General features: G+C 49.0%; 97 protein-coding genes, 1 pseudogene and 1 other annotated feature (2 of these 99 only partly in view). Of the genes and pseudogenes, 33 read left to right on the top strand and 65 right to left on the bottom strand.

Going from position 1 to position 115,343, the window contains the following annotated elements; genetic code table 11:
- The 6 genes from OGY01_RS04395 to phsA all read right to left on the bottom strand — a co-directional run.
- Positions 1 to 1,025, bottom strand: partial view of an FUSC family protein gene (locus OGY01_RS04395; protein WP_045444553.1) — the 5' portion only. Its footprint begins 34 nt before the window's first position; 1,025 of the gene's 1,059 nt are visible here — the first part of the coding sequence; the start codon lies at positions 1,023 to 1,025; the stop codon falls past the left edge of the window.
- 107 nt (positions 1,026 to 1,132) lie between these two features.
- Positions 1,133 to 1,600, bottom strand: a complete 468-nt coding sequence (sbmC, locus tag OGY01_RS04390) for a DNA gyrase inhibitor SbmC (protein WP_048221134.1) — start codon at positions 1,598 to 1,600, stop codon at positions 1,133 to 1,135.
- Positions 1,601 to 1,724: 124 nt separating this feature from the next.
- Complete coding sequence (gene dacD / locus OGY01_RS04385) at positions 1,725 to 2,897, bottom strand: serine-type D-Ala-D-Ala carboxypeptidase DacD (RefSeq protein WP_045444560.1); 1,173 nt, start codon at positions 2,895 to 2,897, stop codon at positions 1,725 to 1,727.
- A 154-nt stretch (positions 2,898 to 3,051) separates the two neighbouring features.
- On the bottom strand, positions 3,052 to 3,819 hold the full coding sequence (gene phsC, locus OGY01_RS04380; RefSeq protein ID WP_286492501.1) for a thiosulfate reductase cytochrome B subunit: 768 nt from the start codon (positions 3,817 to 3,819) through the stop codon (positions 3,052 to 3,054).
- Complete coding sequence (phsB, locus tag OGY01_RS04375; protein WP_045444566.1) at positions 3,816 to 4,394, bottom strand: thiosulfate reductase electron transport protein PhsB; 579 nt, start codon at positions 4,392 to 4,394, stop codon at positions 3,816 to 3,818. The genes phsC and phsB overlap by 4 nt, the downstream gene beginning before the upstream one ends.
- Before the next feature lie 14 nt (positions 4,395 to 4,408).
- Positions 4,409 to 6,682 carry a thiosulfate reductase PhsA gene (gene phsA, locus OGY01_RS04370; RefSeq protein WP_286492500.1) on the bottom strand — a complete coding sequence of 758 codons (2,274 nt, stop codon included), beginning with the start codon at positions 6,680 to 6,682 and terminating at the stop codon, positions 4,409 to 4,411.
- A gap of 398 nt (positions 6,683 to 7,080) precedes the next feature.
- Here phsA and sbcB point away from each other — a divergent pair, with 398 nt between their 5' ends.
- Positions 7,081 to 8,505 (top strand): exodeoxyribonuclease I, encoded by a 1,425-nt coding sequence (sbcB, locus tag OGY01_RS04365; RefSeq protein WP_200013259.1) that lies wholly within the window; start codon positions 7,081 to 7,083, stop codon positions 8,503 to 8,505.
- A 79-nt stretch (positions 8,506 to 8,584) separates the two neighbouring features.
- Here the strand turns inward: sbcB and plaP are convergent, their stop codons facing one another.
- The 4 genes and pseudogenes from plaP to OGY01_RS04345 all read right to left on the bottom strand — a co-directional run bounded on the left by plaP (position 8,585) and on the right by OGY01_RS04345 (position 12,013).
- The gene (plaP, locus tag OGY01_RS04360) at positions 8,585 to 9,943 is read right to left on the bottom strand and encodes a putrescine/proton symporter PlaP (RefSeq protein ID WP_045444576.1); all 1,359 of its coding nucleotides are present in this window, start codon (positions 9,941 to 9,943) and stop codon (positions 8,585 to 8,587) included.
- Positions 9,933 to 9,995: a membrane protein YoeI gene (gene yoeI, locus OGY01_RS04355; RefSeq protein WP_101706264.1), complete on the bottom strand. Its 63-nt coding sequence runs from the start codon at positions 9,993 to 9,995 to the stop codon at positions 9,933 to 9,935. Before yoeI ends, plaP begins: the two co-directional genes overlap by 11 nt.
- A 161-nt stretch (positions 9,996 to 10,156) precedes the next feature.
- Positions 10,157 to 11,147: pseudogene (locus tag OGY01_RS04350) on the bottom strand (LysR substrate-binding domain-containing protein).
- A gap of 41 nt (positions 11,148 to 11,188) precedes the next feature.
- Entirely contained in the window at positions 11,189 to 12,013 is an 825-nt protein-coding gene (locus tag OGY01_RS04345; protein ID WP_286492499.1) for an SDR family oxidoreductase, read from the bottom strand.
- Positions 12,014 to 12,187: 174 nt separating this feature from the next.
- Between OGY01_RS04345 and hisL the strand changes: the two genes are divergently transcribed.
- From hisL to hisIE, 9 genes are all read left to right on the top strand, one after another.
- Entirely contained in the window at positions 12,188 to 12,235 is a 48-nt protein-coding gene (gene hisL / locus OGY01_RS04340) for a his operon leader peptide (protein WP_100250077.1), read from the top strand.
- Positions 12,211 to 12,333: a sequence feature (His leader region), on the top strand. Its footprint overlaps the gene before it by 25 nt.
- Positions 12,334 to 12,380: 47 nt before the next feature.
- Positions 12,381 to 13,280 (top strand): ATP phosphoribosyltransferase, encoded by a 900-nt coding sequence (hisG, locus tag OGY01_RS04335; RefSeq protein WP_045444584.1) that lies wholly within the window; start codon positions 12,381 to 12,383, stop codon positions 13,278 to 13,280.
- A 5-nt stretch (positions 13,281 to 13,285) separates the two neighbouring features.
- Positions 13,286 to 14,590 (top strand): histidinol dehydrogenase, encoded by a 1,305-nt coding sequence (gene hisD, locus OGY01_RS04330; protein ID WP_286492498.1) that lies wholly within the window; start codon positions 13,286 to 13,288, stop codon positions 14,588 to 14,590.
- A complete protein-coding gene (gene hisC, locus OGY01_RS04325) occupies positions 14,587 to 15,666 on the top strand; it encodes a histidinol-phosphate transaminase (RefSeq protein WP_286492496.1) in 1,080 nt (359 codons plus the stop codon). The genes hisD and hisC overlap by 4 nt, the downstream gene beginning before the upstream one ends.
- Positions 15,663 to 16,730, top strand: a complete 1,068-nt coding sequence (gene hisB, locus OGY01_RS04320; protein ID WP_048221127.1) for a bifunctional histidinol-phosphatase/imidazoleglycerol-phosphate dehydratase HisB — start codon at positions 15,663 to 15,665, stop codon at positions 16,728 to 16,730. The genes hisC and hisB overlap by 4 nt, the downstream gene beginning before the upstream one ends.
- On the top strand, positions 16,730 to 17,320 hold the full coding sequence (hisH, locus tag OGY01_RS04315; protein WP_048221125.1) for an imidazole glycerol phosphate synthase subunit HisH: 591 nt from the start codon (positions 16,730 to 16,732) through the stop codon (positions 17,318 to 17,320). The genes hisB and hisH overlap by 1 nt, the downstream gene beginning before the upstream one ends.
- Entirely contained in the window at positions 17,320 to 18,057 is a 738-nt protein-coding gene (gene hisA, locus OGY01_RS04310; protein ID WP_045444597.1) for a 1-(5-phosphoribosyl)-5-[(5-phosphoribosylamino)methylideneamino]imidazole-4-carboxamide isomerase, read from the top strand. The genes hisH and hisA overlap by 1 nt, the downstream gene beginning before the upstream one ends.
- Positions 18,039 to 18,815 (top strand): imidazole glycerol phosphate synthase subunit HisF, encoded by a 777-nt coding sequence (gene hisF / locus OGY01_RS04305; protein WP_286492494.1) that lies wholly within the window; start codon positions 18,039 to 18,041, stop codon positions 18,813 to 18,815. The genes hisA and hisF overlap by 19 nt, the downstream gene beginning before the upstream one ends.
- Positions 18,809 to 19,420: a bifunctional phosphoribosyl-AMP cyclohydrolase/phosphoribosyl-ATP diphosphatase HisIE gene (gene hisIE / locus OGY01_RS04300; RefSeq protein ID WP_200013263.1), complete on the top strand. Its 612-nt coding sequence runs from the start codon at positions 18,809 to 18,811 to the stop codon at positions 19,418 to 19,420. The genes hisF and hisIE overlap by 7 nt, the downstream gene beginning before the upstream one ends.
- Before the next feature lie 62 nt (positions 19,421 to 19,482).
- Here hisIE and wzzB read toward each other — a convergent pair whose 3' ends face one another.
- Positions 19,483 to 20,466 (bottom strand): LPS O-antigen chain length determinant protein WzzB, encoded by a 984-nt coding sequence (gene wzzB / locus OGY01_RS04295; RefSeq protein ID WP_045444604.1) that lies wholly within the window; start codon positions 20,464 to 20,466, stop codon positions 19,483 to 19,485.
- Between the two features lie 354 nt (positions 20,467 to 20,820).
- Between wzzB and OGY01_RS04290 the strand changes: the two genes are divergently transcribed.
- A complete protein-coding gene (locus OGY01_RS04290) occupies positions 20,821 to 21,825 on the top strand; it encodes an NAD-dependent epimerase (RefSeq protein WP_045444607.1) in 1,005 nt (334 codons plus the stop codon).
- A gap of 61 nt (positions 21,826 to 21,886) precedes the next feature.
- Here OGY01_RS04290 and ugd read toward each other — a convergent pair whose 3' ends face one another.
- The 41 genes from ugd to OGY01_RS04085 form a co-directional block, all read right to left on the bottom strand.
- Positions 21,887 to 23,053 carry a UDP-glucose 6-dehydrogenase gene (ugd, locus tag OGY01_RS04285; protein ID WP_045444610.1) on the bottom strand — a complete coding sequence of 389 codons (1,167 nt, stop codon included), beginning with the start codon at positions 23,051 to 23,053 and terminating at the stop codon, positions 21,887 to 21,889.
- Between the two features lie 208 nt (positions 23,054 to 23,261).
- Complete coding sequence (gene gnd / locus OGY01_RS04280; RefSeq protein ID WP_286492493.1) at positions 23,262 to 24,668, bottom strand: NADP-dependent phosphogluconate dehydrogenase; 1,407 nt, start codon at positions 24,666 to 24,668, stop codon at positions 23,262 to 23,264.
- Positions 24,669 to 24,816: 148 nt separating this feature from the next.
- Positions 24,817 to 26,247, bottom strand: coding sequence for an undecaprenyl-phosphate galactose phosphotransferase (locus OGY01_RS04275; RefSeq protein ID WP_286492492.1), 1,431 nt, complete (start codon positions 26,245 to 26,247; stop codon positions 24,817 to 24,819).
- Between the two features lie 85 nt (positions 26,248 to 26,332).
- Positions 26,333 to 27,760, bottom strand: coding sequence for a phosphomannomutase (locus tag OGY01_RS04270; protein ID WP_048221121.1), 1,428 nt, complete (start codon positions 27,758 to 27,760; stop codon positions 26,333 to 26,335).
- On the bottom strand, positions 27,744 to 29,186 hold the full coding sequence (locus OGY01_RS04265; RefSeq protein ID WP_045444622.1) for a mannose-1-phosphate guanylyltransferase/mannose-6-phosphate isomerase: 1,443 nt from the start codon (positions 29,184 to 29,186) through the stop codon (positions 27,744 to 27,746). The genes OGY01_RS04270 and OGY01_RS04265 overlap by 17 nt, the downstream gene beginning before the upstream one ends.
- Positions 29,187 to 30,131, bottom strand: coding sequence for a glycosyltransferase family 2 protein (locus OGY01_RS04260; protein WP_286492491.1), 945 nt, complete (start codon positions 30,129 to 30,131; stop codon positions 29,187 to 29,189).
- Between the two features lie 7 nt (positions 30,132 to 30,138).
- Positions 30,139 to 31,209, bottom strand: a complete 1,071-nt coding sequence (locus OGY01_RS04255; RefSeq protein WP_045444628.1) for a glycosyltransferase — start codon at positions 31,207 to 31,209, stop codon at positions 30,139 to 30,141.
- A gap of 1 nt (position 31,210) precedes the next feature.
- Entirely contained in the window at positions 31,211 to 32,395 is a 1,185-nt protein-coding gene (locus OGY01_RS04250; RefSeq protein ID WP_045444631.1) for an O-antigen polymerase, read from the bottom strand.
- A gap of 49 nt (positions 32,396 to 32,444) precedes the next feature.
- The gene (locus OGY01_RS04245; protein WP_045444634.1) at positions 32,445 to 33,446 is read right to left on the bottom strand and encodes a glycosyltransferase family 2 protein; all 1,002 of its coding nucleotides are present in this window, start codon (positions 33,444 to 33,446) and stop codon (positions 32,445 to 32,447) included.
- Between the two features lies 1 nt (position 33,447).
- Positions 33,448 to 34,746 (bottom strand): MATE family efflux transporter, encoded by a 1,299-nt coding sequence (locus OGY01_RS04240; protein ID WP_045444637.1) that lies wholly within the window; start codon positions 34,744 to 34,746, stop codon positions 33,448 to 33,450.
- Positions 34,747 to 34,817: 71 nt separating this feature from the next.
- Positions 34,818 to 35,834, bottom strand: coding sequence for a CDP-paratose 2-epimerase (rfbE, locus tag OGY01_RS04235; RefSeq protein WP_286492489.1), 1,017 nt, complete (start codon positions 35,832 to 35,834; stop codon positions 34,818 to 34,820).
- Positions 35,834 to 36,655, bottom strand: coding sequence for an NAD-dependent epimerase/dehydratase (locus tag OGY01_RS04230; protein WP_339374225.1), 822 nt, complete (start codon positions 36,653 to 36,655; stop codon positions 35,834 to 35,836). Before OGY01_RS04230 ends, rfbE begins: the two co-directional genes overlap by 1 nt.
- Positions 36,656 to 36,706: 51 nt before the next feature.
- The gene (gene rfbH, locus OGY01_RS04225; RefSeq protein WP_048221114.1) at positions 36,707 to 38,020 is read right to left on the bottom strand and encodes a lipopolysaccharide biosynthesis protein RfbH; all 1,314 of its coding nucleotides are present in this window, start codon (positions 38,018 to 38,020) and stop codon (positions 36,707 to 36,709) included.
- Between the two features lie 26 nt (positions 38,021 to 38,046).
- The gene (rfbG, locus tag OGY01_RS04220; RefSeq protein ID WP_045444650.1) at positions 38,047 to 39,129 is read right to left on the bottom strand and encodes a CDP-glucose 4,6-dehydratase; all 1,083 of its coding nucleotides are present in this window, start codon (positions 39,127 to 39,129) and stop codon (positions 38,047 to 38,049) included.
- A 4-nt stretch (positions 39,130 to 39,133) separates the two neighbouring features.
- A complete protein-coding gene (gene rfbF / locus OGY01_RS04215; RefSeq protein ID WP_286492486.1) occupies positions 39,134 to 39,907 on the bottom strand; it encodes a glucose-1-phosphate cytidylyltransferase in 774 nt (257 codons plus the stop codon).
- A 19-nt stretch (positions 39,908 to 39,926) separates the two neighbouring features.
- Positions 39,927 to 40,901, bottom strand: a complete 975-nt coding sequence (locus OGY01_RS04210; RefSeq protein WP_200012661.1) for a CDP-6-deoxy-delta-3,4-glucoseen reductase — start codon at positions 40,899 to 40,901, stop codon at positions 39,927 to 39,929.
- Positions 40,902 to 40,909: 8 nt separating this feature from the next.
- A complete protein-coding gene (gene rfbC, locus OGY01_RS04205; protein ID WP_045444659.1) occupies positions 40,910 to 41,458 on the bottom strand; it encodes a dTDP-4-dehydrorhamnose 3,5-epimerase in 549 nt (182 codons plus the stop codon).
- Between the two features lie 3 nt (positions 41,459 to 41,461).
- Entirely contained in the window at positions 41,462 to 42,340 is an 879-nt protein-coding gene (gene rfbA, locus OGY01_RS04200; RefSeq protein ID WP_045444662.1) for a glucose-1-phosphate thymidylyltransferase RfbA, read from the bottom strand.
- 53 nt (positions 42,341 to 42,393) lie between these two features.
- A complete protein-coding gene (gene rfbD / locus OGY01_RS04195; protein ID WP_045444665.1) occupies positions 42,394 to 43,293 on the bottom strand; it encodes a dTDP-4-dehydrorhamnose reductase in 900 nt (299 codons plus the stop codon).
- The gene (gene rfbB / locus OGY01_RS04190; protein ID WP_286492484.1) at positions 43,293 to 44,378 is read right to left on the bottom strand and encodes a dTDP-glucose 4,6-dehydratase; all 1,086 of its coding nucleotides are present in this window, start codon (positions 44,376 to 44,378) and stop codon (positions 43,293 to 43,295) included. Before rfbB ends, rfbD begins: the two co-directional genes overlap by 1 nt.
- Before the next feature lie 371 nt (positions 44,379 to 44,749).
- On the bottom strand, positions 44,750 to 45,643 hold the full coding sequence (gene galF / locus OGY01_RS04185; protein WP_045444671.1) for a GalU regulator GalF: 894 nt from the start codon (positions 45,641 to 45,643) through the stop codon (positions 44,750 to 44,752).
- 165 nt (positions 45,644 to 45,808) lie between these two features.
- Positions 45,809 to 47,197 (bottom strand): colanic acid biosynthesis protein WcaM, encoded by a 1,389-nt coding sequence (gene wcaM / locus OGY01_RS04180; RefSeq protein ID WP_286492483.1) that lies wholly within the window; start codon positions 47,195 to 47,197, stop codon positions 45,809 to 45,811.
- An 11-nt stretch (positions 47,198 to 47,208) separates the two neighbouring features.
- Positions 47,209 to 48,429, bottom strand: a complete 1,221-nt coding sequence (gene wcaL, locus OGY01_RS04175; RefSeq protein ID WP_048221107.1) for a colanic acid biosynthesis glycosyltransferase WcaL — start codon at positions 48,427 to 48,429, stop codon at positions 47,209 to 47,211.
- Positions 48,426 to 49,706: a colanic acid biosynthesis pyruvyl transferase WcaK gene (gene wcaK / locus OGY01_RS04170; protein WP_286492482.1), complete on the bottom strand. Its 1,281-nt coding sequence runs from the start codon at positions 49,704 to 49,706 to the stop codon at positions 48,426 to 48,428. Before wcaK ends, wcaL begins: the two co-directional genes overlap by 4 nt.
- Before the next feature lie 21 nt (positions 49,707 to 49,727).
- Positions 49,728 to 51,206 carry a colanic acid undecaprenyl disphosphate flippase WzxC gene (wzxC, locus tag OGY01_RS04165; RefSeq protein ID WP_286492480.1) on the bottom strand — a complete coding sequence of 493 codons (1,479 nt, stop codon included), beginning with the start codon at positions 51,204 to 51,206 and terminating at the stop codon, positions 49,728 to 49,730.
- Position 51,207: 1 nt separating this feature from the next.
- On the bottom strand, positions 51,208 to 52,602 hold the full coding sequence (gene wcaJ / locus OGY01_RS04160) for an undecaprenyl-phosphate glucose phosphotransferase (protein ID WP_045444686.1): 1,395 nt from the start codon (positions 52,600 to 52,602) through the stop codon (positions 51,208 to 51,210).
- Between the two features lie 39 nt (positions 52,603 to 52,641).
- Positions 52,642 to 54,012, bottom strand: coding sequence for a colanic acid biosynthesis phosphomannomutase CpsG (cpsG, locus tag OGY01_RS04155; RefSeq protein ID WP_045444688.1), 1,371 nt, complete (start codon positions 54,010 to 54,012; stop codon positions 52,642 to 52,644).
- Between the two features lie 112 nt (positions 54,013 to 54,124).
- On the bottom strand, positions 54,125 to 55,561 hold the full coding sequence (gene cpsB / locus OGY01_RS04150) for a mannose-1-phosphate guanyltransferase (protein WP_286492479.1): 1,437 nt from the start codon (positions 55,559 to 55,561) through the stop codon (positions 54,125 to 54,127).
- 3 nt (positions 55,562 to 55,564) lie between these two features.
- On the bottom strand, positions 55,565 to 56,788 hold the full coding sequence (wcaI, locus tag OGY01_RS04145) for a colanic acid biosynthesis fucosyltransferase WcaI (RefSeq protein ID WP_200012714.1): 1,224 nt from the start codon (positions 56,786 to 56,788) through the stop codon (positions 55,565 to 55,567).
- On the bottom strand, positions 56,785 to 57,264 hold the full coding sequence (locus OGY01_RS04140) for a GDP-mannose mannosyl hydrolase (RefSeq protein WP_284097173.1): 480 nt from the start codon (positions 57,262 to 57,264) through the stop codon (positions 56,785 to 56,787). Before OGY01_RS04140 ends, wcaI begins: the two co-directional genes overlap by 4 nt.
- 2 nt (positions 57,265 to 57,266) lie before the next feature.
- A complete protein-coding gene (gene fcl / locus OGY01_RS04135) occupies positions 57,267 to 58,232 on the bottom strand; it encodes a GDP-L-fucose synthase (RefSeq protein WP_048221100.1) in 966 nt (321 codons plus the stop codon).
- Positions 58,233 to 58,234: 2 nt separating this feature from the next.
- On the bottom strand, positions 58,235 to 59,356 hold the full coding sequence (gmd, locus tag OGY01_RS04130; RefSeq protein WP_045444698.1) for a GDP-mannose 4,6-dehydratase: 1,122 nt from the start codon (positions 59,354 to 59,356) through the stop codon (positions 58,235 to 58,237).
- A gap of 24 nt (positions 59,357 to 59,380) precedes the next feature.
- Positions 59,381 to 59,935, bottom strand: coding sequence for a colanic acid biosynthesis acetyltransferase WcaF (wcaF, locus tag OGY01_RS04125; protein WP_045444700.1), 555 nt, complete (start codon positions 59,933 to 59,935; stop codon positions 59,381 to 59,383).
- A 9-nt stretch (positions 59,936 to 59,944) separates the two neighbouring features.
- Positions 59,945 to 60,691, bottom strand: a complete 747-nt coding sequence (gene wcaE / locus OGY01_RS04120) for a colanic acid biosynthesis glycosyltransferase WcaE (protein WP_045444703.1) — start codon at positions 60,689 to 60,691, stop codon at positions 59,945 to 59,947.
- A gap of 5 nt (positions 60,692 to 60,696) precedes the next feature.
- Positions 60,697 to 61,914, bottom strand: a complete 1,218-nt coding sequence (gene wcaD / locus OGY01_RS04115) for a colanic acid polymerase WcaD (RefSeq protein ID WP_286492477.1) — start codon at positions 61,912 to 61,914, stop codon at positions 60,697 to 60,699.
- The gene (gene wcaC / locus OGY01_RS04110; RefSeq protein ID WP_286492475.1) at positions 61,889 to 63,106 is read right to left on the bottom strand and encodes a colanic acid biosynthesis glycosyltransferase WcaC; all 1,218 of its coding nucleotides are present in this window, start codon (positions 63,104 to 63,106) and stop codon (positions 61,889 to 61,891) included. The genes wcaD and wcaC overlap by 26 nt, the downstream gene beginning before the upstream one ends.
- Positions 63,103 to 63,591 carry a colanic acid biosynthesis acetyltransferase WcaB gene (wcaB, locus tag OGY01_RS04105; protein ID WP_045444710.1) on the bottom strand — a complete coding sequence of 163 codons (489 nt, stop codon included), beginning with the start codon at positions 63,589 to 63,591 and terminating at the stop codon, positions 63,103 to 63,105. Before wcaB ends, wcaC begins: the two co-directional genes overlap by 4 nt.
- Before the next feature lie 2 nt (positions 63,592 to 63,593).
- The gene (wcaA, locus tag OGY01_RS04100; RefSeq protein ID WP_045444713.1) at positions 63,594 to 64,436 is read right to left on the bottom strand and encodes a colanic acid biosynthesis glycosyltransferase WcaA; all 843 of its coding nucleotides are present in this window, start codon (positions 64,434 to 64,436) and stop codon (positions 63,594 to 63,596) included.
- A 76-nt stretch (positions 64,437 to 64,512) separates the two neighbouring features.
- Positions 64,513 to 66,675, bottom strand: a complete 2,163-nt coding sequence (gene wzc / locus OGY01_RS04095) for a tyrosine-protein kinase Wzc (RefSeq protein WP_286492472.1) — start codon at positions 66,673 to 66,675, stop codon at positions 64,513 to 64,515.
- Positions 66,672 to 67,121 carry a low molecular weight protein-tyrosine-phosphatase Wzb gene (wzb, locus tag OGY01_RS04090; protein WP_045444719.1) on the bottom strand — a complete coding sequence of 150 codons (450 nt, stop codon included), beginning with the start codon at positions 67,119 to 67,121 and terminating at the stop codon, positions 66,672 to 66,674. Before wzb ends, wzc begins: the two co-directional genes overlap by 4 nt.
- Before the next feature lie 5 nt (positions 67,122 to 67,126).
- Positions 67,127 to 68,266, bottom strand: coding sequence for a polysaccharide export protein (locus tag OGY01_RS04085; protein WP_045444723.1), 1,140 nt, complete (start codon positions 68,264 to 68,266; stop codon positions 67,127 to 67,129).
- 653 nt (positions 68,267 to 68,919) lie between these two features.
- Between OGY01_RS04085 and OGY01_RS04080 the strand changes: the two genes are divergently transcribed.
- The gene (locus tag OGY01_RS04080) at positions 68,920 to 70,506 is read left to right on the top strand and encodes a TerC family protein (RefSeq protein ID WP_045444726.1); all 1,587 of its coding nucleotides are present in this window, start codon (positions 68,920 to 68,922) and stop codon (positions 70,504 to 70,506) included.
- A gap of 53 nt (positions 70,507 to 70,559) precedes the next feature.
- Here the strand turns inward: OGY01_RS04080 and asmA are convergent, their stop codons facing one another.
- The 3 genes from asmA to udk all read right to left on the bottom strand — a co-directional run bounded on the left by asmA (position 70,560) and on the right by udk (position 73,754).
- Positions 70,560 to 72,413, bottom strand: coding sequence for an outer membrane assembly protein AsmA (gene asmA / locus OGY01_RS04075; RefSeq protein WP_286492470.1), 1,854 nt, complete (start codon positions 72,411 to 72,413; stop codon positions 70,560 to 70,562).
- Between the two features lie 26 nt (positions 72,414 to 72,439).
- Complete coding sequence (gene dcd / locus OGY01_RS04070; protein WP_045444731.1) at positions 72,440 to 73,021, bottom strand: dCTP deaminase; 582 nt, start codon at positions 73,019 to 73,021, stop codon at positions 72,440 to 72,442.
- Positions 73,022 to 73,112: 91 nt separating this feature from the next.
- Positions 73,113 to 73,754, bottom strand: coding sequence for a uridine kinase (gene udk, locus OGY01_RS04065; RefSeq protein WP_003036776.1), 642 nt, complete (start codon positions 73,752 to 73,754; stop codon positions 73,113 to 73,115).
- Positions 73,755 to 74,070: 316 nt separating this feature from the next.
- On the opposite strand from udk, the gene OGY01_RS04060 reads away from it, so the two are divergent.
- The gene (locus tag OGY01_RS04060; protein ID WP_286492468.1) at positions 74,071 to 77,400 is read left to right on the top strand and encodes a diguanylate cyclase; all 3,330 of its coding nucleotides are present in this window, start codon (positions 74,071 to 74,073) and stop codon (positions 77,398 to 77,400) included.
- On the opposite strand, the gene alkA is transcribed toward OGY01_RS04060, so the two are convergent.
- A complete protein-coding gene (gene alkA, locus OGY01_RS04055; protein WP_048222613.1) occupies positions 77,368 to 78,237 on the bottom strand; it encodes a DNA-3-methyladenine glycosylase 2 in 870 nt (289 codons plus the stop codon). The genes OGY01_RS04060 and alkA overlap by 33 nt on opposite strands.
- 136 nt (positions 78,238 to 78,373) lie before the next feature.
- On the opposite strand from alkA, the gene yegD reads away from it, so the two are divergent.
- Positions 78,374 to 79,726 (top strand): molecular chaperone, encoded by a 1,353-nt coding sequence (yegD, locus tag OGY01_RS04050; RefSeq protein WP_286492816.1) that lies wholly within the window; start codon positions 78,374 to 78,376, stop codon positions 79,724 to 79,726.
- Positions 79,727 to 79,825: 99 nt separating this feature from the next.
- On the opposite strand, the gene OGY01_RS04045 is transcribed toward yegD, so the two are convergent.
- Positions 79,826 to 79,885: a type I toxin-antitoxin system Ibs family toxin gene (locus OGY01_RS04045; RefSeq protein WP_136345439.1), complete on the bottom strand. Its 60-nt coding sequence runs from the start codon at positions 79,883 to 79,885 to the stop codon at positions 79,826 to 79,828.
- Positions 79,886 to 80,163: 278 nt separating this feature from the next.
- Between OGY01_RS04045 and OGY01_RS04040 the strand changes: the two genes are divergently transcribed.
- The 8 genes from OGY01_RS04040 to trhP all read left to right on the top strand — a co-directional run bounded on the left by OGY01_RS04040 (position 80,164) and on the right by trhP (position 93,137).
- A complete protein-coding gene (locus tag OGY01_RS04040; protein WP_286492467.1) occupies positions 80,164 to 81,411 on the top strand; it encodes an MdtA/MuxA family multidrug efflux RND transporter periplasmic adaptor subunit in 1,248 nt (415 codons plus the stop codon).
- Positions 81,411 to 84,533: an MdtB/MuxB family multidrug efflux RND transporter permease subunit gene (locus tag OGY01_RS04035; RefSeq protein ID WP_045444744.1), complete on the top strand. Its 3,123-nt coding sequence runs from the start codon at positions 81,411 to 81,413 to the stop codon at positions 84,531 to 84,533. Before OGY01_RS04040 ends, OGY01_RS04035 begins: the two co-directional genes overlap by 1 nt.
- The gene (gene mdtC, locus OGY01_RS04030; RefSeq protein WP_048221090.1) at positions 84,534 to 87,614 is read left to right on the top strand and encodes a multidrug efflux RND transporter permease subunit MdtC; all 3,081 of its coding nucleotides are present in this window, start codon (positions 84,534 to 84,536) and stop codon (positions 87,612 to 87,614) included. It abuts the gene before it with no gap.
- Positions 87,611 to 89,023, top strand: a complete 1,413-nt coding sequence (locus OGY01_RS04025) for an MFS transporter (protein ID WP_048221089.1) — start codon at positions 87,611 to 87,613, stop codon at positions 89,021 to 89,023. The genes mdtC and OGY01_RS04025 overlap by 4 nt, the downstream gene beginning before the upstream one ends.
- Complete coding sequence (gene baeS / locus OGY01_RS04020) at positions 89,023 to 90,426, top strand: envelope stress sensor histidine kinase BaeS (protein WP_286492465.1); 1,404 nt, start codon at positions 89,023 to 89,025, stop codon at positions 90,424 to 90,426. The genes OGY01_RS04025 and baeS overlap by 1 nt, the downstream gene beginning before the upstream one ends.
- Positions 90,423 to 91,145, top strand: a complete 723-nt coding sequence (gene baeR, locus OGY01_RS04015; RefSeq protein ID WP_045444756.1) for an envelope stress response regulator BaeR — start codon at positions 90,423 to 90,425, stop codon at positions 91,143 to 91,145. The genes baeS and baeR overlap by 4 nt, the downstream gene beginning before the upstream one ends.
- A 138-nt stretch (positions 91,146 to 91,283) precedes the next feature.
- Positions 91,284 to 91,616: a YegP family protein gene (locus tag OGY01_RS04010; protein WP_045444759.1), complete on the top strand. Its 333-nt coding sequence runs from the start codon at positions 91,284 to 91,286 to the stop codon at positions 91,614 to 91,616.
- Between the two features lie 159 nt (positions 91,617 to 91,775).
- Entirely contained in the window at positions 91,776 to 93,137 is a 1,362-nt protein-coding gene (gene trhP, locus OGY01_RS04005; RefSeq protein WP_045444762.1) for a prephenate-dependent tRNA uridine(34) hydroxylase TrhP, read from the top strand.
- A 249-nt stretch (positions 93,138 to 93,386) separates the two neighbouring features.
- Here the strand turns inward: trhP and clpA are convergent, their stop codons facing one another.
- Together clpA and clpS are read right to left on the bottom strand one after the other, a co-directional pair.
- Entirely contained in the window at positions 93,387 to 95,663 is a 2,277-nt protein-coding gene (clpA, locus tag OGY01_RS04000; protein ID WP_045444765.1) for an ATP-dependent Clp protease ATP-binding subunit ClpA, read from the bottom strand.
- A 30-nt stretch (positions 95,664 to 95,693) separates the two neighbouring features.
- Positions 95,694 to 96,014, bottom strand: a complete 321-nt coding sequence (gene clpS / locus OGY01_RS03995) for an ATP-dependent Clp protease adapter ClpS (RefSeq protein ID WP_003036810.1) — start codon at positions 96,012 to 96,014, stop codon at positions 95,694 to 95,696.
- A 322-nt stretch (positions 96,015 to 96,336) separates the two neighbouring features.
- Here clpS and cspD point away from each other — a divergent pair, with 322 nt between their 5' ends.
- Positions 96,337 to 96,561 carry a cold shock-like protein CspD gene (gene cspD, locus OGY01_RS03990; protein ID WP_003036813.1) on the top strand — a complete coding sequence of 75 codons (225 nt, stop codon included), beginning with the start codon at positions 96,337 to 96,339 and terminating at the stop codon, positions 96,559 to 96,561.
- Between the two features lie 84 nt (positions 96,562 to 96,645).
- On the opposite strand, the gene macB is transcribed toward cspD, so the two are convergent.
- Positions 96,646 to 98,592: a macrolide ABC transporter ATP-binding protein/permease MacB gene (gene macB, locus OGY01_RS03985; RefSeq protein WP_286492463.1), complete on the bottom strand. Its 1,947-nt coding sequence runs from the start codon at positions 98,590 to 98,592 to the stop codon at positions 96,646 to 96,648.
- Positions 98,589 to 99,704: a macrolide transporter subunit MacA gene (macA, locus tag OGY01_RS03980; protein ID WP_045444771.1), complete on the bottom strand. Its 1,116-nt coding sequence runs from the start codon at positions 99,702 to 99,704 to the stop codon at positions 98,589 to 98,591. The genes macB and macA overlap by 4 nt, the downstream gene beginning before the upstream one ends.
- Before the next feature lie 161 nt (positions 99,705 to 99,865).
- On the opposite strand from macA, the gene OGY01_RS03975 reads away from it, so the two are divergent.
- Positions 99,866 to 100,813: a VirK/YbjX family protein gene (locus tag OGY01_RS03975; protein WP_286492461.1), complete on the top strand. Its 948-nt coding sequence runs from the start codon at positions 99,866 to 99,868 to the stop codon at positions 100,811 to 100,813.
- On the opposite strand, the gene OGY01_RS03970 is transcribed toward OGY01_RS03975, so the two are convergent.
- The gene (locus OGY01_RS03970) at positions 100,810 to 102,468 is read right to left on the bottom strand and encodes an ATP-dependent endonuclease (protein WP_048221084.1); all 1,659 of its coding nucleotides are present in this window, start codon (positions 102,466 to 102,468) and stop codon (positions 100,810 to 100,812) included. The genes OGY01_RS03975 and OGY01_RS03970 overlap by 4 nt on opposite strands.
- Positions 102,469 to 102,838: 370 nt before the next feature.
- On the opposite strand from OGY01_RS03970, the gene aqpZ reads away from it, so the two are divergent.
- The 4 genes from aqpZ to hcr all read left to right on the top strand — a co-directional run bounded on the left by aqpZ (position 102,839) and on the right by hcr (position 107,392).
- Entirely contained in the window at positions 102,839 to 103,534 is a 696-nt protein-coding gene (gene aqpZ / locus OGY01_RS03965) for an aquaporin Z (RefSeq protein WP_045444783.1), read from the top strand.
- Between the two features lie 171 nt (positions 103,535 to 103,705).
- A complete protein-coding gene (locus OGY01_RS03960) occupies positions 103,706 to 104,605 on the top strand; it encodes a LysO family transporter (RefSeq protein WP_045444786.1) in 900 nt (299 codons plus the stop codon).
- Positions 104,606 to 104,760: 155 nt separating this feature from the next.
- Positions 104,761 to 106,413, top strand: coding sequence for a hydroxylamine reductase (gene hcp / locus OGY01_RS03955; RefSeq protein ID WP_048221081.1), 1,653 nt, complete (start codon positions 104,761 to 104,763; stop codon positions 106,411 to 106,413).
- Between the two features lie 10 nt (positions 106,414 to 106,423).
- Complete coding sequence (gene hcr / locus OGY01_RS03950; RefSeq protein ID WP_286492460.1) at positions 106,424 to 107,392, top strand: NADH oxidoreductase; 969 nt, start codon at positions 106,424 to 106,426, stop codon at positions 107,390 to 107,392.
- A gap of 90 nt (positions 107,393 to 107,482) precedes the next feature.
- Here the strand turns inward: hcr and OGY01_RS03945 are convergent, their stop codons facing one another.
- Positions 107,483 to 107,917 carry a DoxX family protein gene (locus tag OGY01_RS03945; RefSeq protein WP_286492459.1) on the bottom strand — a complete coding sequence of 145 codons (435 nt, stop codon included), beginning with the start codon at positions 107,915 to 107,917 and terminating at the stop codon, positions 107,483 to 107,485.
- A gap of 152 nt (positions 107,918 to 108,069) precedes the next feature.
- Between OGY01_RS03945 and poxB the strand changes: the two genes are divergently transcribed.
- The 4 genes from poxB (at position 108,070) to OGY01_RS03925 (ending at position 113,379) form a co-directional block, all read left to right on the top strand.
- The gene (poxB, locus tag OGY01_RS03940; RefSeq protein WP_286492458.1) at positions 108,070 to 109,788 is read left to right on the top strand and encodes a ubiquinone-dependent pyruvate dehydrogenase; all 1,719 of its coding nucleotides are present in this window, start codon (positions 108,070 to 108,072) and stop codon (positions 109,786 to 109,788) included.
- A 36-nt stretch (positions 109,789 to 109,824) separates the two neighbouring features.
- Positions 109,825 to 110,826, top strand: coding sequence for a low-specificity L-threonine aldolase (gene ltaE / locus OGY01_RS03935; protein ID WP_045444803.1), 1,002 nt, complete (start codon positions 109,825 to 109,827; stop codon positions 110,824 to 110,826).
- A gap of 10 nt (positions 110,827 to 110,836) precedes the next feature.
- Complete coding sequence (locus OGY01_RS03930; RefSeq protein WP_048221078.1) at positions 110,837 to 112,267, top strand: SDR family oxidoreductase; 1,431 nt, start codon at positions 110,837 to 110,839, stop codon at positions 112,265 to 112,267.
- A gap of 98 nt (positions 112,268 to 112,365) precedes the next feature.
- Positions 112,366 to 113,379, top strand: coding sequence for a 3-beta-hydroxysteroid dehydrogenase (locus OGY01_RS03925; protein ID WP_045444810.1), 1,014 nt, complete (start codon positions 112,366 to 112,368; stop codon positions 113,377 to 113,379).
- On the opposite strand, the gene OGY01_RS03920 is transcribed toward OGY01_RS03925, so the two are convergent.
- Together OGY01_RS03920 and OGY01_RS03915 are read right to left on the bottom strand one after the other, a co-directional pair.
- Positions 113,376 to 114,206, bottom strand: a complete 831-nt coding sequence (locus OGY01_RS03920) for an N-acetylmuramoyl-L-alanine amidase (RefSeq protein ID WP_045444813.1) — start codon at positions 114,204 to 114,206, stop codon at positions 113,376 to 113,378. The genes OGY01_RS03925 and OGY01_RS03920 overlap by 4 nt on opposite strands.
- Positions 114,203 to 114,526, bottom strand: coding sequence for a heavy metal-binding domain-containing protein (locus tag OGY01_RS03915; RefSeq protein WP_174771345.1), 324 nt, complete (start codon positions 114,524 to 114,526; stop codon positions 114,203 to 114,205). Before OGY01_RS03915 ends, OGY01_RS03920 begins: the two co-directional genes overlap by 4 nt.
- A 375-nt stretch (positions 114,527 to 114,901) precedes the next feature.
- On the opposite strand from OGY01_RS03915, the gene OGY01_RS03910 reads away from it, so the two are divergent.
- A protein-coding gene (locus tag OGY01_RS03910; protein WP_045444819.1) for a ClbS/DfsB family four-helix bundle protein crosses the window boundary here: on the top strand, positions 114,902 to 115,343 show its 5' portion. Its footprint extends 77 nt past the window's final position; the window shows 442 of its 519 coding nt (coding positions 1-442); its start codon is at positions 114,902 to 114,904; its stop codon lies off the right edge, out of view.

Genomic DNA, 115,343 nt, shown 5'->3' with positions numbered 1-115,343 from the left:
AGCAACTCCAGTTGTCGTGCCATTTCCATGTTCAGCCAGACATAGCCGTGAATGGGAGTCTCAGCGACATTATCGCCTTTATGCTCATCAATGAGCTTACGCAGCTCCGCTACGGTATCGTTGAGTTTTTCCGTATTGGCAAGCACTGGCTGCGGATTACCTTCATACAGAGCATGAGTTATCGTCAGCAATGCCTGTTGAGTTCTGAGCTGTGTTTCACGCAGCGTATGCGCATTCAGCATCACAAAGTGGCTGGTACGCGTTGCCCAAAGCGCATTAATTTGCAACTCGAGCATGCAAACCAGATTACGGTTAACAGTTTGAATAGCCTCAAATATAGACTTTTGGATATGCGTTTCTTTGCTGGCCGGGACGATGAGCCCGCGCATTTTGACAACGTCACTCAACAACTGCTGTAAATGTTTCTCCAGACGGGGTTGTTCGAGCAGGTTAGGCGACAGAGCAGCCTGGTACACGCGATTATACCCTGTAACACAATGCGCAAGTTGAATACGCCAGTGTATAAAAGCGCGTTGTGGCCAGATGCCGGTAAACAGCATCGCCAGTAGCGAACCCAGGATAACGTCACCACCACGCCAGAGTGCCGTATTCATATCGCCAGCAGGAGCTCCCACGACAACGGCAAGCGTAATGCCAATCAGCAGAGCCTGATAGGGCTTTTTGCCTAGAGCCAACCAGCCGCAGAGAAACATCGCCACCGCACACCATATCAACATTAACGGTAGTGAAAAGAGTTCCAGCCGCAGAGCCACCAGCCCCAGCACAGAGCCCAGAATCGTCCCACCAATGCGCTCAAAAGCCCTGGGAACCACATTACCCCAAAATGAAATAGGCCCCATGATCACGACCAGCGTGATTAGAGGCCATGTACCTTCAGGGATGTTCAGCAGCCGGACCAGCAGAAAAGTGAGAAGAAACGCCAGCGCAATGCGAATACCATGCACAACACGATAATGACGATACAAACGAATTTCAAAAGGACTCAGCGACTTATCTGCACGCACTCATGCACTCCGTCAGGGAATAGCAAAGAACGGAATTGTACCTGCTTTTTCAGTGAAAATATCACTGTAATGGTCAGGACTTTCATCCTGATTTACACAAAAAACAGTTACTTCGACTGCACTGGCACATACATTTCAATGTCCCAGTAACCATCTTCCGTACCATTGTTCATATAAATTTCAAAACAAGGTCTGGCCGATATCTGATACGTTGAGTCCTGCAACAGGAGATTAAAAAACTGATACCACGGTGTCGCAAAATCATGATTCTCAACGCGTGCAACGGCAACTGCATATTCACCACCCGCCAGTTCAGTCAGAGTCACTCCTTCACTGTTTTGTGGGATCACGAAACTATCAGGGACGGAAACTACAGTATCACAGCGGAGTTTATCTGCCGGAACAACGTCCGGGTTGTCGTAATAGACGGCAATCCATTCCAGCGGTGCGATATTCTTACTATCGACCCACATCATTAACTGCTCAAAGCCCTGCTTTACCGTTTGTTCCCACGGTCCCACCATGTGAAAGCCGGCAATCCTGCGTTTTTCTACCTGCCTGATCTCATACTTCATATAGCCTCCATAATTACACTGTGTTTATATACAGTATAATTATTGCTTATTACGACAACAAGGAAACAGTGTTCATTATGTGAGCAGATTCGCACTCTTGCCAGTCAGAACCACAAGCAATTAATTACACTTTATGGTGAAAATAATCGCTCAGACGAGAAAACATGCCGCCTTCGCCAACTGACTCCAGCGTCATCAGCGGCCAGTGTGCCACGAGCTGATCTCGGTCATAGAGTTCAATTTCACCCACGCGTTGATGCGCAGCAATAGGGGCAACCAGTTCTTTCTTATCAAGCACATACTTTGCTTTAATGTTTTGAACTTCCGTTTTCGGCAGTGCCATCCAGAAATCCTGCTCAGTACCCAGGCTAATTTTTTCTTTATCGCCATACCAAATCCGCTCAACACCTACCTGCTTACCGCTACGCAAAATCTGCACTGTGTCGAAGTTTTGCTGTCCCCATAGCAACAGTTTGCGCGCCTGATCTTCGCGCCCTTTCGCACTCTCAGCGCCCATGACAACGGCAATCAAACGGCGCTGTCCATCAACAGCAGATGCGATTAGATTAAATCCGGCACCAGACGTGTGCCCCGTTTTCAACCCATCGACATTCATCGTCTTATCCCACAACAATCCGTTACGGTTCTGCTGCGTGATGCCATTCCATGTAAGGCTTTTCTCACTATACATATGGTAAAAATCAGGCTCTCCATGAATGATTGCCCGGGATAGCACGGCCAGATCGTAAGCAGAACTGTGCTGACCTGGCGCATCCAGTCCGTGTACCGTTTCGAAATGCGTGTCCTGAAGCTTTAGCTTTTTCACATAGCTGTTCATCATGTCGACAAACTGTGGCTGTCCACCGGCAATGTAATCAGCCAACGCGACACAGGCATCATTACCAGAATCGACAATTAAGCCGCGGCTTAAATCACGCACTGAAACACGATCGCCTTCTTTCAGGAACATTAATGATGAGCCCACGAATACCGGATTATCTTTTGCCCAGGCATCACGTCCAACGGTAACAATATCGGTCGGGCTGATGCGGTGGCTGTCGATTGCGCGATCAACAACATAACCTGTCATCAGTTTGGTGAGGCTGGCGGGGTTGCGCTGCTGGTGTTCATTACCTGCGGTAAGAATTTGGCCCGTGGTGTAATCCATAAGCACCCACGCCCCGGCATTTATGGCTGGAGGCTGGGGAGCAAAACTGGTGACATCCGCCGCAAAGGCGGACGAAAAACTCATCGCGAACAGAGAAGCGGCAACAAACAAACGGCATTTCAACAGCATGTCCTCAGGAATAGGAGAAATAGCCGTTCTTTTTACGGAAGTTTAGTCGAATAGACAGGGATAAATTGCAAGAAAATGTGACATAAAGCACATTTTCTTGCGGGGTGATATGGGTGTTAAATGTACGCATCGTGCGCGATGCGTACTAGATTAATTACCCTTTACGTGGCTGCGCTGCTGTGTGATGACTACGATGACGATGATAGCCATCAATCATGCTACGAAATATTTGTGTCGGCGTGTCGCCTAATGTGCACAGGTAAATATGTGCACAAATAAACAGAATGCCAACAATCGCTAACGCCATGTGCAGCACTAACATTACCGGACCTGCTCCGATAACCTGCGGGTAAAGACACAGCAAACCGGTGATGATTAATAACGGAACCAGCGCATACATAATGGCCAGATATGCCAGTTGTTGCAGAGGGTTAAATTTATTATCCGCCGTAGCCGCAAAGGGATGCGCTTCGCCTTTCATGATCCCATACAGATAAAAGCGCGTTTGCAGCAAGCAGCGCGAAATCAGCCCGTTAAATTTCACACGGTAGTGACAGCCATTACCGCTGGTTGCGTTTATCAGCACAAAGCCAACCCAGAAGGCGAGCAATGCAAAGCCACACCAGGTATGCACCTGCACCATTAAGGCCACAGGGCCGACAGAAAAGTGACCAAATAAGCCGCTCAGCAGAAGCAGGATGAATAACAGTGCATTCCCCCAGTGCCAACGACGGACTGCTAACGAATAGAGGTAGTCACGATGCTCTTCTCCGCCTGCCGTTTTGGGTGCCAGCATCCGACGCAACAGTGCATGTGCGATCAGGCCAATAATCATCATCAGAATGATAACACCTGCATAAATGAGCCACAGCGGCCAGTAATCCGGCGCATAATTAAGCTCTGCTCCCCAGATAGCATTCATACTTTCCCCTCCTGATGGATCTCTTTACGTCGATAAAGACTCACCTCGCCACTTCGTTTTTCCTGCTGGCGATAAACCGCTTTTTGATTAATCCAGTGCTGAATTTCCGGGTCATCGCGGCGGCCAAATTTCAGCGCATCCGTCGGACAAACAGAAACACATGCTGGTGATTGTCCGGCATCCAGGCGGGTATCCGAGCAGAAGTTACATTTGTCAGCGATTCCTGTTTGCGGGTTAAGGTAGCGCACATGGAACGGACAAGCGGCGACACAATAGTCGCAGCCAATACAACGCGATTTGTCGACTTGTACAATGCCATTCTCATCACGGTAAGACGCGCCGGTCGGGCAGACGCTGACACAAGGCGCATCTTCACAATGCTGGCAGGAGACTCGCACAAACTGAAAATGAGACAGAACCTGAGGCTCATTTTCCGGTGAACGGATCTGCACCTGCAGCCGGCTGTAACCCTCGGGTACATCATTAAGTACTTTGCAGGCAACCGTACACGCCTGACAGCCAATACAGCGTTTCTCGTCATGCAGCATGACATAGGGGTTTGTTGAATGATTCATGATGTTCTCCTTTCTCATGCCCGACTCAGCGTAACGCCAGCAGTGTGAACCACCGTCCCGGAAACCGGACTGGTCACATGCGGAAGTAAATTACCGCAGTGAATACCATGCGTTGTCGCAGCCGTCCTGGCCCCGGCCTTGGCGCCAAATCCCATATAGACGAACAGCGTATCGGGTCGAATACCAGCTGTTACCAGCGCCTTACCTTTCTCTTTACCCGTCGCGTTTTCCAGCCAGATGTCGTCCCCGCTTTTGATCCCTTTTTCTTGTGCTGTTTTCGGGTGTATCCATACTGCGTTATCCCACATCAGCTCACTAAGCAGAGGAACATATTGCGTCGCACCGTTTGTGTGAACCGCCACTTTGCCCTGGATAAAATAGAGTTCGTTATCCCCCTTAAGCGCAAAATTACGGGCTCGCGGGCTACCGTAGCCGGGTAGTAATGTCTCCAGCTCTTCGGAAAAAAGTTCGATTTTTCCTGACGGGGATTTGAATCGGAGTTGCTCGCCGTAAGTGCCGTCGCTGTCAACTGCTACCGCAGCGGGATACTGTGCCGTAAACTGGCGTACCATTTCAGGTTCGCGCAATAACAATGGGATGCCCCATTCGCGGTATCCCTTCTGGCGCAGTTCAGCAGATAAAGCATGGTCGCCATTCAGTTGATATAACTGCCGTGTTTGCATATCTTGCCACGGATAAAATTGTCCCAGCCCTAACTGTTCTCCCAGCTCTTTCCAGATCTGCCAGCTCGGACGCGCATCGCCAACAGGCTCAACAACCTGCTGACGCAGCGCATAGGCCGGATTTAGCCCGGACATATCAGAAACCTCTTCATCGCGCTCGAGGTAGGTACACTCCGGAAGCAGATAATCGGCATACGCCGCACTTTCGCTTAAATAAACATCACAGCTGACCACAAGATCCAGTTGTTCAACGGTTTTGACCAAATCGGGTCGGCAGGTTACGGTTTGAAAAGGATTATGTCGGGACATAATCCATCCCTTCACCGGATACGGTGTCTGATTTAACACGGCATCGATAATACTCTGCACAACCCCACCGCCCGCCGCGATGTACTTAAACTGCGGCGCGACCATATCAATACGTTGTGCTGCAGGTTTCGCCAACTTGGCATCAGGTTTCGCCAGCACCGGGGCGACTTTTTCACCAGCCAGTTTGTTGTAGGTGGCGGCATTTTTTTTCTGGTACATACCACCTTCACGTTCAATATTCCCCATCAACACATTGAGGGTGAAAATCATCCGCCGCATGTCGATCTCTTCCTGAGAAAACGTCGCACGGTGGCCCGGACTAACGATGGCGTGAGGCGCACAAGCTGCCATTTCCCGGGTAACGCGGGTAATGACATCCGCAGGCACATCGGCCAGTTTTTGCGCCCATTCAGGGGTAGTCTCTTGTACTGCCTCGACCAGTTGCGCAAATCCCGTGGTGTAGCGTTCAACAAACTGTGCGTCATAGAGCTTTTCTTTAATCATGACGTGGCACATGGCCATAAGCACCGGTAAATCACCACCAGGTTTGATCGCATGCCATTCATCCGCTTTACTGGAAAACACGGACAAACGAGGATCGAAGCTGACCATCTTCGCTCCCTTCTCCTGCGCGGTCATCAGTTCATGCGTGTCGGCAACCTCAATGCCTTCATACAAGTTATGACCAAAGGAAACCATATAGCGGGTATTGGCAATATCCATTGCTAAATCGCCCCCCATCATCACCTTAGCGGCAATAGATTTTCCTGCGGGACATGTTGAGGCGTGAGTGAAGGTATTAGGCGAACCAAAGGCCGTCGCCAGGTGAAATAAATGGCCGGAAAGCGAACCTGATTTAGAAGAGAACACAATGCCCTGGGGACCATACTGCTCTTTTATGGCACCCATTTTTTCAGCAATTTCTTTATAAGCCTGTTGCCAGCTAATGACCTGCCATTCACCGCTACCGCGGGGGCCGGTACGCTTCATCGGTTTAACGATACGATGTGGGTCGTTGACCAGGCTGACACCACTTCCCCCTCGCGCGCAAACTCGCGTACCTTGTTGAGGCGCATTGGGATTACCCTGGATAAAAACGGTTTTATTATTAATAACTTGTGCTTGAATTGGGCAACGAAATGAACACATTTCGCACAGACTTGGCGTGAGCGCTGTTTTTCCTTTAATGCTCTCAGGCGAATTTCGCGCCAGTGCACCAGGTGGGAAACTTCCTATTGCGCAAGCAGAGCAACCAATCCCCACTCCTCGCAAAAAATTACGCCGACTAATGCTCATATAACCTCCTGTTATTAGATATATCCAATGATTATATGGCGTTTAAATTATTAGTTTTTAACATCACTCACATTTCATTACACTAAACCACCATTAATCATTAGAAATAAAAGCCTTTGTTTATAAAAGACTTTTAAAATTTCCAAAACACAACAATTAACCGTAAAAATAACAATAATTGTTCGCAATCAGATTTTTCTAAACACCAGCCTTCAGGAAAATTTATTCCGGTAATTTCCTTTAAAACTAAAAAAATAATTTATCTCATTTAATCAGCTCTTGTTTATCTCAATTTTAATGCGGCCAGTACCCAGGAATGATAATCACTTTGCTGATTACCGCGCTCATTTTTGGTATTCTTAGAAAAGCGCTAAATTGATCCCGGACATAACTGAACAATGAATGACGGCAAGCAGCACCCAACTTTTCTCTTCCACGATTACGAAACCTTTGGCACCCATCCGGCGCTGGACAGACCCGCACAGTTCGCAGCTATCCGCACAGATAGCGAGTTCAACATTATTGGTGAACCTGAAGTCTTTTATTGCAAGCCTGCAGACGATTATCTGCCACAACCAGAGGCGGTACTGATCACCGGTATTACGCCGCAGGAAGCGCGTGAAAAGGGAGAGAATGAGGCTGCTTTTGCTGCACGTATTCACTCGCTGTTTACCGTGCCGAAAACCTGTATCCTGGGCTATAACAATGTCCGCTTCGATGATGAAGTGACACGCAATATTCTGTATCGCAATTTTTACGATCCTTATGCCTGGAGCTGGCAACACGATAATTCACGCTGGGATTTACTGGATGTGATGCGCGCATGTTATGCACTGCGTCCAGAAGGGATTAACTGGCCAGAAAACGACGACGGTTTGCCCAGCTTCCGGCTTGAACATTTGACCAAAGCCAACGGCATTGAACATGCCAATGCCCACGATGCGATGGCAGACGTCTACGCGACTATTGCAATGGCACAACTGGTTAAGTCACGTCAGCCGCGCCTGTTTGACTATCTTTATAGCCATCGTAATAAGCACAAACTGACCGCCCTGATTGACGTTCCACAAATGAAACCCCTGGTGCATGTCTCCGGCATGTTCGGCGCATGGCGAGGTAACACCAGTTGGGTCGCTCCGCTCGCCTGGCATCCGGACAATCGCAACGCGGTTATCATGGTCGATTTAGCCGGTGATATTTCTCCTCTGCTTGAGCTGGACAGCGACACTCTGCGCGAGCGCCTGTACACGGCTAAAGCCGACTTGGGCGATAACGTGGCGGTACCGGTAAAACTGGTGCACATCAACAAATGTCCGGTGCTGGCGCAAGCCAATACACTCCGCCCGGAAGATGCCGATCGCCTCGGGATTAACCGTCAGCATTGTCTGGATAATCTTAAAGTCCTGCGCGAAAACCCGCAGGTCCGCGATAAAGTAGTGGCCATTTTTGCCGAAGCCGAGCCTTTCGCCCCATCAGATAACGTGGATGCCCAACTGTATAACGGTTTTTTCAGTGATGCCGACCGCGCCGCGATGAAAATCGTTCTGGAGACCGACCCGCGTAATTTACCGGCGCTGGACATCACCTTCGTCGATAAACGCATTGAAAAACTGCTGTTTAATTACCGCGCCCGCAACTTCCCCGGCACGCTGGATGAAACCGAACAACAGCGCTGGCTGGAACATCGCCGCCAGGTGTTCACTCCAGAGTTTTTGCAAAATTACGCCAATGAACTGCAGACACTGAGTCAGCAGTACGCTGATAACAAAGAGAAACTGATGCTGCTGAAATCGCTCTGGCAATACGCTGAAGAGATTGTGTAAAACGCAGACATAAAAAAACCGGAGAAAATCTCCGGTTTTTAATTATGCGCCGGGCAAACCGGCGCAGAAAAGTCAGTTGTTATGCAACATCTTCGTACTGCGGTACCGGGTTGCGGAAACTTTTGGTCACGCAAGCCAGGTAAATCAGACCAATACCAGCCCAGATCAGACCCAGAACCATAGAGCTCTCTTCCAGGTTCACCCACAGCGCACCAACGGTCAGCGCACCGCACATCGGCAGGAACAGGTACTGGAAGTGGTCTTTCAGCGTCTTGTTGCGCTTCTCACGGATCCAGAACTGGGAGATCACCGACAGATTAACGAAGGTAAACGCCACCAGCGCACCAAAGTTAATCAGCGCCGTTGCCATCACCAGGTCAAAGTTGATTGCCAGCAGGGCAATCGCCCCAACCAGAATGATGTTCATGGACGGAGTACGCCATTTCGGGTGCACATAACCGAAGAAACTTTTCGGGAAGACACCGTCACGCCCCATCACATACATCAGACGCGCTACGCCTGCATGCGCCGCCATACCGGATGCCAGTACGGTAATGGTGGAGAAAATCAGTGCGCCAACCTGGAAGAACTTACCAGCTACATACAGCATAATTTCTGGCTGCGAAGCATCCGGGTCCTTGAAGCGCGAGATATCCGGGAAGTACAGCTGCAACAGATAGGTGGAGACAATAAAGATCAGGCCACCAATCAGCGCGGTCAGGAAGATAGCACGTGGAATTACGCGCTCGGCATCTTTGGTTTCTTCCGACAGGTTGCTGATGCCGTCAAATCCTGTAAAGGAGAAGCACAGAATCGTCGCACCGGTGATCATCGGAATAACGTGCGCATCGCCTGACCAGAATGGACGGGAACTCACCAGCGTACCAGCACCTTCGCCCTCAAATACACCGTAAACCACCATGCCCAAAATGACCGCAATCAGCACAACCTGCAACACCACAATCACGGTATTGAAGTTAGCGACGGATTTGAGACTACGCAGGTTGAATGCCGTCATAAACGCCACCAGGGCGATAACAAATACCCACGACGGAATCGAAGGCACGAGGGCTTCAAAGTAAATTTTTGCCAGCAGAATGTTGATCATCGGCGCGAACAGGTAATCGAGCAGAGAAGACCAACCCACCATAAAACCTACAGTAGGACTAATAGATTTCTGGGCATAGGTGTACGCAGAGCCAGCAGAAGGGTAACGACGTACCAGCTTCCCGTAGCTCAGCGCTGTAAACAGAATGGCGACCAGGGCGAAGGCATATGCCGTCGGCACGTGACCGTCTGTGAGGCCCGAAACGATACCAAATGTATCGAACAGCGTCATCGGCTGCATATAGGCAAGGCCCATCATAACAACCGGAACCAACGTAAGCGTTTTACGTAATTCCACGCGAGAGGTGTTTGGAGTAACGTTATGCGACATGGTCATTCCCCTTTACGGTGAACACCGTCGCGTAAGCAAAAAATTGCCCCATTTTTATGGATTCCTCAGCGACAACAACTGTCGGTTTTTAGTAAGTATCTATCCGGTACGAAGCCCGGCCTCTTTTATGAATGATTGGTTTGATGCAAAAAAATAACCGACGCGTATTAAAACGTCGGTTAATGTCATTTTTTGCAAGCGGCGTATTTTGCACTAAAGTGGGGAGAAATAACAAGAGAATGAGGCTACTGTATAATAATATTTTTTCTTAACTGTTTGATTTATCGGCAACCGTTTTTACATAGACACCCGCAATAGCACTATTTGCTAAAATCTCATCCCGCCACCAGACGCTTGCTAATCCAGAGGTCTGTTCATTCCAGCCAATCCACACCGGCTCAAACATAATTTGCGCGACCACTTTCTTCTCAATAAGCGCGCCACTGTCCAAAAATCGCTGTGCCAGATAACGCGGCATATAGCCACACCCCAGGCCACTAATTTGCAATTCCAGCTTGGTCTTAAAATCGAAAACAGTAATAGCTTCCTGATCATCAAATAACTGAGTTCCGGACGAATTCGCAGAATGCGCATTATCATTATCTCCCACAACGATAGCGCGATACCGTTTGATGGTTCGGCGATTCAATGGTTCTTCTTCCTGCGCCAACGGATGATGGGGAGCGACCACAAAAACCTGCTCAAGATCGCCTAAACGCGCAAAACCGAATTCGCTTGCCGAGGGCGGTTCGTGCATCGCACCGACTATAATATCTGCCCGCCCCTGGGTAAGAGCATCCCAGGAGCCTCCCAGCACGCCGTTAATAAATTTAAGGCGAGTCACACTGTGATGTTGGTAAAAAGATTCGATGAGCGGGGCAAGAAGCGAAAAGGGAAACGTATCATCCACACCGATAACCAGTTGGTTTTCCCAACCCTCATGCAGTTTGATCGCCTGTTTTTCAAGTTCGCGGACGGTGTGCAGTACCTCCCTCCCCTTTTCCAGCAGCATCTGACCGGTACGGGTAAATTTCGCCCGATGTCCGCTACGATCCAGCAACTGAATATTGAGGTCGCTCTCCAGCTTATGGACGGTATAGCTCAGCGCCGACGGCGTCTTAAACAATTTTGCCGACGCCGCCGCGAAGCTTCCCTCTTTCTCTAACGCATCAAGGATGATCAGAACGTCCAGCAGTGGTTTCATACTCGCCCCCTGGCGGTATACAGCGGCACTCTGCTGGTCTGTCATTCCATCGGCATCACCAGCGGATCAGGATACTGGTACTCGAACCCAAGCTCATTACAAATGCGGTTGCCATCAATGACTTTACCTTTACCGTTATCCACACTGTCCCGGAAAGTTGGCGGCTCCATACCCAACAAACGAGCCATCTGGGTATAGAACACATTACGTGCAGGATGCATAGGCGCACATATATTATAGATGTGTCCCCCCTTAGGTGCCTGTAACAACAAGGTGATTGCCGAAACAACATCATCCAGATGCACCAGATTAACCCCGTGTTGTCCGTCAGGAGCCGTTTTACCCGCAAAAAAACGGCCAGGGTGTCTTCCCGGTCCAACTAACCCGGCCAGACGCAGAATATCGACCGAGGTCCCCGGCAGGTTGTGCAGCCAGTCTTCCAGTTCTTTCAGAACGCGACCGCTTGCCGTAACCGGATTACGCGGCGAGCCCTCTTTTACCATCCCCTGTACATCGCCATAGACCGACGTAGAGCTGGTAAAAATAATCCGCGGAATACGATACGCCAGCGCACTGTCGACCAGTTCCTGCATCGCCTGCAGATAAAAATCCTCACCAGGACCGCTCCGGCGCGCGGGCAGCGTAATCACCAGCGCATCGGCGTCCATTAACGCATCAAGATCATCTGGCTCACAGACCAGTTCAGGCTCCAGGCGTAACGAGTAGCTCTCAATACCGCTCATTCGGGCCGCTTCTACACCATCCAAAGTGGTTTTGCTGCCGGTGACCTGCCAGCCTCTCGCCGCCAGCGACATGGCTAACGGCATGCCTAACCAACCTAACCCGACAATTGCGACCTTTTTCATGCCTTCTCTCCTGACTTTTGGCCTATAACTCAAGGCTACGCCAGCCCACGGTGGCTGACAATTCATAGTATCAATATGAAATGAATTAATGATCAAAAAAAGCCCTTGCTTTCCGTGGCTGAAGTGGTTTAGGTTAAAAGACATCAAATGAATAAGCATTCATCGAGAAATTTTATGACACGCGCTCAATTTAAACACCATCACCACCATCATCCTGACTAGTCTTTCAGGCGATGTGTGCTGGGAGACATTTAAATCTTCCAGTGGTGCATGAGCGTATGAGAGAGCCCCCGGAAGAATTCTTCCGGGGGCTTTTTTTTTGGCGCGCAACCCAGACCGATTCAGACAGGATAACGAGGAACAGAGAATGTTAGACAACACCCGTTTACGCATAGCTATGCAGAAATCAGGCCGTTTAAGCGATGATTCACGCGAATTACTGGCCCGCTGTGGCATTAAAATTAATCTTCACACCCAGCGCCTGATTGCGATGGCAGAGAATATGCCGATTGATATTCTCCGCGTGCGTGATGACGATATCCCGGGTCTGGTAATGGATGGCGTCGTGGATCTTGGCATCATTGGTGAAAACGTTCTGGAAGAGGAACTGCTCAACCGACGGGCACAGGGCGAAGATCCACGCTACTTTACACTGCGTCGACTGGACTTCGGCGGCTGCCGTCTCTCGCTGGCTACCCCCGTTGACGAAGCATGGGACGGCCCGTCAGCGCTGGATGGCAAACGTATCGCGACCTCTTATCCGCACCTGCTCAAACGCTACCTCGATCAAAAAGGCGTCTCGTTTAAATCCTGTCTGTTAAACGGTTCTGTTGAAGTCGCGCCGCGTGCCGGACTGGCCGATGCTATCTGTGATCTGGTTTCAACTGGCGCCACACTGGAAGCCAACGGCCTGCGTGAAGTGGAGGTCATTTACCGTTCCAAAGCCTGCCTGATTCAACGCGATGGCGAGATGGCTGAAGCCAAGCAACAGCTGATTGATAAATTACTGACCCGCATTCAGGGTGTTATCCAGGCCCGCGAATCCAAGTACATCATGATGCACGCTCCAAGCGAACGTCTGGAAGATGTCATCGCTCTGCTTCCGGGTGCTGAACGCCCAACCATTCTGCCGCTGGCGGGCGATCAGCAGCGCGTGGCAATGCACATGGTCAGCAGCGAAACCCTGTTCTGGGAAACCATGGAAAAACTGAAAGCGCTCGGTGCCAGCTCGATTCTGGTACTGCCGATTGAGAAGATGATGGAGTAATCGCCATGAGCTTTAGCACAATCATTGACTGGAATAGCTGTAGCCCCGAGCAGCAACGCGAATTACTGATGCGCCCGGCAATTTCCGCCTCAGACAGCATCACCCGTACCGTCAGCGACATTCTGGATAACGTCAAATCACGTGGTGATACGGCACTGCGCGTATACAGCGCAAAGTTTGATAAAACCACGGTCAGTGCGCTGAAAGTCAGCGCCGAAGACATTGCCGCCGCCAGCGCACGCCTGAGTGATGACCTCAAGCAGGCCATGGCTGTGGCGGTAAACAACATCGAAACTTTCCATAATGCGCAAAAACTGCCACCAGTAGATATCGAAACGCAGCCCGGCGTGCGCTGCCAGCAGGTGACCCGTCCGGTGAACTCTGTTGGCCTGTATATTCCCGGAGGGTCTGCACCGCTCTTCTCTACGGTATTAATGCTTGCCACTCCGGCTCGTATTGCAGGGTGCAAAAAAGTAGTGCTGTGTTCCCCGCCGCCTATTGCCGATGAAATTTTGTATGCGGCGCAGTTATGCGGGGTACAGGACGTGTTTAACGTCGGAGGCGCGCAGGCCATCGCCGCGCTGGCGTTTGGTAGCGAATCTGTACCGAAAGTGGACAAAATTTTCGGCCCCGGTAATGCCTTTGTGACCGAGGCCAAACGTCAGATCAGCCAGCGTCTGGACGGTGCGGCAATCGATATGCCTGCGGGCCCGTCAGAAGTGCTGGTGATTGCCGACAGCGGCGCAACACCGGATTTCGTAGCCTCTGACTTACTTTCTCAGGCCGAACACGGACCGGACTCTCAGGTGATCCTGCTGACGCCGGATGCTGATATCGCACGCCGTGTCGCTGAAGCGGTAGAACGCCAGCTTGCTGAACTGCCTCGCGCGGAAACCGCTCGTCAGGCGTTAAGCGCCAGTCGCCTGATTGTGACTAAAGATTTGCAGCAATGCATCGCCATCTCTAATCAGTACGGTCCGGAACATTTGATTATTCAGACCCGTAACGCGCGGGAACTGGTTGATGACATCACCAGTGCCGGTTCGGTATTTCTCGGTGACTGGTCGCCGGAATCGGCGGGTGATTACGCTTCAGGTACCAACCACGTCCTGCCAACCTATGGCTATACGGCAACCTGCTCAAGTCTTGGGCTGGCTGATTTCCAGAAACGGATGACCGTACAGGAATTATCACCGCAAGGTTTCTCAGCCCTGGCCTCTACGATTGAAACGCTGGCCGCCGCTGAGCGACTGACCGCCCACAAAAATGCCGTCACCCTGCGTGTTAACGCCCTGAAGGAGCAAGCATGAGTACTGATAACATTCTCAGCGTTACCGATTTAGCCCGTAAAAATGTTCGTGAGCTGACGCCCTATCAGTCCGCCCGCCGTCTGGGCGGTAATGGCGATGTCTGGCTGAATGCTAATGAGTTTCCGACCGCTGTTGATTTCCAGTTAAGCCAGCAGACGCTAAACCGCTATCCGGAATGTCAGCCGAAAGCGGTGATCGAGAACTACGCACAGTACGCAGACGTGAAACCACAGCAGGTACTGGTCAGTCGTGGGGCAGACGAAGGTATTGAGCTGTTGATCCGCGCATTTTGTGAACCCGGCAAAGATGCGATTCTCTACTGCCCGCCAACCTATGGCATGTACAGCGTCAGCGCCGAAACCATCGGCGTTGAATGCCGCACCGTCCCTACTCTTGACGACTGGCAACTGGATTTACAGGGCATAGCTGAGAAGCTTGATGGTGTAAAGGTTGTCTACGTTTGCAGCCCGAATAATCCAACAGGTCAGTTGATCAACCCACAGGACCTGCGCTCACTGCTCGACATGACGCAGGGGAAAGCCATCGTGGTCGCCGATGAAGCCTATATTGAGTTTTGTCCGCAGGCAACGCTGGCAGGCTGGCTTTCTGAATATCCGAACCTGGTGGTCCTGCGCACGCTTTCCAAAGCGTTTGCCCTTGCAGGCTTGCGCTGCGGATTTACGCTGGCTAATGAAGAAATTATCAACCTGCTGCTGAAAGTGATTGCACCCTACCCGCTTTCTACCCCAGTGGCAGACATCGCCGCCCAGGCACTGACGCCACAAGGGATTTCAGCCATGCGTAAACGGGTGACGCAGATCCTGCAAGAGCGCCAGTATCTGGTCGATAACCTGAAAACAATCCCCTGCGTGGAGCAGGTTTTCACCTCTGAAACCAACTATATTCTGGCCCGCTTTACCGCCTCCAGTTCTGTGTTTAAATCTCTGTGGGATCAGGGCATTATCTTACGAGACCAGAACAAACAACCTTCGTTAAGCGGCTGCCTGCGTATTACTGTCGGAACCCGTGAAGAGAGCCAGCGCGTCATTGACGCCTTACGTGCGGAGCAAGTATGAGCCAGAAGTATCTTTTTATTGACCGTGATGGAACCCTGATTTCTGAACCGCCAAGTGACTTTCAGGTTGATCGCTTTGACAAGCTCGCTTTTGAGCCGGAGGTTGTCCCTGCGCTACTGAAACTGCAAAAGGCAGGTTATAAGCTGGTGATGATAACCAACCAGGATGGCCTGGGAACGCAAAGTTTCCCGCAGGTAGATTTTGACGGCCCGCACAACCTGATGATGCAGATATTCACCTCTCAGGGGGTGGTATTTGATGAAGTATTGATCTGTCCGCATCTGCCAGCGGATGAATGCGATTGCCGTAAGCCAAAAGTGAAGCTGGTCGAACAGTACCTGGTTGAGCAAGCGCTGGACGCCGCGAACAGCTACGTCATTGGCGATCGGGCGACCGATATTCAGCTTGCTGAAAACATGGGAATTACCGGATTACGCTATAACCGTGAAACCCTGAACTGGTCGATAATTGCCGAACAGCTAACCCGACGCGATCGTTACGCTCACGTTGAGCGTAATACCAAAGAAACACAGATTGACGTCAAAGTCTGGCTGGACCGCGAGGGTCGCAGCAAAATCAATACCGGCGTTGGTTTCTTTGACCACATGCTGGATCAAATTTCGACCCACGGCGGTTTTTGCATGGAAATTACCGTCAAAGGCGATCTGTATATCGACGATCACCACACGGTGGAAGATACCGGTCTGGCGCTGGGCGAAGCCTTAAAGCTGGCTCTGGGCGATAAACGCGGAATCAACCGTTTTGGTTTTGTACTGCCGATGGACGAGTGTCTGGCACGCTGTGCGCTGGATATTTCCGGGCGCCCTCACCTGGAATACCGGGCTGAATTTACCTATCAGCGCGTCGGCGATCTGAGCACGGAGATGATTGAACACTTTTTCCGTTCACTCTCTTACACCATGGGTGTCACGCTACATCTGAAAACCAAAGGCAAAAATGACCACCACCGCGTGGAAAGCTTGTTCAAAGCATTTGGTCGCACGCTGCGTCAGGCGATTCGCGTGGAAGGCGACACGCTTCCCTCCTCAAAAGGAGTGCTGTGATGAATGTGGTGATCCTCGATACCGGTTGCGCCAACCTGAACTCGGTGAAATCCGCCGTGGCGCGTCATGGATACGATCCTATTGTCAGTCGTGACGCCGATGTTGTACTGCGCGCCGATAAACTCTTTCTGCCCGGTGTTGGCACCGCGCAGTCGGCAATGGATCAGTTACAAGAACGAGAACTGATAGAGCTGATCAAAGCCTGTACACAACCTGTGTTAGGGATTTGCCTGGGCATGCAACTTCTCGGTCGCCGCAGCGAAGAAAGTAACGGTGTCGACCTGTTGGGCATTATTGAGCAGGACGTGCCCAAAATGACCGATTTTGGCCTGCCACTACCGCATATGGGCTGGAACCGCGTGTATCCGCAGGCCGGGAACCGTCTGTTTCAGGGCATTGAGGACGGCGCATATTTTTATTTTGTGCACAGCTACGCCATGCCGGTGAATCCGTGGACCATCGCTCAGTGCAACTATGGCGAACCGTTTACCGCTGCAGTACAAAAAGACAATTTCTTCGGCGTGCAGTTTCACCCTGAACGTTCGGGTTCCGCAGGGGCGCAGTTGCTGAAAAACTTTCTGGAGATGTGATGATTATTCCGGCATTAGATTTAATCGACGGCACGGTTGTACGCCTCCATCAGGGCGATTACGCGCAACAGCGCGATTACGGCAACGATCCCTTACCGCGTCTACAAGACTACGCCGCGCAAGGTGCGCAGGTTTTGCACCTGGTGGATTTGACCGGTGCAAAGGATCCGTTGAAACGACAAATACCGCTGATTAAAACGCTGGTCGCTGGCGTAAACGTTCCGGTACAGGTTGGCGGCGGCGTGCGCACTGAAGAGGACGTTGCAGCCCTGCTGGACGCGGGTGTTGCGCGTGTGGTTATCGGATCCACAGCGGTAAAATCACCAGAGATGGTTAAAGGCTGGTTCACCCGCTTTGGCGCCGATGCGCTGGTACTGGCACTCGATGTGCGTATTGATGCCCAGGGCAACAAACAGGTAGCGGTCAGCGGCTGGCAGGAAGACTCCGGCGTTTCGCTGGAAGAACTGGTTGAGACCTATTTACCCGTTGGCCTGAAGCATGTGCTGTGTACAGATATCTCCCGCGATGGCACGCTGGCAGGCTCAAACGTCTCGCTTTATGAAGAGGTCTGCACCAGATACCCGCAGGTGGCATTTCAGTCCTCTGGCGGTATTGGTGATATTGAAGATGTGGCCGCTCTGCGCGGGACAGGCGTTCGCGGCGTGATCGTCGGCCGTGCTCTGCTGGAAGGTAAATTCACCGTTGAGGAGGCCATCCAATGCTGGCAAAACGCATAATTCCTTGTCTGGACGTTCGCGATGGACAGGTTGTAAAAGGCGTCCAGTTTCGCAATCACGAAATCATTGGCGACATCGTGCCGCTGGCAAAACGTTATGCCGATGAAGGTGCGGATGAACTGGTGTTCTACGATATCACTGCTTCCAGCGATGGCCGTGTGGTTGATAAGAGCTGGGTTTCACGTGTGGCAGAAGTGATAGACATTCCGTTCTGTGTTGCTGGCGGCATTAAGTCGGCGGAAGACGCAGCCAAAATACTCACCTTTGGTGCAGACAAAATCTCAATCAATTCCCCTGCGCTGGCCGACCCGACGCTGATTACCCGCCTGGCTGACCGTTTTGGTGTGCAGTGCATTGTGGTAGGTGTTGATACCTGGCATGACACAGAAACCGGAAAATATCACGTCAATCAATATACCGGTGATGAAAACCGTACCCGCGTCACCCAGTGGGAAACTCTCGACTGGGTAAAAGAAGTGCAAAAACTCGGGGCAGGCGAAATCGTCCTCAATATGATGAACCAGGACGGTGTTCGTAACGGCTACGATCTGGAGCAGCTAAAAAAGGTGCGCGAGGTTTGCCATGTTCCACTGATCGCCTCTGGTGGTGCAGGAACGATGGAACACTTCCTCGAGGCATTCAGAGATGCAGATGTCGACGGCGCACTCGCGGCTTCCGTCTTCCACAAACAGATAATTAATATTGGTGAATTAAAAACGTACCTGGCGACACAGGGCGTGGAGATCAGGATATGCTAACGAAGCAACAAAGCCGGGAACTTGACTGGGAAAAAACCGACGGACTGATGCCGGTCATTGTGCAACATGCGGTATCCGGGGAAGTATTGATGCTCGGCTATATGAACCTGGAGGCGCTGGAGAAAACCCTCGAAAGCGGGAAAGTGACTTTTTTCTCGCGCACCAAACAGCGTTTGTGGACCAAAGGTGAAACCTCTGGCAACTTTCTCAATGTTGTCAGCATTACACCCGATTGCGATAACGACACCCTGTTGGTGCTGGTCAATCCAGTTGGACCAACCTGCCATAAAGGCACCAGCAGTTGTTTTGGTGAAGCAAGCCATCAGTGGCTTTTCCTGTATCAACTTGAACAACTGCTTGCTGAACGTAAAACGGCGGATCCTGCCAGCTCTTACACCGCGAAGCTTTATGCAAGTGGCACTAAACGAATTGCCCAGAAGGTCGGTGAAGAAGGTGTCGAGACCGCATTGGCCGCGACGGTGCATGATCGTTTCGAACTGACCAATGAAGCATCAGACCTGATGTATCACCTGTTGGTTCTGTTGCAGGACCAGGATCTCGATCTGACCACGGTGATTGAGAATTTACGTAAACGTCATCAGTAATCTGCAGACACAAAAAAACCGGGCAACGCCCGGTTTTTCTTTTGCAGTAAATAAATGATGACTTACTGCGCTTTTGCGTTGTAACTACGCAGAGCGTTGCGACCAAGAACCACACCCGCACCAATCATCCCACCCAGCAGTACTGCCAGAACCAGAGTAATTGCTTTTTTCGGACTATCACGACGCACAGGTAAGCTTGGTTTCATCACATAACGGTAGGAGTGCATCTCTGCCCCCTCAAGCTTCAGATTCTCGATATCCAAGAGCTTTTGTTTGGTCTGAAAGTAGCTGTCAGAGAACACCAGGGGACGTGTAGACTCATGCTCAATCATCGATTTCAGGGCTTCACTACCCAGAAGGAACATACTGTCCTGAGTAACATCCTGAGTTTGCTGGAGCTGCGGCTTGGTTACATTCGCCTGTTCGGCATAGCGCAATGCTTCCTGGATTTGCTTAATTCGCAATTCTTTTTGCTCCTGAGCAACCACTTCCTGAGTTTTCAAAGAGTCTTCAAGCGTAGTCGTTTGCAACTTGATGTTATCAGCCAAGTCGAGTTCAAGCTCTTTAGCAACTTTTTCATCAGTTTGTTGAATGTATTCAGACAGCTGACGCTGCGCATTTTCTGCTGAATTACCTACATAAGAAACCGCCAGCGGCAGCTGCTGACCTTTAACCGACGGCTCAATGGTCAATTTTTCTGGTTTTTCCTGGTTATCGAGTGTTTCGGCTAACGCAGAGAAAGACGTACTAAAACGACCAACCACATCCATCTGAAGATCTGTTACTTTTGGCGCACTGTTACCATATATAACGTTGAATGCGTTATTGTAGGTCGCAATCTGACCAACATCCGGCTGAGTAATAATTGCTGTCGAAGTCCATTTTTCTTTAGCAATCATCAGATAGCCAGCCGCCAGCGCAACCGCAACAATCACACAAACAATAATCGTCACTTTGCCACGCCACAACTGCACTACTAAATCAATCAAATCAATCTGTTCCGGATCGTTACTGCGCCCGGATGTGTTGTTATCGCCCACAGACATAAATACCCTAAATGAGGAAAAACCGAAACTGGAAATAGTGTAGTCATATATACGGGTAATGCCATAGGATTATTGATAAAAATCGCAGATTGTTTACAGGATTTTGATTGGTATTTTAATCATCACAGAAAAAGTTACTCAGGAAATCATTAACATCAACGTTCAGATGCCCGTTATTGAGGAATAATCTGATTAATCAACAAATTCACGTCATGAATATGTTTTTCATCACCAAAACAGAGGTTGGCGTAATGACACTTAACGATTATCTTTCTTGCCATCTAACGGTATCATTCTTGTTTTGTGGTGCCTGCTGGCACCTGGCTATAATTTAGCCTGAAAGAGGAACAAAAAATGAAATTTCTGGTTACGGGAGCCGCTGGTTTTATCGGCTTCCACGTTAGCAAGCGCCTCCTGAAGGCAGGCCACCAAGTCGTCGGTACTGATAATCTTAACGACTATTACGACGTGAACCTTAAACAAGCTCGTCTGGATTTACTGGCGCAACCCGGTTTCAATTTTCATAAAATTGATTTAGCCGATCGGGACACGATGGCTGAGCTTTTTTCAAGCGAGCATTTTGACCGTGTAATACATCTTGCCGCACAGGCTGGCGTACGTTATTCGCTCGAAAACCCGCACGCCTATGCTGACTCTAACCTTACTGGCTTTCTGAACGTGCTTGAAGGTTGTCGGCATAATAAAGTACAACATTTGCTCTATGCCTCCTCCAGTTCAGTATACGGCCTGAACCGCAAAATGCCTTTTTCTACGGATGATTCGGTCGACCATCCCGTTTCTCTGTATGCCGCGACCAAAAAAGCTAATGAACTAATGGCACACACGTATTCGCACCTGTACGGACTACCTACAACAGGCCTGCGCTTCTTTACTGTATACGGTCCATGGGGTCGCCCTGATATGGCGCTCTTTAAGTTCACCAAAGCAATGCTCGAAGGTAAAAGTATTGACGTGTATAACTTCGGAAAAATGAAGCGTGATTTTACCTATATTGATGATATCGCAGAGGCAATTATTCGCTTGCAGGACATCATTCCGCAGGTTGACGCACAATGGACCGTTGAGACCGGAACCCCGGCAACAAGCATTGCGCCCTATCGCGTATACAATATTGGAAATAGTTCACCAGTTGAACTGATGGATTACATCAAGGCACTGGAAGATGCCCTTGGTATTGAAGCCGCTAAAAATATGCTGCCACTACAGCCTGGCGACGTACTGGAAACCAGCGCAGATACTAAAGCACTGTATGAGATTATTGGTTTTAAACCCGAAACAACAGTTAAAAATGGCGTGAAAAACTTTGTTGACTGGTATCGTGATTTCTACAAAGTATAATTGCAGTCTGGTTTAATGTAATAAAAGGCCTTTCAAAAGGCCTTTTTTACAGAAACGATATTTAATCATTGCCAAACAGATCTCGCGTGTACACCTTTTCGGCGACATCATCCAGTTCCGGCGTCATACGGTTAGAAATAATAATATCTGCTTCATTCTTAAAGGCATCTAAGTCACGTATCACTCGAGAACGGAAGAACTCATCCTCTTTCATGACGGGTTCATAAATAATAACGGGCACACCCTTAGCTTTAATCCGTTTCATTATTCCCTGAATGGAAGATGCACGGAAGTTATCAGAACCACTCTTCATAATCAGGCGATACACCCCTACCACCTTCGGCTTACGGGCGAGGATAGAGTCAGCAATAAAATCTTTACGCGTACGGTTAGCATCAACAATCGCGCCAATAATATTATTCGGTACTGAAGCATAGTTAGCCAACAACTGCTTAGTATCTTTCGGCAGGCAGTAGCCACCGTAACCGAATGATGGGTTGTTGTAATGGTTGCCGATACGCGGATCCAAGCATACTCCTTCAATAATCTGACGCGAATTCAGCCCCAGACTCTCTGCATAGCTGTCCAGCTCGTTAAAATAGGCTACGCGCAGCGCAAGATAAGTGTTGGCGAAAAGCTTAATAGCTTCGGCTTCGGTAGAGTCGGTAAACAGGGTCGGAATATCTTTCTTCACGGCCCCTTCCTGTAGCAGTGCAGCAAAACGCTCGGCGCGCTCGGAACGCTCACCAATTACGATACGAGACGGATGCAGGTTGTCGTATAGCGCACGGCCTTCACGCAAAAACTCCGGCGAAAAAAAGATATTGTCGATACCCAACTGCTCCTTAATGGAATTCGTAAAGCCCACCGGAATGGTAGATTTTATGACCATCACTGCATTTGGATTAATTTCAACAACATCGCGGATTACTGATTCCACACTGGAGGTGTTGAAGTAGTTGGTTTTCGGGTCGTAATCAGTCGGGGTGGCGATAATAACGTAGTCAGCATCGCGGTAAGCATCATTCTTATCGGTTGTCGCACGGAAATTCAGCGGTTTCGTGGCCAGATACTCTTCGATCTCTTTATCAACAATCGGCGATTTTTTCTGATTCAGCATGTCGACTTTAGACTGAACGATATCCAGGGCAACCACTTCATGGTGCTGGGCGATCAGAATGCCGTTCGACAGGCCTACGTAACCTGTTCCTGAGATAGTTATCTTCATTCGCTCTGCAACTTCTTCCGGTTAAACATTTAAGGGTGAACGTGTCACCATCGTTAGACCCAACGTTGTCGTATCGGATCAGCATGCAATCATTATATCGTGATTTATAACTGTAAGGCCTATCAGACCAAGCCGAATGCCGTTTTTTGCCCATAAAAAAGCCCGGAGGAGCGCTCCGGGCCTGCATTTACGGTTGGGTTAAATCAGATTAATCCAGCCATTCGGTGTGGAACACACCTTCTTTATCAGTGCGTTTATAGGTGTGTGCACCGAAGTAGTCACGCTGAGCCTGAATCAGGTTCGCCGGCAATACCGCAGAACGGTAGCTGTCATAGTATGCTACGGCGGCAGAGAACGTCGGTACCGGGATACCATTCTGCACAGCATAAGCCACTACATCACGCAGCGCCTGCTGATATTCGTCAGCGATGTTTTTGAAGTAAGGAGTCAACAGCAGATTTGCGATGCCTTTGTTTTCAGCATAAGCATCGGTGATCTTCTGCAGGAACTGAGCGCGAATGATACAGCCTGCGCGGAAGATCTTCGCGATTTCACCGTAATTCAGATCCCAGTTGTACTCGTCAGACGCAGCGCGCAGTTGAGAGAAACCCTGCGCATAGGAGACGATTTTGCCCAGGTACAGAGCGCGACGTACTTTCTCAACGAACTCTGCTTTATCACCAGCCAGTTTAGCCTGCGGACCAGACAGCACTTTAGATGCAGCAACACGCTGGTCTTTAAGGGAGGAGATGTAACGAGCGAATACAGACTCAGTGATCAGAGACAGGGGTTCCCCAAGATCCAGAGAACTTTGGCTGGTCCATTTACCGGTACCTTTGTTCGCCGCTTCATCCAGGATCACATCAACCAAATATTTACCGTCTTCATCCTTTTTAGTGAAGATATCTTTGGTGATGTCAATCAGGTAGCTGCTTAATTCACCTTCGTTCCACTCGGTGAAGGTGGTCGCCAGCTCTTCGTTAGACAGGTTCAAACCACCTTTCAGCAGAGAGTAGGCTTCAGCAATCAACTGCATGTCACCGTATTCAATACCGTTGTGGACCATCTTCACATAGTGGCCCGCACCATCGGCGCCAATATAGGTTACACATGGCTCACCATCTTCGGCAACAGCTGCGATTTTGGTCAGAATTGGCGCGACCAGTTCGTAAGCCTCTTTCTGGCCACCAGGCATGATAGAAGGCCCTTTCAGTGCGCCCTCTTCACCACCGGACACGCCGGTACCGATGAAGTTAAAGCCTTCGGCCGACAGTTCACGATTACGACGAATGGTGTCCTGGAAGAAGGTGTTACCGCCATCAATAATGATATCGCCTTTGTCCAGATACGGCTTCAGGGAATCAATGGCAGCGTCTGTACCTGCTCCCGCTTTCACCATTAACAGGATACGACGAGGCGTTTCGAGGGATTCAACAAACTCTTTTACCGTGTAGTAAGGCACCAGTTTCTTGCCTGGGTTCTCGGCAATCACTTCTTCGGTTTTTTCACGGGAGCGGTTGAAAACGGAGACGGTATAACCACGGCTTTCGATGTTGAGCGCCAGGTTGCGCCCCATCACTGCCATACCGACGACGCCGATCTGTTGCTTGGACATTACATACTCCTGTCAGGTGTGGTTACCCACCGGGACAAACTCCGGGGGCTTAAGTGAATAGCATGTTAACTCAGAGGCAAGGCAGGAAGGTAGTAATTGATGTACCAGTGCTTCCTTTTGGGTAGTAATCAGCCATGTCTAACGAGACTCAATACGCGCCGTCTCGATGTAAAACAACCTTCACTGTCTTAAACAAAATGGCAATATCATTCCAGAGTGTCCAGTTCTTGACATACCAGGAGTCAAAATACACACGCGTTTCATAGTCCACATCATTGCGACCACTAACTTGCCACAGACCTGTCATTCCTGGTTTTGCCATCAAATAATAGTCAACATCATCACAATACCGTTCAAGTTCATCCGAAATGATTGGGCGTGGCCCAACCAAACTCATCTCACCTTTTAATACATTGAACAGTTGGGGTAATTCATCAAGACTTGTTTTTCGAATAAAACGCCCAACAGGAGTAATGCGAGGATCATTTTTAAGTTTAAAATCTTTTTCCCACTCAGCTCTCGCATCGGGATCTTTATCCAGAAGATCTTTCAATACTTCTTGCGAATTCATCACCATTGAACGAAATTTATAACACGGAAATAATTTACCATTCCGCCCTACGCGTTGATGGCCGTAAATCGCTGGACCTCCATCTCGGGTAACTTTATACCAAAGATAAATCATAAGGGGTGATGCCACTAATAGAATTAATATTGAACAAACGATGTCAAATGTTCGTTTAAGGAAACGGGAGGTACGCTTTGCAAGATTGTTCTGTATCCTTAACAGCATAACTTCATGGCTAAAAATAAAGGACATATCTGTATTATACAATGGCAATCCGCGAAAAGAAGGAACCACAGTTACTGATCGGCAATGATGCTTTGATAACTCACGAAGCCAAAATTGTGTTTTATCTAACTCAGTATATTCATAGGCAAGAATATAATGAATATCACCTGTACGATTCAAACTCCAGATTTCTTTATCTTCTTTTATTATTGGTAACCCATTAATCTCAGAATGAATTGCATCAGTATCAAAGAAAGCAACAACATCAAATCCCATCATCTCTTCACTCTGAAGAGCACTGTATGCTCCGAGTGCATTTTGGCCACTTCCGAGAATGATGGTTTTCTTCTTCCAGATTCCAAGTTTGTTAAGCAAATGCTTTGTAAGTACACGGAAGAATGGCACCAATACAAGCGCAAATGTCCAGCAAAAAACCCAGACATACCGTGAAAATTGCCACTTAGAAAAGGCGCTTAAAGCCAGGTCAAATACAGCAAAAATAACAATGGTACGAAAAATTTCTTTCAACTCATACCAGAATGGCTTGCGATACGTATAATGCCGTAATCGAATCCAAAACCATCCCACACATACTATAGATAAAATGAAGTGGGAGATAAATCGTGTATCCAGCTGTTCTTGTGGAACAAAACGCTGAACTTCATCAAAAATTAAATATACACAACCTAATGACAGCCATAGCGCCACATTAAAAAAGACCAAATCAGATATGGCTAAAAAAAGCTTACACAACTGTGGATTATACTTATTATCAATATTATCCATTTAACCCTCACCCTCTAAATGGGTATAAAAAACAAGATAAAATCACTGTTCTTTTGAACATGCTTCGAGATAAATTTAGAAAATCTTAGCTTTCATCCCTGATACGAACCAGAACAGTTTCTACAATATCTTGAGCAATTACCAATGAATTCGCCTCGGCATAACAACGCAACTCAGGTGCATTCCCTGAAGGTCGTAAATGCACAATACTCCCACTACCAAGCGTAATTCTTATCCCATCAGTGATATCTACAGAGACAGCTATTTCATCTTGTAAACCAATACTATTGAGCAATGATTGCTGATTTACAGCTCCCATATCAATTAGTTTTCGGCTCTTTTCAAAGCAGATATTCTGTAATCGGTCAGAATGGGTGTACCTGCGGGGAAGTTGTTCAACAAGACTGCTAATATTTTTCTCTCTACTACTGTAAAGAAGCATAATCGCTGGTAATAGTGCATCACGAGTCGGCAATGCTGATAAAACTTCACCATTAATAGTGACATCACTTCCTAATAAGAAACCTCCGTTAGCTTCAAACCCGGCAATACGGTCATAGCTCTGCGATAATTCAGAAAACGCAGCTATAACATAGGGTGAACCAATCTTAGTAAGTTCTACATGTTTAAAGTAATGACCGGAAGATATGACACTATTACAACTCACAGGAATAGCAACAGCATCTACAGATAAGGCAAGCGAACACAACAGTCCTAAAATATCCCCTCTCAACCACTGCCCTTTCTCATCAGAAATTAAAGGTCGATCTCCATCTCCGTCAGTAGAAAAGATGGCATCCAATTCAAAATCCTTTACCCATTTAAGTGCTTTCGCTCTATCCTTTTCGCTTACCGCTTCAGTATCTATAGGTACGAAGCTATCACTCCGATCCAGACTGATAACTTCAGCACCTAAAGCTTTAAATAAAGGTTTATAAAGATCGCGCCCAGCACTTGAGTGCTCATAAATACCAATACGCTTTCTCTTCAAAAACGGTGTAGGGAACAGAGAAAGATAGCGTGAAATGTAATTTTCAGCAGCAACTGGTGAAACAGACAATTCTTCAAGCACTAGTTGATTACATGTAGCTTGAGTATTCAGAATTGCTAGCTCATCAGCTTTTGTAATTTCGCCATCAGGACGGTAGAACTTCAATCCATTACGATCAAAAGGTATGTGGCTACCTGTCACCATAATCGCTGGAATTTTATCTGCCATAGACTGAAGCGCTAAGGCTGGTGTTGGAATAACACCGTAGAAAATCGCATTGATGCCTTTATCGGCCAATGCTGCGGCACAAGCCTGGGCCATAGCATAGCTGCTTGGTCGATTGTCTATTGCCAGCGCTATTGCATCGAAAGAAAAACGTTGCTGCATAACAGCCACAAACGAAACGGTGAAAGCAGCGCATACGGTCGGTGTAAAATCGGTCACCAGACCACGAGCACCACTGGTTCCAAAAGCGATACCTGAGGTGTTAATTACATCGTGGCTATTACAAACTGTGTTCATCAGTCCCTTCCTCCAGAAATCCTGAACGCTGCTCTAAACGAATAATATCATCCTCACCAAGATAGGTACCTGATTGGATTTCAATTAGCTCCAATGGGACAACCCCTGGGTTTTCTAGCGCATGAATAGTGTTAAGTGGTATAAATGTTGACTCGTTCTCCGACACGATAAATGTCTGCTCCCCCTTAGTAACGCGGGCGGTTCCAGATACCACTATCCAGTGTTCTGCTCGATGCTGATGCATCTGCGCGACAAATTTTTCACCGGGCTTAACACTTATTCGTTTGACCAAATAATTGTCACCGCTATCAATTACGTTATATTTTCCCCAAGGGCGGAAAACTTCTAAATGTTGCTTATATTCGGTTCTGTTGTTATTTTTCAGATAATCTACGATTTTTTTGACATCTTGAACCGAATCTTTACTCGAAACCAATAAAGCATCAGCAGTCTGAATAATAACAAGATTACTTACTCCTACAGTACTGATAAATGAGTTTTCAGAGTAGATGTAGTTATCTTTACTGTTATGTGTAAAAACGTCGCCATGTAAGACATTGCGCTGCTGATCTTTTTCTGAAATATCCCAAAGTGAAGACCAGGAACCAACGTCCGACCAGCCAGCACTCATAGGTACAACTACTGCATGATGGGTATGCTCCATAACCGCATAATCGATAGAATCACTCGGGCACAAACTGAATGCCTCTTTATTAATACGGATGAAGTCAAGATCGGGATTGATATGGCCTACAGCTTTCTCACAGGCACTATATATATCAGGTGATAATTTTTTTAATTCGTTCAAATAGGAACTTACTCGGAATAAAAACATTCCACTGTTCCAGTAATACTTCCCGGACGCAAGGTAGTGACAGGCCGTATCAAAATCTGGTTTTTCCACAAACTCTGCTACAGTAAAAGCATCATCCCCAATTGCCTCGCCCCGGAGTATATAACCATAACCAGTTTCAGCCTGCGTAGGAACGATACCGAAAGTTACAAGTTTACCTTGCTCCGCGAGAGGCTCAGCCTGTTTAATGGCCTGAATAAAAGCTTCTTCGTCGCGAATGACATGATCTGCAGCAAGAACTAACAAGAGAGGGTCTTCGCCATCGGAATTCTGGAGTGAACAAAACGCAGCAAGTGCTATGGCCGGAGCTGTATTACGCCCAACAGGCTCCAAAATAATATTATTCGCGAGTTTATCAATGGCACGAAGCTGCTCAGCCACAAGAAAGCGATGTTTATCATTGCAAATGACCACCGGCGCTTCAACTGAAAGTGGAGCCAATCGCATAATGGTATTCTGCAGCATTGATAATTTACCCTCAATGCTAAGGAATTGCTTCGGATGATGTTCGCGGGACAACGGCCACAAGCGACTACCGGTGCCACCAGCCATAATTACGGGAAGAACTGACATTTATCTTATCTCTTTTGATTCAGAGCGTTTAAAATTATTCCAATAACTCTTATACATACTTAAAAACCGGCATAGCGGTAAGGGAAGTGATTGCCAGCGTTTTCCTAACTTATAACCAAGTAACTTAGCGAACGTTGTCAATAATGCTCTTGGGATCCATAAAGGTGCTTTTTTAAGAAGAAAACAAATCTCTGATTTAACAAAACGCGAGCCTTCCCCTCCGGCACCGCCAAAATCCTGTTGAATCCAGGGATTACAAGCATGGAAAACACCCGTATCAAAATATCGTTGGAATTCTTCTCGCGGGCTATAATTATGAGAATGCCTCACAACGGCCGTTCCACAATAAGCCACTTTGTAGCCTGCTTGAATCATCTTAGCAGCCATAAACATATCCTCAGCTAGGATCGTATGCTCAGGAAACCCGCCTAATTTTTCAAAAACAGAACGACGGTAAGCTGCAAAAGAATTCGACATAAATACGGTTTTAATACCAAAGTTTTTTATATCTGACTTACTCTTAATTTGTGATGTTGAACCGTAGTTAAAATTACGGGCATGTACTGCCAAAGGATTAGCGTCAAGATGCGGGATTTGTCTTCCGCAAACAGCGGCGACGTCTGGATCCTGAAATACTTCGATCATGTTAGCTAGTGCATCTTCATTATCAAAAATTGCATCTTGAGTTAAAAAAACTATTAACTCACTGTCACTAGCTTGAGATAACGCTCTATTTCTAGTCCCACCATGATTAAATTCACTGGAAGGAATTTTGATTAATTTGCAGTCAAACTCGAATGCTATCTCTCTAGTATTATCAATTGATGAGGAGTCTATGACAATTAGCTCAGATGGCTGTAGAGTTTGTTTCTGTAGAGCCACAAACCACTCTTTCCACCTTTCACCAGCATTATAGGTTGGTACAATTAATGTAAATGAAAACATATTTCGGCTAATCCAACAATTCTAATATTTTATTTCCAATACTGAATTTATCAACCACATAAAGATTTTCATGCTGCTGAATACCCTCAGCCCCCACGTCTGTAGCAACGACCCTCGCGCCAGCGTCAAGCATTTGAAGAACCTTAATTTTAACGCCAGCACCATATAATAATGGAGCCACGCTTAAATCTGCCTTCTGAAAGGCCAACGTTGGATCAGATACAGCTCCAATCACATGTACATGTGGAACACATTTACCGATAATCTTAAGTATTGGCCGCGGACCTAAACCTAAAATCCAAAGATGGAGATTTGGCTGTTGCTTAATCAGTTTAAAAAAAACAAAAAAGACAAACCATACTATGGACCAATGATTTTCGGAACGTTTCATATTACCAAAAAAGATAATATTTTTATTTTTGCCAAACTCAGAAACTACACGTTCAATCGGGACAGAATTGAAAACCTCCCCCACCTTTTGAATACCAAGGTCGGCAACACTAACCTGTCCTTTATAATTCATAGCCTGAATTAATTCACTATCTTTTTTAGACATTGTTATTATAGACTTTAATCTTTTAAATAGATCAGATTCAATTCTTAAGATTGTTGAGTTGATCGGGCGTTTAGTTAAAGAGCGGCTGGTTCTTTGGGACACAACGTCATGTGCAAAGTAAACGATATTATCATGTGAGATATGTTTTACCAAGCCTAAGACAGAAGGAAAATCAAGCCAAATCATATCATATTTTTTATGTGACATTTTATATTTCACACGATCGACTAGCTCTTCACTAACTCTAGTAAAAAACCACGGCGCTACAAAAGATTTATGTTTAAGATTAAAACGCACTCCATTAAAATATTCTCTTTTCCCCACATTCATTAATTCATATGTATGACATAATGATTTTATCTCGGGGTTTTCATATTGAGATGATGGTGCAATTACAATAACATCGACTTCACTGCCATTCCTAATATGCCTTTTTAAATTATCGCCACAAATTGCCTCTCCTGCACCAATCGTTCCTTTAGCCCCAGGATGAAAGGCACTGATAAAAAGTACTTTATACATTTCAGTTACTAACCATTTTTTTTAGTGGAAGCAGTTTATAAATGAAATAGAAAATCACCATACATATTAATAATAATGAAATATATTTCACACCATAAGTTAGATCTTTCCTCATTGCCACAAAAATCAATGAAACAATTGGGAATTGATAAATTATCAGACCATTTTTTTTTGCTATTCTGTAAAAAATAACCAACATAATTCCGAGTATTAATCCGTGAAGAAACACACCTAAAAAACCCAATGAATGAAATGCTTCAGTAAATATAAACTGACCACCTTTATCTTCATAAAATCGTACTTCACTATTTTCAAACAAAGACTGTTTGTCTAAACCAAATATATTATATATAAATGCTGGTATAATAAAAAGCACAGGTGAAAATAGTTCCAGAACTCCCCCATAGGGCAAATTATTGTGCAAATGAGTTCTAACTTCATTGGCTAACGTAGCTAATGAAAAGTGTGTTTCATACATGATAGCAAATGGTATTGCAGTCAAAACACTTCCACCTGATGTTGAAGAACTCTCACGCAAATATAAACCAAACCCTGCGACAAAAAGCATGATAGAAACAATAGAGAAAATATTAATAACACGCCTTACATTTATTTTATTAATAAATAGATAATGTGATATAAAGCACAATAAAAGCAATATTAGATTTTCTCTCCGTCCTTGTATGAATATGGATACTAATATAATCAAAGATATCAAGATTATTATTTTGTTAGATCTGGTGACCATTTTTAATTTTACACGCACACTTGTCAAAAGAGCGTAAATAGATAATAACCCAGCTGTAGATATCAGCACGTCCCTAGTCTCATTCGCTGCGCTACCCTCATAAATAGGAGTGTATGATGTATGCAGAAAAGAGATATATCCACCATATGATGCAACCCCTAAAGAGAACACAACAGATGCAAAGATAATGAAGCAAAAGGAACAAAAACATATAAAATTTGTGTTATCAAAATCTTTAATTTCGATCAGCCTTATTTTTAAAAAAGTAAGATAACCAATAAAAGCTCCAACAATACCTATTGCTGCCACATATAACACATCATTTACAGTATCGGGGTAAGCCAATGCACCTAAGGGCGATAAAAAGGGAAACTGTAGATAAATTATTCCACAAGTAAAATATAAACCAATGACAAGCACCCAAACGATTAACACCATAATCATTTCTCATCGTTATATAAAAGATTTATGATTAATGTATACAATACTATGCAAATATTTTTTTAACTAATTCTTTTATTAATTTAAATTTCTTAAAAGAAGAAGCAAGGCTTTTGAATTTAAACAAAAAATATGTAGCTATCTTTGGATAACCTAACGTCTTATAGAAAGCAGCTAGTTCAGATCGATCTGAGGCATTACCGTAACACGCCATAGCCAAAGAAGTGTAAAACCATGGGCGCTCTTTCAATAACACAGTTCCAAATGAGGAGAAAATGTCCTTATTAGCGCTATATAAATCTTTTCTCAACTTTAAGTAACCTATAAAATCGATTTTGATTCGACGAGCTCTCCCATTACTCTCGAAAGTATCATTATCACCTCGACAATAAGCTAGTGGTTTCGATATATATTGTAAGGTTGCATGTGGGTTATTGATTATATTTAATAAAATAAATACATGGGAATAAGCTGTTCCTATATAAGAATCATCAAATTTCACATTAGACCATTTCTCTTTTTTAACTATAATTGAACTTAAATAGCTAAATACACCACCAACTGAATTACACTTATTAAAATATTCGATATAATCAGAATCATTTCTAAAATAAAATAATCTGCTTCCTCCTGATATCCATCGCCTATGCGGATTAGATACCTTTGTCATAGAAATATCAAACTCCTTTCTATCACATAAATAAATATCAAAACCATCAGCTAGTTTTTTTTCCATCAATGCAAGTGCATTATTTGCCAGAAGGTCATCACTGCCAAATATCCAGCAGTAATCACCAGTACCCATATTAACAGCGGCTAAATAGTTTCTGTCTGGGCCAATGTTCTCTGTATGCTGTTGAAATATAATTGGGAAATTATATTTACTCCTCCAAATATCTATAGATTCTCTAGTGTTATCTGTTGATGCATTATCTGAAATGCATACTTCAATATTTAATGAATGAGGTAGCTGATTACTAATACTATATAAAAGCTCATCAACGAATTGTGATCTATTATATGTTGGAATACAAAAAGATACTTTCATGTTACGCTAAACCTTTAATTTTATATATATAGTACACAGGCAACCCCCAAAAAACTGTTAATGCAAATGAAATAATCAGCCCCCATAAAATGCCGACAATCCCATAACTTCCAGCCAGAATCCATTGAGCCGCTCCACCGATCAAAGCCTGGCAAGGAACTATGAACCAAAGAATTCTTAATTGGTTCATACTTTGAAGTAACATAGCAAATGTATCACACCAGACGCGAAGACTAAAATATACTGCAAGTAAGACAAACGCCATACCACTAATACGGTAATCAATATTTTTAGCTATGATGCTATAAATATAACTTTTAAAAATAAAAATGAATAAAGTGCTACAACTAATAAAAAGAACCCCACCAAAAACATTAATAAACACTAATTTATTTAGCTTCTCCCATTGCATTTTAACTCGTAGTTCGGCACATAATGGCCATAAAGCCTGTAATACAGCCGTATAAATAAAAAATACCAAACCAAAAATCTTCATCGTTACTGTATATTTAACAATATCTGTAGCAGATAATTTCTGTGAGATAACAATATAATCAGCCTGTAGTACCAATATTGATAAAAACGAAAACATTAGGAAACCAGTAGAGCGTGATAATAAAGACTTATAATTATCAAGACTTACGTCAATCTTTATAATTTTTATATATCGATATAGTGTGTATAGAATTGGTAGCAAGGCAACAGGTGCATATAATGCTATTAAAGAAGTTGTAATGTTTGCATTCAAATTCAAGTAGCGTATGAGAAAAACACCGAGCAACCCCAACATATAAGATGCCGCATTAATTGCGTTTGCTTTCCATCCCAATTGTTCAGCAAATAATATCTTATATACTACATTCCCAATCCCGACAGTTATAAATATTACACTTGCTATAAAAAAAGGGGTAGCCAAACCATTTTTCATCTCATAGCTAAATGAAGATAGATATAGAGATGACACTTTGCCTGACAGTAAAAACAATGTGCCAGAAAATATAATTAAGGATGCGAATAAGATGTGTATTGCAGCTTTAATATATGAATCATACGATTCATTCTTTACTCTCAACTCAGATATATAATTCTGTAAGCTACTGCCAACACCAATATCTGCAATGCTAAACCAAATTAATAAACCAGTTAAAAGTGTAAATATTGCGTATGATTCTTCTCCTAATATTTCCAGTAAAAATTTTATACTTACTAACTGAACACTTGCGATTATTATTTTTGATAACCAAGAAGAAGCAGCAATAATAAGGTGTTTTGGAACATTAGCCAACCTCAATACTCTCATAATGGTTTCAACTTATATATCCCATGAAGATTAATGTATATTAAATCATGCCCGCCTTCACGGGCAATATATCAGATGGTACTTGTCCAATCATACATCTTGTGGACACCATCTGTTGCAGAGACATTTGGGGCCCAACCAATTGCATTGCTAATTTTTGTAATATCGGCAACAAAAACTCGCTGATCACTCTCTCTCACAGGTAAATTTGTATATTTCATTTCTATTTCGCTATACTCTTCAAGTAATTTGAAGAGTTCAAGTAAAGACAGACTGTTAGCAATAGTCCCTCCCACATTAAAGGCATTACCTCTAATTTTTGACACATTAGCTAGAGCCGTAAAATACAATGAAATCATATCTTCAGCATGTAATACATCTCTGACTTGTTTGCCGTTCCCAGAAATAGTAAAGGGTTTAGTAATACCTTTTTTTATTTCAACTGCTTTTTGGCAAAACCAACCAACCCAACCCTGATCATAGCTAGCAAATTGTCTACCACCATACATGGATGAATGTCTGAACACTACCGTGTTTAAGCCAAAAATCCTCGCATAATCAAGCATATATTGGTCTGCAGAACCTTTAGAACATCCATAAGGCGAATGAAAATCTAGCTGGGTTGTCTCATCAAACCCATTGGGTCTATCAGTACAGGTATACCTAGTTTCAGTTTCCCTGTATTCATACTGCTCCAGATCTCCATATACTTTATTCGTAGATGAATAAATTATGTTACATCTTGGCTGATACTGCCTTACTGCCTCTAATAAGTTTAATGTACCACCTGTATTAATTTCAAAATCCATGCAAGGGTTATCAATGGATGTGGTCATTGCCACCTGTCCTGCCAGATGGAAACAGCTATCTGGCATATACTTAGTAATTAATCTTGTAACATCATTTTTATTTCGAATATCACCATGTACAAAATCAAATTTTCCTAATGAAGAAAGCCACTGTAAATTATTTATCGCACCTTTGCGTGATAAATTATCAAATACAATGACCTCAAATCCTTGGTTAATGGCATAAGAGGCCAAATTACTCCCAAGAAAACCACAGCCCCCAGTAATTAAAAGTTTCATTATTTTTCCTTCTCAACTATTTCAGATATTGCGTTAACTAGAGAATACTCTCTTTGCCAGCCTATTTTCTTAAGCTCTGTTACATTAGCACAGCTATACATTAACTCATTCTCTCTTTGTTCCACTGCACCGAACTCAATTTCAGAACAACTTTTAGTAATTCTTTGGACGGTCTCAACATATTCGCGAATAGATACAGCCTCGCCGCTTCCTACTTCTATTGTGTGAAACTTCGGAAACTCATGGATATGATTTAAAATGCAGTCAAATGCGGATAGCAGATCTTTAATGTATATAAAATCTCTCTTTTGTGACCCTGAAGTCAATTTTATAGCTTTGTTATTTAAGCAACTTCTTATAACCATACTTGTAAATTTACCATCTCCATCAAAAGCACCAAAAAAATGCTCTAACTTCAATTCTAAAAACTTATTATCTGTCTTATTTATAATTACCCGTGCAATTTCAGGCAATTTTTGTTTCGTGTACGCATATAGATTTACATCTTGTGGTAATGATGTACCACAATTTATAAAAACAGAATTAAATGATGTAATGGACTCTATTACTTTGATAGGCAAGAGAATATTGCTTTCCAAAAGCACAGATGCTGATTCGTTATTTCTTCCATAGCAAGCAGCAGTATTAACAACAATGTCGGGCTTAAATTTTATAATCTTTTCAACCCACTCACTATCTGTAGTATAAATAATATTTTTTCTGTAATCCCCACTTTTTTTCTTCCTTGCCAAACCAACTACCGAATGTTGGCTTTCAAAGTAAGACATAAGTTGTGAACCAAGATATCCAAATGCTCCCATGACGAGAATTTTCATATAGTTAAAGGGGAATTCATTCCCCTCCCTCAAAAATTAGAAATTCAGACCAAAGAACTCTTCAAATTTGCTAACTACGTAGTCCAAATGCTCAGTAGTTAGTCCTGGGTAAATACCAATCCAGAAGGTTTGATTCATTATGCGATCTGTATTTGTTAACTCACCCACTACTCGGTACTTCACATTCGCAAAATACGGTTGACGAGTCAGATTACCTGCGAATAACAGACGGGTACCGATTTTGGCTTCATCAAGAAACTTAACTAAATCGATACGTTCAACGCCACTCGTTTCTTTAAGAGTGATCGGGAAACCAAACCAGGATGGGTCAGATTTCTCTGTGGCTTCCGGTAACTCAAGAAACTCAGCACAGGATTGCAAACCTTGCTTGAGATATGCAAAGTTCTCTTTGCGTTTTTGTACGAACTCTTCAACACGTTCTAATTGTGCCAGGCCACATGCAGCCTGCATATCCGTAATTTTCAGGTTATAACCCAAATGAGAGTAGGTATATTTATGGTCGTATCCGAACGGCAGAGAACCCAGTTGCTGTCCAAAACGTTTACCACAGGTATTATCGCAACCTGGTGCACAATAACAATCACGTCCCCAGTCACGGAAGGATTCAATCAGTTTCTTTAATTCGCCTGATTTGGTAAAGACAGCCCCGCCTTCTCCCATTGTGATATGGTGTGCAGGATAGAAACTCACAGTACCAATATCACCAAAAGTACCGACCATTTGACCATCATAAGTAGATCCGAGCGCATCGCAGCAGTCTTCGATAAGCCAAAGATTATACTTATCAGCAATACGGCGCACTTCCGTTAAATCAAACGTATTACCCAGTGTATGGGCGATCATAATCGCTTTTGATTTTTCACTCACTGCGGCTTCAATAAGTGAAGCGTCAACATTATAAGTAGGGATATCAACATCCACAAAAACAGGAATCAATCCATTCTGGATTGTTGGGTTAACTGTGGTTGGAAACCCTGCTGCTACGGTAATAACTTCATCACCAGGCTTGAGCGCACGATCACCAAGTTTCGGTGACGTTAATGCTGTTAAAGCCAACAAGTTCGCTGATGAGCCTGAAGTGGTTGTTAATACGTGAGGCACGCCAATAAACTCACCGAGTTTCTTCTCGAAAGCATCATTAAAACGACCCGTTGTAAGCCATCCATCTAAAGATGCTTCAACCATCAATTGCAATTCTTTCGCACCAATAACCTTCCCTGAAGGTGGGACGACACTCACACCTGCATTAAATGGTTTTGGGCTCAGTGCCTCATCGGCATACTCAGCAACGAGTTTGGATATTTGTTCACGCAGGTTTTTTGCTGTCATTGCTATAATTCCTGTACTTATCTATTTTAGCTAAAAGTGGTAGTGGTCATATAATCATGAATTTCACGTTTCGAGCATTCCAACATATCTGCTCCGTTTATCCATGCTTTATGCCATTTAACAATACGACCAAGTGTTTCAACGAGCTCCCATCTAGGGTGCCAATCTAATTGCATATGGGCTTTCGAACAATCCAGTTTAAGATAGTGTGCCTCATGGGGATGATCCTGACCATCCAACTGCCAACTGGCCCCCTCACCCCATAATGTCACCATTTTGTCGACAATGAACCCAACCGTTTTTGCATCCTCCTCACGAGGACCGAAATTCCACCCTTCTGAATATTTGGCCCCCTCAACATAGAGGCTCTGTGCCACCACGATATACCCAGAAAGCGGTTCAAGTACATGTTGCCATGGACGAATGGAATGAGGATTGCGAATAACGACCTGCTTCTTTTTCTCAAAAGAACGCAAAATATCTGGAATCAAGCGATCTTCTGCCCAATCACCGCCACCAATCACATTACCCGCCCTAACCGAGGCCAAGCCAACGCCATGGTTTGCATAATCCTTAGGATTAAAAAACGAATTACGAAATGCGGAAGCAACTAGTTCAGCGCAGCCTTTGCTGTTGGAGTAGGGATCGTATCCGCCCATCGCTTCATTTTCGCGGTAACCCCAAACCCATTCACGGTTTTCATAGCATTTATCGCTGGTGATATTGACTACAGCCTTAATACCCCCAACCTGTTTTACCGCTTCAAGCAAATGTACAGTGCCCATCACGTTTGTTGAATAGGTTTCGATAGGTTCTTTATAAGAAAGCCTTACTAGCGGCTGGGCAGCCATATGAAAAATAATTTCTGGCTTAAAAGACGCTATAGAATTTCGTAATTTATCAAAATCACGAATATCGCCTATTTCCGATTCCATCAAGTTACTTATATTAGCGGTGTCAAATAAGCTTGGATTCGTCGGGGCCTCAAGGGAGTAACCTTTTAGTGTTGCTCCCATTTCACTTAGCCATAGAGAGAGCCAACTACCTTTAAAACCCGTATGGCCGGTAATGAATACGCGTTTACCCTGCCAGAAGCTCTTATCAATCATGCAGTCACTCCCATGTTTTCCAGGGCGCAGAACCTTTTTCCCATAAACCTTCAAGGTACGTTTTATCGCGCAGTGTATCCATCGGCTGCCAGAACCCTGCATGCTCGTAAGCCATGAGTTCTCCCTGTTTAGCCAATGTCATCAACGGTTCCTGTTCCCAGGTAGTCGCATCATTTTCAATAAGATCGATCACTGAAGGATTTAGTACGAAGAAACCACCGTTGATCATCGCGCCATCGCCTTTAGGCTTCTCCTGGAACGATTGAACCTGGCCGCCACGGATATCCAGGGCACCAAAACGTCCAGGAGGGAACGTTGCCGTCAGAGTTGCTTTTTTGCCATGCGCTTTATGAAAATCGATCGTAGCTCTGATATTGAGATCGGCAACACCATCGCCATATGTAAACAGAAACGCTTCATCATCTTTTACGTACTCAGCCACACGTTTCAAACGGCCACCGGTCATAGATGAATCACCAGTATCAACTAGCGTTACATTCCACGGTTCTACGCGCTTGTGGTGAACTTCCATTCTATTTTCTGCCATATGAAATGTTACATCCGACATATGCAGAAAATAGTTCGCAAAGTATTCTTTGATTACATATCCCTTGTATCCACAACAGATAATAAAATCTTTAATGCCGTGGGCGGAATACATTTTCATAATATGCCAAAGAATCGGCTTACCACCAATCTCAACCATTGGTTTTGGTTTTACTATTGTTTCTTCACTCAATCTGGTACCAAGTCCACCAGCCAGAATTACCGCTTTCATACCTAACCCTCTATTATCATTATTTAGATGCGGTAAAAGCATCAGAATAGAAATTATCAACAGACAGATTTTTCGAAATAAAGTCTTTTTTGCTTACATCGATCATGATGGGCGACCCACATGCATAAATATCAAACGATTCAAGCGAGTCAAAATCTTCCATCACAGCCTGGTGAACAAAGCCTTTACGCCCATTCCATGTTTGATCATCCCCGGACACCACGGGAATAAAATGTATCCGATCAAAATCCCTGCTCCATTCGTCAGGAACTTTCGAATAGAAATCTTTCGCAAATGGCATCCCCCAATAAATATAGATATCGCGAGAGATTGTTTTTTTCACTAAATACTCAACCATGGATTTAACAGGGGCAAACCCTGTACCACCGGCGATGAAAATAATTGGGCGATCGTTTTCTCTAATGAAAAAAGTTCCACACGGGCCTTCAATACGCATCAAAGTATTAACTTGTAACTCATTGAAAATCAATGAACTCATTTGGCCATTGATAACATTCCTGATATGTAACTCAATACCATCTGCTTCATTGCTATTCGCAATAGAATAGCTACGCGTTACACCTTTGTATTGCAGATTAATATATTGCCCAGGAAGAAAACTCATTTTAGCAGTTGGGGGGAGACGAAGAGTGATCTTCATAACATCAGCAGAAACAAGATCGATACTATTGACTTTACAAGGTACGATCTTCTTCACCTGCCCTTGTAATTCTGGATAGTAAAGGGCCTGCAACTGTATATTACTTTTAGGCTTACAATTGCAGGTGAGAACTTTATCCCCTTGTGCATATATCCTGCCCATGGGATCTGTCGCTTCTCCGGCAAGTAATGTAGATTCACAAACCCCGCAATCTCCATTTTTACAGCTGTGCTCCAGATGTATACCCGCAGAGAGCGCAGAATCGAGGATTGTCGAGTCTTCTTCACCTGAGAATTCAATATTGGATGGGAAAATCTTAATTAGATGTGACACAGTAATTCTTACTCAGATAATGAAACTTGTTCTAACGACGGAGCAACAGCATCTTTTGCTGAAAGTTCTGGAGGTTGTGTAATCGGCCACTCGATACCAATTATTTCATCACTCCACAATATGCTACCCTCAGCAGATGGGGCATAATAATTTGTTGCTTTATAAAGGAACTCAGCGGTTTCACTCAGTGTGACAAAACCATGTGCAAAACCTTCAGGTATCCAGAGTTGCTTCTTATTTTCTGCTGACAGATGTACGCCAACCCATTTTCCAAATGTCGGTGAATTTTTGCGGATATCAACAGCCACATCAAATACCTCACCAAGCGTGCAACGTACTAACTTGCCCTGGGCATGTGATCCTTTTTGAAAATGCAGCCCTCTAAGCACTCCTTTTCTCGATTTAGAGTGATTATCCTGCACAAAAGTAATTTTACGCCCAACCGATTCTTCGAAAATTTTCTGACTAAAACTTTCGAAAAAGAACCCACGCTCATCTCCAAACACTTTCGGTTCAAAGATCAACACTTCCGGAATTGCTGTTTGAATAACGTTCATCTCTTATAAACCTTTAACCATTTTTATAAGATACTTGCCATAATCGTTCTTTGATAAAGGCTCTGCCAGTTTTTCAACCTGAGAGACATCAATAAACCCCTTACGAAAAGCTATCTCTTCCGGGCAAGACACTTTTAGCCCCTGGCGTTCTTCGATGGTGGCAATAAAATTACTGGCTTCGATCAGACTCTGGTGTGTCCCTGTGTCCAACCACGCATAGCCACGCCCCATCATTGCTACAGATAAACGGCCCTGCTCCATATAAATTCGGTTAATATCTGTGATTTCCAGTTCACCGCGCGCCGAGGGATTCAAGCTTTTTGCCATTTCCACGACATCGTTGTCGTAGAAATATAATCCGGTAACCGCATAATTGCTCTTTGGCTCTAGAGGTTTTTCTTCAAGGCTAATAGCGGTACCATTCTTATCGAATTCCACTACACCGTAGCGCTCTGGATCGTTCACATGATATGCAAATACTGTTGCCCCACTTTCTTGATTGACTGCATCACCCATTAATTTTGGCAGGTCATGTCCATAAAAAATGTTGTCCCCCAATACTAATGCGCAATCATCATTTCCGATGAACTCTTCACCAATGATAAATGCCTGAGCCAGTCCATCCGGAGTAGGTTGTATTTTGTATTGGAGATTTATCCCCCATTGGCTGCCGTCACCCAGAAGTTGTTCGAAACGAGGAGTATCCTGCGGGGTACTAATAATCAGAATATCACGAATACCAGCCAGCATCAGAGTAGAAAGCGGGTAATAAATCATCGGCTTGTCATAAATAGGCAATAGCTGCTTACTCACTGCCATAGTTACTGGATATAAACGGGTGCCCGATCCACCAGCTAAAATAATACCTTTACGCGTTTTCATTTCATTTTCTCTTTATGCGCAAAATGCCCGCTTACGCAGCATTATTATCATGTTCAGATTGCTGTTGTAGTAAATAATTCGTTCAGCATACGCTTTACACCAGACTCCCACTGTGGAAGAACAAGCCCAAAGTGACGCTGGAATTTTTCAGTATTTAGACGAGAATTATTCGGTCGGCGAGCAGGTGTTGGATAAGCATTGGTTGGCACTTCATTCAATTTATTAATTGCTAATTCAACACCAGCTTTTCTGGCCTCATCAAACACCAAAGCAGCATAGTCATGCCATGTGGTAACACCACTCGCAACCAGGTGATAGAGACCAGCAACCTCATGATTTTTAATAGCTATACGAATAGCATGAGCGGTACAATCCGCCAGCAACTCCGCACCTGTCGGAGCACCATACTGATCGTTAATAACTGACAGTTCTGTCCGTTCTTTAGCCAGCCGTAGCATGGTTTTGGCAAAGTTATTACCTTTACCGGCATAAACCCAACTGGTACGGAAAATAAGATGTTTCTGACAGTATTCTTGTAACGCCTTCTCACCAGCCAGTTTAGTTTCGCCATAAACATTCAACGGTGCCGTAATATCATCTTCACGCCACGGTGTTTCACCGGTACCTGGGAAAACGTAATCCGTTGAATAATGTACCACCCACGCTCCAGTTTCAGCGGCGGCTTTAGCGATGGCTTCTACACTTGTAGCATTGAGCAACTGCGCAAATTCAACTTCTGACTCAGCTTTATCTACAGCGGTATGTGCCGCCGCATTAACAACTACATCGGGACGTATCTTACGTACGGTTTCAGCAATACCTTCTGGATTGCTGAAATCACCACAGTAATCTTTAGAGTGAACATCAAGAGCAATAATATTGCCAAGTGGGGCTAATGCTCGTTGAAGTTCCCAACCCACCTGACCATTTTTCCCAAAAAGCAGAATATTCATTACTGACGTTCCCCGTAATTCTGTTCAATCCAGGTTTTATAGGCACCACTTTTAACGTTATCTACCCATTGAGTATTGTGCAGATACCATTCCACCGTTTTACGGATCCCGCTTTCAAAGGTTTCTCGCGGCTTCCAGCCCAGCTCGCGGCTAATTTTATCTGCATCGATAGCGTAGCGGCGATCATGGCCCGGACGATCAGTTACATAGGTGATTTGTTCTCTGTACGAAACCGCTTTTGGTACAATCTCATCCAAAAGATCGCAAATGGTATGAACTACATCGATATTTTTTTTCTCATTATGGCCACCGATATTGTAGGTTTCACCAATTTGACCTTCTGTCACAACGGTGTACAGCGCTCGGGCATGATCTTCTACATACAACCAATCACGGATTTGGTCGCCTTTGCCATAAATGGGCAGTGCCTTTCCTTCAAGAGCGTTAAGGATCACTAACGGAATCAATTTCTCAGGAAAGTGGTACGGTCCATAGTTGTTTGAACAGTTGGTGACAATCGTGGGTAATCCATAGGTTCGCATCCAGGCGCGAACCAGATGATCGCTGGAAGCTTTCGATGCAGAATATGGGCTGCTAGGTGCATAAGGTGTTTTTTCTGTAAACATCGGTAATTCTGCACCGCTCGCCACTTCATCCGGATGCGGCAAATCGCCGTACACTTCATCCGTCGAAATATGATGAAAACGAAACGCCGACTTCATCTCAGCGTCCATTGTTGACCAATAGGCACGCGCGGACTCCAACAGCACATACGTGCCCACAATATTCGTTTCAATGAAGTCAGCAGGTCCGGTAATAGAACGGTCTACATGGCTTTCGGCCGCAAGGTGCATCACTGCATCAGGTTTATGCGTAGCAAAAATACGCTCCATTGCCGTTTTATCGCAAATATCCGCATGCTCAAAATGATACCGACTGCTTTCATTAACTTCAGCAAGCGATTCCAGGTTACCGGCGTAGGTTAGTTTGTCAACATTAACAACCGCATCCTGGGTATTTTTGATTATATGACGAACAACTGCAGATCCAATGAACCCCGCCCCACCAGTAACAAGTATTTTCACTTTTTAATTCCGAATATCATATATATGGCTACTATTAAGATGCTGGTATAAAAACAGCCCCCTGGATATTTATCCACGCTACCGCCCCTGGCTTCACAGCTACCAGAGCACTACATAAATGTCCAAAGATGTAACCAGCCCCGCTAGCTATCGCAAAGCTCTCTTAAGCTCAAACGCTAATTGTCTTACCAAATGCTGTCATAAACAAGGGAAAATCTGACAAAGATAAGATTAAACTTAGTAGTTTAACTCGTTGTTATTGGTTGTTTTTAATAAAAAAACGACAGTAACATTCCATTGCATCAAGCATAGACGCTGGAATGTTAGCTGCCGCTATTTTTTGTGGAGTATTGTCACAAAGAAATCAAAATCTATTCGCTAAGCAACTTCTCAATGCTCTTGCGAAACTTCGGTCCTTCCTTCAGGTTGCGCAGCCCGTACTTCACAAAGGCCTGCATGTAACCCATTTTTTTACCGCAGTCATAGCTATCGCCGGTCATTAGCATTGCATCAACAGATTGTTTTTTCGCCAGTTCAGCAATTGCATCGGTTAACTGAATACGTCCCCATGCGCCAGGTTGCGTATGCTCTAATTCAGCCCAGATATCTGCAGAAAGTACATAACGCCCTACGGCCATCAGATCGGAATCCAGCGTTTGTGGCTGATCGGGTTTTTCAATAAATTCAACGATGCGGCTAACTTTACCTTCATTATCTAAAGGTTCTTTGGTCTGAATAACAGAATACTCTGAAAGGTCGCCTTCCATACGTTTAGCCAGTACCTGACTGCGCCCTGTCTCATTAAAGCGGGCAACCATAGCAGCCAGGTTGTAGCGCAACGGATCTGCACTTGCATTGTCAAGAATAACATCAGGTAACACCACCACGAACGGGTTATCCCCTACAATCGGGCGGGCACATAGAATTGAATGACCAAGGCCAAGCAGTTGAGCCTGACGAACGTTCATAATGGTCACGCCAGGAGGGCAGATAGATTGTACTTCGGCTAGCAGTTGGCGTTTTACGCGTTGCTCAAGAAGCGACTCTAATTCATAAGAGGTGTCGAAGTGGTTCTCTACTGCATTCTTGGATGCATGAGTAACCAGAACGATTTCTTTGATCCCTGCAGCAACAATCTCGTCGACAATGTACTGAATCATCGGCTTATCGACGATCGGCAGCATCTCTTTTGGGATGGCCTTTGTGGCAGGCAACATATGCATCCCCAGGCCCGCTACCGGAATAACTGCTTTCAAATTAACCATTAAGTCATTCACCTATACAATAGTTGCTGAATTATAGCTTTTTAGCTTATTTTAGCCAGTATGAATTACATTGATCAGATGCCTCACATGTTACTCCGCTTATGTGCCAAATGCAGTAGTATTAATCTCAAGCTGGTATCATTTTAGGCAGAAAAGCTCGTAAAATTACCGCTCCGGTAGCGTAAAATTCACTGTATCCACATTCACCACCTGATGATTCACCCTGTCGATATCGGCCGAACTCTGCCCGGTCTCATTTACCGCATTGACATTAGCCAGTGACAGCAATGTATTCTCTTTGGCCATAAACTTCCCGCGAATGTCCTTACGCAAATCGAAGTGCATTTTTAGCGCGGGACCCACTGTGGATTGCTGCATTACCTTGATATTACGTAAAAACAGATGCTGCGGTTTGTTATGTAGCTCAAGCGTTCCACGCTTCATATCGACATTGGTGATGGATACGAAAGAGGTAGCATTACCTGAGGAAATCTGGATGCCGCGTAATTTATAATCAAAACTAGTGTTATCCAGTTGAATATTATTTAATTTAAAGTTTTGAGGTATCGATAAATATCGCCCTTTGACTACGCCGTAACCAATCAGTATTCCCGCGCTATTCCTCATCTTTATATTATCTATCACAAAATTATCACACCCATAAATAGCAATCGTTGCATTATCAATACCCGCTTTCTTACTGAAATCCGGAGTGATATTCCGCGCATTGACATTACGAATGATAAAGTGCTTACCGTTCTCCACATGGATTAACTGGCGGCAGTCGCTACCGGTGATATTCGCAACCACAAAGTTTTTCACTGCCTGGTCGTCCGGGTAGGTATTGTCATAGGTACTTCCCGCCAGCCCTATACCGATGCCCCAGTTAACATTGCCATTGGTACAGTTGATGCGCTCTATAACATGGTCGGAGATAAGAATATCGCGATCGTTTATTGCCACATTCCACTCAATGGCATCGCCCTGCAAATCACTAAAGCGACTATTAGTGATTTGCACACCATCCAGTTGGTTATGAAATCCCTGGCGCAGGATCCCGTAATTAGCATGGGTGATGGTAATATCATCGATGGTAAGGTTGCGCATCACCCGCTTTTTTTTACCGCCGATATATATCTGCGTCACCGGACCAAAACCGCTCATCATGATTCCTTTAATCAGGCAGTCCGATCCACGCACATCGAGGGTAATATTATGCAGGCTCCCGCCTTTCTCCCCTACTACCTTGCAACCATCCTGCAGAACAAATCGACCACGCCCATTACTGCTTATGTGACCTTGCAGAAGTAATGTTTTACCTTGCGGAATGAAAATCCCGGTATTCATGTTTCCACATACCAACCCGACAGGTACAACGACCGTTTGTGCCTCTGAAAATGCCTGTCGGAACGAAGCTACCCAATCCTTTGGATCGTAGTCCTGAATGTTAACGCTGCGCCCGGTTTCAAGCGAGCGTCCAACCGGTGAATAGAGTACGACAAGCGCGGAGCCTGCCGCCAGAAAGGTACGTCGGGAAAGTTTTTTCTCTGGCATACAACCTCGAATCACAGCGTTTGCAACAGGCTGGATAACTGCGTATTGATGACTGACTGATTGAATTCAGATTCAATTTTCTCACGTGCACGCAGCACAATTGGCTTTAGCTCTCCGCTGTCGATATGAGTCAATGCTGCCAGTCGTTCTGCCAGCGCCTGCGCATCGTTTTCGGGAACCAGCCAGCCTGTCTTACCGGACTCAACCAGCTCAGGGATACCACTGTGAACGGTAGAAACGACCGGGATCCCCACAGCCATCGCTTCCATCAGTGCCACCGGGATCCCCTCCATATCACCATCCGTCCCTGTGATTGAGGGCAGCAGAAATACGTCCGCTCGCTCGAGCATCTCTTTCACCTGATGACTGGGCATAAAACCCGACATTTCAATCACATCATCCAGTTGATATTGCTCAATCAGCGTACGCAGACGACGCTCCCAGGGGCCAATGCCCAGGATCCGATAACGAAATGCCATGCCCTGCTCTTTCAACTGACGACAGGCTTCGATGGCGACGTGCAGCCCTTTTTTCTCGGTTAATCGTGCGACAGAGAGAATTTCCAGCGGAGCAGCAGGTGCTTTCACTTCACGAGGAGTAAACCGTGTCATATCTATCCCCATGCGTGATACAGCGATTTTTTCTGGCGGGCATCCCATCTTTTGTAAACGCCCGGCCCAAAGATTACTGATCGGCAACATTAAATCTCCGCGCTGAAACAGCTTTTGATATTCCGGGGTATAACGGGCAAGCACCTCCCGATGTGAAATATCAATGCCGTGAAACACCGTCGCTATTTTGCCGCTAATTACACCAAGCTCACGTAGTTTCGCCGCCGTCACACCTGCCGGTCCAAAGTGAGCAATAAACACATCGGCATGCAATGCCTTTGGCGTTAACCCGCATATGGCGGCCAAAATCAGGTTGCGCGCCTCATCACCGTAGCGCGAAATATTGAGTGCCTTCCAGGAGACCATGCGGGTAATCCCTTGTAACGCAGCAGTAATCCGGTATTGCAACTTCCTCAGTTTGTCGTTCGGTTCATCAAGCAGCCAGCGCGTTTTTTCTGCCAGCTGATAGGCATCGTATGAGGCATGCGTATTTTCAAGGTCGCCCTTATGCAAGGCGACAATTTCCACTTCATAACCCATATCAATAAACGCAGTGATCTGATTAAGCACAAAAGTTTCTGATGAAAGCGGGAATTTGAGCAGGAAAAATCCAACCTTCATTTTTCCTCCCCGATACGAGCTAATACCGACTGCACCATCCGCAACCCCTGTTCACGTTCACGCTTTACAGCGTCTTCCACGCGTACGTTCAGTTCCGGTAGTTGGCCGAGGGTATCGGTAACCTTACCTTCCAGGCTGCCATCCAGCAGATGACTAATATCAACAGCCATCTCCGGTAGCCCCAGTTGTTGCATTATCCCTGCCGATTTATGCTCGTAATTAATAGCGATGGCTGGCGTCATAAAGTTCATCGAGATAATAGCGGAGTGCAGACGAGTACCTACCGTCAGACTGCATGCGCCGAGAATTTTTCCCATCTCGAGGTCGTTCAGTTCGTCCATAACCACGTGGTAACGGTCTGGATCGTTGATGTACTGACGCAGATTCAGCGCCACCATGCGGTCATCTTTGTTGTAACTGTCGATGCCAGTACAGGTTGATAGCGCCATCACCTGATAGCCTTCGTCGAGGATCCGGTTCACCACCCCGGCAAACGCTTGCTCATAGGCCTGCTGCGTGGTCCCTAGCCGCTTATCAAACGGAGCCAGTTCACGCAGCGTGATGGCGACGGTTTTTTGCTGTGCCGCCGTGTGTAGCCAGTGCCGAACGACATAGCTGGGTTCAAAGTCATCCTGATGATTATCAACCAGCCAGGCGGTATCCACGCCGTGCTCCACTTTCTCGGTGGTTATCGCACTGCGCTTCATCAACTCCAGACTGACGGACTCACGCAAAATAAGCGCATTACAGTGACCAAAGACGTAATTCGCCAGTTGATTAAACTGTTCATCCTGGAATGGCCCCACACTGTGACCAATCATGTACAGCGGTTTTTTGGCCATAAATGAACACAAAGCATGCTCAAACTGCGGTACACCGTACAAATCGACAAAAAAAGATCCGCCGACCTGGATAATGGCGTCATAGCGCGAAAGCAGACGGACAAAGTCGGTAAATCCCTGAGCAATCGCGATATTACGCAGATTGCCAGAATCAGTGACGCGAGAAAGCAGTACCTGATGCTGATAGCGACGGCGCAGTATTTTCTTCACCCGCCCCACCACACCCGCAGCATTGTTGTGCTGCTTCATTTGTGAATACAACGGATCGCCCATCACCGGGCGGTTCAGTAACCAGGAGGAACTCACCGGGTAGCGGCTCATCACATCTACTTCAGTCTCTGGCTGTAGCGTATTAATGGCATCCAACAAACCGCGCAGAATAGCGCTATCGCCACGATTTCCGCAGGTGTGGTTGCCCAGAATTAGTAATTTCATAATGACCTCTTAAAACATTTTTTATCCTGCGCGGAGCAAGAATTTCATTTTTTCACTGCGGCAAAACTGGCGCTTGATCTCCACCACCAGCGGGTGGCGCGACAGGACAATCGTTACGACAAACGCCAGCGCGCCCGACGCTATCTGCAGACCCAGCAGCAGGCTTAACTCCAGCTGACCTTGCAGCGCAATGCCCAACAGGTAGCTGACGATCAGCGTCGGCAAGGAAAGATAAAACGGTAACCACAGACTGAGCATGTACTGCCGGTAGCTCGGTCCCAGTACCGGTTTGATCATCACGAAATAGCTAAGGATGGTGTTAATGATCTGTACCAGCAAAAACCCCAGCGTGACGCCAAGCGCACCAGCAATATTCCCGCCAACCAGAATGGCAGGGATAAACAAAAAGGTTTTGAATACATTGAATTTGAAGCTGATATCGACACGGGCTTTTGCCATCAGCAAAGAACCTATCGGATTACCGACTGAACGCAGCAGACCCACAATGCACAGCAGTTGCAGTACCGGAACGATACTGTTCCACTTCTCACCAAACACCAGCGGCACCGCGTTGTTCGACACCACCATTAATCCCAGCAGCGCCGGGAAATTGATAATCCCCACGACCGACAGCAGCTTGTAAAAATTCACCCGTAGCTTTTCCGTGTCGTCCTGAATTTTGGCAAACGCCGGAAACAGCACTCGGGTAATAATTGGATTCAGTTTTATTGGCGGCACAACCGCCACATTCCAGGCAAGGTTGAACCCTCCCGCAACGCCAGCCCCCAGAGTTCTGGCCAGCACCAGGGTGGAAAGATTGGTATTAACGTAATTGATGATGCTGTCTGCAGTCAGCCACGCGCCAAAACGCAGGTTTGCCGACACGTTAGCGAGGGAAAAATGCAGTCCGGGGCGATAAATTTTGCGACCCAAATAGCCGAACAGCAGCGTTCGCAGCACACAGTTCACCAGATAGCCCAGAATAGCCGTCATCGCTAACGGCCAAACGTGGGCGCTGACCACGGTAAAGGTAAAACCGGTCAGCACCGAACTGGTTTCGATGATGCCAATTTTGTTGAATTCCAGCTCTTTTTGCATCAGGGCGCGGAACTGTTGGCCATGCGGTATTACCACAAACGCCAGCGACAGCGCTTTTATCAGCGGCGCCAGATCGGGGGTGTTCAGTACACTGGCAATCGTATCACTGAGCAGAAACATCGCTACGCAAACAACAATACCCAGCCCAACGTTTATCCAGTACAGGGTGGTGAGTTCAACATAACCGATCTCTTTGCGCTGAATAATAGAATTGGCGATACCAAAATCTGACAGCGTATCTGCCAGCGCGATAATCACCAGCGACACGGTTAACAGCCCGAACTGATGGCTATCAATAATGCGCGCCAGTACAGTCATCTGGATCAGGCCAAGGCCAATGATGATCACCGTGGCAATTGCTGACCACTTTGCGCCGTTGAGGGTTTTTTCTCGTAAACTCATATTAATACGCCGCTTTATTCACAAAGCCTTTAAACACCGTCAGAAAAACAATCTTGATATCGAACCACACGCTCCATTCACGAATGTACTCAAGGTCAAACTCAACGCGTTTTTCCATTTTTTCCAGCGTATCGGTTTCACCACGCCAGCCATTGATTTGCGCCCAACCGGTAATGCCGGGTTTCACCTTATGGCGCAGCATGTAACCTTCAATCAACTGACGATACTGTTCGTTATGCGCCACCGCATGCGGACGTGGACCGACAATAGACATCCCCCCCGTCAGCACATTAATAAACTGCGGCAGTTCATCAAGCGAAGTGCGGCGCAGGAAGTTGCCTATGCGGGTCACACGCGGATCGTTCTGGGTCGCCTGAGTCACCACCGCATCGTTTTCCATTACCTTCATGGAGCGAAATTTCCAGACTTTGATCGGTTTGCCGTCTATGCCGTAACGCGTCTGGCGAAAAATGACTGGTCCCTTTGAGGTCAGCTTCACCATCAGCGCAATGGCGCATAACACCGGAGAAATAAGCAACAGAATTAACGACGCCAGCACGATATCTTCCGCGCGTTTCAGCAGACGGTTAATGCCTGACAGCGGCGTGTCATACAAGGGGACAACCGGCACACCGTTCATCTCTTCAATCCGCGAGTGCAGGATATTGAAAGTAAAGACATCGGGAATAAGGATCACCGAACAGGTGGTATCAGCCAGGTCGCGCACCAGTTTTTTTACGCGTGCCCCTTCGTTCATCGACATTGCGATATAGACGTTATGAATGCGTGAAGCTTTGGCGTCATCCACCAGTTGTTGCAGATTTCCGGCCCAGTCACGAGAGTTTCTTCCAGGCTCTGGGTCATGATAGACGCCAGCCACCTCAAAACCGAGCCACGGTTCATGGCGAAAACTATCCAGCAGCATCTGCCCTGCGGGGAGATCGCCTGCAACTGCTACCCGTCGAGTGTTATAACCGCGGTTTCGCAACCATCCCGCACCGAAGCGAATAAAAGCACGACACAGCACCAGGCCGACGCTTGAAAGCAAATACCACGCCAGCCACAGGGCCAGTCGGTTATCAAAATCGTTATTAAAGGCAATCAATCCCGCACTAAAAATCAGACTCAGCGTCCAGTTTTGCAGCAGTAACACCAGCTCAGTGGATATTTTGACGCCGCGCCAGGAGCGGTAAAAATCCGTTATTCCGCCCAGCATCTGAAAAACCACCAGCGTGATTAACGCCACCAGCAGGTGCATGTACAGGAAAGGCAAACCGGCCAATTCGCAGACCATCCACAGTCCGCCAAACATGATGGTGATATCCGAAAAGCGTTGCACCATCGAGATTAACGACGCATTGGTTTTGGTTCGTTCGCGCTTTTTTAGATGTGTCATCGTGGTTCCTGTTAGTCAACCCGTCCGGAAGAACCGGCATTACTGATTCAGCAACGCCAGAAGAGTGCGTGTTCGCGCTTCCATCAACGGAATATCTCCGCGCGATTCCACATTAAGGCGCACCACGGGTTCGGTATTGGAGGAACGTAAATTGAAGCGCCAGTCGGCAAATGACATGCTGATACCATCGGTTCTGTCCACCGTCAGCGCCTCACCTGAAAAATGTTGTTCCACACGATTGATAGCCACTGCCGGCTCCGCCAGCGTGCTGTTAATTTCGCCACTCGCCGGGTACGCCGCCATCCGGTCACGTACCAGTTCGCCCAGCGACTGTCTTTTCAGACACAGCAATTCCGCTACCAGCAACCACGGGATCATCCCACTATCGCAGTAAGCAAAATCGCGGAAATAGTGATGGGCGCTCATCTCACCGCCGTAAACCGCATCTTCATGACGCATACGCTCTTTGATAAAAGCGTGGCCGGTTTTCGACATCACCGGCGTGCCTCCCGCGGTGTTCACCACATCCACCGTGTTCCAGGACAAACGCGGGTCGTGGATAATTTTGGCCCCCGGATGTTTCTCCAGAAATGCCTGTGCCAGCAGGCCAACGATGTAGTAACCCTCGATAAACTGGCCCTTCTCATCGAACAGGAAGCAACGGTCAAAATCCCCGTCAAAAGCAATCCCCATATCCGCACCGTGTTCAATCACCGCATTCCGGGTATCTTCACGACATTCCGGTAACAGTGGGTTGGGAATACCATTAGGGAAGGAGCCATCAGGGGTATTGTGAATTTTGATGAATTCAACCGGCACGCCCAGCGTCTTAAACCGGGCTTCAATGGCATCCACCACCGGACCTGCCGCACCGTTACCAGAATTAAGCACCAGCTTTATCGGTTGCAGATTGTTGACGTTGATATAACTCAGCAGATGGTCAATGTAAGCGTCACGCAGATTAATAGTCTTGTAACTACCGCGTGTTGTCGGGTTGACGGGCGGAAAATCGTTAGACTGTGCCAGGCGCTGCACGTCTCGCAGGCCGGTATCGCCACTGATGGGTCTCGCGCCTTCACGTACCAGCTTCATCCCATTGTAATCCATCGGGTTATGGCTGGCGGTGACTTCGATACCACCGTCAACACCAAGGTGAAACGTCGCGAAGTAAATCTCTTCAGTGCCTGACATACCAAGATCCAGTACGTCCACCCCCGCGTCCTGCAGCCCTTTCGCCAGCGCCAGCTTAAGCGCTTCGCTACTCAGACGCACATCGCCGCCCAGTACCACCGTTTTCGGTTGCAGGAATTCACCACAGGCGCGGCCAATACGCCATGCAATGTCTTCATTCAGCTCGTCGCCTAGCTTGCCGCGAATATCGTAGGCTTTGAAACAGGTTAATTTCGTCATGATTTCCCCCTTTTCAGGCAACAGTTAACCCTGACCGGAATATGGCCAAAACAGGTTGTTGTCATTATTTGCCCGATAACGCTGTGCTTACCGGGCCTACAGATTTGTAGCGTTAAACCCGTCCGTAGCGGTCCTCAAAGCGCACCACATCGTCCTCTTCGAGATAGGATCCCGAGCGCACTTCAATCAGGTCTAGCGGAATTTTTCCGGGGTTCTCCAGGCAATGAGTCGCCCCCAGAGGAATATAGACCGACTCATTTTCGCCAAGCAGTTTGATGTCGTCATTGACTGTCACCTTAGCCGTACCGGCCACCACCACCCAATGTTCGGCGCGGTGATGATGCATCTGCACAGACAACCCCTCACCCGGTTTAACGGTAATACGCTTCACCTGGTAGCGTTCTCCGGCATCAATAGAGTCATACTTGCCCCACGGACGGTACACTTCACGGTGAATATGGTGTTCATGGCGTCCGTCAGCTTTAATCTGTTCAACCACCTTTTTCACATCCTGTACCGCGTTGCGATCGGCAATCAACACCGCATCTTTGGTCTGTACCACCACCAGATCCTTCACGCCAACAGTCGTCACCAGGCCAGACTCCGCGTAGACATAGCTGTTTTCAGTTTTGTGGCTAATCACGTCGCCGTGATGCACATTACCTTCGGCGGTATGAGCGCTGATTTCCCACAGCGATGACCACGAACCCACATCACTCCAGCCCGCGTTCATCGGCATCACTACTGCGTCAGCCGTATGCTCCATCACCGCATAGTCCACCGACTCTTCCGGGCAGGCGAGAAAGGCCTCTTCATCAACGCGAACGAAATCAAGATCGGGATCGGCCATGCTCATGGCATTCTCACAGGCGTCGAAAATATCGGGACGGTACTTTCTCAGTTCTTCGAGGTAGCGACCGGCACGGAACAAAAACATACCGCTGTTCCAGTAGTAATCGCCGCTTGCCACATAACCCCGCGCGGTTTCAATATTGGGTTTCTCAACAAACTGCGCAACGTCAAAAGCGACAGCATCTGTATTGGTGGGGGAAACATCGCCACGCCGAATATAACCGTAGCCAGTTTCAGCCTGATCCGGCACGATGCCAAACGTCACCAGTTTACCCGCATCGGCATAAGGCATGGCATTGCGAACCGCTTCGCGAAAAGCCTCTTCGTTGGTAATCACATGATCAGCTGCCAGCACCAACAGTAGCGGATCCCCCTGCGGGGTGTGACGTTTTGCCGCAAGCGCAGCCAGCGCAATCGCTGGGGCTGTATTGCGCCCTGCGGGTTCAAGGATAATGTTCTCGGTCAGCTTATTAAGTTGTCGTAACTGTTCCGCCACGATGAAACGGTGTTGTTCATTGCAGATAACGACCGGGCTTTCGCACTCTACGCCGTTCAGACGACAAATTGTGGTCTGCAACATGGTGAGATCGCCTTTCAGGCACAAGAACTGTTTTGGATACAGTACACGGGACAACGGCCACAACCGACTACCAGAGCCACCGGCCATAACGACCGGAAAGAGTTTGGATTGACTCATGATTTATCCCCGTATATCTGCAATAAATTGGGTGAGCACATTTTCTTTATCCAGCGTGCATTCGGCATAGTTTCGCGCCACCGTGTTTACTTTTGGCATCATCAACGCCTGTTCAATACCACTGACCAATGCACTCACCGACTCCGGCTCCACGCAAACCGCAATCCCCGGATAGCTTTCACAGAGCTGACCGAGTTCGGTTTCAGGCTCGGCGGTGATCACTGCATTGCCGCCAACAGCGAGTATATTGGTCAGTTTTGAAGGCAAAACGGCATCCGCCGCACCACGTTTTTGCACGACTAAATGGCAATCGCCCATCTTCAGTAACGCAGGTAGCGCGTCATAAGACTGCAAGGGGAAAAATTTCACGTTGTGCAGACCGAGTTCACTGACCATCTTCTCCAGCCGCGCTTTTCCACCACCCTGCCCGACGATCACAAACAACCATGGTTGATTCCTAAGTTGAACTGCCGCATCAATCACGCTTTCCAGTCCCTGTTTTTCTCCAACATTGCCTGAGTAGAGAATGATTTTTTGATCTTCAGGCAAACCGAGGTACTGACGTAGTGCCTGAGCATCGGCTGTGGACACCTCACGAAAACGCGCCACTTCCGACCAGTTAGGAAAGAAAATAACCTTCTGCGGCGCGACGCCTTTTCCCTCAGCTTTGTTCATCATGGAACGAGAGATTGTCGAAACATGGTCCACACTGTGCAGGCCACTGCGCTCAAAAGCGCTGGCCAGTTTCGCCACTGCGCTGCTTTTGCTTTTCCCGACCATCCCGAGCCCTAACATAGCGTCAACTTCATAGTCCTGGATGTGCAGCAGCGTCCGCGCCCCGGAAAGCCAGGCCAGCAACCGCATGCCAGGCGTACAAAACAGCGTTGGCACTACACCAATAATGCGATCCGGTTTCCAGCGACGCTGGGCCATTAGCGGGAAAAAACTACTCAGAGCGAAACTGCCTAAATGCAGCAGTCGCTTAAGAGTTGATGGCTGTTCAGGCACGTACAGCGGACAACGCCAGACAATGGCATCACCCTCCTCACGACGGTAGCGCCAGCAGGAATAGCGACCGTTTACTTTCCACTGTGGATAATAAGGAGGCGCGGTGATCACCCGAACGTCATGCCCTTTGCGCGCCATCCACTCCACCATCTCACCGGTGTACTTGCCGATGCCAGTTAGCTCGGGAGAATAGTTAATGCCATACACCAGGATCTTCATATTCCCGCCACTCCGGGCTGACGCTCCGGCATAAAGTACGCCAGGCTATTATCGTGCACGTTCTCACACTCCAACAGTGCCTCAGGTGTTAGCCAGCGATACGCCTCATGCTGGGCATCAGGCAATTGCAGTTCGTTTTGCTGCACCCGCAGACGAAAACCGAGCACGATGTAGTGGGTCGAGAAATCCTCACCGGAAAAGTTATCGTCATAAAAGTGCTGCCAGACCCCATAAAACTTGCCTGCGGACATCGATAAACGTAGCCCCAGTTCGGCTTCGGTCAGGCGTTCGAAGGCCATATGAAGCGGCTCATCTTTTTGCACCCGCCCCCCCGGTACAAACCAGTATCCCTGAGCCGGGCGATTGATGCGCTGACCAAACAGGTACTCGCCACGCGCGTTTTCCACAATCAAATCAATAGCCACCAACGGGGCAGAGCGCACGACGGTGGCAAAATCTTCATGGCGTAAAAACATAATTACCCCCGATACCGCTGCTGATTCTCAAGGAACCACTGCCAGGTGCTGGCAAGTCCGGCCTCCAGCGACACTTCGTGATACCAGCCAAGCTGGTGTAGTCGCGTGACATCGAGCAACTTCCGTGGTGTACCATCCGGTTTCGAGGCATCAAACACCACGCGCCCTTTGTAGCCCACTACCTTCGCGATAGTCTGCGCCAGTTCGCGAATAGTGCAGTCAACACCTGTACCTACGTTGATATGCGACAACATCGGCTGGGTGTGCTCTCGCCAGACTTCGCGAGCCAGCTCCATCACATGAATACTGGCCGCGGCCATATCATCCACATGCAGGAACTCGCGCATCGGCGTCCCGCTCCCCCACACCACAACGTCCGCCGCATTTTGATTACAGGCATCATGAAAGCGGCGCAGCAACGCCGGGATCACATGCGAATTGCTCGGATGAAAATTGTCGTGCGGCCCGTATAGATTGGTGGGCATTACCGAACGATAGTCGCGGTCATATTGACGGTTGTATGACTCGCACAACTTGATCCCGGCAATTTTTGCAATCGCATACGGTTCATTAGTGGGTTCAAGCGCCCCCTGCAATAGTTCACTTTCGTGCATCGGCTGTCTGGCCATCTTCGGGTAAATGCATGATGAGCCGAGGAAGAGCAGCTTATTCACGTTATGCTGATGAGCCGCATGAATAACATTGCTCTCAATCATCATATTTTCATAAATAAAATCAGCAGGATAAGTATTATTTGCCACAATACCACCCACTTTTGCCGCTGCCAGATACACCTGGTCAATACGTTCGGTCGCGAAGAAGTGACGCACCGCATTCCCGTCCAGCAGATTAAGCTCATCACGGGTACGCAACACCAACTCAACGTTATCGCGCTGCGCCAGTTGCCTCACGATGGCAGACCCCACCATCCCGCGATGGCCCGCCACAAAAATACGTTGTTTCATCATCCTCAGTACTCCAGCGCGATGGCGACCTCATACCCATGGGATTTCAGCAGAGAATGTCGCTTCGCCGCCTCCAGATCGTTGGCAACCATTTCAGAGACCATCTGGCGCAGCGTAATTTCCGGTTTCCAGCCCAGTTTTTCGTGAGCCCTGGCCGGATCGCCCAGTAGAGTTTCTACCTCAGCCGGACGGAAATAACGCGGATCGACAGCAATCATCACATCGCCTGGTTTAACACCTGGGGCATCATGGCCGGTCACGGAAACGACAATCCCTTTTTCGTTCACGCCCTGACCTTCAAAGCGCAATTTAATGCCCAACTGTGCCGCCGCCATTTCCACAAACTGACGTACGGAATACTGCACACCAGTGGCAATAACAAAATCTTCTGGTGTTTCCTGTTGCAGCATCATCCACTGCATCCTGACGTAATCTTTGGCATGTCCCCAGTCGCGCAGGGAATCCATATTGCCGAGATACAGACACGACTCCAGCCCCTGGGCGATATTGGCAATCGCGCGGGTAATTTTCCGCGTGACAAAGGTTTCCCCCCGGCGCGGGGATTCGTGGTTAAACAGAATGCCGTTACAGGCGAACATGCCGTAGGATTCACGGTAGTTGACGGTGATCCAGTAGGCATACAGTTTGGCAACTGCATACGGCGATCGCGGATAAAACGGCGTGGTCTCTTTCTGCGGAATTTCCTGTACCAGGCCATACAATTCAGAGGTGGATGCCTGATAAAAACGGGTTTTCTTTTCGAGACCGAGGAAGCGGATCGCCTCCAGCAGGCGCAGCGTGCCAATCGCATCGACGTCAGCGGTATATTCCGGTGATTCAAATGACACCGCTACGTGGCTCATCGCCCCCAGGTTATAAACTTCATCCGGTTGAACTTCCTGTAAAATCCGGGTCAGGTTGGAGGTATCCGTCAGATCGCCATAGTGCAGATGGAATTTTGGATTACCCGAATGCGGATCCTGGTAAATATGGTCCACGCGTTCGGTGTTAAACGATGATGCGCGGCGTTTAATACCATGCACTTCATAACCTTTTTCCAGCAAAAGCTCTGCCAGATAAGAACCATCCTGCCCGGTTACGCCAGTAATGAGAGCGACTTTTGACATGTTTTCACCTCTTAAATGATCCCCTCAGGGAGTAACTTTTTCGACGCGTTTGCGCGTAACAACTGCGGGATTACCCCGACAAACGGTATTTGCCGGCAGCGATTTAAAAACGCTGCTTCGTGCACCCACTACGGTGCCATCGCCAATCGTCACACCAGGAGCAACAAAAACATCCGTCGCCAGCCAGCATTTCTCACCAACAACAATCGGCGTGGCGGTAATATCAAAATATTGACTGGTGAAATCATGACTCCCGGTGCATAAATAACTTTTCTGTGAAATAACCGCGTGCGCACCAATCGTAATATTACCCAGCGTATATAAAACCGTGTCATCACCTACCCAGGCATAATCTCCCAGGGTTAATTTCCACGGATAAGTAATTTTTACTGAAGGTCTGATTACTACGTTTTTTCCTATTTTCGCGCCAAACATTCGTAATAAAAATGCGCGCCAGCGATACATCACCTGTGGTGACAGCCGAAATAATGTCGCCTGTACTGCCCACCATAATTGCACTTTAATGGCACCGCCACCGCGAAAACCTTTCGGTACTGAGAAGCCATTTAAATTCTGCATAGTGTGCCCCTACGTTTTACCATATAAGGTTTTTGTCTTACCGGTTGTTCGCAGGCGTAAATACCAGGAAAGCTCAGCCCAAAAACCTGGCATCCGTAATATCTGTCGCTGCACTTTTTTTGCATCCCGGCATAATTCCAGATTATTCGTAGTAGACACACCGCCCATAGAGAACTCTGACACCAGCCCGGTGATTTTTTTAAAAGAAAATCCGCACTTATATAATTTGGCAGCCAATGCATAATCTGAGGATATTTTATATTGCAAGTCATAACGCCAGACATTCAATCCGCTAACCGGAAAAAAAATCGCCTGATGGCTGGCCGGTAAGCTGTGATAGATATACCAGCCTGGTTTAGCCCGGCGTTTAATTTTATTACCATCACCGAAATCCAGTAACGCATCACCGATAACCATCGCGTTATCACTTTGCGCTTTCAGCTGACGAACAAACTTTGCGGCATCTGCATGTAGAACATCCCCGGAGTTAAGGAACAAAGCGAACCGCCCGCGCGCCAGCGCAATACCTTTATTCATCGCATCATAAATACCGTTATCCGGCTCGCTGACAAAGCGTAACCTGTGCTCTCCGTTAAGATCCTCAAGATACGCTGACGTACCGTCAGTGGAGCCACCATCAACGACAATCCACTCAAAGCTGATATCTCCCGCCTGCGCCAGGTGAGACAGTGACGCGTGAGTTTTGATAACCCCTTCCAGATTGCGAAAGGCGACGGTGATAATACTGAGCAGCATGTAAATTACCTCGCGATATTCAGCGCCTTGCGCAAAATAAACGGACACACAATTAAAAAAGCGTATTCCGGACTAAATACTGAACCGGTGAAAAACAACGACAATGGCGTAAAAAGATAAAGCTGCACCCGATAATTCTGATTATCGCCAAACGCATTCAGCATCATTTTCATGACTGTCCCCATATACCAGAGGGCTAATATCACGGCAAACCATGAAAAATAGATAATCAACAAATACAAACCATTGTCTATCGTTTTACCTACATCCGCACCGTTAAAAATTCCGAATGACGCAACATACTCATAAAGTGAGCCGAATCTGACTACGCCATCAATATTCAGCAGAGAATAACCAACCATTACCAATGGGCCGACGATACGATAATACGATGACGAACCTTCTGTACCTAAATCTCCCAGACGCGTCGAGATGTATGGAAATGCAAATACCACTCCAATCAGAAACACGCTTAGTGAGATAATCGCCAACGGTAACTTCTTTTTTATCGCATCTTTATTCAAATACTGGAACACCCACTCCAGTAAATAAAACAAGATAAATGTCATCACCCCCGAAAACGATCCTGATAATATTACCCCTAACAGAATCATAGCATCGGACTTAGGCGTTTTGATACCAAACTGTTTGATACTGAGCCAAATTGAGATTAAGGCCAGAGCGAAAAATGCCGGTTCGAAATAGAGTGCGGTAGTACGTTTGCCACCAAACTTAATAAAGTTCAGAACATAACTATTGCTGTAAATAAGATATTTCGAAATAACTTCCATTACGCTACTGCTACCGCTCAGAATAATCTGTGTCATTTCAATCGCAGCAAGCCCCACCACCAGCCCTACTACCAGCCAAAAGGAACGTAAAATTTTCCGATAGTTATGCGGCGAAATCGTTTTGAACCGAATACTCCACACCATACCAATGATGATCACGGTATACACAAAAAGCATCGCGGAGGTGACATATTTGCTGGCATCCAGCGACTGACCGAACAGATAGTTAAATGCTGTCAGTCCTCCACCGACACCGAGCGCAATCAGCAACTTTTTGATATTGATGCGTTCAATAAACAGCAACAACAGAACCGGTAAAAAAGTGACGATCGTGACGGGAAAACTTTCTCCCAGTAGTGCAAGTTTGACATTAACCAGCAGATACAGCAGCGGTAACATCAGGTAGCTACAGATTCTGATAGAACGAGACATATTCCTCCAGCATCTGTTGCCCGCTGTATGCAGCCCGACTACGCTGGCTAAACGTCGCAAGCGAAGTAGCGAATACAGCCTGAGCTATTTCTGACTTATTCAGTTGTACCAGTCGCAGGACATCAGCGTCGCTGAACGTTTTTCCTCCCGATTTAGCCAGCACTTCCTGCGCTGCCTCGCTATGCGTGGCGATCACCGGCACACCGATAGATAGCGCTTCGCATAAAATCAACGGATAGTTATCAACCCGGGAACTGAATACCAGCCCATCCATTTGATTAAGAGCACTCATTAACTTGCCCTTATCGGTTTCAAATCCGTGATTGGTTACGTTCACCCCGGTAAACGGCGAAAACTTACCGAAGGTATGTAGCTCTATCTTGTCGCCCAGCGCGACCATCTGGCGCACCAGTTGCTGGTTCGTTTTACCGTCATAGCGCAAGTCGTGAGCCACTACTGCAATTTTCGGTCTGCCTTGATGTTCCATTGCCTGTGGCAGGTCAGAGAGAATGGCTTCCGTTGCAATATCAATCCCGTTATTAATAATGCGGCAACGTCCTGCGCCGTACAGGTGGTTAAACGCATCGGCTACATGCTGACTGGGAGAGATGAACTGGCAGCCTAACGCCAGCATGGCGCGAAACATCTGTCGTTTGCCGGGCAGTTGTTGGTGCGCCTTATCGACTTTTACTGGGGGATAGTTGGTCAGCGTTGGGCATTTCTGACAGTCAGTTTTCCAGCCCTCACAGCCGTCGGTAAAGGCACAGCGACCGGTGACACTCCAGTGATCATGTAGTGTCCAGACGAAGGTGATATCGGATTTATGCAACTTCACCTTTTGGCAAAACGCCACTACCTCTTCCAGATTCAGCCAGTAGCTGTGCAGCACATGAAAATGCAGCACCAATGGACCAGATGTACGGGTAACTGTGCGGTAAAAATTATCGAGATTGCCAAACAGGTCGCGGTTAGCCAGACGAAACAGCGCAATATTCGCCGCCGACGTCAGACGTGGCGTGTGCTTAATCACGTGTGGATAGTTGTCGTGGCTGATACTTCTCTTGCCGCCTTTGCCATAACCATACACAAAACGCGACGACAACCCTTTATCCAGCGCGCGCAGGTGCAGATCCAAAGCTACCCCTGCTGCCCCTCCTTCTGCGAGTCGGACATTAAACTGTAATATATTCATTTCGTTGCCTTAACCCGTGCTTTTTCACCCACCACCAGCGCGTCGTCAGGAACGTCATCAAGTACAACGCTGCCTGCGCCAATCGTCACGTTATGACCAATGGTGATAGCGCCAAGCAGAATGACATTAGCCCCCAGCTCAACACCGTTACCAATCACCGGGCAGGCCATATCTTTTGCACCAACATTTCCGATGGTAACGCCATGGCGAAGGGTAAAATCGTCACCTGCCACTACATGTTTGTTGATAACTACCCCATAGCCATGATGGATGGTAAAACGACGACCGATAGTTGCTGCTGCCTGAATTTCATAGCCAAATACACATTCAGTGATAAGGCGATACATCACCAATATCGGTGCTGCCCACAAGTTGTTCAGCACGTTTTTTTTACGCCACACGGAGCAAAAATGAGCAATCCGATACGCCCCTACCATGCAGCAGGGACGCAGGCTCCAGCCGTTCGCACGTAAATCTTCCAGCATATTTAACGTCCTCTCAGCCCGGCGGCCAGACGCTTGCTGTTACGCACTGAAAGTAACGTCAACAACGTGCGCCAGTTCATTCGTTTGTTACGGATCTGATAGAGAGTAAACAGCTGATATTTTTTGCTGGCCCGGTCAAATTTGCCTTTGTGCTTGCGGTAGAACTGGAAGTAACCGGAGAATTTTCGTGGTGATGATGTAATACGCATCTCGCCGTGATTAACATGCAGAATTTGCGTTGCCTCTTTTACCTTCCAGGGCTCGCCATACGCCACCACCATACGCAGGAAAATGTCGTAATCCTGTGCGGCTTTCAACGTTGTATCGAACAGGCACGCTTTAAAGCGCCAGGCCCAGGTAAAGACCTGATTACCAATAATGTTGCGCTTATAGAATTTACGTCGCGAGTACACGGACTTTGGGTAGAGCGGCAGACTGGCTGGCTGCGAATAGACCTCGCCTTCACAGATATAATCATCGGCATAGAGAAACGCACGAGTCACCAGTTGATGACGATATTTAAGGAAGACGCTCAAACGGTTTGGCGTCCACTCGTCGTCGTCATCAATCCCCGTAATGTATTGTCCGCTGGCCTGCATAATGGCCTGATTGCGTACCGCGCATGCCCCGGAGTTAATGGCATTATGAATATAGGTAACACGTGGATCGTTCAGCTCATCGACAAACTGCTGCAACTGCTCCCAGGACGAAGAGCAATCATCCACAATGATCATCTCCCAGTGTGGATAGTCCTGGCGCAGCACCGATTTAATTGCCCGGATAGCCAGTTGCTGACGGTTCCAGGTCGGCATATAAATTGAAATTAGCGGGTTGTCTGTTGTCATTCTCATTCCCCAGATCGAGATACGTTTGTCGGCCAGATAAAGCGCGTTTATGCCACCTACCGGCACCGTTCATTACTTACTTCGAATCCGACATGTACTCATATTCGTAGTAGCCGTAATCCTGGTATCCACTGGCGCGACGGAAGATAGAGTTGAGGATCACCCCTTTCACCTGAATGCCGTTTTGTTCAAAGCGGCTCAGGCTGGTTTCGACTTCTTTCAGGGTGTTGACGGCATAACGGGCGACCATCAGCGTAGTGCCGGCATGACGTCCCACAATCGCCGCATCGGTCACTGCCAGTATTGGCGGGGTATCGATGAGCACCAGATCATAGTTCGAGCTTGCCCAGGCCATCAGTTCGCCAAAGCGTTCACTCATCAAAAGTTCTGAAGGATTCGGTGGAACCTGTCCGCGCGGGACCAGATCAAAATTCGCGATTGAGGTTGGTTTTGCACAGGACGAGAGGTCACCCTTACCAATGAGGAGATCGGACAGACCATTGACGTTATTGGTCCCGAGCAGTTCGTGCGTATAGCCTTTGCGCATATCGCAGTCGATCAGCAGAACGCGTTTGTGGGTCTGACTAATGACCGCCGCCAGGTTGGCGCAGACAAACGTTTTCCCAATTGACGGGCTGACCCCGGTAAGCATCAGCACATTGTTGCGCGCCTGCATCATGGCAAAATGCAGGCTGGTACGCAGGCTGCGTACTGCTTCTATCGCCAGGTCGGTCGGATTCCCCACCGCCAACAGCTGACTTTGTTTGTAACGCTTAACACCTTTAATGGTTTTGACGCTATCACGTGCTTTTTGCCACTCAGAAAGAGGAATACTGGCATATACACTGATACCGTTCTCTTCCAACACCTGAGGATTCTCGATCCCACGATTAAACAGAGAACGCAGCAGAACGCCAACAACTGAAAGCATCAGGCCAAGGATAATGCTACCGAGAATTATCAGCGCAGTTTTCGGTTTCAGTACGCCAGGCTGAGCAATGGCGGGGTCAACAATACGAACATCACCTACCGTACTGGCTTCGGTTATCTTCAGCTCCTGCTGTTTGTTCAGTAACTGCATATAAACCTGCTGACCAGACTCAACATCGCGGGTCAGGCGGACAATTTCCTGCTGCGTTTTCGGCATTGCGGTCACGCGCCCGTTCAGTTTGCTTTTCTCATCTTCCAGCGCCTGGCGTTTTTCCAGCAGCGTGCGATACGCCGGGTGCGCTTTGGTGAACAGTTTGGAAATTTCAGCTTCTTTGAACGTCAGTTCATTCAGCTGAGCATCAATATTCACCATCGAATCCAGTACCGCTTTCGCCTCCAGCGGAAGATCTACTGAGTCCTTATCCTGGCGAAACGCATTCAGTTTATTTTCCGCAACATCCAGGTGGTTACGCACCTCGGGCAGTTGCTTTGCCAGAAACGCCAGGCTTTTGGCCGCCTCTTCAGATTTACGCGCCACGTTTTGTTCCAGGTAGTTACGGGTAATACTGTCGAGGATCTGGCGGATCTGCTCCCGGTCTTCACCGGTAAATGTCAGGCTCAATACGCCGGTGTCTTTCCCTGTTTCAGTGACGCTCAGGTTATTTTGCAGGGTATTGATCATCCCAAGCGTGGAAAATTTACTGATGGTGAATTCGCTCTCGGGACTGGCATGAATTGCCTGGACCTGCATCGTAACCCCATCGTGGTTTAACAACTTTCCGACCTGCCCCCGGGCGCTAAAACCCCCGTCGCTCGTCAGTTGGTAACTTTTGGCATTCAGCACGGTCAGCGTAAAGATCTGTTCATTCATCGGCTTTGGAAAAGTGAATGTCGTCACTTTGACCGTTTCGTTCTGGCGGCCCATGAGTCGCTCCCAGCCCGCGCCAAAAATGGGAAACGTATTTTTGGTGACGGCGATATCCAAATCGAGATCGTCCACCGTTTTACCCAATACCAGTCGCGACTGGATAAGCTGGATTTCGGCTTCAGAAGCCGGGGGCTTGTTCGATAACGCTGAACCAATATCCTGAACCAGCGAGTTACCGGTATTTTGCTCAATTTGCACCAGAGCATCAGCACTGTAGATAGGGGTGGCAAACAAGGTGTAGATCGCAGCACACAGCGCAAAAGCAGTGGTTATGCCAAGCACCCACCAACGCGCTTCTATAACCGTCCCCACCAGGCGACCGATATCGATTTCATCGTTGCCTGTTACCGGCGTGGCAGACTGTTTTATTTTTTCCGTCATTGTTTATCCTGCTCCGCGTTCAGCGCCTTAGCCCATTGGCGGGCAGACCGTTCAAGTAATGCGTATACCGAGTCAAATGCTTCGTGGCTTTTGCGATAGGGATCGGGGATTTCACGCTCACCGTCCCAGTGACCAAAAAGCATCACTTTGCCCCGCATCTCCGGCACCATTTCACACAGCGCTGTAATGTGGCGCTTTTCCATGGTCAGGATCAGGTCATACTCCCGACACATTCGCCCCGAAATTTGACGCGCGCTATGATTTGCAAGAGACAGGTCGTGTGTCTGAGCCACGCTAATGGCTTTGGGATCCGCACCTTTGCCGACCAACGCGCCCAGGCCCGCGGAAGAGACCGTCAACGCCGGATGAAATTGCCTTAACAACCGTTCTGCCGTTGGGGAGCGGCAAATGTTCCCCACGCAAACGACTAATATCTTGTTAAACATGGCGATTACCAGTTGTGAAGGTCGCTGGCCGTATCCGTCATGTAACGAACACCGCTGATAGTCGGCAGCAACTGATTGATCAAACGGTTCCAGCGAGAAACCGGCGCGGTCGTGACATACACCACGTCGTATGGCTGAAGTCGGAAAGAGGTCGCCATCACCAGAGAGGTCGCATCTGACATATCCAGTTGGTAGATATTGGCAATTTTGCCGCTGCGTTCGCCCTCGCCTTTTAACGGTCGAATGACGAAGATACCGCTGGCATTGGAGGTGGTCAGGTCGATACCTTCCGCATTTCCCAGCGCTTCGGTAAGCGTCATCCCGCTGAAGTCCATTTTGAGGGTGCTCTGTTTTTTCACTTCCCCCATCACGAAGACTTTCAGATCGTCATTACGTGGGACAAACAGAATGTCGCCAGGATAGAGCAGACGGTTCTGGCTCAGATCGCCATTTTGCATCAGCGCCTGCAGGGAAATACGTTGCTCCTGCCCACTATGGGTGAGCACAACGTTACGCCAGTCTGCCGCCTCGGTCAGTCCACCGGCGGCGTTAATCGCATCAAGGATAGTTAACGGAACGTTGGTGATGGCCTGCTGGCCGGATTTATTAACCTGCCCTGAGACATACGCCTTCTGCGAGCGGAAAGCAGCGATATTAACGTCCACCTGCGGGTCAGCAATGTACTTCGCCAGGCGCCCGGTAATATCACTACGAATTTCTGCCAACGTTTTCCCAACAACGCTCACTTTACCAATGTAGGGATAAAACATGGTGCCATCAGGTTGAACCCAGTTGCCGGTATCACTTGAGCTTCGGTATTGCCCCGCTGGCGTTGTGAGTTCTGGATGATCCCAGACGGTCACATTTAGTACATCACCTGCGCCGACCCGATACTGGTACCCCGAAATCTCCTGGTCCAGCGACATATTGGGTTGTGCAACATTCGGTCGTGGACGTAATTGCTCTACCAGTCGAGGGGTTAGTGGATAAACATTCACCATCCGATTGATATCAAAATCAGCATCCTGCTGTTTGATCACATCTTTACCCATCGTAGACATATTGCTGCCCGGAAGTACGGTACAACCGTTGATCAAGATTACCGATACCAATACTGGTATTAATCTAAGTTTGGATTTCATCATTGATTATTTATCACTTTGGCAGAGTAATTATCACGTGCATTCTAAATAGCGTCTTCACCTGTGCCATTTACATTGCCGTTAATTAAACGAAAATATAATCGGCATCAGTCCTAAAAAAATGAATTCGTCAGCAGTCTGTTGACAGATTAATTCAGGCTTATCATCAGGCGACCAGGCACGCTACCGCCCCTGGCTTCTTTAGCTACCAATGCACTGATTAATTTATATTTTTCTCGCCCCTCTATTTTCATCAATTTCATAGCAACAATGCAGCAGAAATAGCACTGCGGGGTGATATAGTAATATTTCTCTTTTGGTGATTACGGAAAGAATTGTTACAGCTAACGGTGTTACAGGCAAGAAAACAGCTCGTCGCCTCCTTGCTTTTAAGATTAATATTAAGGACGCAAAATTTATATTTTTAGGATTTTATTGATATTGACATTATCACTCTGCAATTACGTAACCTGCGATATTTCTTAAATGTGTTAATATTTATAAAACTATATCCTGTAGTAAATTTAAGGCTATTATCTCGTGTCACTCCAGATATAAACGGCAGAGAAATCCCTTATCGCCATTGCATTTTCCGTCGGCTTTATCCATGATCGAATTGTGACAATTGTCATACAACTATGGGTATAGCTTTTACTATGGAATGGATTGCCGATCCGTCGATCTGGGCCGGACTCGTCACGCTAATCGTGATAGAACTTGTTCTTGGCATTGATAACCTCGTTTTTATTGCCATCCTCGCGGAAAAACTGCCACCTGGCCAGCGGGACAAGGCGCGTATTACCGGACTATTGCTCGCGATGGTCATGCGCCTGCTGCTGCTGGCGTCAATATCCTGGCTGGTGACGCTGACCACGCCACTATTTAGCATCCGGGATCTGAGCTTCAGCGCACGTGACCTGATTATGCTATTCGGGGGATTCTTCCTGCTGTTCAAAGCCACAATGGAGCTTAACGAGCGACTGGAAGGAAAAGACAGCGATAACCCCACCCAGCGTAAAGGCGCTAAGTTCTGGGGAGTCGTGGCACAAATTGTGGTACTGGATGCCATTTTCTCTCTGGACTCAGTGATCACCGCCGTGGGGATGGTCGATCACCTGGCGGTTATGATGGCGGCTGTCATTATTGCTATTAGCCTGATGGTGCTGGCCAGCAAGTCGTTGACCCGTTTTGTAAACAGCCATCCAACCATCGTCATCCTGTGCCTTAGCTTCCTGCTGATGATCGGTTTCAGCCTGGTCGCAGAAGGGTTTGGCTTCCATATTCCGAAAGGCTATCTGTACGCCGCTATCGGGTTCTCGGTCATGATAGAAGCGCTGAACCAGTTGGCTATCTTTAACCGCCGTCGTTTCCTGTCAGCCAACCATACTTTGCGCCAGCGTACTGCCGAGGCGGTTATGCGCCTGCTAAGTGGACAAAAAGAAGACGCCGAACTGGATGCAGAAACCTCTGCTATGCTGGCGGATCATCACGACGGCCAGATTTTTGCCCCGCAGGAGCGCCGGATGATCGAGCGCGTACTGAACCTGAATCAGCGTACCGTCAGCAGCATCATGACTTCACGTCATGATATTGAGCATATCGATCTCAATGCTCCTGAAACAGAAATCCGCGCGTTACTGGAGAAAAACCAGCATACGCGCCTCGTTGTGACCGGAGAAGACGAACAGGAAGATCTGCTTGGCGTGGTGCATGTGATTGACCTTCTGCAACAATCGCTACGTGGCGAGCAACTCGACTTACGCGTCCTGATCCGCCAGCCGTTGGTATTCCCGGAGACACTGCCGTTGCTTCCAGCGCTGGAGCAGTTCCGTAACGCCCGGACGCACTTTGCTTTTGTGGCTGATGAGTTTGGTTCGGTTGAAGGGATCGTGACACTGAGTGACGTAATGGAAACCATCGCCGGTAACTTACCTAATGAGGTGGAAGAGATCGACGCCCGACATGATATTCAGAAGAATGCCGATGGGTCATGGACAGCTAACGGACATATGCCACTGGAGGACCTGGTGCAATACGTTCCTATTCCACTGGACGATAAACGTGAGTATCACACGATTGCCGGGCTGTTAATGGAGTATTTGCAACGCATTCCAAAAACCGGGGAGGAAGTTCAGGTTGGTGATTACCTGCTGAAAACCTTGCAGGTAGAAAATCACCGGGTGCAAAAAGTACAGTTAATACCGTTGCACAATAATGAAGAAGAGATGGATTACGAAGTGTAGGTAACGTGTTGTAAGTCGGACAAGACGTAAGACATCTTGTCCGACAATACAAATCAGAGTTTATCGAGCAGCTTTTTAACGTCCTTGCCGTTGCGGGAGTCTTTATTGCGATCGGCCCAGTCATTCAACCGGCGTTTCGCTTCATCCTGCATGTGCTTACGCAGAAGCTGGTCTACCTGCAGGTTGTAGTTTAAAGCCTGCCACTTACCGTAGACCCTAAGCGGAATGGGAGTGGCTTTCAGGAAATCAATCAGTTTGCTTTCCCCATTCCAGCCGCCCAGCACGCGTACGTTAAACTGTGTATCACAGTTCTGTTCAACCAGATCTAACGTGCCTTTACCTGAAAGTGCCAGCATCGCGGACTGCCCTTCCATGTCGTCCAGCATAACCTTGCCGTTACTCAGCGTCAGATCGGTAACAAAACGATCCAGCCGGGTGACATTGTCCAGATCTTGCTGCGATGTTACATCACCGCCGCTGCGCTCAACCGCCTGCTGCACCAGTTGCTGGAAGTTCATCCCTTCCATACGCGTGTCACTCATCTCGACGCTGGCCTGCCCCTGCCAGTTGTGACGAAATGCCTGAGCGTCAATATCTGAACCTGAAAAATCGCCAGTCAGCGACAGCTTGCCCGTCAGCGCAATCGGATAGTCAAAGGCTTTGAGGATAGTCCCAATTTCTACATTTTCCAGACGTGGATGAAAGACCGCTCGCGGCTGAGTCTTTCTGGCATCCAGCGTACCGGGAAGTGAGATAATCCCACCATTGCTTTTTCCCTGTAACTCATCAATGTTCAGCAATCCGGAGTCGTTAGATATCTTCGCGGAAACATTATCAAAGGCCATTTTCCGCCAGAGAACCTTGTCCGCCTGCAATGTAATATCCGCAGAAAACCCCTTCAGTCCTTGATAAGATACGGCATCAACCTGCGAGGCGATGACCGGTCGAGCCAGCGTCGATTGACTCTGTCCCTGTTGCGCCCCACCGTTTGTTACAGCAGCGGCATCCTGTTGCACAATCAGGTTGTCGAGATTGAGCTGACCAAATCGCAGGTCAACCGACCATTCCGGCTTATCCGCCAGCTCGACCATAGCCTGCCCGGTCAGAGAGCTGTCATTAGCCGTCATCTTAATCTGGCTAAATGCGAGCTGTTTTTTATCTTCCTGCCATTGAGCCTGAAGCTGCCCCTGGCCGCGAATCCCCTGCTGCGGCAGGTCGGCGCCCTGTAACTGCCAGCTAAGCTGCTCAATATTAGCCGCGAGATTGTGCGGATAATCAGAAGCATCTACGGTGCCGCTAAGGGATAACGCAAGATCACGCTGATCGCGGTTCACGCGTCCGGTGAAGTCGAACGTACCGCGATGCTGGGCATCCTGTTCCATATTCAGGTGAATGTCACGAACCGTAATCTGTTCATCGTCTTCATGCTGAAATACCAGAACGCTGTCAGCAACCCGCAGACGAGCGATATCAAACGACCATCCGCGATCGTCTGCCAGATCAGGAAACGTATTATCTTTCGGAGCTACGGGCGCATCTTCTCCGCGCACCGCTTCGGTTTGTGGGGTCAGTTGGATCACAGCACCTTTGAGCATCACCTGCTTAACATCGAGCTGATGGCTCAGTAACGGCCACAACGCCACATCAAGACGCATATTGTCGGCACGTACCAGCGGTTCGCTGGCACCCTCAGCCGTTAACACCATGCGCCCGGAGAGGATGCTTAGCTGAGGCCATACATGCCAGCGCAAAGGACCATCCAACTGCAACTGATATCCGCTACGCGCAGCAACCTGCTTTACCATGTACGCGCGGAAATCATTCGGATTAACCAACAGTACTAACGCGGAAAAACCGGCCACCAGCACGACCAGAAGAATCATCAGCGTCGTCAGAAATCGTCTCATGCTATCCCCAATGGACTGACAAATACTCAGTCTTTATCAATCCGGCTGGCTACAGCGCCCTGCTGGTCGCGATATTTCGCATCCTGACGACGATTGTAAGGTCGCGCAGCCGGACCGGAAAGCGGCTCAAAACTCAGCGCGCCAATCGGCATGCCGGGGCGCAGGGCCAACGGTAATTTCCCGGAGTTGTAAAATTCCAGAACAATGCAACCCGACCAGCCCGGATCGATGCGATGTGCAGTAACGTGTACCATCAGACCCAGACGCGCCAGTGACGAACGTCCGTCTAACCAACCAACGAGATCGGATGGCAGCGTAACGGACTCCAGAGTGACAGCCAGTGCTAATTCACCCGGATGCAGGAAAAACGCCTCACCATCATCGAGAACGATTTCATCACTCATCACGCGATCCAGCGCGGCACTGACTTCATCCTTCGGTCCGCTCAAATCAATATACGGTGCCGTATGACCGCGGAACGTACGAAATTTGTTTCCAAGGCGCACATCTACCGTTGCGCCATTGATTCGCTCGACAGGAGGGCGTGGATTGATCGACAGACGACCTTCATCCAACCAGGCTTCAATATCTCGGTCACATAAACGCATGGCACTTTCTCCTTTCGTGCTTCAACCCCTTAACACCAGACGTGCTAAGGGTGAACCAGGTTATCACTGAACGGTACACAATTCGCTGAACTTATTCAAAGAACTGACTGATTTTCGCCTTCAGAATATCAATTGCGATGCGGTTTTTACCCCCACGCGGCACGATGATATCGGCGTATTGTTTTGAAGGTTCAATAAATTGCAGGAACATCGGACGGACGGTTTTTTGGTATTGCGCCATCACTGAATCCATGGAGCGGCCTCGCTCATTCACGTCCCGTTTGATACGACGCATCAGGCAAATGTCCAGTGGTGTATCAACAAAAATAGAGAAGTTCATCTCGTCACGCAAACGTGCATCCGTCAGCAGCAGAATGCCTTCCAGGATAATCACTTTCTTTGGTTCAATATGAATGGTGTCTTGCGTACGCGTGTGCTCAACATAGCTGTAAACGGGTAATTCAATCGCCGACCCGCGTTTAAGCGTTTGAAGATGCTGAAACAGCAGGCTGTGATCCATCGCGTTCGGATGATCGTAATTCGTTTTTACACGTTCTTCCATCGACAGATGGCTTTGATCTTTGTAATAACTGTCTTCGGGAATAACGCCAATATGTTCGTCACCCACTTGTTCGCGCAATTCGCGATAAAGAGTACTGGCAATAAGACTCTTGCCGGAAGCCGATGCGCCGGCAATGCCGATAATGACGCACTGATGAGACTGATCAGTCATAAATTTAGCGACCTGATTAACCTGGATGTAAGGAAGGGCGGCGTCGAAACGCCAAACGCGGCAATTATAGGGATTTCATTGGCGCGATGCCAGCCCAGGCTGCACCAATGCTGTCCCTGTCGCAAATTAAAATGGTCAGTTTTAAAGCAGGCACGCCATTTATTCTCCCGCCTTATGAATTAATAGCTTGGGAGTGTTAATTTATGAGCAGCTGGCGTATAAATTGTAAATTGTTTGTACTAGCATAATCTCAGATTAAACAGTACGCGCCCGGCATCTCCTCCAGGGCGACATCAGCTATTTGGGTAGAGTGGTAATGAGTAAACAATCCCAACATGTTTTAGTTACCTTACCTCATCCTCTACTGCGCCTGGCCAGTTTAGGTCTGGTGGCTTTTGTCTTTACGCTGTTCTCGCTGGAGCTATCACGCTTCGGAACGCAGCTGGCACCGCTTTGGTTCCCCACCTCTATCATGATGGTGGCATTTTACCGTCATGCGGGACGAATGTGGCCCGGGATTGCACTGGCTTGCTCCTTCGGTAGCATCGGTGCGTCTTTGCTATTTTTCCCTGGCGAGTCACTTAATTTTACCTACACGGCCATCAATATTATTGAGGCAATCACTGGCGCAATGTTATTGCGCAAACTGTTACCCTGGTACAATCCATTACAAAATCTTAATGACTGGTCACGCCTGGCATTCGGTAGCGCCGTCGTCCCGCCGCTGGTTGGCGGCGTTTTAATGTGGCTGCTGCTCCCAGGCGAAACATCGCTAAATACGTTTCTCATTTGGGTTCTGTCAGAATCCATCGGCGCCCTCGCGCTGGTCCCATTAGGTTTGCTGTTTAAGCCTCATTATCTGCTGCGCCATCGCGATCCCCGTTTACTGTTTGAGACTCTCATCACCCTGCTGGTGACCTTAACATTAAGCTGGCTCTCCATGATGTACGTTCCATGGCCGTTTACCTGCGTTATCGTTCTGCTGATGTGGAGCGCCGTTCGTCTGCCACGTATGGAGGCGTTTTTGATTTTCCTGAGCACAGTCATGATGGTTTCGCTGATGCTCGCCGCTAACCCATCGCTGCTCTACACACCAAAAACGCACATTATGACGAGCATACCGTGGCTGCCGTTTTTAATGATTCTGTTGCCTGCCAACATGATGACCATGGTGATGTACGCATTCCGGGCTGAACGAAAACACATCTCTGAAAGCGAATCACGCTTCCGTAATGCTATGGAATACTCGGCGATAGGCATGGCACTGGTCGGTACTGAAGGACAATGGCTTCAGGCAAATAAAGCCCTGTGCCAGTTTCTTGGCTATAGCCAGGATGAGCTGAGAGCGTTGACCTTCCAGCAGTTGACATGGCCGGAAGATTTGAACAATGACCTGGAACAGTTGAATATGCTGTCTCGTGGGGAAATCAATAGTTACTCCATGGAGAAACGCTATTACACTCGCGCAGGCGAAGTTGTCTGGGCGTTGCTGGCCGTTTCGTTGGTTCGCCATAGTGATAACACCCCACTCTACTTTATTGCGCAGGTTGAGGACATCAACGACCTGAAGCACACGGAGTGGATAAATAAACGACTGATGGAACGTATTACGCTGGCAAATGAGGCGGGCGGCATTGGTATCTGGGAATGGGACCTGCAGCCTGACGTGATCAGTTGGGATAAACGCATGTTCGATCTCTACGAAGTTCCTGCGCATATCAAACCAACCTGGCAAGTCTGGTACAACTGCGTCGTTCCTGAAGATCGTGAGTACGCCGAAAATGTGATTCGCGATTCGCTTGCGGCGCGGATCCCTTTCAAGCTCGAATACCGTATCGCGGTAAAAGACGGCGTGCGCCATATTCGCTCGCTGGCTAATCGGGTGCTGAACAAAGACGGTGAAGTTGAACGCTTACTCGGCATTAATCTGGATATGACCGAAGTGAAGCAACTGCATGAAGAGCTTTATCAGGAAAAAGAGCGTTTGCATATTACGCTCGATTCCATCGGCGAAGCAGTGATTTGTATTGACGCTAATATGAACGTCACCTTTATGAATCCAGTTGCCGAGAAAATGAGCGGCTGGCAGCAGGAAAGCGCAATAGGTATTCCATTGCTGACAGTGCTACGCATCACCTTTGGTGAAAACGGTCCGCTCATGGAAAACATCTACAGTGCCGACATGTCACGTTCGGCAATAGAGCAAGAGGTGGTCCTGCATTGTCGTAACGGCAGTAGTTACGATATTCAGTACAGCATCACCCCGCTCAGCACTCTTGACGGCGGTAGTATTGGTTCCGTACTGGTGATTCAGGACGTCACTGAGTCACGTAAAATGTTACGTCAACTCAGCTACAGCGCCTCGCATGATGACCTGACCAATCTTGCCAACAGAGTCAGTTTCGAGAACCATCTGAAACAATTACTGTACACCGTACAGGACTCACACCAGCGTCATGTACTGGTCTTTATCGATCTGGATCGTTTTAAAGCAGTGAACGATAGCGCTGGACACGCCGCAGGCGATGCCCTGCTGCGCGAGTTGTCTTCACTGATGCTCAGTATGCTGCGCTCCAGCGACGTACTGGCACGTCTTGGCGGCGATGAGTTCGGTCTGTTACTACCGGATTGCAATATTGAAAGCGCACGCTTCATCTCGGGCCGTATCATTAGCGCCATCAACGATTATCACTTTATGTGGGAAGGCCGCTTACATCGTATTGGTGCCAGTGCAGGGATCACGCTGATTGATGAAAAAAACCATGTCGCGACCGAGGTCATGTCTCAGGCAGATATTGCCTGCTACGCAGCGAAAAACAGTGGTCGTGGGCGAGTATGCGTGTACGAGCCAGAGCAGAGTCAAACGCATGATACACGAGGGCTGCTCTTGCCAGATGAACAGAAACAGATTATTACCCACAACCCGATACTCATGGTTGCCAGGGGTGTCGCATCCCCGCGCATTCCTGAGACATTTAGCTTCTGGCTTCTCTCACTACGTCTATGGAATAACGACGGCGAAGTCATCGAAGAACAGACCTTCCGCGCCGGTCTGGCAGATCCCATACTCAATCATGCGCTCGATCGGCGGGTATTTAATGAGTTTTTCTCTCATTCCGCCTCAGCTGTCGCCAGCAAAGGACTCAGTATTGCCCTGCCGCTTTCCGCCGCCGGACTGCTAAATTCGGAGATTGTGGATGAACTGTTGGAGCATCTGGAACAGAGTTCGCTGCCGCCACGGTTACTGCATCTGACCATCCCGGTGGGAGTGATGAATACGCATCCTACGCAGGCCGTATCAGCAATCCATCGCCTACGTCATGCAGGCTGTCGTATTATTTTAAGTCAGGCAGGTCGGGACTTAGAGGTCTTTGACAACCTCAAGTATCACGTAGCCGATTACCTTTTGCTCGACAGCGAACTAAGCGCCAGCGCTCACGGTAATCTGATGGATGAAATGTGGGTTTCCATTATACAGAGCCATGCACAGCGTCTTGATATCAAAACCATCGCTGGCCCGGTACAAATGCCACTTATCATGGATGCGCTTTCTGGCATCGGTATCGATATGATTTATGGCGATATCATTGCCGATGCCCAACCGCTGGATCTGTTACTCAACACCAGCAACTTTGCTATCAACTGACGGTTGCCAGCCTTCTGTATACCAGATATGCAACAGCGCATAGGAACGCCATGGCTTCCAGCGCTCTGCATATCGCCGGATTTGCGCAGGTGTCATGCCTGGAAAACGCTGTTTAATCAGGTAGTCATCTGGCAAAAAAATATCCTTCGCCTGCCATCCGCGCAGAGCAAAATAGTTGGCAGTCCAGCGCCCAATTCCTGGAAAAGTTTGTAGATGCTTCACGCCTTGTTCAATATCAGACGGGGCAACAGATGCAAGCGTACCCTCCAGCGCGGACCGGGCCAGGTGGATCAACGCTTCAGCACGTTTCAGCGGCATACCTAACGCTTTCAGATGCAACGGATCGGCCGAGGCCAGCGCTTCAGGGAGGGGGAAACATACATATTCTGGAGCGTCTTCAAGTGTATCACCGTAGGCATGGGCAACTTTCGCCGTCAATTTTGCTGCCATCGTCACACTCACCAGTTGTCCTAAAATTGCCCGAACCCCCTGTTCGAAGGCATCGACCGATCCTGGTAGCCGCAGCCCAGGGCGAGCAGCCCCCAGATTACCCAATGCGCTGACAATATGTTGGGGACGGCAGGTAAGATCGAACAATCGCTCGATTTTCGCCAGACACTCGGAGGCCACGGGTTGTAACCCTGGACTCAACGTAATCTGCAGCAGGTTGGCTTCCGGATCAGGGGTGACGCTCACCAGGCCGCGATGCTCACCGATGGCCAGGCTTCTTTCATAATACAACTCCCCGACGGTTTCTACGCCATCCACCGCACGTGCGGCAAGAAACCCTAACATCCAGGGCCAGTCATAGGGTGGGTGCCAGCTCAGCGTTAACATCTGGTTTTCCTTTTTATTCAAACCTACAGCATAAACGGTATCCGAACGATGTGCCTTGCTTTCATATTCCAGTTGTCTGGACGGCAACATTTCGCTAAAGTCACGCCCCTTCTTCACTGGCATGGGGATTTTTACGGTGTTTATTGGTTTTGACTACGGTACGGCAAACTGTTCAGTGGCTGTAATGCGTGACGGGCAACCACAATTGCTCAAAATGGAAAATAACAGCACGCTACTCCCCTCTATGCTTTGCGCTCCAACGCGCGAAGCAGTAAGTGAATGGCTGTATCGCCATCATGATGTGCCAACAACAGATGACGAAACGCAGGCTCTGCTGCGTCGCGCGATGCGCTATAACCGCGAAGAAGACATTGATGTTAACGCCAACAGCGTGCAGTTTGGTCTGGCGTCGCTGGGTCAGTATATTGAGGATCCGGAAGATGTTTACTTCGTTAAATCGCCTAAATCTTTTCTGGGTGCCAGCGGCCTGAAGCCACAGCAGGTTGCCCTGTTTGAAGATTTAGTCTGCGCAATGATGCTGCACATCCGCAACCAGGCGCAAAACCAGCTACCCGAAACCATCACCCAGGCTGTAATTGGTCGTCCGATAAACTTTCAGGGGTTAGGCGGTGATGACGCCAACACTCAGGCCCAGGGCATTCTTGAGCGCGCGGCAAAACGTGCTGGTTTCAAGGATGTGGTCTTTCAGTACGAACCAGTAGCAGCGGGTCTGGATTACGAAGCTACATTGCAAGAAGAAAAGCGCGTACTGGTTGTGGATATCGGCGGCGGTACCACTGACTGCTCGTTACTGCTGATGGGACCACAATGGCACCACCGAGCCGATCGTGAAAACAGTTTGCTGGGGCACAGCGGATGCCGCGTAGGCGGTAACGACCTGGACATTGCGCTGGCATTTAAACATCTGATGCCGTTGCTCGGCATGGGTGGAGAAACAGAAAAGGGCATCGCTTTACCCATTCTTCCGTGGTGGAACGCAGTCGCGATCAACGATGTTCCCGCACAAAGTGATTTCTATAGTACCGCCAACGGACGGTTGTTAAACGATCTGATCCGCGATGCTCGCGAAGCTGACAAAGTGGCCCTGCTGCTTAAAGTCTGGCGCGAGCGCCTGAGCTATCGCCTGGTGCGCTGCGCAGAAGAGAGCAAGATTGCGCTGTCGGGCCAGACAAACATCACTACAGCACTCCCGTTTATCAGCGATGCACTGGCAACGGCTATCAGCCAGCAGGGGCTGGAAACGGCGCTGAATCAGCCCCTGGCGCGTATTCTGGAACAGGTACAACTGGCCCTGGATAATGCACAGGAAAAACCGGATGTCATTTATCTGACCGGCGGTAGTGCCCGTTCACCGTTGATTAAAAAAGCCCTTGCAGAACAGCTTCCAGGGATCCCGATCGCCGGTGGTGATGATTTTGGCTCTGTCACCGCGGGACTGGCTCGCTGGGCGGAAGTGGTTTTCCGCTAAGTGGCTCGCAGGCTGAAAAGCACGCGTATTGACATCATCACTACTGTGGCTTATTTTCAGGAGTAAGGGTTAGGGAAGGTTTCCCTTCCACCTGGTGTCTTAGTAAGCCGGTAAGCTAATCACTAAGAGTATCACCAGTATGATGACGTGCTTCATCATAACCCTTTCCTTATTTTGGCCCCTTCCTCGGGAGGGGCTTTCCCGTTCCAGCGTCCCGCTGAAATCTTTGGCTTTCCTCCTTTTTGCCGTGCCAGCACTCTAACGCACAATGACGTAATCGCTATTTTCACCGCTGATTGTTGCGTAATGCCTCGCAAGCCGCGTCAGCATTCAGACGAATCCCTACAGTGTTTCATAATTCCTCCATTTTTCTCCCTTGTTCGCTGGCTAAACTAGTATCATTCCGCGAAACGTTTCAGGATGAGAAACTTATAACAATGAAAGGCAGTAACAAAACCCGCTGGGTGATAGCAATCGTGATCGTCGTGGCCGCCATCAGCGCATTCTGGTTCTGGCAAAACCATAGCGATCGCCAGGGAAGCGCGCCTGGTGCTACCGGGCAAGCGCAGCACACCTCTGGCCCTGGTCGTCGGGGAATGCGTTCCGGTTCATTGGCTCCCGTTCAGGCAGCAACCGCCACCGAACAAACCGTCCCGCGTTATCTGACAGGGTTGGGAACAATTACTGCGGCTAACACTGCGACGGTACGTAGCCGCGTGGACGGTCAACTCATCGCGCTACACTTCCAGGAAGGACAACAGGTTAAAGCCGGAGACCTGCTTGCAGAGATCGATCCCAGCCAGTTTAAAGTTGCTTTAGCTCAGGCGCAGGGACAGTTAGCGAAGGATAAAGCCACGCTGGCAAATGCCCGTCGCGACCTTGCCCGTTATCAGCAACTGGTCAAAACCAATCTTGTTTCCCGACAGGAGCTGGATGCTCAGCAGGCTCTGGTCAATGAAACTCAGGGGACGATCAAAGCCGATGAGGCCAGCGTCGCCAGCGCACAATTACAGCTCGACTGGAGCCGGGTCACGGCACCTGTGGATGGCCGCGTGGGACTGAAGCAGGTCGATGTCGGCAACCAGATTTCCAGCAGTGACACCACAGGGATTGTCGTTATTACCCAAACCCATCCGATCGATCTGATCTTCACCTTGCCTGAAAACGATATTGCCACCGTGTTACGGGCGCAAAAAACGGGTGCTCCGCTGAAAGTCGAGGCCTGGGATCGCTCCAATTCGCAGAAACTGAGCGAAGGCGTACTGCTGAGTCTGGATAATCAGATTGACGTCACCACCGGTACCATCAAAGCTAAGGCCCGTTTTAATAATCAGGACGACGCGCTGTTCCCGAATCAGTTTGTAAACGCCCGCATGCTGGTCGACACCGAACAAGATGCTGTCGTGATCCCAACCTCCGCATTACAGATGGGCAACGAGGGTCACTTTGTCTGGGTACTGAACACAGAAAACAAGGTCAGCAAGCATCTTGTCAAACCGGGTATTCAGGATAGCCAAAAAGTCGTGATCACTGCAGGGCTGTCAGTGGGTGATCGCGTCGTCACCGATGGTATCGACCGCCTGACGGAAGGGGCTAAAGTCGAAGTCGTGGAGGCACACACCTCCTCAGCCACAGAAGAGAAAGCCACCGCTAGCGGGTACAGCAAAAAAGGAGCACGCTCCTGATGCAGGTGTTACCCCCAGGCAATACAGGCGGCCCATCGCGCCTGTTTATTTTACGTCCCGTCGCGACCACGCTGTTGATGGTGGCAATTTTACTCGCCGGGATTATTGGCTATCGCTTCCTGCCCATTGCTGCTTTGCCTGAAGTGGATTACCCCACTATTCAGGTCGTGACGCTCTACCCTGGCGCCAGCCCGGATGTTATGACTTCCGCCGTCACCGCCCCGCTGGAGCGCCAGTTTGGACAGATGTCCGGCCTGAAACAAATGTCCTCGCAAAGTTCCGGCGGCGCATCCGTTGTCACATTGCAGTTTCAGCTAACCCTGCCGCTGGACGTAGCCGAACAGGAAGTCCAGGCCGCGATTAACGCCGCCACCAATCTATTGCCGGGCGATCTGCCGAACCCACCGGTCTACAGCAAAGTAAATCCGGCAGACCCGCCGATCATGACGCTGGCCGTCACCTCTACCGCCATGCCAATGACGCAGGTGGAAGATATGGTGGAAACGCGCGTGGCGCAGAAAATTTCCCAGGTCTCCGGTGTTGGTCTGGTGACACTTTCAGGTGGGCAACGTCCGGCAGTACGCGTCAAGCTTAATGCACAAGCCATTGCCGCTCTCGGGCTGACCAGCGAAACCATCCGTACCGCCATCACCAGTGCAAACGTCAATTCAGCAAAAGGGAGTCTTGATGGCCCAACACGCGCCGTTACTCTTTCTGCCAACGACCAGATGCAGTCTGCCGATGAATATCGTCAGTTAATCATTGCGTATAAAAATGGCGCACCAGTGCGCCTCGGCGATGTCGCCACCGTCGAGCAAGGAGCAGAAAACAGCTGGCTTGGCGCCTGGGCCAATAAGCAACAAGCCATTGTGATGAATGTTCAGCGCCAGCCTGGTGCAAACATTATCTCCACAGCAGACAGCATTCGCCAGATGCTTCCACAGTTAACGGAAAGCCTGCCGAAGTCAGTCAATGTCACCGTGCTCTCGGATCGCACGACCAATATTCGCGCGTCGGTTTCCGACACCCAGTTTGAACTGATGCTGGCAATCGCGCTGGTGGTGATGATTATTTATCTGTTCCTGCGTAATATCCCCGCCACCATTATTCCCGCAGTCGCCGTTCCGCTGTCGCTGATTGGCACCTTCGCGGTGATGGTCTTTCTCGATTTCTCCATCAATAACCTGACACTAATGGCGCTGACCATCGCCACAGGCTTTGTGGTAGATGACGCCATTGTGGTTATCGAGAATATTTCACGCTATATCGAGAAGGGAGAAAAACCGTTGAGTGCAGCCCTGAAAGGGGCAGGCGAAATCGGCTTTACTATCATCTCTCTGACCTTCTCACTGATCGCCGTGCTAATCCCGCTGTTATTTATGGGAGATATTGTCGGGCGTTTGTTCCGCGAATTTGCCGTTACGCTGGCAGTAGCCATTCTGATTTCCGCCGTCGTGTCACTGACCCTCACGCCGATGATGTGCGCACGTATGCTCAGTCAGGAGTCATTGCGCAAACAAAACCGCTTCTCTCGCGCTTCTGAAAGAATGTTTGATCGGGTCATTGCCGGGTACGGTCACTGGCTGGCTAAAGTGCTGAACCACCCATGGCTGACACTCAGCGTGGCGCTCGGCACACTCGTCCTTAGCGTCATGCTGTGGGTCTTTATTCCGAAAGGATTCTTCCCGGTGCAGGATAACGGCATTATTCAGGGCACGCTGCAGGCTCCACAGTCCAGTTCATTTGCCAGTATGGCCCAGCGCCAGCGCCTGGTGACTGACGTGATCCTCAAAGACCCGGCGGTTGAAAGCCTGACCGCGTTCGTCGGTGTTGACGGTACTAATCCGGCACTGAACAGCGCGCGCCTGCAAATTAACCTTAAGCCACTGGATGATCGAGATGATCGCGTACAGAAGGTTATCGCCCGCCTGCAGGATGCCGTTGATAAAGTTCCTGGCGTAGATCTCTACCTCCAGCCAACTCAGGATCTGACCATCGACACGCAGGTAAGCCGGACACAATACCAGTTTACATTGCAAGCCACCTCTCTCGACGCGCTCAGCACCTGGGTACCACAGCTGTTGGAAAAACTGCAGCAGTTACCGCAGCTCTCAGATGTCAGCAGCGACTGGCAGGATAAAGGACTGGTAGCATGGGTTAACGTCAATCGCGACAGTGCCAGCCGTTTAGGCATCAGTATGGCGGATGTCGATAACGCTCTGTACAACGCCTTCGGACAACGGTTGATTTCGACTATTTACACCCAGGCAAACCAGTATCGTGTAGTGTTAGAACACGACACCGAAAATACGCCCGGGCTTTCCGCGCTGGACTCCATTCGCCTGACCAGCAGCGATGGCGGAATTGTGCCTCTGAGCACGATCGCCAGCGTTGAACAACGTTTTGCCCCACTGTCGATTAACCACCTCGATCAGTTCCCGGTTACGACCATCTCGTTTAACGTACCGGACAATCATTCGCTGGGTGATGCGGTACAGGCGATTTTGCAGGCTGAAAAAACGCTCAACCTGCCGTCGAATATTACTACTCAATTCCAGGGTAGCACGCTGGCATTCCAGGCCGCGCTCGGCAATACCATCTGGCTGATTGTGGCGGCAGTTGTCGCCATGTATATCGTGCTTGGCATCCTGTATGAGAGCTTTATTCACCCGATTACCATTCTCTCCACGCTGCCTACTGCGGGCGTCGGGGCGCTACTGGCGTTAATGATTGCCGGTAGTGAGCTGGACGTCATCGCGATTATCGGCATCATTTTGCTGATCGGTATCGTTAAGAAAAACGCAATCATGATGATCGACTTTGCCCTCGCCGCCGAACGCGAACAGGGAATGGCGCCGCGCGACGCCATTTTTCAGGCTTGCCTGCTGCGTTTTCGGCCGATCCTGATGACCACACTGGCGGCGCTGTTGGGAGCTTTACCACTCATGTTAAGTACTGGCGTGGGTGCTGAATTGCGCCGTCCATTAGGTATTGGTATGGTCGGCGGTTTGCTGGTCAGTCAGGTGTTAACGCTGTTTACCACCCCGGTGATTTATCTGCTGTTTGACCGTCTGTCGCTGTATGTGAAAAACCGCTTCCCGCGCCAGGAAGAGGAAGCGTAAATGAAATTTTTCGCTCTTTTCATTCATCGTCCTGTCGCGACCATTCTCATCTCCGTCGCTATTACCCTGTGCGGCATACTGGGCTTTCGCCTGTTACCGGTCGCCCCGCTGCCGCAGGTGGATTTTCCGGTCATCATGGTTAGCGCATCGTTGCCCGGCGCGTCGCCAGAAACGATGGCCTCCTCGGTAGCAACGCCGCTGGAGCGCTCACTGGGGCGCATCGCGGGCGTGAACGAAATGACCTCAAGCAGTTCACTTGGTAGCACGCGCATTATTCTTGAATTTAATTTCGACCGTGATATTAACGGTGCGGCGCGGGACGTTCAGGCCGCCATTAACGCTGCGCAGAGCCTGTTACCGAGCGGGATGCCCAACCGCCCGACTTACCGAAAAGCCAACCCATCCGATGCACCAGTCATGATCCTGACACTGACCTCGGATACCTACTCGCAGGGTGAGTTGTATGATTTCGCATCGACTCAACTGGCGCAGACTATTGCGCAAATCGACGGTGTCGGTGACGTTGACGTCGGTGGCAGTTCCCTGCCCGCCGTGCGCGTGGGGCTGAATCCGCAAGCCTTATTTAACCAGGGGGTCTCGCTTGACGATGTGCGCAGTGCCATCAGTAATGCCAACGTGCGCAAACCTCAGGGGGCCATAGAGAGTGAAACACGGCGCTGGCAGGTACAAACCAACGACGAACTAAAAACCGCAGCGGAATATCAACCGCTGATCATCCACTACAACAACGGTGCGGCCGTGCGGCTGGGTGATGTTGCGTCGGTCAGTGACTCGGTACAGGATGTTCGTAATGCCGGTATGACCAACGCCAAACCGGCTATTTTGCTGATCATTCGCAAACTGCCGGAAGCCAATATCATCCAGACGGTCGACAGCATCCGGGCCAAACTGCCGGAGTTGCAAACCCTGATCCCGGCTACCATCGATCTACAAATTGCCCAGGACCGCTCTCCGACCATTCGCGCTTCGCTGGAGGAAGTGGAACAGACGCTGATTATCTCAGTCGCGCTGGTGATCCTGGTCGTATTTGTCTTCCTGCGCTCCGGACGCGCGACGCTCATTCCCGCCGTTGCGGTTCCGGTTTCGCTAATTGGCACCTTTGCCGCCATGTATCTTTGTGGATTCAGCCTCAACAACCTGTCGTTAATGGCACTGACCATCGCCACAGGTTTTGTGGTCGACGATGCCATCGTCGTGCTGGAGAACATTGCCCGTCACCTGGAAGCGGGGATGAAGCCATTACAGGCAGCATTACAGGGCACCCGCGAAGTGGGGTTTACGGTACTGTCTATGAGCCTGTCGCTGGTAGCGGTATTCCTGCCGTTACTGTTAATGGGAGGGCTGCCGGGACGATTATTACGTGAATTTGCCGTCACCCTGTCGGTAGCAATCGGTATCTCACTTCTGGTTTCGTTGACGCTCACACCTATGATGTGCGGCTGGATGCTTAAGTCCACGCCTCCTCGCCAACAGTCCCGTAAACGGGGCTTTGGTCGTCTGCTGGTCGCTTTACAACAGAGTTATGGCACTTCACTGAAATGGGTATTACGCCACACGCGGCTGGTAGGCGTTGTTTTACTCGGCACGATCGCACTGAACGTCTGGCTCTATATTTCCATCCCCAAAACCTTCTTCCCGGAGCAGGATACTGGCGTATTGATGGGTGGGATCCAGGCCGATCAAAGCATTTCGTTTCAGGCCATGCGCGGCAAGCTTCAGGATTTTATGAAGATCATCCGCGACGACCCGGCGGTAGATAACGTGACCGGTTTCACCGGCGGTTCTCGCGTCAACAGTGGCATGATGTTTATTACGCTGAAGCCTCGTGGCGAGCGTCATGAAACCGCTCAGCAGGTAATCGACCGCCTGCGTGTGAAGTTAGCCAAAGAGCCTGGTGCGAACCTGTTTCTGATGGCGGTGCAGGATATTCGCGTCGGTGGAAGACAAGCCAACGCCAGCTATCAGTACACGTTGTTATCCGATGACCTTGCGGCACTACGTGAATGGGAGCCCAAAATCCGTAAAGCGTTAGCTGCCCTGCCCCAGTTGGCTGACGTCAACTCCGATCAGCAGGACAACGGCGCGGAGATGAACCTGACCTACGATCGTGACACCATGTCTCGTCTGGGGATCGACGTTGAAGCTGCCAATAGTCTGCTAAATAACGCCTTTGGCCAGCGACAAATATCGACTATCTATCAACCGATGAACCAGTACAAAGTGGTGATGGAAGTCGATCCACGCTACACCCAGGACATCAGTGCGCTGGATAAAATGTTCGTCATCAATAACGACGGGAAGGCTATACCGTTGTCGTACTTTGCCAAATGGCAACCAGCGAACGCCCCGCTGTCCGTAAATCATCAGGGACTCTCTGCTGCCTCAACAATTTCCTTTAACCTGCCAACTGGGGCTTCACTTTCTGAAGCGACAGAGGCTATCAACAGAACGATGACGCAGCTTGGTGTACCTTCCACGGTGCGCGGTAGTTTTGCTGGCACAGCGCAGGTTTTTCAGGACACGATGAACTCGCAGGTGATCCTGATTATTGCGGCAATAGCGACGGTTTATATCGTACTGGGCATGCTGTATGAGAGCTACGTTCATCCGCTGACGATCCTCTCAACGCTTCCCTCTGCTGGCGTTGGCGCATTGCTGGCGCTGGAGTTGTTCAATGCCCCATTCAGCCTAATCGCGCTAATAGGGATCATGCTATTAATTGGCATTGTGAAGAAAAACGCCATCATGATGGTCGATTTTGCGCTGGAAGCGCAGAGAAACGGTAAGTTGACGCCGGAAGAAGCGATTTTCCAGGCATGTCTGCTGCGCTTTCGCCCAATAATGATGACCACGCTGGCAGCGCTGTTTGGCGCACTACCTTTGGTGTTATCCGCAGGCGACGGCTCGGAACTGCGCCAACCTCTTGGGATAACCATTGTCGGCGGGCTGGTAGTCAGTCAGCTTCTGACGCTGTACACCACTCCAGTGGTATATCTCTTTTTCGACCGTCTGCGTCTGCGTTTTTCGCGTAAAAACAGCAAACCGGTAGCAGATCTATGACAGAACTTCCTGACAGCACCCGCTGGCAACTGTGGATTGTGGCATTTGGCTTTTTTATGCAGTCGCTGGATACCACCATCGTCAACACCGCGCTTCCCTCAATGGCAAAAAGCCTTGGTGAAAGCCCGTTGCATATGCATATGGTCATTGTGTCCTATGTATTAACCGTGGCCGTAATGCTGCCCGCCAGCGGGTGGCTGGCGGATAAGATTGGTGTGCGTAATATTTTCTTCACCGCCATCATCCTGTTTACGCTCGGATCGCTGTTTTGTGCCTGGTCCAATACGCTCAATGAGCTGGTCATTGCCCGCGTTTTACAAGGTGTTGGCGGCGCAATGATGGTGCCGGTCGGCAGGTTAACGGTGATGAAAATTGTCCCCCGCGAGCAATATATGGCGGCAATGACATTCGTCACCTTGCCGGGTCAGGTGGGTCCGCTATTGGGACCGGCGTTAGGAGGCATTCTGGTTGAATACGCCTCCTGGCACTGGATTTTCCTGATTAACATTCCGGTCGGCATTGTCGGGGCAATAGCGACATTGATGTTGATGCCCAACTACACCATGCAAACCCGACGATTCGATCTTTCGGGTTTTATGATGCTGGCAGTTGGCATGGCGGTGCTGACGCTCGCTCTGGATGGCAGCAAGGGAAGCGGAATTTCAGACATTACTCTGGCTGCGCTCGTTATTTGCGGCGTAGTGGCGGTCCTGTTATACCTCAAACACGCCCGGCACAATCCGCGGGCGCTGTTTAGCCTGAAGCTTTTCCGCACACCTTGCTTCTCCTTAGGCCTGTTTGGCAGCTTTGCCGGGCGCATTGGTAGCGGGATGTTGCCATTTATGACGCCGGTATTTTTACAGATTGGCCTGGGCTTTTCACCGTTTCACGCCGGTCTGATGATGATCCCAATGGTACTGGGCAGTATGGGAATGAAACGCATCGTGGTTCAGGTCGTTAATCGATTTGGCTATCGTCGGGTGCTGGTCGCAACGACGCTTGGCCTGTCACTGGTCAGCCTGCTGCTGATGACGACCGCCCTGCTCGGCTGGTATTACGCCCTGCCCTTCGTTTTATTCCTACAAGGAATGGTCAATTCAACCCGTTTTTCGTCAATGAACACCCTGACGTTGAAAGATCTACCTGACGATCTCGCCAGCAGTGGCAACAGTCTGCTTTCGATGATCATGCAACTGTCAATGAGCATTGGGGTTACCATTGCCGGACTGCTATTGGGTATGTTTGGTCAACAGCATATCGCTATCGGCAGCGACACCACGCATACCGTCTTTATGTATACCTGGCTGTGCATTGCTCTCATTATTGCGCTGCCAGCCATCATTTTTGCCCGCGTGCCGAACGACACGCAACCCAACGCGGTGATTTCACGACGCAAAAGGAGCACCTGATGAAGTTCTGGCGGCCCGGTATCACCGGCAAACTGTTTCTGGCAATTTTCGCCACCTGCATTGTGTTGCTGATTAGCATGCACTGGGCCGTACGCATTAGCTTCGAACGCGGTTTTATTGACTACATCAAGCATGGTAATGAACAGCGTCTGCAAATGCTGGGCGACGCATTGGGCGAACAGTATGAACAGCACGGCAACTGGCGTTTCTTACGCAACAACGAGCGCTTTGTTTTTCAGATCCTGCGCTCTTTTGAACACGAAAATGACGATGACAAACCCGGCCCGGGAATGCCCCCACACGGCTGGCGCACACAGTTTTGGGTTGTCGATCAAAAAGCACATGTATTGGTTGGTCCGCGCGGCCCGGTGCCCCGTGACGGTATGCGCCGCCCTATAAAAGTTAACGGTGCTGAAGTTGGGGCTGTCATTGCCTCTCCCGTCGAGCGCTTAACGCGCAATACGGATATCAATTTTGATAAACAACAGCGCCGAACCAGCTGGCTCATTGTCGCGCTCTCTACCCTGCTGGCGGCACTGGCAACGTTTACCCTGGCGCGTAGCCTGCTGGCACCAGTCAAGCGGCTGGTAGACGGCACGCACAAACTGGCGGCAGGTGATTTTACCACTCGAGTTACGCCCACCAGCACGGATGAACTGGGCAAACTGGCGCAAGATTTCAACCAGCTTGCCAGTACGCTGGAAAAGAACCAGCAGATGCGTCGTGATTTTATGGCCGATATTTCTCACGAGCTGCGCACACCACTCGCAGTTTTACGCGGAGAACTGGAAGCTATTCAGGATGGCGTTCGCCAGTTCACTCCTGACTCAGTTGCCTCGCTACAGGCCGAAGTAGGTACGCTCACCAAACTGGTGGACGATCTTCATCAGCTCTCGATGTCTGATGAAGGGGCTCTGGCCTACCAAAAAACCTCGTTAGATCTTATACCGTTGCTGGAAGTCGCAAGCGGAGCTTTCCGCGAACGCTTCGCCAGCCGCGGATTAACGATCCAGCTTTCGCTCCCGGACAGCGTGACGGTATTTGGTGACCGCGATCGTCTGATGCAGTTATTCAACAATCTGCTGGAAAACAGCCTGCGCTACACCGATAGCGGCGGTGGGCTGCATATTTCTGCCGAACAACGTGACCGGCTGGTGCTATTGACCTTCGCCGATTCAGCGCCAGGGGTCAGTGAGGAGCAGTTACAGAAACTGTTTGAACGATTTTATCGTACGGAAGGGTCCCGTAACCGCGCCAGCGGGGGTTCCGGGCTGGGGCTGGCGATTTGCGTCAATATCGTCCAGGCGCATAATGGATATATCCGTGCCGCCCATTCGCCTTTTGGTGGGGTTAGCATTACAGTAGAGTTACCGCTGGAACGCGATTTACAGAGAGATGTATGACTGAGTTACCCATTGATGAAAACACACCACGTATTCTGATTGTGGAAGATGAACCCAAGCTGGGACAGTTGCTTATCGACTATCTGCGCGCTGCAAGCTATGCCCCAACCCTAATCAATCACGGTGATCTGGTGCTGCCTTACGTGCGACAGACGCCACCCGATATGATTTTACTGGATCTGATGCTGCCAGGTACCGACGGTCTGACCCTGTGCCGGGAAATTCGTCGTTTCTCTGAAGTTCCCATCATGATGGTTACCGCCAAAATTGAAGAGATAGACAGGCTACTGGGGCTTGAGATCGGCGCAGATGACTACATTTGTAAGCCCTACAGCCCGCGAGAGGTCGTTGCCAGGGTGAAAACGATCTTGCGTCGTTGCAAGCCACAGCGAGAGCTGCAACAGATGGATGCTGACAGCCCATTGATCGTTGATGAAGGTCGTTTTCAGGCTTCATGGCGTGGAAAAATGCTCGACTTAACGCCAGCCGAGTTCCGCTTGCTCAAAACGCTGTCGCATGAACCGGGGAAAGTATTCTCGCGCGAGCAGTTGCTCAACCATCTTTATGACGACTATCGCGTCGTCACTGACCGCACCATCGACAGCCACATCAAGAACTTGCGCCGCAAACTGGAGTCGCTGGACGCGGAGCAGTCGTTTATCCGCGCCGTTTATGGCGTGGGATATCGCTGGGAAGCCGATGCGTGCAGAATTGCGTAAACATCCCTCTCTAAAATGGCTCTGTCAGCTGGCGGAGCCTTCGTCACTAGCAACTCTGTGAATATCACCCATACTCTTACTGGCAATACGCTGTCGTTAATAACTGTTTGATATAAAATTTTTAATCAAGGAGTTCATATGGCTGGTTGGTTTGAGTTAAGCAAAAGCAGTGATAATCAGTACCGATTTGTTCTTAAGGCAGGAAATGGAGAAACTATCCTGACCAGTGAGCTTTACGCCACAAAAGGTGCTGCGGAAAAGGGGATCGCTTCGGTCCAGGTAAACAGCCCACTGAGCGAACGTTATGAGAAAAAAACGGCGACAAACGGCAAATTGCATTTCAATCTGAAAGCGGCAAACCATCAGGTTATTGGTACCAGTCAGCTGTATGCAAACGAGCAGTCGCGAGATACCGGAATTGCGTCGGTAAAAACCAATGGCATAAGTCAGACGGTGAAAGATAAAACCTGATTATCACTTCATCAGCCGGGTAACGCCAAACTGTCGCCCGGCGTTTTTCTTTACCTGTCTTCCCCGCAGCGCTACAATGCCCGCCCTTAATATGGGGGCACTCCCCTAACCGCCTCATTGAGTGAGGCGAGTCTGACCTGTCATCAGAACGAGAAAATTATGTTTAAACCGGAACTCCTTTCCCCGGCGGGAACGCTGAAAAATATGCGTTACGCTTTTGCCTATGGCGCGGATGCAGTATATGCGGGCCAGCCGCGTTACTCGCTGCGCGTGCGCAACAACGAATTCAATCACGAAAATTTGCAGCTCGGGATTAATGAAGCCCATGAACTGGGTAAAAAATTCTACGTAGTGGTAAACATTGCCCCACACAACGCCAAGCTGAAAACTTTCATTCGTGACCTGAAACCAGTTGTGGAAATGGGACCGGATGCCTTAATCATGTCCGACCCGGGTCTTATCATGCTGGTACGCGAAAACTTCCCGGATATGGACATTCACCTGTCGGTACAGGCTAACGCTGTAAACTGGGCAACGGTAAAATTCTGGAAGCAGATGGGACTGACCCGCGTGATCCTGTCCCGTGAATTGTCGCTGGAAGAAATTGAAGAGATCCGTAATCAGGTACCGGATATGGAGATTGAGATCTTCGTTCACGGTGCGTTGTGCATGGCTTACTCCGGCCGCTGCCTGCTCTCCGGCTACATCAACAAGCGCGATCCGAATCAGGGCACCTGTACCAATGCCTGCCGCTGGGAATATAACGTGCAGGAAGGTAAAGAAGACGTGGTAGGCAACATCGTACACAAGTATGAGCCTATTCCAGTACAAAACGTCGAACCTACGTTGGGTATTGGTGCGCCGACTGACAAAGTGTTTATGATCGAAGAAGCTCAGCGCCCGGGCGAATATATGACCGCGTTCGAAGACGAACACGGTACTTACATCATGAACTCAAAAGATTTACGCGCCATTGCCCATGTCGAGCGTCTGACCCAAATGGGTGTGCATTCACTGAAAATCGAAGGCCGTACCAAATCCTACTACTACTGTGCTCGTACCGCGCAGGTGTACCGTAAAGCGATTGATGACGCCGCTGCCGGTAAACCTTTCGACACCAGTCTGTTAGAGACGCTGGAAGGTCTGGCGCACCGTGGATATACCGAAGGCTTCCTGCGTCGCCACACACATGACGACTATCAGAATTACGAATATGGTTTTTCTGTTTCCGAGCGCCAGCAATTTGTCGGTGAATTCACTGGCGAGCGCAAAGGTGAGTTGGCGGCAGTACTGGTGAAAAACAAATTCACCGTTGGTGATAGCCTGGAACTGATGACCCCGCAGGGTAATATCAATTTCACCCTCGAGCAGATGGAAAACGCCAAAGGCGAGGCAATGCCGGTCGCTCCAGGGGATGGCTACACTGTGTGGATGCCGGTACCGCAAGATATTGATCTGAACTATGCCTTGTTAATGCGTAATTTTGCCGGGGAATCCACGCGAAATCCGCATACTAAGTAGTTAATTATGGATATTTTTCGGCGTTCGGAAGATTCTTAGAAACCGATCACATACCGTTTCGTTCATTAAGGGTATTATCTGTTTCGCTGAAAAACATAACCCATAAATGCTAGCTGTACCAGGAACCACCTCCTTAGCCTGCGTAATCTCCCTTACGCAGGCTTATTTTTTGCCTCTGCTCCATCCGTTACCCAATTTCAGGCGAAAAAAAACCGGGCATTTACGCCCGGTCTGTTATGAGATAAGAATTTAATGTGCTGCTTCCGGTTTATGCTTTTGCGCACTCTGGAAGCCATACGTCAGCTCATTTTTCTCTTTATCCAGCGCGACTGTCACCTGCCCACCATCCACAAGCGAACCGAACAGCAGTTCGTTTGCCAATGGTTTTTTCAGGTTGTCCTGGACTACACGCGTCATCGGGCGTGCGCCCATAGCGCGGTCATAGCCTTTCTCTGCCAGCCAGTCACGTGCTTCCTGACTCACTTCCAGAGATACACCTTTCTGATCCAGCTGAACCTGAAGTTCGACAATAAATTTATCCACAACCTGGTGAATGACCTCAGTAGAGAGATGATCAAACCAGATAATATTGTCGAGACGGTTACGGAACTCCGGCGTAAATACTTTTTTGATCTCGCCCATCGCATCAGTACTGTTGTCCTGATGAATAAGCCCAATCGATTTACGTTCAGTTTCACGCACCCCGGCGTTCGTGGTCATTACCAGCACCACGTTGCGGAAATCCGCTTTGCGCCCGTTGTTGTCAGTCAGCGTACCGTTATCCATCACCTGCAGCAGCAGGTTAAAGACATCCGGGTGCGCTTTTTCGATTTCATCCAGCAGCAGTACCGCATGCGGATGTTTAATCACCGCATCCGTTAACAAACCGCCCTGGTCAAATCCAACGTACCCCGGAGGCGCACCAATCAGGCGGCTGACGGTATGCCGCTCCATATATTCAGACATATCAAAACGCAGCAGTTCAATACCCAGCGCTTTGGACAGTTGCACCGTGACTTCGGTTTTACCGACGCCAGTCGGACCAGCAAACAAGAACGAACCGACAGGTTTATGCTCGTGACCAAGACCTGCACGACTCATCTTGATCGCTTCAGTCAGTGCCTCAATAGCTTTATCCTGCCCGAACACCAGCATTTTCAGGCGGTTGCCCAGATTTTTCAGCGTATCTCGATCGCTCTGCGAAACACTCTTCTCCGGGATCCGCGCAATGCGAGCCACGACGGACTCAATATCCGCTACGTTGACGGTTTTCTTGCGCTTGCTGACCGGCATCAGTCGCGCACGGGCGCCAGCTTCATCGATCACATCAATCGCTTTATCCGGCAGATGACGATCGTTGATATATTTCACCGCCAGCTCAACCGCTGCACGCACTGCTTTTGCGGTATAACGAACATCGTGGTGCGCTTCATATTTGGGTTTCAAACCGTTAATAATCTGCACGGTCTCTTCCACCGACGGTTCAGTAATATCGATTTTCTGGAAGCGACGCGCTAACGCACGGTCTTTCTCGAAAATATTGCTGAACTCCTGATAGGTGGTCGAACCGATCACGCGGATCTTACCGCTGGACAGCAGCGGTTTGATCAGATTTGCGGCGTCAACCTGGCCGCCAGATGCAGCCCCTGCACCTATAATGGTGTGGATCTCATCGATAAACAGAATACTGTTGGTATCCTGTTCCAGCTGTTTCAGCAGAGCTTTAAACCGTTTTTCAAAATCACCACGGTATTTGGTTCCCGCCAGCAGCGACCCAATATCCAGCGAGTAAAGCGTGCAGTCTGCCATGACTTCCGGCACGTCACCCTGGACAATACGCCAGGCGAGGCCTTCAGCAATCGCGGTTTTCCCGACGCCAGACTCACCCACCAGCAGCGGGTTGTTTTTACGGCGGCGGCACAGTACCTGAATGGCTCGCTCCAGCTCTTTTTCCCGGCCAATGAGCGGATCAATACCGCCCACGCGAGCAAGCTGGTTAAGGTTAGTGGTGAAGTTCTCCATACGGTCCTCCCCGCCAGCTTGTTCTTCGCTATTTGGCTGATTACCTGAATCAGAAGACTGACTCGGTTCGTCTTTGCGCGTGCCATGAGAAATAAAATTCACCACGTCCAGGCGACTGACTTCATGCTTACGCAGCAGATACGCCGCCTGAGATTCCTGCTCGCTGAAGATGGCAACCAGCACATTTGCGCCAGTGACTTCATTACGCCCGGAGGACTGAACATGAAAGACAGCACGTTGCAGTACACGCTGAAAACTCAGCGTCGGTTGCGTGTCGCGCTCTTCTTCGCTGGCAGGCAATACGGGTGTGGTTTGTTCAATGAAGGCTTCGAGTTCCTGACGGAGCGCCACCAGATCCACAGAACACGCTTCCAGCGCTTCGCGGGCCGATGGGTTACTGAGCAATGCCAGTAACAAGTGCTCGACGGTCATAAACTCATGTCGGTGCTCGCGCGCTCTGGCGAAAGCCATGTTTAAACTGAGTTCCAGTTCTTGATTGAGCATAGGCACCTCCCCCAATATTTATGCCTGCATTCAGGCTTTTTCCAGCGTACACAGCAACGGATGCTCGTTCTCCCTCGCATATTTGTTCACCATCGCAACTTTGGTCTCAGCCACTTCCGCGGTAAATACGCCGCAGATAGCTTTACCTTGATAGTGAACAGCAAGCATCAGTTGCGTTGCACGTTCTACATCATAAGAAAAGAATTTTTGTAACACGTCAATAACAAACTCCATCGGAGTGTAATCATCATTGACTAATATCACTTTATACATAGATGGCGGTTTTAGCGCGTCGCGCAATTTGTCTTCCGCCAGCAGGTCGAAATCCAACCAATCGTTCGTCTTACCCATTGTCAGTCGTCATCTTCAGTTACGGTTACCGGCAGAATAACTTGCCGCTGACAAGAGCCTATGCGCACAATCAATCTACCTCAAGTATTAGATAATTATCATCTATCAGTGTCATTCGCGACATCTGTCACAGAACCGACAATAGCGTTAACTGCTTCAAATTTTGATGCATTTTTACCCTATTCCACTAGCCTGACGCTTGACGCCCCGCCTGATTTCTCTAAATTGTAGTCTCGAGAGTTGGCGAGGTTTTGAACAGCCCCCACTCCGCCACCGGTTCATTCCATCTTACTTATATAAGATTTACGAAGGATGTCGAAGCATGGAAACGGGTACTGTTAAGTGGTTCAACAATGCCAAAGGGTTTGGTTTCATCTGCCCTGAAGGCGGTGGCGAAGATATCTTCGCCCATTACTCCACCATTCAGATGGATGGTTACAGAACGCTAAAAGCCGGACAGTCTGTCCAGTTTGATGTCCACCAGGGGCCAAAAGGCAATCACGCCAGCGTCATCGTGCCTGTCATTGAAGCAGAAGCTGTCGCATAGCTCTTCTGTCTCATTGTGTACATCCCGCAGACAAAATGCCAGCCCCGGAGGCTGGCATTTTTATTTCTTATGCAATACAACACGTTATTCACGCGCCAAAGCATCGACGGGATCAAGGCGCGCCGCATTACGCGCAGGCAGCCAGCCAAACAAAACGCCGGTCGCCGTTGAGCACAGGAAAGCCGTCAGCAGGGCAAAAGGAGAGAATCCAATTTCCCATCCAGGCAGAAAAAGTTGCAACGTAAAAGCGATTAGCATCGACAGGCTAATACCTAACGCCCCACCGACCAGACACACCAGCACTGCTTCAATTAAGAACTGCTGCAGCACATCACTGGCACGCGCACCAACCGCCATACGAATGCCAATTTCACGCGTTCGTTCAGTCACGGAAACCAGCATAATGTTCATCACACCTATTCCGCCGACCACCAGGGAAATCACCGCAACCAGAGTCAGGAACAACTGTAAAGTACGTGTGGTTTTTTCGGCGGTTTTCAAGACGCCGTCCATGTTCCAGGTGAAGAAATCTTTTTTACCATGGCGCAACGACAACAGTCGGGTCAGTTGCTGCTCCGCCTGCGCGCTGTCGAAACCATCCTTAACACGCACGGTAATAGAGTTCAGCCACGATTGCCCCATGATCCGCCCGGACATGGTGCTGTAAGGCAACCAGACCCGCAGGATCTTGCTGCTGCCAAACATCGACTGCTTCTCTTCGGCGACCCCAATCACGGTGGCAGGCATATTTCCCACCAGGATAACTTCTCCCACCACCTGCGCTTTGTTGGGGAAGAGTTGGCGTCGGGTATTGCTGTCAAGCACCACCACCTGTGCCCGACCATTTAACTGTTCTGCGTTAAAAGTGTTCCCTTCGCTAAACGTCATGCCATAAACGTTAAAGTAATCTCCACTAACGCCGTTCGCGCTGGCCGCCACGTCGATATTTCCATAACGCAGACGCAAATTCTTCGACACCGCAGGCGTAACGGAACTCACCCAGGGCTGCTTCTGAATAGCGACTAAGTCGTCATATTTCAGCGCCTGCTGATACTGTGGGTCATCATCACCGAAATCTTTGCCGGGGTAGATATCAATGGTGTTCGTCCCGATAGCGCGAATATCAGCCAGCACCAGCTGTTTTGCTGCGTCACCAACAACCACAATAGAGACCACAGAAGCAATACCAATGATAATGCCAAGCATGGTCAGCAGTGTACGCATCTTATTGGCGGCCATTGCCAGCCACGCCATGGTAAGCGCCTCACGAAAGCCGCTGGCAAACTGACGCCAACCGGAGGCCGTCGTCACCGTCGGTTCAGCAATACCGCGCCCTGCAGAGGTTTTCTGTGACGGTGGATTACGCACGATTTCGCCATCACGAATTTCAATCACTCGCTCGGCCTGTGCGGCTACCTGCGGGTCGTGAGTTACGATAATCACCGTATGTCCACGATCGCGCAGCTGATGCAGAATAGCCATCACCTCTTCGCCAGAATGGCTGTCCAGCGCCCCGGTCGGTTCATCGGCCAGAATCACCTGTCCGCCATTCATCAGCGCACGCGCAATACTGACGCGCTGCTGCTGCCCACCGGAAAGCTGGGAAGGTTGATAGTCGACCCTGTCACCCAGTCCCAGTCGCTGGAGCAACTCCTGCGCTCGTGCCAACCGCTGCTTACGCTCGGTTCCGGCGTAGACCGCGGGTACCTCAACGTTTTGCGCTGCCGTTAAATGCGAGAGTAAATGATACCGCTGGAAGATGAAGCCGAAATGCTCACGCCGTAGTTGCGCTAACGCGTCGCTGTCCAGGGTGGAAACATCGCGCCCGGCAACCTGATACGTCCCGTTGGTAGGCTTGTCCAGACATCCCAGAATGTTCATCAGCGTCGATTTGCCCGAGCCAGAAGCCCCGACAATCGCCACCATTTCGCCGGCCTGGATGCTCAAGGAGACGTTCTTTAACACCTCGACCTGCCCTTCTCCTGACGGGTAACTGCGGCAGATATTGCTCAGCTCAAGCAATGCCGTCATTGCGCCGCTCCAGGTTTCGCCTCACCGATGATGACTTCATCCCCTTCTTCCAGCCCTTTTACAATCTCTACATCGGTGTCATTACGTGCGCCGATAGAGACCTCACGCTCCCGGGTCTCGCCGTTGCGCAACAGTCTGACGTTATAACGGTTGTTGCCAATAGGATCGCCAAGGGCCGCTAACGGGATTGTCAGCACATTTTTCACATCCGTTAGCTGAATATGAACCTGCGCGGTCATATCCAGACGCAGGATCCCTTTCGGGTTAGGCACTTCGAAGCGGGCGTAATAGAAAATAGCGTCATTCACTTTCTCTGGCGTTGGCAACACATCTTTGAGTGTACCTTCATAGCGCGTCTGCGGATCGCCCAGCACAGTAAACCAGGCCTTTTGCCCCGGATGCAGATGAATAACATCCGCCTCGGACACCTGCGCTTTTACCAGCATGGTGCTCATATCTGCCAGAGTCAGAATGTTTGGTGCCTGCTGTGCAGCAATCACGGTTTGCCCCTGCAGGGTGGTAATTTGGGTTACCTCACCGGCCATAGGAGCCACGATGCGGGTGTAATCGAGGTTAGTCTTTGCCGTATCAAGCGAGGCCTGATTACGCTTAATTTGTGCATCAATGGTGCCAATTTGCGCCTGTTTAACCGCCATTTCGGTAGCAGCAGTGTCGAGATCCTGCTGAGAAACAGCCTGTGTTTTCGCCAACTGTTGCTGACGAGAAAGCGTTACCCGCGCCAGTTTCCATTCGGCTTCTGCCTGCAAACGCTGAGCGCGTAATTCCATGAGCGTCGCCTCAACCTCTTTGATCTGGTTTTGCGCCTGTTCAGGATCAATAACACCAAGCAGTTGATCTTTTTTTACTTTATCGCCAATCGCTACTGACAACGTTTTCAGCTGCCCGCTCACCTGCGCACCTACGTCAACTTTGCGTAACGCATCCAGTTTCCCGGTTGCCAGTACGCTTTGCTGGAGATCGCCAGGTCGAACAATTAACGTCTGATACTGAGGTAATGGAGCATTTAGTGTTCTCCAAAGTGCAATCATCACCACAATAATAATGATGGCGATGAGAAAATACCGTTTTTTAATTTTTCCCTTGAGCTTCATAAAAATCCCAGTTTCCCCCAATACGTCCACCAGAGTGGAGTGATAAACATCAACGATAAATTAACAGGCGTTGAAAAGTTCAAAGAATAACAGAGTTATTGATGAATCGTTAAGATCCACCGTGCTGAAATTAGTACCAGCGTATCAATTGGATTGTTATTATGAGCCAGCTAACTGAAAGCACTTTTCATTCTGCAAAACCAGCAACTGGTTTTGGCCTTTTTTGCAACCTGACTACCGGTCATTGGCGACCCGGTAATTGTTGGGAAAAGCGAAGTTTTCGCCGTAAGTTTATGTGGCGCTCATTGCTGATACCACGACTGACTCGAGAATGGATGACTGAACTGGCACAGTGGCCAGACCTTGATAATTTACTCTCCCGCCAGCCGCGCTTGCCGGTGCGTTTACATCGCCCGTATCTTGCTAAAAATTTCGACCTGAAAATGCGTTTAGACGCGGTGCGCTTTCATTACCATGTTATCCGTAACGCATTTTTGCCCGCGGAGTTTAGCGCATTTTTAAGCAATGATGGATTGCAACTGGCGAAAATTGAAGGCAAAGACGGTGAAATATTCACTGTCGACATGATGATGTTCACTGCACTGGATAAAGAAGGGGAAAGTACAATTCTCATGCGTAATAGCGCCAGGGACATCCTGATTAAAATGACGTTCACACTGTGTAAGTACAATAAGAAAAGTACGCTCTTTATTGGCGGCGTACAGGGTAATGCTCAACTGCCGCACGAAGAAATTCAAAAAGCGACCAAATCATGCCATGGAATTTTTCCTAAGCGTATTGTAATGGAGGCTATTTGCCGCTTTGCGGAACAGCTTAATATCGAACAAGTTCTGGCTGTCAGTAATGAGCAACATATTTTTCGCAGCCCACGTTACCATGATAAAAACAAGGTTATTCTTTCTGACTATAATGCCTTTTGGGAGTCGGTAGGTGGAGAATGCGACAGCCACGGGTATTATCATATTCCACGCACGTTGGCTCGAAAAAACGAGGCAGATATTGCCAGTAAAAAACGCGCGGAATATCGCCGCCGCTATCAGTTACTGGACAATATACACGCTCAGTTATCGCTGATGTTCCGCCACTAATCAGCCCGCCCGCGCGCCAACCACAGCACGCGCGAAAACATTTTCCTGAGCAGGGTTGGTACGGCTTCAACGCCGCGTCGCCCTGCTTCCATCGCCACTTCAATCGCCAGATCCGGTTTTGACGAACGATGGATCGCTTTCGATATAATCTTGCGCATATTCATTGGTACATTTTCCGGAATTTGTGCCACCCGATGAAAGACGTCAGAGAATCCCTGTCGGTACATAAAGTGTTCCATATCCAGCGCAGGCAGTATGGTTAAATGCTCGCGTTCTTCTTCCCGATCGTTATTCAGCAAGCTGCGTACGGTAGCGGCGTACTTTTTGCCCGCTTCATCTCCATCGACCAACACATGCCACTCTATCCCCATACGCCGGGCAAACTTAACCAGCGGTTTAAGGCCTGACTGGGCGAACTCAATGACTTTAATGCCTTCGGCATCAAAGTGATGTCCGCACTGACGAGCCAGTTCGTTAATAACCCAGGTTTCCGTTTCCCCCTCCACCAGCAGCCAGCAGCGGGCAAACAACGACGACGCCCGATTAAAGCGAATATGAAACGCAATACGCCGTCCGTCTTCCGCACTCAAACCACCCGGCCCCAGCCGCCAGGCGGCAACGCGGGAGGATTCACGCACCAGACGGACAACATGCTCAACGGGCGTGAGAGACAACAATTCTCCGGAGTTGGTGGTCGCCACACGCTGCAGAGGAAGTAGATTCAGCAACTGCCAGGCGACAGAGAGCATAATAGGATGCAACCGTGTTTCTGGATCTTCTACCAGCAACAAAGGACGGGCATCTTTATCCAGTCTAAGTGTGCCTTTAGCCTGTAACAGGGTCGAAAAAAGCCCCAAAAGGATCACGCGGTGCGTACGTCCTCCTGGCTTATCAATCATGCGGTTAATAATGTCCAGATAACGCCAGCTACGTTGTTCGTTATTGGATCGCCGACGCATCAGACGATAACGTGACTGACTAGATCCCTGCTCAGAAAAATAGTGCTCCAGCAGTTGAACCATGGCTGAAAGCCCCTGGCGAATCTGTCCATCCGTCAAATTTTGTGGACGGTTAGCGAGTTCGCGCGCCAGAAAATCCAGTTGACGGGCGGTGACTTCAACATCGGCCATATCTGGCACCGTACCGTTGCGGATCCGCCGCATAAAACGCGCATCACGCAGACGTAGAACCGGCATCAGGCGGACGAGATGGCGGGCCTGGTCGTTAATATCGTCGATGGGTAAAGGATGGCCTGCGCCATCAAGGAAGCTGCGCAGCGTCAGGACACTACCATCATCCGCACACTCTCCTTCCAGCCGATAGAAAATACGGTGATAGTTATCCGAACATGGGGACCAGCATGCTTCCAGCGGACGGTACCGACGTACCCGATGGCGGCCCGGTTGAGATTCGCGAAACGTCAGAATAATGTGCAAATGATGTTCCCGCCCCTGGACATCACCCGGTGGGAACCAAAAGTCTTCGCGATCAAAATGGTATAAATCCGACTCAGGTGACAACAACAGGGTTAATGCATCCAGCAGGCTGGATTTACCCCACGCGTTCTCCCCAATCAGCACGTTGTTTTGCTCCAGCACCAACGACAGCCGATTAATACCACGAAACCCAACAATCTCAACGCGTTCGAGAATCATATAGCCTCCGGAAATGCTAACTTTTTCCTTCAAGTTATCAGGAGTATAACGGCAAGCAGGCACTCAGGACACCCGATATCACCCAAACCGAAACCGGGGGAACTAAAAAACATAAGAATATTCTTCTTAAAATTTACAATGAATATTATTTCAGGGCACAACAATCCGCTTAATGTAATTAAACGATACCTTATCTACATCAAATCCAAAAAGGATTGACGTCGCATTGCCTTAAATCAAATTTTTTTATTAATTTAAGTGGCGAAGGGATGATGTTTTTTTCTAAAATATACGCTCTTTAATCATCGCCCCTTTTAGCGATGAATAACCGGGTACGACAACGAACCCGGAACTTTTAATTGAGGTGGTTATGTTCAGGAAATTAGCAGCCGAATTCTTCGGTACATTCTGGCTTGTTTTTGGTGGATGTGGGAGTGCCGTACTGGCCGCAGCATTCCCTGAGTTAGGTATTGGATTTGCCGGTGTTGCGCTGGCCTTCGGTCTCACTGTTTTGACAATGGCATTTGCCGTCGGTCATATTTCAGGTGGACATTTTAACCCAGCAGTGACATTCGGTTTATGGGCTGGTGGTCGCTTTCCGGCAAAAGACGTTATTGGTTATGTTATTGCCCAGGTCGTGGGCGGTATTGTTGCGGCAGCTGTGCTGTATCTTATTGCCAGCGGTAAAGCAGGCTTCGATGCTACAGCCAGTGGGTTTGCGTCAAACGGCTACGGTGAACATTCTCCGGGCGGCTATTCGATGCTTTCCGCTATCGTTATTGAAATCGTTCTGACCGCAGGTTTCTTACTGGTTATCCACGGTGCTACCGATAAACATGCTCCGGCTGGTTTCGCACCCATTGCTATTGGTCTTGCGTTAACGCTGATTCACCTGATCAGCATTCCGGTCACCAACACATCCGTAAACCCGGCACGTAGTACCGCCGTTGCCCTCTTCCAGGGCGGCTGGGCGCTAGAACAACTGTGGCTGTTCTGGGTCATGCCGATTATCGGTGGGGTTCTCGGTGGACTTATTTATCGCACCCTGCTGGAAAAACGCGATTAATCCCACGTAGGCCATAGTGTCAGGTGGCAGTGTCTTACCTGACCTACAGTTCACTGCAATATGTAAGCCGGGTAGGCATCAGCGCCACCCGGCTTTTTTTGTAACTTTACCTGAAAGCTTTTATTGGGTAGTGTCAGTGCGCTGCTTCACATATAAAGGACCCGGTTGTTCATGTTTTCAGGACTGTTAATCATTCTGGTCCCACTTATTGTGGGTTATCTGATTCCGCTTCGGCACAGGGCTGCTTTAAAACTCATTAATCGCCTGCTGAGTTGGATCGTCTACCTTATTCTCTTCTTTATGGGCATCAGCCTGGCGTTTCTGGATAATCTCGCCAGTAATCTGTTATCCATTCTTCATTATTCTGCCGTCAGTATTACGGTCATTCTGCTATGTAATATTGCGGCGCTACTGTGGCTGGAACGTGCACTGCCCTGGCGACACAACCACCAGCAAGAAAAGTTACCTTCGCGAATTGCAATGGCACTTGAGTCGCTACAACTTTGTGGTGTCGTTGTCCTGGGTTTTCTGCTCGGGCTTACCGGGTTTTCAATGCTGCAGCACGCAACCGAAGCCAGCGAATATACGCTGATCTTTTTATTGTTCCTCGTGGGGATTCAATTGCGCAACAGCGGCATGACCTTAAAACAGATTGTGCTGAACCGCAGAGGCATGATTGTTGCCGTCGTCGTGGTTGCCAGTTCGCTGCTGGGTGGAGTCATCAATGCACTAATCCTCGGTCTACCGATGAAAACGTCACTGGCGATGGCATCGGGATTTGGCTGGTATTCCCTTTCCGGTATTTTGTTGACCGAATCGTTCGGGCCGGTTATCGGCAGCGCCGCTTTCTTTAACGATCTGGCGCGCGAACTGATTGCCATTATGTTAATTCCGGGATTAGTTGGCCGCAGTCGATCCACCGCCTTAGGACTCTGCGGTGCGACATCAATGGATTTCACCCTGCCCGTTTTACAACGTAGCGGTGGTCTGGAGATGGTTCCAGCTGCAATCGTTCACGGCTTTATTCTGAGTTTACTGGTGCCTTTGTTGATGGCATTTTTCTCCGCCTGATATACAGACAAATACCTCTCTGGCGGTAGTCAGCTACCGCCAAAATTGCGCTAAATCAATCTCCCTGCAAATTGTATTAGAAATCCCTTTAATCCCTGCGCGCGCAGGCATAACCTTAAACATGTATATTAAATATAACTTTAAAAGGTGTGACCATGTTTTGTGTGCAATGTGAACAAACCATCCGTACTCCGGCAGGGAACGGCTGCTCTTACGCGCAGGGTATGTGCGGTAAGACAGCGGAGACCTCCGATCTGCAGGATCTGCTGATTGCTTCCCTACAAGGTCTGTCTGCATGGGCGGTTAAAGCGCGTGAATACGGCATCATCGACCATGAAGTTGATAATTTTGCTCCGCGCGCGTTCTTCTCTACGCTGACCAACGTAAACTTCGACTCCCCACGTATTGTCGGCTATGCTCGCGAAGCTATCGCCATGCGTGACGCACTGAAAGCACAATGTCTGAATATTGATGCTAACGCGACTGTCGATAACCCGATGGCTGACCTGCAACTGGTCAGCGACGATCTGGGTGACCTGCAACGTCAGGCAGCGGAATTTACCCCGAATAAAGACAAAGCGACCATTGGCGAGAACATTCTCGGCCTGCGTCTGCTTTGCCTGTACGGCCTGAAAGGTGCGGCAGCCTACATGGAACACGCACATGTTCTGGGTCAGTACGACAACGATATCTACGCTCAGTACCACAAAATCATGGCATGGCTGGGTACCTGGCCTTCCGATATGAACGCTCTGCTGGAGTGCTCTATGGAAATAGGCCAGATGAACTTCAAAGTGATGAGCATCCTGGATGCCGGTGAAACTACCAAATACGGTCACCCAACACCGACTCAGGTCAACGTGAAAGCGACCGAAGGGAAATGCATCCTAATCTCTGGTCATGACCTGAAAGATCTGTATAACCTGCTGGAGCAGACCGAAGGCACCGGCGTTAACGTCTACACCCACGGTGAAATGCTGCCAGCGCACGGTTACCCGGAGCTGCGTAAATTCAAACACCTGATCGGTAACTACGGCAGTGGCTGGCAGAACCAGCAGGTGGAATTCGCCCGCTTCCCAGGTCCAATCGTAATGACCTCTAACTGCATCATCGACCCGACCGTTGGCGCATACGACGACCGTATCTGGACTCGTAGCATCGTCGGTTGGCCGGGCGTGAGCCATCTGGAAGGCGACGACTTCGGTCCGGTTATCGCTCAAGCGCAGCAAATGGCGGGCTTCCCGTACAGCGAAATTCCACACCTGATCACCGTCGGTTTCGGTCGTCAGACGTTGCTGGGCGCAGCTGATACCCTGATCGACCTGGTGAGCCGCGAAAAACTGCGTCACATCTTCCTGGTTGGCGGCTGCGACGGCGCCCGTGGTGAACGTAACTACTTCACCGACTTCGCCACCAGCGTACCGGACGACTGCCTGATCCTGACGCTGGCCTGTGGTAAATACCGTTTCAACAAACTGGACTTCGGCGATATTGAAGGTCTGCCACGTCTGGTCGACGCCGGTCAGTGTAACGATGCTTACTCTGCCATCATCCTGGCGGTAACCCTGGCGGAAAAACTGGGCTGTGGCGTCAATGACCTGCCGCTGTCTCTGGTGCTCTCCTGGTTTGAACAGAAAGCGATTGTAATTCTGCTGACCCTGCTGTCCCTGGGTGTGAAAAACATCGTCACTGGCCCAACTGCACCTGGCTTCTTCACGCCGGATCTGCTGGCTGTACTCAACGAGAAATTCGGTCTGCGTTCTGTGACCACTGTTGAAGAAGACATGAAGCAGCTGCTGAGCGCGTAAGGAGTAGAGAATGACAATGCCAACCCATCAGTGCCCGTGGCGGATGCAGGTTCATCACATCCATCAGGAAACGCCGGATGTATGGACAATTTCGTTGCTATGCCACGACTATTACCCATATCGTGCCGGGCAGTATGCACTGGTCAGCGTACGTAACTCAGCGGATACGCTGCGTGCTTACACCCTCTCCTCAACACCGGGCGTTAGCGAATACATCACGCTGACTATTCGGCGGATTGACGACGGTGCAGGTTCTCAGTGGTTAACCCGTGACGTGAAGCGCGGCGACTACATCTGGCTGTCCGATGCCATGGGTGAATTCACCTGTGAAGATAAAGCGGAAGACAAGTTCCTGATGCTGGCTGCTGGCTGTGGTGTTACGCCAATCATGTCAATGCGTCGCTGGTTGGCAAAGTATCGTCCGCAGGCCGATGTACAGGTGATCTTTAACGTCCGTTCGCCGGAAGATGTCATTTTTGCCGACGAATGGCGTGAGTATCCGGTCACGTTAGTCGCCGAAAACAATGCTACCCATGGCTTTGTTTCCGGCCGACTGACAACCGAACTACTGAAGAGCGTACCGGACCTGACCGCACGTACCGTGATGACCTGCGGCCCGGCGCCGTACATGGATCTGGTTGAAAAAGAAGTGAAAGCGCTTGGCGTGACGCGCTTCTTTAAAGAACAGTTCTTCACTCCGGTCGCGGAAGCCGCCACCAGCGGTCTGAAGTTCACCAAGTTACAACCGGCAAAAGAGTTTTATGCACCGGTTGGCACGACCCTTCTGGAAGCGCTGGAAAGCAACAGCGTGCCGATCGTCGCCGCATGCCGTGCGGGCGTATGCGGCTGCTGTAAAACCAAAGTCGTTGATGGTAACTACACGGTCTCCAGCACCATGACGCTGACTGACGCGGAAATTGCTGAAGGTTATGTACTGGCCTGCTCCTGCCATCCACAAGGTAATCTGGTACTTGCATAATCATTAATAGCCGGATGACACTGAGCTTATCCGTCCTACAAGAACAACCGTAGGACGGATAAGCTGTTTATGCTGTCATCCGACTATTTTTTACCGCCAGGCCGAGTTGCCACCCAACGCATATCTCCCCGCACCTAAAAATGCCACTGCCAGCGCACCAATAAAAAAATACACCAGGCTTTCAATCGCCCATGCGCCGGTTTTGTCCAGCGACCAGGTCTCCCCCATCCCGACCATCAGCCATGCTACAACCATCGTAAACGCCAGCCCTAACGCCGCCGGACGCGTCAGAATACCGAGAATAATCAGGCAAGGAGCAACCACCTCCCCCAACAAAACACCGTAAGCGATGAAACCCGGGAATCCCCTAGCGATCAACATGCCGCTGATACCATCAATACCCGCAAAAAGCTTATGCAAGCCGTGAAACAGCATCAGTCCCCCAACGGCAAGGCGTAACAAAAATTTGCCAAAGTCCTCATGAGTCAGCATCCGATTCACTGCATTTAATAGGCTCGTAAACATTTGAATTTATTCCTTGTTTTACCATGTCTGCTCTCAAACTACGCTTTATCTATCTGAAAAGAAAGCTGCCGAAAATCAGGGGGAATGAGAAGCATAACTATTATCTTCATCTAAACTTGTAACCGGTATCACATTAAAGGAGATGGAAAACCATGAAACAAACGGTTGCTGCGTTTATTGCTAAAACCCTTGAACAAGCTGGGGTAAAACGCATTTGGGGCGTAACAGGGGACTCACTGAATGGCCTGAGTGATAGTCTGAATCGCATGGGAACGATTGACTGGATGCCAACCCGGCATGAAGAGGTTGCGGCCTTTGCCGCAGGTGCAGAAGCACAACTGACTGGTGAACTGGCGGTGTGTGCCGGTTCATGTGGGCCGGGAAACCTGCACCTGATTAACGGCCTGTTTGATTGCCACCGTAACCACGTCCCGGTGCTGGCGATTGCCGCGCATATTCCCTCCAGTGAAATCGGCAGTGGTTATTTTCAGGAGACCCACCCGCAAGAGTTGTTCCGTGAATGTAGCCACTATTGCGAGCTGGTTTCCAGCCCTGAACAGATCCCGCAGGTACTGGCAATTGCCATGCGTAAAGCGGTGTTAAACCGCGGCGTTTCCGTGGTCGTTCTACCAGGTGACGTGGCATTAAAACTGGCCCCTGAAAGCGCCAGTACACACTGGTACCACGCGCCGTTACCGGTGGTGACCCCAGCAGAAGAAGAGATTAAAAAGCTGGCGCAACTGCTACGCTATTCCAGCAATATCGCGTTGATGTGCGGCAGTGGTTGCGCTGGTGCGCATAAAGAACTGGTCGAGTTTGCTGCGAAAATCAAAGCACCGATTGTTCATGCCCTGCGCGGGAAAGAGCACATTGAATATGACAATCCGTACGATGTCGGCATGACCGGGCTAATTGGCTTTTCATCAGGTTTTCATACCATGATGAATGCCGACACGCTGATCTTACTCGGCACCCAGTTCCCCTATCGTCCCTTCTACCCAACCGACGCCAAAATTATTCAGATTGATATCAATCCGGCGAGCATTGGCGCGCACAGTAAAGTCGATATGGCGCTGGTGGGTGATATTAAATCCACACTTAGCGCCCTGCTACCGCTGGTGGAAGAAAAAACCGACCGGCAGTTTTTGGATAAAGCACTGGAACACTATCGTGATGCACGCAAAGGCCTGGATGATTTAGCCAAACCCAGCGATAAAGCCATACATCCGCAGTATCTGGCGCAACAGATCAGTCATTTCGCCGCCGACGACGCCATCTTTACCTGCGATGTCGGCACGCCTACCGTATGGGCAGCTCGCTATCTGAAAATGAACGGTAAGCGCCGTCTGCTTGGTTCGTTTAATCACGGATCAATGGCGAATGCTATGCCACAGGCGTTAGGCGCTCAGGCGACAGAACCAGGACGCCAGGTAGTCGCAATGTGCGGCGACGGTGGGTTCAGCATGCTGATGGGAGATTTTCTTTCAGTCGTGCAGATGAAACTGCCAGTGAAGATTATCGTTTTTAACAATAGCGTGCTGGGATTTGTGGCGATGGAGATGAAGGCCGGCGGCTACCTGACTGACGGTACTGAACTGCACGATACCAACTTCGCGCGCATTGCCGAAGCGTGTGGGATCACCGGCATTCGCGTGGAAAAATCATCAGACGTAGATGAGGCACTACAAAGGGCAATGTCGATTGATGGCCCGGTGCTGGTTGACGTGGTTGTAGCGAAAGAAGAACTGGCAATTCCACCACAAATCAAGCTCGAACAGGCTAAAGGTTTTAGCCTGTATATGTTGCGCGCGATCATCAGCGGACGCGGTGATGAAGTGATCGAACTGGCGAAAACCAACTGGCTCAGGTAAAACAGAGGGCATTACCTCACACTACAAGGAATGCCCGTGATCGATTTACGCAGTGATACCGTTACCCGACCGAGCCGTGCCATGCTCGAAGCAATGATGACCGCCCCGGTCGGGGACGACGTGTACGGGGACGACCCTACCGTCAATGCACTTCAACAATATGCCGCTGAGCTTTCAGGCAAAGAAGCGGCGATTTTCTTACCTACCGGCACTCAGGCAAATCTGGTTGCGCTACTCAGTCACTGCCAACGCGGTGAAGAGTACATTGCAGGCCAGGGGGCGCATAACTATTTATACGAAGCCGGTGGTGCCGCAGTGCTGGGCAGTATTCAGCCGCAGCCTATCGACGCAGCACCAGACGGCTCTCTTCCATTGGATAAAGTTGCTGCCAAAATCAAAGCAGACGATATCCATTTTGCCCGCACACGCCTGCTCAGTCTGGAAAATACCCACAACGGTAAAGTGCTGCCGCGCGAGTATTTAAAGGATGCCTGGGACTTCACCCGCGAACGAAATCTTGCGCTACACGTTGACGGCGCACGTATTTTTAACGCTGTCGTTGCCTACGGATGTGAGCTGAAAGAGATCACCCAGTATTGCGACTCGTTCACCATTTGCCTCTCCAAGGGTCTGGGAACGCCGGTCGGCTCACTGTTAGTCGGTAGCCAGGACTACATCAAACGCGCCATTCGCTGGCGTAAAATGACCGGCGGCGGGATGCGTCAGGCTGGTATTCTGGCGGCTGCCGGCCTGTACGCGCTTAAAAATAACGTTGCGCGTTTGCAGGACGATCATGACAACGCGGCCTGGATGGCAGAGCAACTACGAGAAGCTGGCGCTGACGTGATGCGTCACGACACCAATATGCTGTTTGTCCGTGTCGGTGAAGAGCATGCTGCCGCGCTGGGCGAGTATATGAAATCGAAAGACGTTCTGATTAACGCCTCGCCAATTGTACGTCTGGTAATGCATCTGGACGTCTCGCGTGAGCAACTTGCTGAAGTCGCCGCTCACTGGCGCACATTCTTAAACCGCTAAGGAGACAGGCGTGCCGCAACGGATTTTGGTACTTGGCGCCAGTGGTTACATTGGTCAGCATCTGGTTCAGGCGCTCAGCCAGCAAGGGCATCAGGTGCTGGCTGCGGCACGTCGCATTGAGCGACTGGAAAAACAGCAGCTGGCTAACGTCAGTTGCCATAAAGTCGATTTAAACTGGCCGGATAACCTGACGTCTCTTCTGGCTGGGGTCGATACTGTCTATTATCTGGTTCATGGCATGGGCGAAGGTGGCGATTTTATCGCTCATGAACGTCAGGTCGCGCTGAATGTCCGTGATGCGTTGCGTAACACCCCGGTCAAACAACTTATTTTCCTGAGTTCATTACAGGCTCCCAAACATGAACAGTCCGATCACTTGCGCGCACGCCAGATAACGGCGGACACACTGCGAGAATCCGGTGTGCCGGTAACTGAGCTACGGGCCGGCATAATCGTGGGGGCTGGCTCAGCAGCCTTTGAGGTGATGCGCGACATGGTCTACAACCTGCCGGTGCTGACTCCCCCCCGCTGGGTACGCTCACGCACCACACCAATTGCACTGGAAAACCTGCTGCATTACCTGGTGGCATTGCTGGATCACCCAACAAGCGAACATCGTGTGCTCGAAGCCGCAGGGCCACAGGTATTAAGTTACCAGGAGCAATTCGAGCATTTTATGGCCGTCAGCGGCAAGCATCGCCTGCTTATTCCCATCCCCTTTCCTACCCGTTGGATCTCGGTCTGGTTTTTAAATGTGATTACCTCAGTTCCGCCGAACACCGCAAAAGCGCTGATACAAGGGCTGAAACACGATCTTCTGGCTGATGACGCCGCGCTACGGTCGCTTATTCCGCAACAATTGATTGCGTTTGACGATGCGGTACGCAGTACGCTCAAAGAAGAAGAGAAGCTGGTCAACTCCAGCGACTGGGGTTACGACGCCCAGGCATTCGCACGCTGGCGCCCTGAATACGGCTATTTTGCCAAACAGGCCGGTTTTAGCGTCGAAACGTCTGCCAGCCGGAAAGCGCTGTGGCAGGTAGTAAACCGGCTCGGCGGTAAGGAAGGTTATTTCTTTGGCAATATATTGTGGAAAACGCGTGCAGCACTGGACCTGCTGGTAGGCCATAAGCTGGCGAAAGGTCGACCCGAACACCCGATTTTACAGGTCGGCGATACCGTTGATAGCTGGAAAGTCATTATTGTAGAGCCGGAAAAACAGCTCACCCTGCTGTTTGGAATGAAAGCTCCAGGACTTGGCCGCCTGAGCTTTACGCTGGAAGATAAAGGCGATCACCGCCGTATAGACGTTCGCGCCTGGTGGCATCCACATGGTATGCCAGGCCTCTTCTATTGGTTGCTGATGATCCCGGCTCACCTGTTCATTTTCAGGGGGATGGCGAAGCGTATCGCCAAACTTGCAGAACAAATCACAGACTAAAGACAAAAAGAGGCTGTATTCTTTCACGTTTCCCATTGCATACAGTCGTATTTCACGGAAGAATGCGCGTGAAGTTCTATTAAACACAGCGGATTGATATGAAGGTACTGGTTACCGGAGCCACCAGCGGCTTAGGCCGAAACGCGGTTGAGTTTTTACGCAACAAAGGCATCAGCGTCAGAGCCACCGGTCGCAACGAAGCGATGGGTAAGCTGCTGGAGAAAATGGGCGCAGAATTTGTGCATGCAGATTTGACCGAACTGGTCTCTTCGCAGGCAAAAGTGATGCTCGCAGGCATCGACACGCTGTGGCACTGCTCCAGTTTTACCTCGCCGTGGGGAACACAAGAAGCGTTCGATCTGGCCAACGTCCGTGCGACCCGTCGTCTGGGCGAATGGGCCGTCGCCTGGGGCGTGCGTAACTTTATTCATATCTCCTCCCCGTCGCTCTATTTTGATTATCACCACCATCGCGATATTAAAGAGGACTTCCGTCCACACCGTTTCGCCAACGAATTCGCCCGTAGTAAAGCGGCTGGTGAAGACGTTATTGCGCTGTTGGCCCAGGCCAACCCGCAGACCCGCTTTACAGTGCTTCGTCCGCAAAGCCTGTTCGGCCCTCACGATAAAGTTTTTATCCCCCGCCTGGCACACATGATGCATCACTACGGCAGCATCCTTTTGCCACACGGTGGCAGTGCGCTGGTGGATATGACCTATTATGAAAATGCGGTTCACGCAATGTGGCTGGTAAGTCAGGAAACCTGCGATAACCTGCCGTCGGGTCGTGCGTATAACATTACCAATGGTGAGCATCGTACCCTGCGCAGTATCGTGCAAAAACTTATCGACGAGCTCAATATTGATTGCCGTATTCGCTCAGTGCCCTATCCGATGCTGGACATGATTGCCCGCAGCATGGAGCGTCTTGGTAACAAATCGGCTAAAGAACCTAAACTCACTCACTACGGCGTTTCAAAGCTGAATTTTGACTTTACGCTGGATACCACTCGCGCCCAGGAAGAGTTAGGCTATCAGCCCGTTGTGACGCTGGATGAAGGAATTGAGCGTACCGCGGCCTGGCTGCGCGACCACGGTAAGCTACCGCGTTAATCCTGCCCGTATTTCTCCAGTAGCGCTTCGGCAATCGCCTGAGTTTCTGCATCCGCCACGCCGTTCCACAACGCCGGGCGGAAGTGCATCTGAAACGCCATAATCAACCGCTGCTGCTCGCGTGACGTCATTTCCGGTTTTACCTCATAGCCATAACGCGACAGCAGATCGAGTAACGATGCCGTTTCAACTAACTCATGAGGTGCGCGTCCGCCGAGATAAAACATCACGCGCTGCGCATCCGGCCATGCGCCAATCCCCTGTGCCGCCAGTTCACGCCACGGAAACAGGGGACCAGGATCGTCTTTGCGCTGCGGCGCAACATCCGCATGTGCCACCACGTTTTGTGGTTTGATGTCGTAGCGAGCAATGATTTCCTTCGCCAGAGGGATCAATGCCTGAATCTGCGCGGGCTCAAACGGGGCAAAATACTTTATGCCTGCCGATTTCTGCCAGCCACGGTTTTCCAGTTCAATACCAATCGACGTATCGTTAATACGTGTGGCGCCACGCCAGAAACTAATCCCCGCATGCCATGCCAGATCTTTCTCCGGAACCAGTTGCCAGATACGCGGCTTTCCGTGGTACAGCGGCGGTATCGCCGGGATCAGATAGTGCGAACTGACGTTTTTATCCGTCAGCGTCGCCAGAGAAGAGTCAAAATCGTCTGCCGTATAGTGGATAACCAGCACTTTTATCCGCGGATACGCCGCCTGAGCCTGACGGCGGGTATCCAGTTGATACCCGTCTTTATCAACAATACCTTTCTCACCGGCACACCCTGCCAATAGCAGGGTAAACATCAGCAGACATAACAAACGTTTCATCGGAGAGTTTTCACCGCAGTACCGCTGACGCTCACCATCAACATGCTGCCGTCTTTACCTACAGTTTCGTAGTCAATATCGATACCGACGACCGCGTCCGCACCCAGCGCTTTCGCCTGTTCCCCCAGCTCCTGAAAGGCAATTTCACGCGCTTTTCGCAACTCTTTTTCATACGCGCCGGAGCGGCCCCCGACAATATCACGAATGCCCGCAAAGAAATCACGGAAGATATTTGCGCCCAGAATAGCTTCACCAGTTACCACACCGCAGTATTCCACGATGCTCTGCCCTTCAAGCGTAGGGGTAGTCGAAAACTGCATGGTTAATCTCCTTAATGCGCTAAGCGTGCGATCTCAAAAGTATTCTCAAACCTATACACTATCATTGAAAATGATGTGATTGTATATTTTTCAAAACGACAAAAAGCACGTCCAGAAGTCGATTACCTTTCAGCAAATTATATAAATTTCAAATTAATATATTTGATTTTTTTGAGCTCGATGCTGCCTCAATAAAAAATTTTCCTCCCAATAGTTTCCCTGTTTTTTGTATTGATATCTTATGAAGAAAAAGCAAATGAGCTTATCTACCCAAGGGCCTTTCCCTGCTGTTGTAAGTGATACATAATTGACTGTTTTTCAAACACTACACCGTAGTCTTTATGGTAACTCTTCTGAAGCGAGAGGGAATTCTTTATGAGTGTGCCGCAAACCAAATCTGAACTACTTTTCGCTATTGATAAAAATTTCAGTAAATTAATGAGTTACCTTAGCGCAATCCCTCCCGAGTTAACTGCAGATAGCTCGATGGAGGGACATGCCAAAGGGACAGAAATGAGCGTTCATGACCTGGTTTCATACCTGCTCGGATGGAACGCCCTGGTTGTAAAGTGGATCACTTCTGACGCGAAAGGGATGCCCGTCGACTTTCCTGAGACGGGCTATAAATGGAATCAGCTTGGTCTTTTAGCGCAGAAATTCTACTCAGATTACAGTGAGTTGAGCTATAGCTCATTAGTAACCGAGCTTCAGGCCGTAAAAAATGAAATTGTGAAGCTTATTGATGAGCGCTCTAATGACATTTTGTATGGAAAACCATGGTACACAAAATGGACAATGGGAAGGATGATCTCCTTTA

It is taken from the genome of Citrobacter sp. Cm038 (assembly GCF_030333105.1).
GTDB lineage: Bacteria > Pseudomonadota > Gammaproteobacteria > Enterobacterales > Enterobacteriaceae > Citrobacter > Citrobacter murliniae.
The sequence above is the reverse complement of the archived record's forward strand: the minus strand, read 5'-3'. Positions and strand labels throughout refer to the sequence as shown.

Excerpts from the sequence above, each read along its gene's own strand:
- poxB (WP_286492458.1), top strand. The coding sequence starts at position 108,070 with ATGAAACAAACGGTTGCTGCGTTTATTGCTAAAACCCTTGAACAAGCT.
- hcp (WP_048221081.1), top strand. The coding sequence starts at position 104,761 with ATGTTTTGTGTGCAATGTGAACAAACCATCCGTACTCCGGCAGGGAAC.
- wcaD (WP_286492477.1), bottom strand. The coding sequence starts at position 61,914 with ATGTCTCGTTCTATCAGAATCTGTAGCTACCTGATGTTACCGCTGCTG.
- galF (WP_045444671.1), bottom strand. The coding sequence starts at position 45,643 with ATGGTTAATTTGAAAGCAGTTATTCCGGTAGCGGGCCTGGGGATGCAT.
- OGY01_RS04265 (WP_045444622.1), bottom strand. The coding sequence starts at position 29,186 with ATGTCAGTTCTTCCCGTAATTATGGCTGGTGGCACCGGTAGTCGCTTG.
- cpsG (WP_045444688.1), bottom strand. The coding sequence starts at position 54,012 with ATGACGAAATTAACCTGTTTCAAAGCCTACGATATTCGCGGCAAGCTA.
- wcaK (WP_286492482.1), bottom strand. The coding sequence starts at position 49,706 with ATGAAATTACTAATTCTGGGCAACCACACCTGCGGAAATCGTGGCGAT.
- OGY01_RS04140 (WP_284097173.1), bottom strand. The coding sequence starts at position 57,264 with ATGTTTTTACGCCATGAAGATTTTGCCACCGTCGTGCGCTCTGCCCCG.
- gmd (WP_045444698.1), bottom strand. The coding sequence starts at position 59,356 with ATGTCAAAAGTCGCTCTCATTACTGGCGTAACCGGGCAGGATGGTTCT.
- rfbD (WP_045444665.1), bottom strand. The coding sequence starts at position 43,293 with ATGAATATTCTGCTTTTTGGGAAAAATGGTCAGGTGGGTTGGGAACTT.
- rfbH (WP_048221114.1), bottom strand. The coding sequence starts at position 38,020 with ATGACAGCAAAAAACCTGCGTGAACAAATATCCAAACTCGTTGCTGAG.
- hisB (WP_048221127.1), top strand. The coding sequence starts at position 15,663 with ATGAGCCAGAAGTATCTTTTTATTGACCGTGATGGAACCCTGATTTCT.
- wcaM (WP_286492483.1), bottom strand. The coding sequence starts at position 47,197 with ATGCCAGAGAAAAAACTTTCCCGACGTACCTTTCTGGCGGCAGGCTCC.
- OGY01_RS04025 (WP_048221089.1), top strand. The coding sequence starts at position 87,611 with ATGACAGAACTTCCTGACAGCACCCGCTGGCAACTGTGGATTGTGGCA.
- ugd (WP_045444610.1), bottom strand. The coding sequence starts at position 23,053 with ATGAAGATAACTATCTCAGGAACAGGTTACGTAGGCCTGTCGAACGGC.
- hisG (WP_045444584.1), top strand. The coding sequence starts at position 12,381 with ATGTTAGACAACACCCGTTTACGCATAGCTATGCAGAAATCAGGCCGT.
- wzc (WP_286492472.1), bottom strand. The coding sequence starts at position 66,675 with ATGACGGAAAAAATAAAACAGTCTGCCACGCCGGTAACAGGCAACGAT.
- phsB (WP_045444566.1), bottom strand. The coding sequence starts at position 4,394 with ATGAATCATTCAACAAACCCCTATGTCATGCTGCATGACGAGAAACGC.
- wcaJ (WP_045444686.1), bottom strand. The coding sequence starts at position 52,602 with ATGACACATCTAAAAAAGCGCGAACGAACCAAAACCAATGCGTCGTTA.
- OGY01_RS04240 (WP_045444637.1), bottom strand. The coding sequence starts at position 34,746 with ATGAGAGTATTGAGGTTGGCTAATGTTCCAAAACACCTTATTATTGCT.
- OGY01_RS03925 (WP_045444810.1), top strand. The coding sequence starts at position 112,366 with ATGAAGGTACTGGTTACCGGAGCCACCAGCGGCTTAGGCCGAAACGCG.
- dcd (WP_045444731.1), bottom strand. The coding sequence starts at position 73,021 with ATGCGTTTATGTGACCGAGATATTGAAGCCTGGTTGGATGAAGGTCGT.
- OGY01_RS04255 (WP_045444628.1), bottom strand. The coding sequence starts at position 31,209 with ATGTATAAAGTACTTTTTATCAGTGCCTTTCATCCTGGGGCTAAAGGA.
- OGY01_RS03960 (WP_045444786.1), top strand. The coding sequence starts at position 103,706 with ATGTTTTCAGGACTGTTAATCATTCTGGTCCCACTTATTGTGGGTTAT.
- hisH (WP_048221125.1), top strand. The coding sequence starts at position 16,730 with ATGAATGTGGTGATCCTCGATACCGGTTGCGCCAACCTGAACTCGGTG.
- wcaL (WP_048221107.1), bottom strand. The coding sequence starts at position 48,429 with ATGAAGGTTGGATTTTTCCTGCTCAAATTCCCGCTTTCATCAGAAACT.
- plaP (WP_045444576.1), bottom strand. The coding sequence starts at position 9,943 with ATGTCGCATAACGTTACTCCAAACACCTCTCGCGTGGAATTACGTAAA.
- alkA (WP_048222613.1), bottom strand. The coding sequence starts at position 78,237 with ATGTTAACGCTGAGCTGGCACCCACCCTATGACTGGCCCTGGATGTTA.
- OGY01_RS03970 (WP_048221084.1), bottom strand. The coding sequence starts at position 102,468 with ATGATTCTCGAACGCGTTGAGATTGTTGGGTTTCGTGGTATTAATCGG.
- OGY01_RS04270 (WP_048221121.1), bottom strand. The coding sequence starts at position 27,760 with ATGAACACAGTTTGTAATAGCCACGATGTAATTAACACCTCAGGTATC.
- OGY01_RS04035 (WP_045444744.1), top strand. The coding sequence starts at position 81,411 with ATGCAGGTGTTACCCCCAGGCAATACAGGCGGCCCATCGCGCCTGTTT.
- fcl (WP_048221100.1), bottom strand. The coding sequence starts at position 58,232 with ATGATGAAACAACGTATTTTTGTGGCGGGCCATCGCGGGATGGTGGGG.
- OGY01_RS04290 (WP_045444607.1), top strand. The coding sequence starts at position 20,821 with ATGAAATTTCTGGTTACGGGAGCCGCTGGTTTTATCGGCTTCCACGTT.
- OGY01_RS03920 (WP_045444813.1), bottom strand. The coding sequence starts at position 114,206 with ATGAAACGTTTGTTATGTCTGCTGATGTTTACCCTGCTATTGGCAGGG.
- OGY01_RS04060 (WP_286492468.1), top strand. The coding sequence starts at position 74,071 with ATGAGTAAACAATCCCAACATGTTTTAGTTACCTTACCTCATCCTCTA.
- asmA (WP_286492470.1), bottom strand. The coding sequence starts at position 72,413 with ATGAGACGATTTCTGACGACGCTGATGATTCTTCTGGTCGTGCTGGTG.
- dacD (WP_045444560.1), bottom strand. The coding sequence starts at position 2,897 with ATGCTGTTGAAATGCCGTTTGTTTGTTGCCGCTTCTCTGTTCGCGATG.
- cspD (WP_003036813.1), top strand. The coding sequence starts at position 96,337 with ATGGAAACGGGTACTGTTAAGTGGTTCAACAATGCCAAAGGGTTTGGT.
- wcaF (WP_045444700.1), bottom strand. The coding sequence starts at position 59,935 with ATGCAGAATTTAAATGGCTTCTCAGTACCGAAAGGTTTTCGCGGTGGC.
- hisA (WP_045444597.1), top strand. The coding sequence starts at position 17,320 with ATGATTATTCCGGCATTAGATTTAATCGACGGCACGGTTGTACGCCTC.
- wcaB (WP_045444710.1), bottom strand. The coding sequence starts at position 63,591 with ATGCTGGAAGATTTACGTGCGAACGGCTGGAGCCTGCGTCCCTGCTGC.
- gnd (WP_286492493.1), bottom strand. The coding sequence starts at position 24,668 with ATGTCCAAGCAACAGATCGGCGTCGTCGGTATGGCAGTGATGGGGCGC.
- udk (WP_003036776.1), bottom strand. The coding sequence starts at position 73,754 with ATGACTGATCAGTCTCATCAGTGCGTCATTATCGGCATTGCCGGCGCA.
- mdtC (WP_048221090.1), top strand. The coding sequence starts at position 84,534 with ATGAAATTTTTCGCTCTTTTCATTCATCGTCCTGTCGCGACCATTCTC.
- rfbC (WP_045444659.1), bottom strand. The coding sequence starts at position 41,458 with ATGAACGTTATTCAAACAGCAATTCCGGAAGTGTTGATCTTTGAACCG.
- clpA (WP_045444765.1), bottom strand. The coding sequence starts at position 95,663 with ATGCTCAATCAAGAACTGGAACTCAGTTTAAACATGGCTTTCGCCAGA.
- rfbE (WP_286492489.1), bottom strand. The coding sequence starts at position 35,834 with ATGAAACTTTTAATTACTGGGGGCTGTGGTTTTCTTGGGAGTAATTTG.
- OGY01_RS03945 (WP_286492459.1), bottom strand. The coding sequence starts at position 107,917 with ATGTTTACGAGCCTATTAAATGCAGTGAATCGGATGCTGACTCATGAG.
- sbmC (WP_048221134.1), bottom strand. The coding sequence starts at position 1,600 with ATGAAGTATGAGATCAGGCAGGTAGAAAAACGCAGGATTGCCGGCTTT.
- OGY01_RS04040 (WP_286492467.1), top strand. The coding sequence starts at position 80,164 with ATGAAAGGCAGTAACAAAACCCGCTGGGTGATAGCAATCGTGATCGTC.
- OGY01_RS04230 (WP_339374225.1), bottom strand. The coding sequence starts at position 36,655 with ATGGGAGCATTTGGATATCTTGGTTCACAACTTATGTCTTACTTTGAA.
- clpS (WP_003036810.1), bottom strand. The coding sequence starts at position 96,014 with ATGGGTAAGACGAACGATTGGTTGGATTTCGACCTGCTGGCGGAAGAC.
- rfbF (WP_286492486.1), bottom strand. The coding sequence starts at position 39,907 with ATGAAAGCGGTAATTCTGGCTGGTGGACTTGGTACCAGATTGAGTGAA.
- wzzB (WP_045444604.1), bottom strand. The coding sequence starts at position 20,466 with ATGTCTGTGGGCGATAACAACACATCCGGGCGCAGTAACGATCCGGAA.
- aqpZ (WP_045444783.1), top strand. The coding sequence starts at position 102,839 with ATGTTCAGGAAATTAGCAGCCGAATTCTTCGGTACATTCTGGCTTGTT.
- wzb (WP_045444719.1), bottom strand. The coding sequence starts at position 67,121 with ATGTTTAACAAGATATTAGTCGTTTGCGTGGGGAACATTTGCCGCTCC.
- hisD (WP_286492498.1), top strand. The coding sequence starts at position 13,286 with ATGAGCTTTAGCACAATCATTGACTGGAATAGCTGTAGCCCCGAGCAG.
- phsA (WP_286492500.1), bottom strand. The coding sequence starts at position 6,682 with ATGAGCATTAGTCGGCGTAATTTTTTGCGAGGAGTGGGGATTGGTTGC.
- wzxC (WP_286492480.1), bottom strand. The coding sequence starts at position 51,206 with ATGAGTTTACGAGAAAAAACCCTCAACGGCGCAAAGTGGTCAGCAATT.
- wcaC (WP_286492475.1), bottom strand. The coding sequence starts at position 63,106 with ATGAATATATTACAGTTTAATGTCCGACTCGCAGAAGGAGGGGCAGCA.
- OGY01_RS04010 (WP_045444759.1), top strand. The coding sequence starts at position 91,284 with ATGGCTGGTTGGTTTGAGTTAAGCAAAAGCAGTGATAATCAGTACCGA.
- trhP (WP_045444762.1), top strand. The coding sequence starts at position 91,776 with ATGTTTAAACCGGAACTCCTTTCCCCGGCGGGAACGCTGAAAAATATG.
- wcaI (WP_200012714.1), bottom strand. The coding sequence starts at position 56,788 with ATGAAGATCCTGGTGTATGGCATTAACTATTCTCCCGAGCTAACTGGC.
- rfbG (WP_045444650.1), bottom strand. The coding sequence starts at position 39,129 with ATGATTGATAAGAGCTTCTGGCAGGGTAAACGCGTATTCATTACCGGC.
- OGY01_RS04250 (WP_045444631.1), bottom strand. The coding sequence starts at position 32,395 with ATGGTGTTAATCGTTTGGGTGCTTGTCATTGGTTTATATTTTACTTGT.
- OGY01_RS04080 (WP_045444726.1), top strand. The coding sequence starts at position 68,920 with ATGGAATGGATTGCCGATCCGTCGATCTGGGCCGGACTCGTCACGCTA.
- hcr (WP_286492460.1), top strand. The coding sequence starts at position 106,424 with ATGACAATGCCAACCCATCAGTGCCCGTGGCGGATGCAGGTTCATCAC.
- hisF (WP_286492494.1), top strand. The coding sequence starts at position 18,039 with ATGCTGGCAAAACGCATAATTCCTTGTCTGGACGTTCGCGATGGACAG.
- macB (WP_286492463.1), bottom strand. The coding sequence starts at position 98,592 with ATGACGGCATTGCTTGAGCTGAGCAATATCTGCCGCAGTTACCCGTCA.
- OGY01_RS04345 (WP_286492499.1), bottom strand. The coding sequence starts at position 12,013 with ATGAAAAAGGTCGCAATTGTCGGGTTAGGTTGGTTAGGCATGCCGTTA.
- OGY01_RS03915 (WP_174771345.1), bottom strand. The coding sequence starts at position 114,526 with ATGCAGTTTTCGACTACCCCTACGCTTGAAGGGCAGAGCATCGTGGAA.
- OGY01_RS04085 (WP_045444723.1), bottom strand. The coding sequence starts at position 68,266 with ATGATGAAATCCAAACTTAGATTAATACCAGTATTGGTATCGGTAATC.
- OGY01_RS03975 (WP_286492461.1), top strand. The coding sequence starts at position 99,866 with ATGAGCCAGCTAACTGAAAGCACTTTTCATTCTGCAAAACCAGCAACT.
- hisC (WP_286492496.1), top strand. The coding sequence starts at position 14,587 with ATGAGTACTGATAACATTCTCAGCGTTACCGATTTAGCCCGTAAAAAT.
- rfbA (WP_045444662.1), bottom strand. The coding sequence starts at position 42,340 with ATGAAAACGCGTAAAGGTATTATTTTAGCTGGTGGATCGGGCACCCGT.
- OGY01_RS04260 (WP_286492491.1), bottom strand. The coding sequence starts at position 30,131 with ATGTTTTCATTTACATTAATTGTACCAACCTATAATGCTGGTGAAAGG.
- wcaA (WP_045444713.1), bottom strand. The coding sequence starts at position 64,436 with ATGACAACAGACAACCCGCTAATTTCAATTTATATGCCGACCTGGAAC.
- hisIE (WP_200013263.1), top strand. The coding sequence starts at position 18,809 with ATGCTAACGAAGCAACAAAGCCGGGAACTTGACTGGGAAAAAACCGAC.
- phsC (WP_286492501.1), bottom strand. The coding sequence starts at position 3,819 with ATGAATGCTATCTGGGGAGCAGAGCTTAATTATGCGCCGGATTACTGG.
- baeR (WP_045444756.1), top strand. The coding sequence starts at position 90,423 with ATGACTGAGTTACCCATTGATGAAAACACACCACGTATTCTGATTGTG.
- sbcB (WP_200013259.1), top strand. The coding sequence starts at position 7,081 with ATGAATGACGGCAAGCAGCACCCAACTTTTCTCTTCCACGATTACGAA.
- OGY01_RS04275 (WP_286492492.1), bottom strand. The coding sequence starts at position 26,247 with ATGGATAATATTGATAATAAGTATAATCCACAGTTGTGTAAGCTTTTT.
- macA (WP_045444771.1), bottom strand. The coding sequence starts at position 99,704 with ATGAAGCTCAAGGGAAAAATTAAAAAACGGTATTTTCTCATCGCCATC.
- OGY01_RS04245 (WP_045444634.1), bottom strand. The coding sequence starts at position 33,446 with ATGAAAGTATCTTTTTGTATTCCAACATATAATAGATCACAATTCGTT.
- cpsB (WP_286492479.1), bottom strand. The coding sequence starts at position 55,561 with ATGAGTCAATCCAAACTCTTTCCGGTCGTTATGGCCGGTGGCTCTGGT.
- baeS (WP_286492465.1), top strand. The coding sequence starts at position 89,023 with ATGAAGTTCTGGCGGCCCGGTATCACCGGCAAACTGTTTCTGGCAATT.
- wcaE (WP_045444703.1), bottom strand. The coding sequence starts at position 60,691 with ATGCTGCTCAGTATTATCACCGTCGCCTTTCGCAATCTGGAAGGGGTT.